Origin of the sequence: Paenibacillus provencensis, assembly GCF_042678545.1 — a bacterium.
In the GTDB taxonomy this organism is placed as follows: Bacteria; Bacillota; Bacilli; order Paenibacillales; family Paenibacillaceae; genus Paenibacillus; species Paenibacillus provencensis.
Map to the genome: position 1 here is coordinate 1 of NZ_JBHTKX010000002.1, position 115,343 is coordinate 115,343.

A 115,343-nucleotide genomic window follows, 5' to 3' on the forward strand; every position below is an offset into this window, starting at 1 on the left:
CTCACCCGTCCGCCGCTAAGTCTCAGAGAAGCAAGCTCCTCATCGACTCCGCTCGACTTGCATGTATTAGGCACGCCGCCAGCGTTCGTCCTGAGCCAGGATCAAACTCTCCAATAAAGATGTTGTCCAGCAACATCGACCCGCTAAGATTCGGTCCATCTCGTAAGAGCGGATGATTCTTAACGAATATTGAAAAGAGCGATATGCTCATTTAGAAAAACTGACGAGAACATTATGTTCTCTTTATTTTGCTCCATCATTCATACGGTCTTGCGACGCGTACCGAATGATCTCGCTAAGCATTTTCGAAGAAAATGCTTCTCACTCGTTGTTCAGTTTTCAAAGATCAACTTTGTCGCTTTTCAACTCTCGTCGTCAGCAACTTTTATATCATATCATGTCCGGTTTCGAAATGCAAGCTTTTTTTTAAAGTTTTTATTCAACTTCTGATCGAAGCTTACTTGCTGTGTTCTTGTTTGAACGACTTATTTCTTGGCCGGAATTAGAATATATCATGTATATAATTATAATGCAACACTTTTTTTATATAATTTATTATTCTATTGTTTTATCTACTATAGAGGGAATCCCCTTCTATAATCTAGATGAAGATACCCTCTATTTATTACTCAATTATAACTCGTTTGATATAGAGCTGCCGCTCTGCTACCAGATTTACGATTGCTCCTTCTACGGCTACCATCGGGCGTGTCGGATGATCTCGATCGGTAAATATAATACTGCCTCTGCGGTGATCACTAAGTTCCACTACTGTTCCATTATGAAATTGTGTGACTTTACGGATAAAGGTTTGTACGATCTTCGGGTCGAGCTTACCGAACGACTCCTGCATAATTTGCTCCAGCACCAGGTAAGGCGATTGTGAGCTCTTATAAGGTCTTTCTAATGTCATCGCATGGAATATATCTGCTACTGCAACAATCTTCGAATACGTATGGATCTGATGCCCCTCCAGCCGCAGCGGATAACCAGATCCGTCGATTTTTTCATGGTGCTGCAGTGCGGATAATCTAACTCCATCATTGATGGCTCTTACATTCTTAAGAATTGTATAACCATAGGTCGTATGCTTTCTTACTTCTTCCTCTTCAGTTTTGCTCAGCGGTTTAGTACCGAACAATATCTCAGGTGAGACTTTAATATTGCCGATGTTATGAAGCAAACCTGCCAGAGCAACCTGAACCAAGTCTCTTTGAGGCAGCTCACACCACTGCGCAATCAAATAGGAAGTTAGTGCGGTCAAAACAGCATTATGGTACATATACTCGTCTCTTTTTATCGAGCGTGGACTAAAATAAAGCACTTGATAGTTTTTTAAATGTAATATAAGAATCGATAATTGTGTGCGAAGCTCAAAAACAGGGACTTCTAATGCCGCTGCTTCTTTAAAAGCCCTCTTTGTCAAAGCAACCATACGTTCATATTCTTCCTCAAAAGAAGTAAGATTTGCTGTAATTACTGCGATCTCTGCAATTTCTTCTTCTACCTGTAATTGTTTCTCCTGCTGTTCCTGAGCGCTATATGAAGATCCTCCTTCTGAAAAATTCACTGTATTCATATCTACTTCTACGGTCTGTACAAGAAAAGCTCTTAAAATTTCTAGATCACGAGGAAGGATCACTCTCCCTTTGGATAAAAGGAGTCCTCCCAGCGGTGTATGTACATCTTTAGCCAGCTTTATCCCTGGCTTCAATTCAATAATTGACATCATAACCATTACGCTAACGCTCCGTTCCTAACTCAGTTATCTAGCAAAGTTAAAATTATGATTGTAATTTCCATTATATCCCTACAAGTAACATGTGTATATTGCGAGTTTTTGACCAAAGCATTTTTTTATTAGTTGTTCGAATTCAGTTCATTGCTCCAAAAAAAAGAGACCCCAGCATGGGATCTCTTAGCTTCTATTATTCATTATCGGAATCTGTGTCCGAATCGACAAGTCCGCTCTCTTCACTTTCCTCTATGACTGGATCTGTTACATCATCAGACAAGGCATCTGATTCAGAAATAAGAGCTACATCTTCAAGAGACTCTAATTCCTCTTCTTCTGTTTTATCTGTTCTGCATACAGTTGCCACGGAATCGTCCTCACGTGTATGAATGAGTCTCACCCCTTGAGTGTTACGACCCATCGTCGAGATTCCCTCCATACTCATGCGCATTAGTGTACCGCTTGTCGTTATGATCATCAAGTCTTCTTCATTCTTCACGACTTTCAGACTGACGACTGGACCATTCTTCTCCGTAATGTTAATCGTCTTGATTCCTTTACCGCCACGGCTTTGAATACGATAGTCAGACACCGGTGTGCGTTTGCCGTATCCGTTAGCAGTGACAATTAGAACCTCAAGCTCTGGATCGACAATATCCATACCAATGACGGAATCCTCTTCGTCCAAGTTTATGCCTTTGACCCCTGTCGCGCTTCGTCCCATCGAACGAACATCATCTTCAGAGAAACGAATGGACATGCCGTGAGCTGTACCGAGAATCATCTCTTGTTTGCCATCGGTAAGCTTCACTTCAATAAGTGAATCGTCCTCACGTAAGTGAATGGCTATAAGTCCGCCCTTGCGGATATTCACGTAATCGTCAAGTGGGGTCTTCTTCACAACGCCATATTTGGTGGCGAAGAACAAGAACTGTTCGCTTTCAAAATCTTCAACCTCAATTACCGCGTTGACCGTTTCCCCTTGTTCGATCTGAATCATATTAATGATCGGTGTTCCTCTTGCGGTACGGCCAAGCTCAGGAATCTCATAAGCTTTGAGCCTGTATACCTTACCCTTATCCGTAAAGAACATCAGATAATTATGAGTATTGGTTACAAACAAATGCTCAACGAAATCCTCGTCCTTGGTATCCATACCCACTACACCACGGCCGCCTCGCTTCTGCGAACGGTATGTGGATACCGGAAGACGCTTAATGTAACCGGTATGCGTAATCGTGACAACCACATCCTCGCGCGGAATCAGATCCTCATCAAGAATGCTTTCTTCACCTACCGTAATCTCCGTGCGGCGCTCATCATTGTAACGTTCTTTGATTTCTTGCAGCTCATCACGAATAATTTCAAGCACCAAATGCTCATTAGCCAGAATCTCGCGATATTCTGCAATCTTGGCAAGAAGCTCGTTATATTCGTTCTCAATCTTCTCGCGTTCAAGTCCTGTAAGACGCTGCAAACGCATATCAAGAATAGCCTGTGCCTGGTCATGACTAAGCTCAAACCGCTCAATCAATCCTTCTCTCGCTGCATCAGTCGTTGCTGAAGCACGAATCAAAGCGATGATCTCATCAATATGATCCAGGGCAATTCGCAAACCTTCGAGAATATGTGCACGAGCTTCCGCTTTGCGCAGCTCATATTCCGTACGACGGCGAATAACGGTAATTTGATGCTGTAAGTAATGATACAGAACATCGCGCAGGCTCAGAATCTTAGGCTCGTTGTTAACGATGGCCAGCATGTTTATACCGAAATTGGATTGCATGGATGTATGCTTATACAGATTATTAAGCACAACATTCGGATTTACGTCGCGGCGGAGTTCAATCACTATTCGCATACCGCTGCGATCCGACTCATCACGAAGATCCGTAATACCTTCAATCTTCTTCTCCCGTACAAGCTCTGCAATCTTCTCTACAAGACGTGCTTTATTCACTTGATAAGGAATTTCATGGACGATAATTCTAGCTTTGTTGTTCACTTCTTCAATGGTCGTTCTCGCACGCATCGTAACCGTTCCGCGGCCTGTTTGATAAGCCTGGCGAATACCTGAACGGCCAAGAATGAAGCCAGCGGTCGGGAAGTCAGGACCTTGAATATAATCCATTAGCTCAAGAGAAGTAATATCAGGATTCTCAATCATTGCATGAACTCCATCAATGACTTCTCCCAAATTATGCGGAGGAATGTTCGTTGCCATCCCTACAGCAATCCCGCCTACACCATTTACGAGCAGATTGGGATATCTGGCAGGGAGGACGATAGGCTCGTGCTCTTCTCCGTCATAGTTAGCCTGAAAATCTATCGTATCTTTATTGATATCACGGAGCATTTCCATCGCGATTTTGGACAAACGGGCTTCCGTATAACGCATTGCCGCTGCCATATCTCCATCAATGGAACCAAAGTTGCCATGACCATCAATGAGCATATAACGCATGGAGAAATCTTGGGCCATCCGCACCATAGTTTCATATACGGCCGAGTCTCCATGCGGGTGATATTTACCGATAACTTCGCCGACGATACGCGCTGATTTCTTGTAAGGCTTGTCAGGTGCCATTCCAAGCTCCGACATTGCAAACAGAATCCGACGGTGCACTGGTTTAAGCCCGTCTCTAACGTCAGGCAAAGCACGGCTGACGATGATACTCATCGCATAGTCCATAAAGGACTCGCGCATTTCTTCGCCAATATCGCGGTCTTTAATTTGCGAGTTATTTTGATCCGCCATGCTGGACCTCCTTCTTGTCTATCAAACAACATTGTTAAGCTGAAAATGTATTTGTGAAAAGCCTAACAAGGCTTTAACGCCCAAATCTTCCACTGCTTCTCTCTCTATTACTAGCCTAGACAAAAAGCCCATTATTAAACGTATTTACGCTTCTAATTGAACCTATCTATAGGGATATGCCCTTCCTGTTTTGAACAGCAAACCATATACTGTAAAGATTCAAGATGGACATTCAGCTGCACAATATTACTCATATCCACACAAAACGCCATATTCCTCTATTATACCATTGATTTTTCTCCTTGTCCTATGGTTTTCCTCAAGCAAGCATGATACTTCTCGATTTTATTAGATACGTTCAATTCAGCATTCGAAGGAGTGGTTTAGTGAGCATTCGACGTGTCTCAAGCAAATGGAAAAAGACAGCCGTTCTCTTAAAAGATCCACAGATTGCTGCCTATGTTCCAGAAACTCGTAAGTACAATCAAAATAATCTGGAGAAAATGATGAACTCCCACCGTACGGTATATGTGAAACCAGAGCATGGATCCCATGGCAAAGGAATTATGCGGGTAGAGAAAATAAACTCTAGCAGTGATGAGACCGGTTCATCAGATGATTCTGAACATGTTCTCCACTATGAAAAAACCAAAAAAACGTACACTAGTATTTCATCCCTGCATCAAAAGATACAAAAACGAATGAATGGAAAGTCGTATTTGATCCAACGCGGAATCAGACTTCTTAAGCATCAGGGCTGCCCATTCGACCTAAGAGTGATGGCTCAAAAGAATCCCAAGGGTCAATGGGATGCTACCGGAATAATTGGTAAGGTCGCTGCAAAAGGAAAAATCGTGACTAACATCAACGGCGGCGGTCATATCGCCTCTTTTGAAGCCTTGTTAAAACCCTATCTCGGTGAATCCGGGACCAAGAAATTCAAGAAAGAACTCAACTCTCTGGCTCTCAAAACAGCGAAACAGATGGAAAAGAACTATCCTGGTATCAAGGAGCTCGGACTCGACATTGCCCTTGATGAGAAAGTTAGACCCTGGATTCTTGAGGTCAATACGTCTCCTGGTTTATATGTGTTCGGCTATTTGCCGGACAAGAGCATCTATCGAAAAATCAAAAAATATGCTAGAGCCTACGGTAGAGTACGGATGTAGCCATTTGCAGCAAAAGCTAGCATTCGCGAATAAGCTGCTATGCACTTCCTGCTATAGAAGTTAACAGCTGCCTTCCCGTCTGCAAACTTGAAAAAAGGGGCCATACCGGCCCCTACTGTAAACACATGGTTAAAATGAATATTAAACGTCGAGATTTTTGACGTATCTCGCATTTTCTTGAATGAAGTCACGTCTAGGCTCTACGTTATCCCCCATCAGGGTATCAAACATTGTATCTGCGATCATCGCATCCCCAATGGACACCTGAAGCATCGTACGACTCTCTGGGTCCATCGTGGTCTCCCACAGCTGACCCGCATTCATCTCTCCCAGTCCCTTGTAACGCTGTACATTGACCTTAACACCCTCACCGAACTCCTTAAGGATTAGGTCACGCTCTGCCTCAGAACCTGCATAGCGGACCGTCTTACTGCGCTCAATCTTGAAGAGCGGCGGCTGTGCGATATACACGAAGCCTGCTTCAATAATTTTGCGCATGTAGCGGTAGAAGAAAGTGAGCAGAAGGGTCCGGATATGTGCTCCATCGACGTCGGCATCGGTCATAATAATGACTTTATGGTACCTGGCCTTATCGATATCGAAATCATCGCCGATCCCTGTGCCGAGCGCTGTAATAATCGCCCGAATCTCAGCATTCGAGAGAATACGATCGAGTCTCGCTTTTTCTACGTTCAGAATCTTACCACGGAGCGGCAAAATCGCTTGGAAATGGCGGTCTCGTCCCTGCTTCGCCGATCCACCTGCCGAGTCACCCTCAACGATGTACAGCTCACTGATCGAAGCATCCTTCGATGAGCAGTCAGCAAGTTTACCAGGCAGAGCACTAACTTCAAGAACACTCTTACGTCGAGTCATCTCACGCGCTTTACGTGCTGCTTCTCTCGCTCTGGACGCTTGCAGGGCTTTATCCAGTATCCGACGGGAAACGGAAGGATTCTCAATTAAGAACTCTTGCAGCTTCTCAGCAAACAATGATTCCACGACCCCGCGCACTTCACTATTGCCGAGCTTGGTTTTGGTTTGTCCTTCAAACTGCGGTTCCGGGATCTTGACAGAGATAATGGCTGTCAGTCCTTCACGCACGTCATCTCCAGTCAGGTTGCCGCTATTATCCTTAATTACGCCAGCCTTACGTGCATAGTCATTAATGATCCGTGTCAATGCACTCTTGAAGCCGGACTCATGAGTCCCACCCTCATGGGTGTTAATATTATTTGCAAAGGAGTAGATATTCTCTGTATAGCTGTCGTTGTATTGGAGGGCTACCTCAACCTGAATGTTGTCACGCTGCCCTTCGACATAGATCGGCTGCTCATGAAGAACTTCTCTCTTGCTGTTAAGATATTGTACGTATTCCTTAATTCCGCCCTCGTACTGGAACGAGCTTGAGTCACCGGAGCGCTCATCCGTAATACTGATGCCAATTCCTTTGTTTAGAAACGCCAATTCACGAATACGAGTGAGCAGGATATCATACTCAAAAACGGTCGTTTCCGTAAAGATCTCTGGATCTGGATAAAAAGTGGTCGTTGTTCCCGTTTTGTCGGTATCACCGATTACTTTGACATCATACTCAGGAACACCACGGCGATATTCCTGCTGATAAATATGCCCGTCTCGTTTAACAATAACGCTAACCTTGTTAGATAGAGCGTTCACGACAGAAATACCTACACCGTGAAGACCCCCAGAAACTTTATATCCACCGCCGCCGAATTTACCTCCAGCGTGAAGGACGGTCATAACAACCTCAAGGGCAGATTTCTTCATCTTTGCCTGTTCTGCTACAGGGATCCCCCGACCGTTATCAACAACGGTAATGCTGTTATCTTCGTGGATCGTAACATCAATTTGGTCGCAGTAACCTGCAAGAGCTTCATCAATACTGTTATCCACGACTTCCCATACGAGGTGATGCAAGCCTTTCGAGCTCGTAGAGCCGATATACATCCCTGGACGTTTTCTAACGGCTTCAAGTCCTTCAAGGACCTGAATCTCATCTGCACCATATGCCGGTTGATTCATAGACATGCCTTTCACCTACTTCACTAGATTAGAGTGGATCTGATAATTGTGTTATGACTGTATATAAAAGTGCCAAATGCGTTATAAAAGTACCGCCTCCTTGCACATATTTCGCAAGATGACGATACTCCTCAATAGATCGTTAGATCGTTATATATCGCTTAGAACATTCGCTCTTTTCTTGAGAGTGGTCGAAGAGATCGGGGAATAGTAAACGGTACTCTTGGTTACGACAATCGACTTCGCTTCTTCTTCTCCAATAATCTCCAGATTCTTTTCCTGTTTAGAATAAGTGATGTACTGCTTCGATATTTTGGACGATTTTTCAATCGATATATCAAAAATAGCAACGAGCTCGGAAGAGCGGATAATCTTGTCTCCGCCCAAGTGGATATACATGGTCCGTTCATCTCCTTAACGCTCCACGTGACCAGCCTGTACATGATAGATATGTGCATCATGGAGCTTGCTGGTATTCAGTGTCTCAACCCCTGTTGCGGTTATAAACGTCTGAACTTTACTCTGGAACGTTTCAATTAGCTGCGTCTGACGGTATGGATCAAGCTCAGACAGTACATCATCCAGAAGCAGAACCGGGTATTCACCAATCTCCTCGCAGATCAGCTCAATCTCTGCAAGCTTGAGTGATAGAGCCGTCGTTCTCTGCTGCCCCTGTGATCCATAGGTTTGTACTTCATGGCCGTTAATAAAGAAGGATAGATCGTCCCGATGAGGACCGGTCAGTGTTGTGCCTCGTCTGATCTCCTGATCCTTGGTTTGTGATAATTTTATCATAAAAAGGTCTAATAAAACAGCTTCATCTTCTTCTAGGGCATCGGCAAAGGATGGAACATAAGCAAGTTCAAGCTTCTCCTTGCCTCCTGTAATGCCTTCATGAATCGTTTCCGCCCATTTCTGCAGCTTTTTTATAAATTGTTTCCTTTTTCTAACGATTTTAACACCATGTTCTGCTAATTGCTCATTCCAAACGCTAAGCATCATCTGCTGAGACTCAGGAGCACCCCATAATTGCTTCAGCAGATTATTGCGCTGCACCAAAATTTTCTGATACTGCTGGAGATGATAAATATAGCCCGGAGCCACCTGTCCAATCTCCATGTCAAGGAACCGGCGGCGAACCCCCGGTGTCCCTTTGACGATCTCCAGATCCTCCGGCGCGAACATGACGACATTCAGGCTGCCGATAAAATCACTGAGCTTCCGCTGCTCCAGTCCGTTGATCTTTGCTTTTTTGCCTTGCTGAGATAACGATAAATCAAGCTGTATTGTTCCGTACCTTCTATCCACATGTGCACTGATATGCGCGCCCGAGGCATTGAATCGAATGAGTTCCTTGTCTTTGGCGGTCCGATGGCTCTTGGTTAGTGCCAAAGCATAAATCGCCTCGACCAAATTCGTCTTGCCTTGGGCATTCTGTCCGATAATCAGGTTAACAGGCCCGAAGGACTCGAGCTTTAAATGCTCGTAATTTCTGTATTGATTCAGTTCAATGTCAGTTACAAACACACTATACATCCTCCCTTGCCTCTCGCCTCTTGAGGAAGCAGCAGGTGTTCGCTTATCTATTTCGCTTCTTCGACTTGGAACTCGCCTTCCCCATCAACTGCTACAAGATCTCCAGGATACAGCTTGCGTCCCCGTCTCTCTTCGATCTCACCATTTACTTTCACGGCCTGCTCCTGCAGCAGAGCTTTAGCCATTCCTCCGGTAGGAACACAATCGGCCAGCTTTAAAAACTGATCGAGCTTAATATATTCACTGTGGATAACTATTTTTTTCACGAAAAACTTCCTCTCATGTGAATAACTTTTATTTCAAAAAAATAATGCACAGCTCTAGTTCGTTGTACGGTAAGGGAGTATTACATATTGACTTGCACTATTGTCTGTCGGCTTTAAGATAATCGGGCTCATTACGCCGGTAAAGGAAATCATAAGCTCCTCGCTCTCAACCACTTTAAGCACATCAAGCATATATTTCGAGTTGAAGGAGATTTTTAGCGGCTCCCCTTTAAAATCTTTCACTTGAAGTTCTTCACGAACCTTTCCTAGCTCGGAGGAGCTGGATGAGATTTCAATATCGCCGCTGTCCAGTGTCTGCATGCGAACGATGTTCGTTTTTTCCTCACGAGACAGCAAATACGCGCGGTCGATGGATTCACTAAGCTTCTTCGTTTCCAAAATCAGTTCTGTTTTGTAGGAGCTCGGAATAATTCTAGAAGTATCAGGATAAGTTCCATCCAAAATGCGGGTATAGAATAATACACGGTCAATTTTGAACAGTACCTGGTTGTCAGCAACGACGATATCAACAAGCGAATTTTGATCAGGGATAATTTTACTCAGCTCATTCAGCGTTTTTCCTGAAATTACAATATTGTGGAATTTGATATCTTCGGCTCCTTCAATATGTGCGGAGCGAGTTGCAAGACGGTGGCGGTCGGTTGCCACAAATTTGAACTCATTATCAGCAAGACTCCATAATACTCCTGTCAAAATAGGTGTTGTCTCATGAGTGGAGATGGAGAACACCGTTTGCTTAATCATATTTTTGAGCAGGTCGCCGGGAATCGACAGGGTTTGGTTCTCTTCAATGCTAGGAAGAACAGGGAATTCCTCCGGATCGAGTCCAACGAGCTGAATTTCGGTGGCTCCAGCGGAAATAAAGGTATTGAAGTTGTCTTTTACTTCCATGTGAACTTCCTGAGATGGCAGCTTCTTAATAATCTCAACAAAAAACTTGGCGGGTAAAACAACACTTCCTGCTTGTTCTACAGAAACAATTGTTTTTCCATCCTCTTCTAAAGGGATAAACGATTGAATAGAGATATCTGTATCGCTTGCGGTAAGCGTAACGCCTTGATAATTCACATCAAATTTGATTCCGGTAAGAATAGGGATCGTAGTTCTGCTGGAGATCGCCTTGGATACATGTTGAATGGATTCATTCAGGTAGCTTTTCAATATGCTGATTTTCATAGTTTCACTCCTTGGGGAATATAAGCTTGATGTTGCAGCCTAACGTACTTATTTTTTCGGTATACGACGTCGTTAAGACGTATTCATATTGGTGTAGTATTTATTAAAAAAATAGTAGTAATAGTAATAGGCGCACTGAATATGTGGATAAACCCTACAAACGGCATAAAATTAAGCCTATCCACATGTGTACAGATTGTGCATAGGCTTTGTACTTGTTAAGTTGGGTTTTTGATTTTCTCGATAAGGTTGTTGATAACTTTAAAAAGTTCCTGATCGCTTTTTATCGATTGCGTTATTTTCTCGTGCGCATGAATGACGGTAGTATGATCCCGTCCCCCGAACGCTTCTCCAATCTTAGGCAAGGAAAAGTCAGTCAACTCTCGAGACAGATACATTGCAATTTGCCTTGGAAAGGCAACTGCTTTGGTTCTTTTTCTAGCCTTGAAATCCTCAAGCTTCAGATTGTAATATTCGCCGACCTTCTGCTGAATATCCTGAATAGTAATAATCTTCGGACGGCTTGATGGGATGATATCCTTGAGTGCTTCAGCAGCCAGATGCGTTGTTACGTCCTGATTGGTCAGAGACGAGTATGCCACCACACGAATGAGTGCCCCTTCAAGCTCTCTGATGTTCGTATCGATCTGATTGGCAATGTACATCATTGCCTCATTAGGAATATCGAGATTCTCGGCCTTCGCCTTCTTGCGAAGAATGGCGATTCGCGTCTCGAGATCCGGAGGCTGGATATCCGTTATAAGTCCCCATTCAAACCTGGAACGCAGCCGTTCCTCAAGCGTCGGAATTTCCTTCGGAGGCCGGTCACTTGAGATAATGATCTGCTTGTGTTCTTCATGCAGTGCATTAAATGTATGGAAGAACTCTTCTTGTGTCGATTCCTTACCGGCCAAAAATTGAATATCATCAATCAGCAAAATGTCGACATTGCGATATTTATTGCGAAAATTCTCACCACGGTTATCGCGGATGGAATTAATGAATTCATTCGTGAATTTCTCCGATGAGAGGTAAACGACCTTACTGCTGGGGTTATGCTCCAAAATGTAGTGCCCGATGGCATGCATGAGGTGTGTCTTGCCGAGTCCAACTCCTCCATATAAGAAGAGCGGATTGTACGCTTTGGCAGGGGCTTCTGCAACAGCCAGTGATGCTGCATGTGCAAATCTGTTGCCCGGGCCGATGACAAATGTGTCAAAAGTGTACTTCGGATTAAGCATATGTGCCACAGCCTCTTCTGGTGGTGCTGGAGGAGGTGTGACCACTTGCTGCGGATCCGGCTCAGCCGTCTTGTGTTCTTCTATGACAAACTTAACGTCCACTTGTTTTCCGAGCAGTTCATAAACCGTTGAACCGACAAGCTTCGTGTAGCGGCTCTCCAGCCACTCTACAGCGAACGTAGTGGGTGCTGAGATGACAATAAATTGGTCATTCAACTTAATGGCTTTTGTCGCCTTAAACCAGGTGTCATAGCTGGGCTTGCTAAGCTTGGTTTGAATTATTGATAGTATTTGCTGCCATAGTTCGGATGTATGGCTGTCCACAGACTGTCACTCCTTTTAATCGTCCAAATGTGGCCCAGAGCCATGAGCGGAATGTCGAAATAAAATTTATATTGTAGAATTTATCCCCAGTGTCCAAAAGATGTCAGACAAAAAAAGAATGAACAACTCAAAATTGTTCACAACTTTATCCACAGGCTGTTGATAAGATTATGGATTAAAACTTATATTCACATCCAAAAGTAATATAATCATAGCAAAAGAAAGCTTATATTTCAACGGATCTCAGGATTTTATCCACAAACTCAATAACTTGTGTATAATTTTTAATCACAACACTATATATTGTTTATAATCTGTTTAGTTTTCGACAAGAACGCCCAAAAGGCGATAATGATTATTCACAGCTTGTCCTCCAGTATTGAAGAATTCTGTTGAACAACAGGAGACGATCTGTGTAAATCCAGGCAAAGTGAGTCTGTGGATAAACGAGGAAATGAATCGAAGTCTTCTTATTTCAATCTAGGATATGCGAAAGAGCCGATCATTATGATCGGCTCTTTCGCAAGTTGTTGAATCTATTCGGTTGCTGTAATATGCTCTCGCTGGAATTTAGCAATATCCTCATATTCTTCGGTCAGCTTACGGGATATACGAATAAAGATGGGAAGAAGCTCTTGATAGATCGATACATGGTTTTGATCCGGTTTGTGTGCATGAGTGGTCCCCACCATCTTAGAGACGATTTCAAGCGAATCTGTGCGTCCTGTGGCGTATAGACCAAGGACAACAGCCCCGAGACATGAGCTCTCAAAGCTCTCAGGCACAACGACTTCCTGATCAAATATATCGGCCATCATCTGACGCCACAATGGAGAGCGTGCAAATCCGCCTGTTGCTAGTATTCGGCTTGGCTGGCCCATTTGTTCCTTCATGGCAAGCAGAACCGTATAGAGGTTAAAAATGACCCCTTCAAGTACAGAACGAATCATATGCTCCTTCTTATGATGCAGTGTAAGGCCAAAGAAGGAGCCTCGGGCATCAGGATTCCATAGTGGAGCTCTTTCACCGGACAAAAATGGATGGAAGAGCAGTCCGTCTGCACCTGGGCTAACGCGTGCAGCTATACGGGTAAGTACATCATACGAGCTAATGCCAAGACGTTTCGCGGTTTCGATTTCGCTGGCCGCCATTTCATCACGAACCCAGCGGAAGATCATGCCTCCATTATTTACTGGTCCGCCGACAACCCAGTGATTCTCCGTCAAAGCATAGCAAAAAGTACGTCCTTTTGGATCAGTAACCGGCTTGTCTACAACGGTGCGGATCGCTCCGCTCGTCCCAATTGTGGCTGCCACTTCACCAGGACGTATGGCGTTCACACCGAGGTTGGATAATACGCCGTCGGTAGCTCCTACAACGAAAGGAGTAGAAGCAGACAAGCCCATTTCTGCAGCATATTTTTCATTCAAGCCCTCGAGAATATGTGTTGTAGGTACAAGCGTGGACAAGCGTTCTGAAGTAATTCCTGCAATTTGCAACGCTTCTTCATCCCAATCCAGCTGCTCAAGGTTCATAAGCCCTGTTGCAGAAGCAATAGAATGATCGACAACATATTCATTGAACAGCTTAAACGTAACGTACTCACGGATCGATATAAATTTAGCCGATTGACTAAACAGCTCGTTGTGATCGTGTTTGAGCCATAGCAGCTTGGCAAGAGGGGACATGGGATGAATCGGAGTTCCGGTGCGGCGATAGATTTCGTGTCCGTTCAGCTCATCCTTTAATTTTCTCGCCCATTGATTACTGCGATTATCCGCCCAAGTGATGCATGGAGTAAGTGGATTTCCTGCGGCACCCATCGCGATCATACTGTGCATAGCTGTACTAAAGGAAGCAAACATCACTTGATCAGGTGCAATGCTACTTGTCTTCATAACTTCCTTAACCGTATGCATAACGGCATGGAAGATTTGTTCCGGATCCTGAACCGCTGCATCGGGAACAGGGGTGTGTAGCGGATATTCCTCACTTGCTTTTGCAACCACTTGTCCATTTTCTTCAAACAGGACCGATTTCGTGCTCGTTGTCCCGATATCAATACCTAGCATGTATGATTTCATAACGTAAGAGCCTTCTTTCTAAAATATAATTGGTAACGCAATTTGCCTAACACGAAGCAAGCAGTTCAGCTCGTGTTAGGCAATTCTCATTTAAGTGTACATGTATCCAGTGTACTATATGAAGTTTTTAGATGACAAAGCTTAACAGCAAAATAAGAATCAATGCGACTACGGAAAGAATACATTCCATAACGGACCAAGTTTTGAGCGTCTGCGATACAGACATATTGAAGAACTCTTTGATCATCCAGAAGCCGGCATCGTTGACATGGGACAAGAAGAGGGAACCTGCTCCTGTGGCCAGTACAACGAGCTCAACGCTTACACCAGGAGACATTGCAAGAACCGGAGCAACAATACCGGCTGCTGTCGTCATTGCCACTGTTGCAGAACCGGTTGCAACCCGGATCAGTGCCGCTACGAGCCATGCAAATAGAATAACGTTGATGTTAATGCTTGTAGCTAACTCCGCAATCGCATTGCCGACGCCGCTGTCAATCAGAACTTGTTTAAACGCGCCGCCGCCGCCGATGATCAGGATAATGCTTGCTGTAGGAGCAAGACACTCACTGGTAAACTTCGAAATTTCACTTTTGTTAAATCCGCGTGCAAACCCGAGTGAGAACAGTGCAAAGACGACAGAAATAAGGAGCGCGACAATTTCGTCACCGATGAACTCAAGGAAATGCGTAAGACCATTTGTACCTGCTGGATCTACAATCATCGCTACTGAACCGGCAAGCATAAGAATAACCGGCAGCAGAATAGTTAGCAGGGTAATACCAAAGCCAGGAAGCTCGCGTTCGCTCTTCAATGAGAATTGTTCAGCGAGTTCTACAGGAGGCTCAACATGTACTCTTTTGCTAATAATATTACCGAATACAGGTCCTGCGATAATTGCAGTAGGCAAACCGACCAGGATACTGTAGAAAATAGTCATACCTAAGTTTGCATTATATGCCTTAATCGCAATCATCGGAGCCGGATGCGGTGGCACCAGACCGTGCACGGTTGAGAGACCGGCCAGAATGGGAATACCAATTTTAATAATGGATAATCCCGTTTTTCTCGCGACAGTAAAGACAATAGGGATAAGCAGGATAAGACCTACTTCGAAAAATACAGGAATACCGACGATAAAACCAACGATCATCATTGCCCAGTGAACACGTTTTTGACCGAACCGATTAACCAGCGTTGTAGCAATACGTTCAGCCCCGCCGGACTCGGCCATCATTTTACCGAGCATTGTACCAAGACCAATAACGATGGCTATCGTTCCGAGTGTTCCACCAACCCCGCCGGTTATTGAGCTAATGGCGTCTTCAGCGTTCATTCCTGTAAGCAATCCAAGCATTAAGGCGGATATTAACAGGGAGACGAATGGATTCCATTTATATTTAGAAATCAATACGATAAGAAAAACAATCGTAATTAGTGTCCATATCAGCATCGTTGCCGTATGACTAAGTCCAAAAATACTATCCATAATTCGAAATCTCCTTTTCAGCCAATAAAGTAAAATTCGTAAGTCGTGTAAAACGAGAAGCGCTTACAAAAGCATCTTAAAAAACTTCATATCGAATACGAGTATACTTGTCGACAAGTTTGAGCGAAAAAGAGAAAGTACAACACTTGCACGTTTCTCAATTTGATTACCTAGGTACTTATTGTGGAGAGAAATCATAATGTTTTATGCAAAGTTTGCCTTGAATCATCAAAATAAAGCTTAACCTCATCCGCTACAACCTCAGAATCTCGGGTTTGCAGCCCCCGTATTAGTCTTCGGTGCTTCTCAATTACCGTTTCAATCCGCTCATGACCGTGCGAGAAAACTTCCTCTGTCGTAAGCAGCAGAACCGTCATAATAATCTGTCGGATGCTCTTCCATAAATGAAGCATTCGAGTGTGGTTAGCTTCTATAATAATCGTTTCATGGAAACTTAAGTCTTGGTAAGCAAATTCGACATAATCCTTATGTTTTGCTGAGAGCTCCATCTTATCAATGATATGCTGCAGCTTCATGATCAGCTGCTCCGGCAAATCTGATGATAATCGCTCCTGGACAAAGCTTTCAATAAGGTACCTTACGTCATACAGTTCATCCATATCCCGTTGACTAAGACCAAGGACGACCGCGCCCATCCGTTCTAATCGAAGCAAGCCTTCGTTTGAAAGCGTTTTAAATGCATCTCTAACGGGAGAACGGCTACTGCCAAATTGACTGGCGATTCGATTCTCAGACAGAACTTCTCCAACCGGAATTGCGCCATTAATAATTTGCAGTCGTAATTCGCTTACAATAAATTCACCAAGAGACTCTCCTTGTAACCAAGCAGCAGGATATCGCATGATGACGCTCCCATCTAAAAGTATACATGTATACAACTAGCTGTGACTTATCCTACACTATAAATAAAGGTTTTGTAAACGATTAATTTAAGAAAAATAAGCAGAATTTAATTCACTTTCCTAATTTAAACGAGGCAAAATAAGTACAATATCGCGTTAGCAGCCTATAGCCAGAGGAGCTATAAAATACAATGAAGGAGTGAAAAATTTTAAGGATAAATTGGTTATCCACATGTGTATAAATGAATTGTTTCGAGAGATGTTTTTTGGCGTTGTGGACAATTTTAATAAAATACACAAACATGTCGTAAGTAAAAAATGATAAGCTATATGAAGCCAGTTGACTTTTTGACTTGATCATGTTTAAATGTATAAAGGCATTTTCTGTGTTTATGAAAATGATTAAATTTCGATAATGTTATGGATTGCGCTAAGCAAATTAATACAGTTCATAAGCTCTACAAGATAGTTCAATCTGTACAGGATTCCTTTAAGGGGGTGCATACACATGAGACCAACGTTTAGACCGAACGTAAGCAAACGCAAGAGAAATCATGGTTTCCGGAAAAGAATGAGCACGAAAAACGGCCGTAAAGTTCTGGCAGCCCGCCGTCTAAAAGGCAGAAAAGTATTAAGTGCGTAATGCGTGCATAAAGACCACTACGGTGGTCTTTTTTTCTTAATATCGCTCATTTTACTTATAAATATAATTGTAGGACTACACTATATGATCGATTCGTTTATGTTCGTGGCGGATCGTCTATACTAGTTATGTTCATTTTTGAGGATTGCTAGGTAAGCAAGGAGAAGATTGCTCGTGCATAAGAGATTACGTTTACGAAACCGGGACGACTTTAATCGCGTATACCGTTATGGAAAGTCCTTTGCCAACTATCAATTTGTGGTATATGGATTGCGTCGCAAAGATGTCGATCAGTTTCGAGTCGGCGTATCTTGCAGCAAAAAGATAGGCAATGCTGTCGTACGCAATCGCATTAGAAGGATTATTAAAGAAATCATTCGACATCATGAAGCCGAAATAGTAGAACATATGGATCTTATTTTTATCGTTAGAAAAGGTGCTGCTTCCATGAGCTATCAAGAGATGGAGAAGAGTATCCTTCATGTCTTGCGAAAAGCTTCGCTGCTCAAGAAAAATGGCTTGAAATAGCGTTTTCTTTGTTCTTCTAATTATGGTATTATTTACGGTGGAATGGAAAGGTTAAGAGAGGGGTTATGAAGTGTCGCGATTCATGTTAATGAAGGGTAGAAAATGGCTCCTTCTTATCGCTGTCATTGCTTTGGTCTCCGTGCTAGCGGGCTGTTCTACGAATCCGTCTGCACACCTGACCACAGAAGACTTGAAAAACAGTGATTCATTTTGGAGAAGTAACGTCGTTTACTGGTTCTCACTTGCTCTAGATACTTTTGCGAATTGGTTTAATGGAGAGTACGGTTTAGCAATACTGGTCTTGGTGCTTATTGTCCGGACGTTAATTCTCCCATTAACTATTAAACAAGTCAAAAGCTCTAGAAACATGCAAAAGGTTCAACCTTTAATCAAGGAGATCCAAACAAAGTACAAGGATAACCCTGAGAAGCTGCAACAGGAAACAATGAAGCTATTCCAAGAGCATAAAGTTAATCCGATGGCAGGATGTCTACCTTTGATCATCCAGATGCCGATATATATTGCTCTTTACAATTCAATTTATATGAATTCCAATATCAGTCAGCATACGTTCCTGTGGATGGAGCTTGGCTCACCAGACAAGCTGTTTGTCTTGCCGGTTCTCGTTGCTGTAACGATGTGGTTCCAAACCTGGTACATGATGAAGCAAAACCCAAGTCAGCAGCAAGGTCCTATGCAATTCATGCTGTGGGTATATCCGATTCTGATGTTCGTCATGTCGTACCAATTCGCATCTGCATTGCCGTTGTATTGGTTCTATTCCAACATTTATACCATTGTACAAAACTTCTTCTTGTATCGTAATAACGATAAGCATTTGGCTGCTTCCAATGTTCAAGCTGCGACTAGCTCCAATAAGGGACAAGCCAAAGCAGGTAATGGTGCTAACAGATCGCAAATCAACAAGAAAAAGAAGAAGAAAAGAAAGTAATCCGCTTGTGGTGAAGGAGGCAAGGCGTTCTATATGACCACCGTCATTGCGACAGGTAAGACGATAGAAGATGCTGTCATGAAAGGATTAACTGAACTTGGTGTCAACCGGGAATCAGTTACGTTAAACGTCTTAGAGCAGCCATCCAGAGGATTTCTTGGACTTATCGGCGTTAAACCCGCTAAAGTGGAACTAACCCTTATACCTAAACGCAAGAGCGAGTCCGTCGTAACTGAGCCTGCCCGGATCCAAAATTTGAGCTTAACAGAATCAGTATCAGCTGTGTCTGAGGCAGACCCCTATTACGAGGCAAGTGAATTCATCAGAGAAGTTGCTGCTGGAATGGGGCTTGAGGTAGATATTGATATAAAGAAGAACAGAGATGGAAAAATCTTTAATATTACCGGTGATAATTTAGGTCTGATCATCGGACGTCGAGGACAGACGCTGGACGCACTTCAATATCTGGCGAACATCGTTGCGAATAAGCATTCTTCAAGCTTTGTCCGAATTGTGCTGGACGCAGAGAATTTCAGACAGCGACGCCGCAAAACATTGGAGGAGCTCGCTGAACGTCTGGCAGGACAAGTCATTCGTACAGGGAAAGAAGTCATTCTTGAACCGATGTCGTCTCAGGAACGCAAAGTTATTCATGCGAAGCTGCAGCATCACCGTCAGATTAAGACTTACAGTAAGGGCGAGGAGCCTAACCGTAGAGTGGTAATCACACCTAAATGATGTAATTCAATGAGAAATTTTGCGAATACGCAATGGCTTTCTGCGGGATGCGGGAGCCATTGCTTTTTTCATAGTATGGGCGAGTCTTTATACAAATGGTAAAGTAGGTGAACATCTTGATTAGTGATACTATAACTGCGATCTCCACTGCCGTTGGTGAAGCAGGGATTGCTGTGATTCGAGTAAGTGGACCGGATTCAATTACGGAAGTGGAGAAAATATTCAAAAGTAAAAAGCCACTCCATCTTGTGGATTCTCACACCGTTCATTATGGACATATTATAGAGCCAGACAGCAAGGAGCATATTGAAGAGGTGCTGGTCACTGTAATGAGAGCTCCGCGCTCTTTTACAACAGAAGATGTAGTCGAGATTAGTTCTCATGGTGGCGTTATTTCAGTTAAACGGATTATGGATTTGCTCCTTCAGATGAATATACGGGTCGCTGAGCCGGGTGAGTTCACGAAGAGGGCTTTTTTGAATGGCAGAATTGATCTGTCCCAAGCAGAAGGGGTTATGGACTTGATTCGTTCGAAGTCTGACCGGGCATTCTCTGTGGCATTGAAGCAGGTAGAGGGTTCACTGTCCTCCAAGATTAAAGCTTTGAGACACACACTGGTTGAGACGCTTGCTCATATCGAGGTGAACATTGATTATCCAGAGCATGATGTGGAGTCACTCACTTCTGAATTCATTAAAGAAAAATCCTCTTTTGTGATGAATGAGATCGCTAAGCTTTTAAAAACGGCAGAACAAGGAAAAATATTAAGAGAAGGCATTACGACAGCGATCGTAGGAAGACCGAACGTCGGAAAATCATCGCTGCTTAATACACTCGCCCAGGACAATCGTGCGATTGTGACCGATATTCCTGGAACAACCCGAGATGTCATTGAAGAGTTTGTTACGATTAATAATATTCCGCTCAAGCTACTGGATACTGCAGGTATTCGGGAGACGATGGATATTGTCGAGAAGATCGGGGTAGAACGTTCAAGGACAGCATTCAGTGAAGCAGACTTGATCTTAATGGTAGTAAATGCGAGCGAGCCGATTCATGATGATGAGATCGAATTGCTTGAACAAATCAAAGGCAGACAAGCCATTATCGTAATGAATAAGATCGATCTTCCTGCACAGGCCAATCGAGAGATTTTAGAGCGCTACGTAGATCCTGATCTCATTGTCCCGATGTCTGTGAAAGCCGAGGAAGGAATTGATGCGCTCGAAGCAGCGATTTCCCAGCTATTCTTCAGCGGCAGCCTTGAATCGGCTGATCTGACGTATGTGAGCAATGTGCGCCATATCTCCCTGTTGAAAAAGGCTAATCAATCTTTGCGTGATGCCTACGATGCAGCCGAGCAGTATATTCCGATTGATATGATTCAGATCGACGTACGAATGGCATGGGAGCATCTAGGAGAGATCGTGGGGGATACGGCACATGATGCTTTGATTGATCAGATCTTCTCTCAATTCTGTTTGGGTAAATAAACTATAAGCCGTTAGACGTTAGCTTACGATGCTACGATCCTTTTACACGAATGTAGTAACCTTCATCTTAACTTCAGCATGGGGATTCGTTATAATGGAGGATGGTGCTTGAGAAGGGCATCGATTTGCTTAAGTATTATGGTTATATCAATCGGATGAATAGTTTTCCGATTTTATTGTATAGATCCAAATTATAAGGAGGTAAGGACAATGGGATATGATGGCGGAACGTTTGATGTCATCGTCGTCGGTGCCGGTCACGCCGGTGTTGAATCAGCGCTGGCTGCTGCACGGATGGGTTGTAAGACGCTGATGGTGACTATCAATCTGGACATGATTGCATTCATGCCATGTAACCCGTCGATTGGCGGGCCTGCTAAAGGACATGTCGTTCGTGAGATTGATGCACTTGGCGGTGAGATGGGCCGCAATATTGACAAGACCTTTATTCAAATGCGGATGTTGAATACAGGTAAAGGACCTGCCGTTCATGCACTGCGGGCGCAAGCAGATAAATTCTCTTACCAGCATACGATGAAAGAGACGATGGAGAAGGAACCGAACCTGACGATGCGTCAAGGCATGGTGGATCGTCTGATCGTAGAGGATGGACAGTGCGTTGGTGTGATCACCCAGACAGGTACAGAATACCGGGCTAAATCGGTTGTTATTACAACAGGCACGTATTTGCGCGGCAAAGTGATTATGGGTGAGCTGATGTACGAGAGCGGTCCTAATAACCAGCAGCCTTCCATCAAGCTGTCGGATCATCTAAAGGAGCTGGGCTTTGAACTCGTTCGTTTCAAGACGGGAACTCCGCCTCGGGTGCATAAGGATACAATTGATTTTTCGAAGACAGAGATTCAGCCAGGCGATGAAGAGCCTAAATTCTTCTCATATGAGACTGAAGGATCGGATAATGAACAACTCCCATGCTGGCTGACGTATACGTCGACGGTGACCCATCAGATCATTAATGACAATCTTCACCGTGCTCCGATGTTTTCTGGTGTGATTGAGGGAACGGGACCAAGATATTGCCCATCCATTGAGGATAAGATTGTTCGCTTCAGCGATAAGCCGAAGCATCAAATCTTCCTTGAGCCGGAAGGCAAGAATACGAAGGAGTATTACGTTCAAGGTCTGTCCACCAGCTTACCAGAGGATGTTCAGCTTCAAGTTCTTCGTTCCATTCCTGGAATGGAAAATGTAGAAATGATGCGTAATGGTTATGCGATCGAATATGATGCCATGGTACCGACGCAGCTGCTTCCTTCTCTGGAAACGAAGCGTCTGCCCGGTCTATTCACAGCAGGTCAAATTAACGGTACATCCGGTTACGAAGAAGCGGCAGGACAAGGAATTATGGCAGGAATTAATGCGGCACGCAAAGCCCAAGGTAAAGAGGCGGTCGTGCTTGATCGTTCGCAGGGCTATATCGGTGTCCTTATCGATGATCTTGTAACGAAGGGGACGAATGAGCCATACCGTTTGCTTACTTCACGCGCCGAGTATCGTTTGCTGCTTCGCCATGATAATGCAGATCTGCGCCTCACACCATTAGGCAAAGAAATTGGCTTGATCTCGGAAGAGCGTTATGCGCGATTCCTGAATAAGAAGGAAAAAGTAGATCAAGAAATTGAACGTCTGCGCACAACGAGAATTCGCCCATCCGAAGTTAATGAACTGCTGGCAAGCCTCAATTCAGCGCCACTTCAAGATGGTACAACCTTGCTTACGCTTATGAGACGTCCTGAGATCACGTATAGCATTATTGAACAAATCTCTCCTGCACCTGATGAGCTGAACGCGGAAATGAAGGAGCAAGTAGAGATTCAGATTAAATATGCAGGCTACATTGAGAAGCAATTGATCCATGTAGAACGTCTTCAAAAAATGGAGAAGAAGAAAATTCCAGACTCCATCGATTACAGTGATATACACGGTCTAGCTATGGAAGCGAAACAGAAGCTCGATAAGATTCGCCCGATCTCCATTGGTCAAGCATCCCGTATTTCGGGCGTGACACCAGCCGATATATCGATCTTGCTCGTGTATTTGGAACATTACAATCGGGTAACTGCATCTAGGGGGTAACGATGGATCAAATACAGCATCAGCTGCAGGATCGTTTAGATTCGCATGGCATTTCTCTTACTGAGAAACAGTTGGAGCAATTTGAGCTTTATTTTAAAGAACTGGTATCTTGGAATGAAAAAATGAATTTGACAGGAATTACGGAGCGGGAGCAAGTCTATACGAAGCATTTTTATGACTCCGTTTCCCTTTCTTTTTATGTGGATATGAACAAGATTCATACCCTTGCAGATATAGGATCTGGAGCCGGATTTCCCGGTATTCCGTTGAAGATTTGTTATCCGCATTTGAAGCTTACGATTATTGATTCCTTGAATAAAAGAATTAACTTCCTTCAGCATATCGTAGATACCCTGGGGCTTACAGAAGTGGAGCTTATCCATGGTCGCGCAGAAGAGCTGGGAAGACGCACAGGATATCGGGATCACTATGATCTGGTTACGGCTCGAGCTGTCGCCCGATTGGCTGTACTGAATGAATTCTGCTTACCTTTTGTTCGAAAAGACGGTATCTTTGCCGCCATGAAGGGGAGCGATCCTACGGAAGAATTACAGGATGCTGAGTTTAGCCTGAAGGAGCTTAAGGCGAGGGTGATCGACACTCATGCTTTCCAGCTGCCGGTTGAAGAATCTGCAAGACATATTATTGTGATAGGTAAAACAAGCAATACACCGAAGAAGTATCCTCGGAAACCTGGAATGCCTCTGAAAATGCCGCTTGTTAAATAGTGAGAAAGAGAATGTTTCACGTGAAACATTCTCTTTTTTTATTGAGGACTGGACGTTTGTCATTAACGGGGCGATCAAGAAGGTCCATTTCAGTCCCTAGGAGACGATATACTCTCCTTACCTCGTGGGTGAACGGGATGCCTGACAAATGATTATGGCGAAGCAGCGTCCTTGCATGATGATAAATTAATGTGTAAAGGTGTTGAATGAGCTTATCCTCTTTGGATAATGGCACCTTTCTGGTTGACCCCTGAACTCTCACCCGACACCTCATTTGCTCCGAATAAACGCAAAGTGAATCGTTAAATGAATTTTCTTTTTTGCCTATAGAGATATCTGTTCCATCTTGTAGAACCTTCGAATGCCATCATTATCGAGTTCAAACGATGCCAAACAGAAAAAACAGAGGAAGTTAGTATGGCGATGCTTTGTTTTCATAGCTAATTTTCATAGAGGAAAAGAAAGAAATAAATCTATAGTTGAATAGGATTATCCGAGAAAAAGTGATAGAATACATAGTAGAATGAACGGGAGATCATGACATCTGTTTGATCTATGTAGTAGAGGATGTTAGAAATTCAATTGTGGTTCAATCTGATGGGATATCGTGATATTTATGTCGTATAAAGTGGAGCATCAACACCATTCCTACTGAAATTTACAACTTTACATAGTCAGGTGTAGCATGCTGCAATTCTTTGTATACCGAAGCGAAAGGTAAGACAGCGAAGTGTCCTTCAAGGCACTATTATGAAATTAGGTGGTAATATACGGAATGAAAGAACAATTTTCTAAGTTATTTGGTTTGACGGAACGCAGTAGCGGGGATGAAGTAAAGCAAATTCCGATTAACGAAATTGTCAGCAGCCCGTATCAGCCCCGTACGATTTTTGATGACGAGAAGATTGATGAGTTATGCCAGACGATCAAAACGCATGGTGTTATTCAGCCGATTGTAGTCCGTATTCGTAATTCCCAGTATGAAATAATTGCTGGTGAGAGACGCTGGCGTGCCGTGAAGAAGCTTGGAATGGAGCATATCCCAGCGATTGTACGAGAATTCAATGATTCTCAAGCGGCTTCCATTGCTCTCATTGAAAATCTGCAGCGCGAAGGGCTTACGGCCATAGAAGAAGCAGTAGCCTATCAGAAATTAATAGATTTACATCAGCTGACACAAGAGAGCCTTGCTCAGCGTCTTGGGAAAAGTCAGTCAACGATTGCGAACAAAATTAGACTCCTGCATCTTCCTGAGGAAGTGAAGAACGCACTGATGGTACGTAAAATTTCAGAACGACATGCCAGAGCGTTATTGTCACTCGATAATTTGGAGTTGCAGCTTAAATTGTTAGAGGAAATCATCAGCAAAGAGCTGAATGTTAAACAAACCGAAGCGAGAGTTGCTTTTTATAAGGAAGCGACAACCGTTAAGAAATCGAAACGTATCTCCTTTACGAAGGATGTACGTCTGGCATTGAATACGATTCGTCAGTCCATAGATATGGTGTCTGGCTCAGGCATGGATATTAAGACGAAGGAATCTGATCATGAAGATCATTACGAAATCGTGATTCAGATCCCTAAGCGCAAGTAATGTATAGTTCTCAAGCGGCAATTTAGCCGCTTTTTTAGATAGCAGAATTGAGGGGAAGGATTACTCATTTTGAGCATTGTCAGCAAATCATATCTTGAATGACGAGCGTATAAATGAAGGATCAAGGCTGCCGCTGCCTATCTGATAAATGTATCTCATACCCCAAGGAATGACTTCTATATTTGAGGTGAACGAAGTGTCGAAGATTATTGCCGTAGCAAACCAGAAGGGCGGAGTAGGGAAGACTACGACTTCCGTCAATTTGGGTGCGGGGATGGCCTCGTTAGGTAAACGAGTGCTACTCGTAGATATAGATCCCCAAGGGAATACAACCAGTGGGGTTGGTATTAACAAAGCAGATGTAGCCCATTGCATTTATGATGTACTTATTGAAGAGATTCATCCCAGAGAAGCCATTGTAGAGACAAATATTCAAGGCCTGCATATTATCCCTGCTACAATCCAGCTTGCAGGTGCAGAAATTGAACTAGTTTCAACGATATCCCGTGAAGTGCGACTCAAGAAATCACTGCAGCTCGTGAAGGACGAGTATGATTATATCCTCATTGATTGCCCTCCATCCTTGGGCATGCTCACCATTAATTCGTTAACAGCATCTGATTCCGTCATTATTCCTATTCAGTGCGAGTACTATGCCCTGGAGGGATTGAGTCAGCTGTTAAACACCATTCGGCTTGTACAAAAACATCTGAATACCTCACTGCAAATTGAAGGTGTGTTATTGACGATGTTCGATGCGCGTACTAATCTAGGTATACAAGTAATTGAAGAAGTGAAAAAGTATTTCCAACAGAAAGTGTATCAGACGATTATTCCAAGGAATGTACGTTTGAGTGAAGCTCCATCTCATGGTCAGTCCATCATTACTTATGACCCTCGATCAAGAGGTGCTGAAGTATATTTAGAGTTGGCAAAGGAAGTGATCTCATATGAGTAAGCGTTTGGGTAAAGGCTTGGATGCACTTATACCTTCGCTTTCGATTAACGAAGATGACAAGATTGTGGAAATACCACTGAGCCAGCTGCGAGCAAATCCCTACCAGCCTAGAAAATCGTTTGATGAAGATTCCATTCAAGAGTTAGCTGAATCGATTCGACAGCATGGTGTAATTCAACCCATCATCGTACGAAGTGTGCTGAAGGGGTATGAAATTATTGCAGGAGAACGTCGTTTTCGGGCATCCCAATTTTGTGGCAAATCTACCATTCCTGCGGTCGTAAGAAACTTCACGGAACAACAGGTGATGGAAATTGCCTTGATCGAAAATCTGCAAAGGGAGAATTTGAATGCAATGGAGGTCGCTGTTGCATATCAAGGACTGATGGATCAGTTTTCCCTCACGCAAGAAGAGCTTTCCATGAAGGTGGGCAAATCAAGATCCCATATCGCCAATTTCTTACGCCTGCTAGCGCTACCCGAGGAAGTGAAGGATCATGTTTCACGTGGAACATTATCCATGGGACATGCGAGAGCCATTGTTGGCATCAAGGAACAGAAGGTCGTCAAAGAGTTGGCAAAGCAATGCATTCAACAACAGTGGAGTGTACGTGAGTTAGAAGAAGCCGTGCAACAGTTGGATCGCAAAAATGAAGATCAAAAAGCGAAGATTAAACCGAAGAAGAGAGATCCTTATATTGAAAATGTAGAAGAAAGCCTGCGCAATCGATTCCAAACCACAGTGAAGATCAAGGCCAACAAAGACAAAGGCAAAATCGAGCTTAACTATTACAGCCAACAGGATCTGGAAAGATTACTAGAGCTGCTGCAATTGCAGTAGCTATTCAGACCAACGATTTGTAAACAGAATTTCAGGTTACTTGAAGCTGAATATGGATTCTCTGGTGCGATCAAAGGATAGGCAAGGTAATGAAGGGTGTTCGTATGAGATGACATATCGTCCTCTTACCGTAAAGGGAAGATGAGGTATGTCATTTGTTGTGTTTAGGGAGGGCTGACATATGAAGGGGAACAGAGAAGACATCATCTATTTAGACCATGCTGCGACGTCTTGGCCGAAACCGGAATCGGTGAGGGAAGCCATGCTGCAGGCGATGGAGATGGCAGGAGCCAACCCAGGCAGGGGAAGCCATTATATGGCTGTACAAGCCAGCAGGGTATTATTTAATACAAGAAGAAAGCTGGCAGAGCTGTTCAATATTCATAACCCGAATGATATTGTGTATGCTTTTAACACAACACTCGCATTAAACATGGCGATCAAAGGAATCGTGGATTCGGGTGATCATATTATCACCACCATGATGGAGCATAATTCTGTCCGAAGACCGATTGAGTATTTGAGACAGCACAAGCAGGTGGAGGTGGATTATCTCCCCCTTGATGATCATGGACAAATCTCCATTTCAATGTTAGAACAGACGATTCGAAATCATACCAAGCTTATCGTTGTATCTCATAGCTCAAATCTATTAGGGAGCATTCAGCCTCTTGAAGAGATAGGACGGATTGCAAAAGAACATCAGGTTCACTTTCTCGTTGACGCCGCGCAAAGCGCTGGTGTTCTGGGTATTGATGTTAGACGAATGGGAATAGACATGCTGGCCTTTCCAGGTCATAAAGGATTGTTAGGACCGCAAGGTACCGGAGGGCTGTACATTCATCCCTCTATCGATTTAGAACCCCTGGTCCACGGTGGAACGGGAAGTCAATCAGAAGCGATCGATCAGCCAACCGTAAGGCCGGATCGTTATGAATCGGGGACACCCAATACGATAGGTATTGCCGGATTAGGCGCAGGTGTAGACTATGTACTGAAGATGACAACAGAGCAAATATATTCTCATGAATGGAAACTGACGCAGCTGCTGATGGAGGGCCTGGCCCAAATACCAGGCATTCAAATACTCGGTCCAAGCCTGGGAGAACCGAGAAGTGGACTTGTGGCTTTTTATAGCGAAAAGCTAGACTCTGCAGAGCTGGCCTTTAAATTAGATAGGAAATTCGGAATTGCGGTTCGCGCGGGGTATCATTGCACTCCACTCGCCCATGAAAGCGCAGGTACAGCGAAGCAAGGTGCAGTGAGAGCTAGTTTTGGTGTAAACTCTAATGAGAGAGAAGTAGTCACCTTGCTTGCTGCAGTTCGTGAGCTTGTGGATGAGGATTTGGCATAAATCCCAAAAAGAACAACGTGAAGACGTTAGGAGTAGGAGCAATAAATGACAGAGATTAATGAGCTGATTCTGGAACAACTGCCTTTGATTGTGTTTGGGATTGTATTGGTAATGATTATTTTATTGATCATGTTGATGGTTCAGACCGCAAAAGTCAGTAAACTGCGAAAAAACTACAACAAATTTATGTCCAGTACGGGTGTGGAAGATTTAGAGTCTTTACTACTGAATTTGAAGGTACAAATGGATGCCATTGAGGACGAGCAAGGTGAGAACAGAGATAGGGTAGCCAGAATGAATAAAAAACTTGATAGAATCCAAGGAAAAATGGGTATTAAACGGTATAATGCTTATGGTGACCGTGGAGCAGATCTCAGCTTCTCCATTGCCATGTTGAACGAGAAAGAGGATGGACTTGTCCTAACCGGACTCTACAATAGAGATGGTTCATACGTATATGCCAAGCCCCTTCAAGGGGGAGAGTCCACATACACGCTCTCAAACGAAGAGAAGGAAGCCATTATTCTTGCACGGCAAGCAGAGTAGAGCGATTATGCCATTCTACAAGCGCAGCATATAGGCTATTTGCAATAATGTTGGACATCCGGACAACAAGACTTAGCCGAGTGTTTTGCAGAACAAAATATTCCATAAAGCCGCCGACATTGACGATTCCTGTTAAGTGGATATCGCCTACCGGCGGCAGTTCTTTATTTACACCAGCTCCAGGTTTAAGGGGACCTGAAGCGACCTGGATGCATCCCACACTGGAGGCTTGCCCTAAACAGGCATCAATCCCGATAATGTATGGATCTCTGTGCTTGCTGTAAATCATGGTGAGTGTATCTTGGAGATTCATGGCGTGAACCGGATCTTCAAGCGTCCCATAGAGATGGAAGAATGGGCTGTTATGCTCGGATAGTGCTGTTCCAACAAGTGGGCCCAGGCAGTCGCCTGTAGATCGGTCGGTGCCAATGCATACGATAACAACCTCTTTGTGATTAGGTGCCTCAAACAGGTGGAATAATAAACGATGAATAATAGCTGAATGTACTCCCGGATCGGTATGCTGCAGCTTTAAACCAGGCATGTCCTGCAAATTTATCGCTTTTGGAATCCGATTCATAGCGCACTATCTTCCTTTCGTGCTTGGATTAGTAGTAAATAGTATATGGAAGAAGCTTGGTTTTTATACTTGGGGCATTTTCGTATTCATAGACTGGAGGTATAGGATGGAGTTGTGGCTTACCATCTCATTTGATTCAACGCAGCAGGCTCTTCGCGCAGAAATGCTGCTCGAATATGCAGGAATTGAAATTGACACCTATCCTACCCCGAAACAAATAACGGCAGGCTGCGCACTGTCCATCCAGTTTCCAGCGGAAGAATTAAGACATGTTAATCAAATCATCGTGAGTGAAAAAGTAGAGATTCGCGGCATCTATGAAAAGAAAGGTGCTGAATATATACAAGTGGAATGGTGTGAACACGAAGGGGAGGAGTATTAATGTGGTTTGAAGCATCAGGAGCTGCTCCTGAAACCGAAACAAATGAAACACCGGAGGAGACTTCTGGAACAGAAGGCGCTGCACCAAATGAAGGAAGTACAGATACAGGAGGAACTGCTTCGGATCCTGCAACTACTCCCGATGAGGGAACACTCACTGAAAATGTAGGGGAAGCTGTTCAAGGATCAGTTGATGAAGCCAAACGCTTAAGTGATGTTTTTTGGGACTGGCTCACGGATACAAATATGTGGATTCATTACGCAGGAATCGCGCTGCAGATTATAATTGTATTTATACTTACGCGAATCGCGATTAAGGTACTTCATAATGTCATTGATCGGTCGCTGTTGAATCGTCAGTCAGAGAGAAGAATCAGAATCAATAAGAGACGTGTAAACACGGTAGGGGAGCTGCTAAAAAATGTGGTCTCTATCGTATGTAACTTCATTCTTGTACTGCTCATTCTATCTCAAATGGGAGTGAATCTTGGACCAGTGCTGGCCAGCGCCGGAGTACTCGGGTTAGCCATCGGTTTTGGTGCGCAAAGCTTAGTCAAAGACATTATAACCGGATTTTTCATTATATTAGAGGATCAGTTCGCGGTAGGCGACGTTGTTCAATCAGGAACGCTGAAGGGGACAGTTGAGGTCATTGGTCTTCGAACAACGAAGATCGTTAGTTTTACAGGAGAAGTGCATATTATCCCTAATGGTACCATTACGACGGTAACTAACTTCTCAATGGCCAATTCCCGGGCGGTTGTGGATATACCAATGAAGGGCGAAGAGCAGCTAGGTGAGAGCATGAGAATGGTTAAGGAAGCGGTCCAGAATCTCCCTGAGCGTAACAGCAACGTCCTAATGGTGCCGGAGGTCGTTGGCATACAATCCATGACAACCGCTGAATATGTGATTCGAGTAGTGGCAGAATGTCTGCCCAATGCCAATCATGAAGTTGAACGTTTAATAAAAATGGATGTAAAAGAAGCGCTGGAATATAAGGAGAGCGTGAGGCTTGCTGAACTGGAAGCCGCCGCAGCCAATGAAGAGAATACGGGGGATGGTTCGAATGGAGCGTAAAGTGTTTAATCTGGGGGACATCGTTCAGATGAAAAAGCCTCATCCTTGCGGAAGCAATGAGATGGAAATTATCCGCATGGGGATGGATATTCGAATTAAGTGTGTAGGCTGCAAACATAGTGTACTTGTACCACGCCCAAAGTTTGAAAAGAACTTTAAGAAAGTACTCCGCTCAGCTGAGGATCCGCAAGGACAAGAATAGCAAACGATACTTGCCAAGGGACAAGGAAAAGTGTATAATATAAAATACTGCGGAAAGGTACCCAAGAGGTTATAAGGGGACTGACTCGAAATCAGTTAGGCGCCTCGCGGCGTGCGAGGGTTCGAATCCCTCTCTTTCCGCCATACCATTTAACTGTTATATATATAGAGATTAGGCCCTGCATTTTATGCGGGGTCTTTTGTCGTTATGGAAGCGAGCGTTATGCTTAAGAAATGTTTAAGATCGCAACCAAAAAAGGACCCTTTCGGGCCCTTTATGGGGGGCAGTGCATTTTTTTAAAGAAAACATCTTTTACGACAGCTTCAGTTAGAAGCTCGGTGTACTGCTACGCAATACCAGTGCATCTGAATCCATCATTACTTCATCAATTGCACATTACCTTCCGCTTCTATCGCCACGTTAAAGACCCTCCTTCAAATGAATAGTCCGGCTCTGTCTTCAAATCATCCAACGGAACCACACCTCTCTGTGAAGCACTGCCTTGATTGTATTATATCCGTATCAACGAAATATAATCTGGATTACAATTAGTAAAGTTTGGGTTGGTTAATGTTCAGCATATTATAAACATAAAAAATCGGATTGCCTTGTTACTCAGCTGTTTAGTGAACTCGGGCTTTGGTCAGCTTCTTCCATTTCCGATTATGGTTCGATGTTTCAGGGAAAGCCTCCCCTTTTTTAAGCTTGATCCGCTTGGGATCGTTGATCTCGGTATGGAAGCTTCTTTCACCGATCTCCGTGTATTCTCCATCATTAGGAGCTTTATCCCCTGGTTCAAATTCGGTTTTTTCACCCATTTGAATTTCCTCCTTCATTGTTCTGATCAAAAATATGTGCCACATTGGCTATTGTGCGCAGTCTCTCGTATGTTCATGTCTGATCATCATTGGTAAAACAGAACATGTGCTTGCACTCAATTAATGAAAATGGTATAATGATATGGTGCGAGTTTAATCTCGTTCCTTGCTCTTAAGCGATGACTTGAGGGCCTTAAGTCCATAAGGAGGTGCTAATATGCGCAAATACGAAGTGATGTACATTATTCGTCCTGACATTGAACAAGAAGCTGTTCAAGCTGCAGTCGAAAAATTCCAAGGCATCATCTCCAACGGCGGTGGTGAAATTACAAAACACGACGTAATGGGTAAACGCCGTCTTGCGTATGAGATCAAGAAATTCCGTGATGGTCATTATGTGTTGGTTAACTTCAACGCTGAGCCAGCTGTCGTTTCTGAAATGGAACGTATCATGAAAATTTCTGACGAAGTAATTCGTTATCTCATTACGAACGACGTTGTTGCTTAATTCGTTTCAAGTGATTTTGTAAGAACTACGCTCAGAAGGAGGGGATTAGATTGTTAAACCGAGTCATTCTGATCGGCCGGTTAACTCGTGACCCAGAATTGCGATACACGCCTGCAGGGGTAGCCGTAACGCAGTTTACAATTGCTGTAGACCGTCCGTTTACAAGCCAAGGCGGGGAAAGAGAAGCTGATTTTATACCGGTCGTTACCTGGAGACAGCTAGCGGAGACTTGCGCAAACTATTTGCGTAAAGGCCGTTTGACAGCCGTCGAGGGGCGCATCCAAGTAAGAAACTACGAGAATAACGAAGGAAAGCGTGTATACGTAACTGAAGTTATTGCAGATAACGTTCGCTTCTTGGAATCCAACCGTGATGGCGGAAACGCGAATAACGGTGGTGGTATGCGTGAAGAGCCTTCTTATGGAGGCGGCGGCCGCGGGAATAATAGCAATAACAATTTCTCACGGAACAATCAGGATCCTTTTTCCGATGACGGAAAACCGATTGATATTTCGGATGATGATTTGCCATTTTAATTAGGAAGGACTGAATAGCATGAGCTTCAAACAAAGAGAAGGCGGAGACAACGATAAAAGACCGGCTCGCCGCGGCGGCCGTAACAAACGTCGTAAAGTGTGCTTCTTCACTGTTAACAAAATTACTCACATTGACTATAAAGATACGGATCTGCTTCGTAAATTTATCAGTGAGCGCGGAAAAATTTTGCCACGTCGTGTAACAGGCACAAGCGCAAAATACCAACGCATGTTGACGATTGCAATCAAACGCTCCCGTCAAATCGCATTGCTTCCGTACACAACTGAATAGTTAACGATTCAGTGAAGGGGAAGGACAGTCTGCTACTTAGCAGGCTGTCCTTTTTTTTGTAGGGTTGTTCCTTGAATGGTAGAACGAATATAATAGAATACATAGATTGTCTAGATAATTGTGATGGTAGAATGTTGGATTCGAACAGATATCTAGTGGGAAAGTAGTAGTCAGAAGTGATTCAAGAAGACGTATATATGTAAAAGCTTGAGGAGTGAATATGAACAAACAGCGGCAGTACAAACAGAAGCGAAGATCAAGCGGACCCATTGTTTTTGTTTTTCTAGTATTGGGTCTTGTCTATTATATGTCTCAAACGGAATCATTTAATATAGATTGGGGAAGTCCTACTCATCTGTTTGAAGCGGAGGAACCCAAGCAGGTAACCGAACTCCATCCGGAAGTGGCAGCGAAGAAATCTCAGCTAGTGGAGTTAGCGAAGCAAAAAGGCATACAAGTTATGATTACAGAAGGTCACCGCAGCGAAGAGAGGCAAAATGAGCTGTATGAGCAAGGACGATCGACGGAAGGACAGATTGTCACCTCTGCAAGGGGAGGAGAATCTTATCATAACTATGGACTTGCGATTGATTTTGCGATTCGGGTATCTGAAGACAAAGTGATATGGGACTTGGAGTATGATGGGAACAATAATGGTGAATCTGATTGGATGGAAGTGGTCACCATAGCCAAAAGTCTTGGATTTGAGTGGGGCGGAGACTGGGTCAATTTCCCTGATTATCCGCATCTTCAGTATGATTTTGGCTATAGTATTGCTGAACTACAACGCGGGAAGAGACCACCAGGATATGAGCTCGAACCAGAAGATCTGGAAGCAAGTGAATAACATAGCAGTCAGCCATTTTACGGTTTCATGTGATAGGGAAGAAGTAAATAATCTTAGGAGAAGTAAGCTCTGCATATAGGCAGAGCTTACTTTTTTCGTAGAATGTTATGAATATATAGCAACCCCAATCATTTTTTGATTTATTCACAAGATTCATCATTTTTGACTTGAAATTAATAAAGATAATTGTATAATAGGAAAAAAGTTCTATTATAATCTACAAATATAATAGAAGTATAAAGCACCTGTTAATTTAAGTTGAAGGAACAGAACCACGCTTATCTATAGCATAATTCCACTTTCTACCTCATTTACAGAATCATCATAGCAGACATACTCAAATCTACAAAGTTATATATATGTCATATTACATTACACAATAATTTTAAATTTAGCTATAATCAATTAATAAACGTAAACTATATGTCAAGTTTTATCTAAAAACCAGATGTTTTACGGAGAAAATTCGCCTCACAATCTAGATGTTTAGATCTATAAAAACAGGCCTATATACCCCGTCACGAAACATTTAAACTACATTTTTAATAAAAGTATGAAAAAATTATTGACGTTAGTAATATTTACACGTATTATTACAATAACTTATTCGGAATTGAAAATGTAGGTCTGTCTTACATTTATTGACCTTTGGTATAAAAATTCCTACATTTTTCACATTTCGACCTCATAGACTTAGCAATAAGCTGTAAGACCATCGAATGATCATTTTAGCTCCATTCCACAACTAGAGAAGTCCGCATCTTATGAGACTTGCCATCATAAATTAAACATTATTCACTATACACTTCGCTCTAACATTATACAAACTAGCATTTTCGCTCTATTTCTTTCATCACACAACAGTGCATCATGATTAAATGTACTCACCTCTGTAATTATTCATGGATAAATATTCATACATAATTATCCTGATAATTTATAAGCAAGAAGCATTATAGAATTTTACGAGGAGGATTTTCATGAGAAAGAGATTTTCGCTAATGCTTGTGATCATGCTCATGCTGGTAACTGTGCTGGCAGCATGCTCCGGCGGATCAACAGCTGAAGAACCAGCGACGGGGGAAACACCTGCAGAAACAACGGAACCGGCAGAGACAACAGAAGAGCCGGCAGAAGAACCAGCAGCAGAAGATGCTACGCAAAACGATGGTCTGTTTGAAGCGACAGACATGTCCGCGAATCCAGGGACAGCAACAAGCCGTACTGACACTCTGATTGTAGGGATTACATCTCCTGCAGGTATTTTTAATCCTATCTTTGCAAGTACAACCTACGATATTTGGGTAAATGATCTTATTTTTGAATCCTTCCAAGGTATCAATGCTGATGGAACCTACTCTCCTCGACTTGCAGAAAGCATCGAGGTTAGCGAAGACGGTTTGCAATATACCTTCAAGCTGAAGCCGGATCTGAAATACACGAACGGTTCTCCAGTAACCGTAAACGACTATTACTTGGCTCTTAAAATGTACCATGACAGCAGCTATGATGGTCAATCCGATCCACTTTCTTGGAAAATTAAAGGTGGACAGGAGTATTATGATGGTACAGCCGATGAAATTTCGGGTGTAACCATTGTTGATGATCATACTGTCGAAGTTGAAGTTACGGAAGCAACAGCTTTGACACAAGTATACTTGGCAGGAGTTCCGTTCATCCCTTCTGATTACTATGGTGAACCTTATACCCAAGGCAACCTGGATGGGGTTAAAGCACTGAATGACAAGCCAATTGGCTCCGGTCAATATGTAATGAAATCCTTTGCGCCAGGCCAAGAAGTTGTATTTGAAGCAAACCCAGATTATCACCTGGGAGCTCCAAAAATTAAAAATGTAATTTACAAAACGACTACGGACGAAACAAGACTTGCAATGCTGGAGTCCGGTGAAATTGATATGGATATGCTCACAGTAGATGAAGATAATGTTGAAATGGCTCAGCTCCTTGGATTCTTGGATCTGAATATCTTCCCTACTAACGGATATGGATATATCGGTATGAATCATACAAGTCCGAAATTCTCGGATGTAAAAGTCCGTCAAGCATTGGTATATGGCCTCAACCGTGCTGAGATTGTAGAAGCGGTATATGGTAAATTTGCCGATGTTATCAATATTCCACAATCCAAGCAATCTTGGGCTTACACAGAAGAGGGAATTGAAGCCTATGCGTTTGACACGGAAAAGGCAAAATCACTTCTAGATGAAGCAGGATGGACTGTAGGATCTGATGGTATCCGCGAGAAAGACGGTGAGAAATTCACAATCGATTTCTCTGCTACAGCGGATAACGTCGTAGTAGATGCACTTCTTCCAATTCTAACTGCAAACTATGAAGAGCTTGGCATTGAAGTGGTAGCTGAAGTGCTTGATTTCAACGCTATCACTGAAAAAGCACAAGCAGGCAACTTCGAGATGTTCTTCATGGCATGGGGCTTGACTCCAGATCCTGATACAACCGTATATACTACGGATGGTGCACAGAACCGTCTTGGTTACTCTCACCCAGCTTATGACGAGCTGGCTGCACAAGGTAAGGCAGAACTTGATCTCGAGAAACGTAAAGAAATTTACGCTAAGGCATATCAAGAGCTTAATGCAACAATTCCGGATATCTTGATGTACCAAAGACGTGACGGCTGGGCAATCAATGGCCGCATCAACGGACTAGAAATTACACCTTACAAAGACTTTACTATTGATCTGTACAAAGCCGAAATCGGAGAATAATTAAATCAGCATGATGATAAGCTCAGCTCTGGCAAGGGCTGGGCTTATCTACTTTTCTAACCGGGAGGAATATTATGAAGCAGTACATTATCCGGAGGCTGCTGCAAATGATTCCGACGATGATCGGAATCACCATTATCTTGTTTGCCATAACAGCATTGGTGCCTGGAGACTTTATCACATCACAGCAAAATCCGCAGATGACGGAAGAAAGAGCGGCTCAGCTGCGAGCAATATATGGTCTGGATAAACCCCCTGTAGAACGGTATTTCACATGGGTAGGTAATATGATTACAGGTAACATGGGTGAATCGCTTCAGCATAAGCGGGCTGTTACTGATGTTATCGGAGATTATGTGTGGAATTCCTTTATTATTGCATTCTTTAGTATGATCTTAAGCTGGATTATTGCCGTATTTACCGGTGTATTCTCTGCGAAATTTCAATATTCATTCTTTGACAAGATCGTAACTTTGTTCGTGTTCCTATGTATGTCGCTTCCTTCCTTCTTCATTGGACTCGTATTAATTAAGTTTCTTTCTGTTGATCTGGGGTGGTTCCCTGTAGGGGGAATGAGTTCAGCTGGAGCGTCTAATATGTCAATTTGGGCATATTTTTTAGATGTTCTAAATCATAGCTTCCTGCCAATACTCGTGTTGACAATGCTGAGTACAGGAACGCTGACTCGATATTTCAGAACAAGCATGCTGGAGGTTATTCGGCAGGACTATGTTCGTACGGCCCGTGCTAAAGGCCTGAAAGAGAGAACCGTTATCTTCAAGCATGCGCTTCGTAATGCCATGCTTCCTGCCATTACATTAATGGGATTTGAACTTCCGAGCTTATTTGGAGGAGCCATTATCCTTGAAAAAATATTCGTATGGCCTGGTGTTGGACAAGTGTATATGGAGTCAATAAGCATGCGGGATTATCCATTTATGCTTGGTTTCACAGTCTTCATCTCGGCACTAACCTTAATAGGTACACTGCTGTCGGATGTGCTCTATGGAACTGCAGATCCTAGAATAAGGTTAAAGTAGGAGGAGATTACATTGGCGATTGAGGCTGCACCCCTTAAGTCGAATACTCAAGTTCCAGTTAAGCGGCCAGATTCTCCGTGGCGTATATCGTTACGTCGATTTACTCGCAACCGGCTCGCGGTAATGGGACTTTTCATTTTAGTATTTATGGTATTGTTCTGTGTGTTTGGTCCGATGATGTCCCCGTATAACTTGACAGACTATTCTGTAGCGAACAAGAACCAGCCGCCGAATGCACAGCACTGGCTCGGTACGGATAAGCTCGGCCGGGATATACTGCTTCGAATTATGTTGTCCGGCAGAATATCGTTATTGGTAGGATTTGTAGCCACCTTTGTTGCCGTTCTGCTCGGATCTGTACTCGGTGCCTTGGCAGGGTTCTATAGAAGATTTGTAGATACGATCATTATGCGTGTTGCTGAAATCTTCATGGCGATTCCCTCGTTACCGTTGTTGATCATTATGGGTGCGATTTTGTCCGATTTGAAGGTTCATCCGGATAATCGAGTTTACTTCCTTATCCTGATTATGGGTGTGATGGGATGGACAACTCTATCAAGATTGGTACGTGGCCAGATTCTATCTCTGCGTGAGCAAGAATTTATGCAGGCAACAGAGGCGCTCGGACTTCGGGATGGACGTAAAATATTCCGACATTTAATTCCGAATACAGTCCCGATCATTATCGTATCCTCTACATTGCTTGTAGCAAGCATGATCTTAAGTGAATCTGCACTGAGTTACCTGGGACTGGGCGTTGTGCCTCCTACTCCATCTTGGGGCAATATGATATCGGATGCCAACAGTCTGATTGAGTTTCGTAAAAGACCTTGGGTCTGGATTCCACCAGGGGTATGTATCTTGGTAACTGTAATTGGAATTAACTTAATCGGTGACGGGCTTCGTGATGCGCTCGATCCTAAAATGAAAAAGTAGGGAGATGCGAACATGGCAAAAGAACTTGTAGAATTTCGCAACTTAAAAACGCATTTTCATACATCCGCCGGGATCGTCAAAGCCGTAGATGACGTCAGCTTTACTATACGAGAAGGCGAGACCGTATGTGTCGTTGGTGAATCAGGCTGTGGTAAGAGCGTGACGGCGATGTCACTTATGCGCTTACTGGAGGTTCCCTCGGCTGGAGGCGAGATCTTATTCGAAGGCAGAGATATATTGAAACTGAGTAATAATGAAATGCGCAAGCTTCGCGGCAATGAAATATCGATTATATTCCAGGAGCCGATGTCTTCCTTGAACCCCGTTCTCACGATTGGGGAGCAAATCAGTGAACCGCTCATGCTGCACCAGCTGCTGGATAAGAAGGAAGCACGCAAGAGAGCCATTGAGCTGATCAGCCTCGTCGGGATTCCGCGTCCGGAGGTCATCGTGGACTCCTACCCTCATGAGCTGAGTGGAGGGATGCGGCAGCGGATTATGATTGCGATTGCCCTAAGCTGTAATCCTAAGCTGCTGATCGCCGATGAGCCGACAACAGCACTTGATGTAACAATACAGGCACAGATTCTCGATCTGATGCGGGATATTAAAGAGAAGTTCAATACTTCGATCATGCTCATTACACATGACCTTGGCGTTGTTGCCGAGATGGCAGATTACGTTGTCGTTATGTATGCCGGTAAAGTCATCGAGGAAGCTTCCGTATATGAGCTGTTCAGAGAACCAAAGCACCCTTATACCAAAGGATTACTTAAAGCAAAACCAATTATTAACCAACGACAGGAGCGTCTCTATTCCATACCAGGACAGGTACCTAACCCCGTGGATTTGGAGAACAACTGTCACTTCCATGATCGCTGTGAATTCTGTATGAGTATTTGCCGTGAGAAGGAGCCGCCGCTTCAAAAGGATGAGCAAGGACATAAAGTGGCTTGCTGGCTGTACGAGGAGGAGGCGAAGGTAAGATGACAGAAGCAACGAGTGCGACAATGACGGAAGCAAGACCAAGTAGTGTAGCAGAACCGCTTATGGAGGTCAAAAACCTCAAGAAGTATTTTCCGATCACAGGTGGTGTATTCCAGCGCCATGTCGGGGATGTAAGAGCGGTAGATGATGTATCATTTACGATCTATAAAGGCGAATCCTTTGGACTAGTCGGCGAGTCTGGCTGCGGCAAGAGTACGATCGGCAGAACCATACTTCGTCTATTGGAGAAAACAGATGGAAGTGTTCTTTTTAAAGGTCAGGATGTCCATAAGCTGTCTAAACAGCAGCTGAGAAGCATTCGTCCGCAAATGCAGATTGTATTCCAAGATCCATTCAGCTCACTGAATCCACGGATTAAAGTCGGAGAAGCGATTGGTGAGGCACTGCTGGATCACAAGCTTATCCCGAAAAAAGAGCTGCGGGAGCGTGTAGAAGAAATTCTTCGCATCTGTGGTCTGTCGAGCTATCATTACGATCGCTTCCCACATGAGTTCTCAGGCGGACAGCGTCAGCGGATTGGCATTGCGCGCGCGCTCATCCTTAATCCTGATTTCATCGTGGCGGACGAGCCTGTATCCGCACTGGACGTATCGATTCAGGCCCAAATCATTAACCTGCTGAGCGATCTGCAGGCAGAGAAGCAGCTCACTTATTTGTTCATATCCCATGATCTTAGTGTTGTCGAGCATCTGTGCAATCGGATCGGAGTAATGTATCTGGGTTCGATGGTCGAAATGGCAAGTAAGGATGAACTATTCCAGAATCCACTACATCCTTATACCAAAGCACTGCTGTCTGCTGTTCCAATTCCAGACCCGACGATCAAACGGGAAAGAATTGTGCTGAAAGGCGATATCCCAAGCCCGGCGAATCCGCCTTCAGGCTGCAAGTTCCATACTCGCTGCCCGCTCGCTTCGGATATTTGCAAGCAGGATATTCCAGAGTATCGCAACATGGGGAATGACCACTATGTCGCTTGTCATTTCGCATAAATCACGTCAAAAGTGTGGATTTGGGGTCCTGCTTACGTACGGATAATATCATATGTTGGATTGTTGGAGCATCATTTCCATATGCCTAGGGGCTAAAGGAGATGATGCTCTTTTCTATTTTCAAATGTATGTGAATAGAAATAGGAGCTATTTTTGAAGGAGTAAAAAATTGGAATAAAAAATCAAGAAAAAAATTTAAAAAAATGCAGACAAAATTGTCATTTCCTACGTCTATATATATAGAAGTGTTTAATTAGTTATATAGATTGAATTGAAGAACTATCCGTAACTACTTGATGTGAGCCTTACGGCTTAGAACAGGAGTCTTGAGATCAATCTATCTAGTAGAAGTAAATCAAGTTTCGGGCATATCGAATGCGGCATATTTTGAGAAGAATGGAGGACAAGCTATATGAAAAAATGGATCCTGCGAAGTAGTGTAATGGTAATTATTCTAGCGCTGTTTGTTATTATCATCAGACCAGGAATCTTAGTAGGCAAGCCTGCCATTCAATCAAATGCTGCATTGGTGATGGACGTAAATACAGGAGAAGTCATTATGAATATGAACGGTGATGTTCCACTGCCAACAGGAAGTATCACCAAATTAATGACCCAGCTGATTATTATGGATGAACTCTCAGCAGGACATATTTCCTGGACTGAAGCAGTTGAAATCAGCCAAAATGCAAGTGAAGTACAAGGGCAGCAGGTGGCGCTTGCCCCAGGCGATCAGTTTACGGTAAGAGAATTGCTTGAGGTCGTATCAGTATATTCCGCGAATGATGCGATTGTTGCTCTTGCTGAGCACGCCTTGGGAACAGAGGAAGTATTCATCGACAGAATGAACGACAAAGCGAAGGAATTAGGACTCTCGGTTCATACGATTTATAATAATGTGACAGGAAACACTTCCTTATCAGGTGGCCCTAAAGAAAATTATATGACTGCAAATGATATCGCCGTATTATCGGCACACCTCATTCAAGAGCATCCGGAAATCCTGAAGATGGCAAGCCGTCCGCAAGTCGAATTAAAGGGTAAAGGACTCTACATGAGCAATACCAACTGGATGCTGGAGGAGATCAGTGGACCTTACTCCTATGAAGGAGTAGACGGTCTCAGAACAGGTTATACCGAGGAAGCCGGATATTGTTATGCAGGTACGGCGGAGCAGAACGGCAAGCGGCTTGTTGCTGTCGTGCTTGGTGCCGAATCACAGGAACAACGATTCAACGAAGCAACAGATCTGTTAAACTACGGATACTCACACGCATACACAACAGGAGAATGGCATAAGAAGTGGGCAATGGCACTTCGGCTGGCCGTCGAACGAACAATATAACATTTTTGAACGATATCCGAACCAAGGACAGAAGGACCGTCGCTACAATAGTATAGGCATGAGTAAGGAAGAGCAGGAGAGACACCTCGCTCTTTTTTTTTATATATGTTTAAATTTGAATCAATTTCATAATACCTTTAGCTGCTTATATCAAGGGTATATATAGTTTGAAATTTACCTAATTTAATGATTTATAAAATTGATTCATTCACATCATTTTTTCTTTACTTTTGGATTTATAGGGGTATGATAATAATTGACTCTTGGGTTAATTATGGACAGTGAGTTATAATCCTAGGTTTCGGAGGGATATGGATGAAAAAGCAATTACAATGGCCGCTCATTATCTTTGCGGTCGGTGTATTTATGGCGGCATTGGATAATGGCATTATTACTTCCTCTTTAACAACACTGAACGCCTCATTCGGTGTATCGCCGAACTGGGGAGCATGGACAATTACATTGTACACACTAGGCCTGGCAATAAGCGTACCGATAGCAGGCAAGCTGTCGGATCGATACGGGCGGAAGAAGCTGTTTATGATTGAAGTTGCTTTATTTGGGCTTGGATCTTTGCTCGTCGCGTTGAGCCCGAATTTCACCCTCTTCCTGGCTGCAAGGATTATACAGGCCTTAGGTGGTGGCGGAATATTTATTATTGCTAGCTCTTATGTGCTCAGTACCTTCCCTAAAGAAAAACAAGGAGGGGCGCTAGGGATGCTTGGTGCGATGAATGGAGTAGCTGCCGTACTGGGGCCCAATGTGGGCTCTCTGCTGCTTCAGCTTACGGGCAATTGGCATTGGCTGTTTCTCATTAATGTACCGATAGCGATTCTTCTACTGCTTCTTGGCTACAAGTTCATTCATGAGGAGCAGGAGCTGAGTACAGCGAAGATGGATTGGATCGGTGTCAGTTTTCTCTCCTTAGGGGTGCTCGGCGTCATGTTCAGCTTCACCAATCTTGAGGGAGTCAGTATACTCAGCAGCATGGGTGAGCCTGGATTTTATGGATATTTAGCTGGCGGGCTGATCATGCTGATTCTATTTTATTATTGGGAAAAAAGAATGGAGCTCCAGGGAGCAAGTCCTGTGATTTCAACCCGAATGCTTCGAGTGCCGGCCTTTTTATGGACCCTGCTCATTGCCTTTTTTTCGGGTGCGATTCTGGCGTCTGTTATTTTCATTCCGGGATTCGTTGAGCAGTATCTTGGGGTATCCAGCACGGCATCCGGGTATTGGTTTACTCCGCTCGCACTTGCTGCTGGTGCCGGCTCCGTGCTTGGCGGGATGTATGTAGATCGGAAAGGGCCTATCTGGACACTAACTGTAGCCGGTTTAATAAGTGCGTTTGGATTTCTTCTCTTTGCGCTATGGGTCGACAGCTTATGGGAAATGGTTATTTCAAGCTTGTTTGTCGGGCTTGGATTTAGTGTGATGCTGGGAGCGCCGGTCAATGTGCTCATTACCGAGGATGCCAAGGACTCAGAACGCGGCATTGCGCTTGCAACCAGTTCATTGTTCCGGCAAATGGCGATGGCAATCGCACCCACCGTATTCGCGGGCTTTCTCGCTCGTTCCTTCTCAGGCTTTGGTGGCAACATAGAGGCGAGTTTTGCAGAAGAGGGAATTCAGGCAGATCCCGCTGTACTGCAGCAATATATGGGGGAAACGCAGATGGCTACAACTGATGTCAATTCCATTCGTGAAGCCTTCGCTTCAATTCCGGATGCCTCCGTCACGGATGCCTTAACACAGGCACTTGAACTGACCGTGAACCAAGGATACAGTCGATTATTCTGGTCGGCTCTGATCTTCAGTGTCCTTACGGCAGCAGCAACACTAGTGACAGGAAAAATTCGCAGCAAGAAGAGAAGCCAAAGGGACCAGAGTACAGAGATATCGAATCTATAAGAAATGTTAAAATCGTAAGAGAAGAGGCTCTTTCCTCGGAAAGGGCTTCTTCTTCGACTAAATATGACAATTTGCAGCATGCCTAACTTCTGATTATTATGGTAATATAGCAAAATGTACAAGTTGCAGGATGAAAAATAATAGGCCATCATAATAGAGAGACTTTTACTAAGGCGAAGCATGCCTGATTATACTGTTATGACGTTGCTTTCACATAAGACGAATCTACAAATCCAATAGAGAAGGAATGAACTATGAGATCTAGAAGCAGAAACAGGTATCGTAGAAAGAGGAGAGGAAGAGGCTTACTCATCACCCTCCTGACTCTTGTCGTTATAGTCGCGGTCGCTTATCCGTTCCGTCAACAGATTGCTTTAGCCGCTTTTGATCTATTCTTATCAGGCACGGTAGAGAACCAGCTTGAAAAATCATATAAACCATCTGGAAGCGCCAATGCTGAACCTGTTGTATATCAGAATGAGCCTTTCTCTGTATTGCTGTTAGGTACGGATGCAAGACCGTATGAGAAGACTCGAGGCCGCTCAGATACCGTCATTTACGCAGTGGTTCGCCCTCAGGAATCCCGGGTTCTGCTCGTCTCCATTCCCCGCGATACTTATGTGGAGATTGTTGGACATGATGCGGATGAGGACGGCATGAATGATTACGATAAGCTTACCCATGCTTTTGCCTTTGGTGAAGAGGAGATGTCGATCAACACGGTTGAGAAATTCCTCGGATATGAGGTAAATAATTACGCGACAGTCAACTTTATGGCTATACAGAAGGTTGTGGATGCCATTGGCGGCGTAGAGCTCCCGATTACAGAAGATATCGTTAATAAAAATCCGAATCATGTGCAATTTACAATCGAAGGCGGTAAACCGGTCTACAGCGGTGAAGAGGCATTATACTATATCCGTTACCGCGAAGACAGCGATTTTAAACGTGCAGAAAGACAGCAGATCTTCTTGAATGCTGTAGCAAACCGCATGCTGAACGTGAGTCAAATTTCCAAAATTCCAGAGCTGTTTGATATTATGGGAGATAACTTCCAGACCGACCTTCATCCTACATCAATTATTAACCTCGCCAAGCAGGTGCTTACACAAGGAAACCCGGAAATTTTAAGTTTCACAATGATGGGTGAAGGGGTAAGAAAGGATGACGGTATATTCTATACCGAAGTTGACGAGAAATACTATGAGTATTCGAAAGAAATGATTGCGAACTGGCTTGATCCGAATACAACGGAAGAAACGCTGCTCAAACCGGAAGATTTTAATAAAGAAGACGAAACCGAGAGCAATGTTACAGAGAACAACGAAACTGCATCTTCTCAGTCCCAATAAATAGATGTACGACAATCAGCACTAACGACATTCTTTTAGTCGGGTGCTGATTTTGTTGTCTTATATGAATATAATGGAATAAGAAGTTGTTCTCATAATTGTGTGTAAAGAGGAGGAATAACTCGATATGAATATTGCTTTTTTCTTGCTTCCCAAACAGGAGGTTGCGACAGTAACCTCGGATGCAACGCTCAGACAAACACTTGAAAGAATGGAATATCACAGATTTACAGCAGTACCGATTCTCAGCAAGGATGGTAAATACGAAGGCACGGTGACAGAAGGCGATCTGCTGTGGCATATGAAGAATTCCAGAGGAGAGATTACATTTGAAAACGCTTCAAAATATGTGCTGAAGGATGTACCCTTGCGCTTACATATCAAGCCTGTATCCATTGATGCCAATATGGAGGATTTGATTAAGCTGGCGAAGGTTCAGAACTTCGTTCCTGTCGTGGATGATATGCAGCGGTTCATCGGTATCGTGAGACGGAGCCAGATCATTGAGTATTGTGAAGATGTCATGTCCAGAGGTTCAGTGAAAGATGTGAATTTATAACTTGGAGGCATATTCATAAGAGAATGACTACATCCTATAAGTTATAGGACCGCAGGTCGCCTTTTTATGGGTATTCCCTTATGCTATAATGGAGAATAAAGCATTTTACGGGAGTGTGACGAGCATGAGCATGCCAAAAGAACTAGATGTCGCAAAGCGCGCAAAAGTGATTGAATGGCTGAAAACCGAAGTGCTGGATCAAGTGTCACGATTGTTCAAGGCTTTATGGGAAGGCAGCAACGCTCGAATAAGTGATAGCCTTGCGAGTCTCATCATGAGTAGTTATATTCTTGGACGGAGGCTCGGCATATCGTTTAGAGATATGGATGACCTGCTCGTTGAGAAGCTTAGGAACCACAAGAAGGAAGGTCACCAGCTTGAGGACTGGTACCAGGACATTTCCGCTCTCGAAGACCATATGCGTAAGAGGTGAACATTTTGAAATTCCGCTGGAAAACAGCTGTGTGGAGTCTTATCTATCTGCTTCTATTATTATCTCTGTTAACTCCTTTAACAGTGATTAGTGTGTTTCTGATTATTTTGCCAGGGGTTATACTTTATACCTCATTAAATTTGAAGTCATTCTTAGTACACGTTATACCTGTACTCTTGATTGGGCTAATCATAAGTCCGATTTATTTAATTTTCGGGATATTTTTCTTAATTCCAGCAATTGTTATCGGGCATTGTTATAAGAAGCAAAAGCCTGCGTTAAACACCTTGGTGCTTGGCACAGGTACAATTCTAGCTGAATTTTTGCTGCTGCTTCTGATTAGCACAACCTTGTTTCAAATTGATTTCTCTGAATATATTCGTGAAACGATTGAGTTTACGATGACTCCGGTAACTGAATCGGGTGGTAACAACGCCTTGACGAATGGATTGGTTATGGATGAAGAAATGGCGGAGGCGGTAAGCAGCGCCACTGTTCAGATGATTCCTTTTGCGCTTATCGTTACTTCACTGGTGATGGCTTCTCTAACCCATGTTATTGCCCGTCCTATTCTTGGCCGCATGGGAGTTCGGGTGAACCAGCTCAAGCCAATACGTGAGTGGAGATTACCGAGGTCATTGATATGGTACTATTTCTTGGGGATTATTCTTCAGCTGGTAGCTAGCAATACAGAAAATAGCTTTCTGACGATGATTGCACTTAACTTTTCACCGCTGATTAATTTCTGCTTCATGATTCAAGCCATCGGATTTTTCTTTTTTGCTGCACACGCGAGAGCATGGCATCCGGTCATTCCATATCTGCTCGCTGTAGCCACGTTTCTGATTGGACCCATGCGGATTATCGGAATCATAGACCTTGCCTTCCCTCTCCGTGAAGCCATTTCGAAACCAAAACGATAGGATGAACCATGATGCCTAAATTTCTGTTAAAGCGTTGGCACGGTTATCAGACCGTCTGGGCGTTTGCTTTATTATTAATACTGGATGCATTTCTGGTTGCTTATAACTGGCCGCTGGGTCTGGTTTGCTTCGTTCTTATCGCTCTGCTCGGATATATCATGGTCAAGAAAGAGTTCGTATTTCGAAGAGAACTGGTCGATTACATGGGCAGTCTGAATCTTCGTATCAAAAGAATTGAAGGCGAAGTATCTGCGAGCATCCCGCTTGGAATCGTGCTGTATAGTGAGGATCGTTCAATTGAATGGCATAATCCTTATGTATCCAGAATGTTTGAAGAGAAGACGCTGATCGGGAGTGAGCTGACTTCTTTTTTTCCGCAGCTTCCCTTCAAGCAGAAGGATAAGAAGGAAGGCAACAAGGAGAGTGCTCATGGGAGCGCTCATGAAATCAGATTTGAGTATCAGACACTAGATCGGGTCTATGAGCTGTTTCATTATCCGGAAGAACGACTCATTTACATTTATGAAATAACAGAGCTCGCCACCTTGCGAGAGAAATACGAGAATGAAAAAATTGCACTGGGCATCATTATGCTCGATAATCTGGATGAAGCCTCTCAGGGGATGGATGATCAGCAGCGTACGGCACTCATTGCCCGTGTTGCCAGTGAAATCACAGCCTGGGCTAAGGATTATCATATCTACTTAAGAAGATTATCGTCCGAACGATATCTGATGGTGCTTCATTATAGCTCGCTTCAGCAGCTGGAGATGAGCAGATTTGTCATACTGGACAATATTCGGGAGATGACGGCCGATCTGAAAGTACCGATGACGCTGAGCGTCGGACTCGCATTCGGATCAGAGAATATAAGGGAGCTGGGTGAGCTGGCTCAGTCATCCCTTGATATGGCGCTTGGCCGGGGCGGTGATCAGGCCGCGGTGAAGGCAGGACAACGGCTTTCTTTTTACGGCGGCAAGACCAATGCGGTTGAGAAGAGAACCCGGGTCAGAGCGAGAGTGATTGCTCATGCCCTGCGTGATTTGATGCAGGAGAGCGATCGTGTCTTCATTATGGGGCACAAAATGCCAGATATGGATGCGATCGGCGCTTCCATTGGACTATGGAAAGCTGCTAATCTATACCATGTAGAGTGCTATATTGTGCTTGATTCTTCGAACCCATCCATTGATCGTTTAATGGAGCAGGTGAAGAAGGATGAGCAGCTGATGCAGGCGTTTATTCTGCCTGAGGAAGCGATGCAGATGATGACTGAGCATAGCTTACTCGTTGTGGTGGATACACATAAGGCATCCATGACGATTGAGCCGAAGCTTGTGGACTCCATTTCCAGGGTTGTTGTGGTAGATCATCACCGCAGAGGTGAGGAATTTATCAACGATGCTGTGCTGATCTATCTGGAGCCGTATGCATCTTCTGCAGCAGAACTTGTTACAGAGCTGCTGCAGTATATTCATGATAAGCTGCAGCTCACACCACTCGAGGCGACGGCATTACTGGCCGGAATTACGGTGGATACGAAGCATTTTGCCATGCACACCGGATCAAGAACGTTTGAGGCGGCCGGATATTTACGTAGAAACGGTGCGGATTCCATGCTGGTTCAGCGGCTGCTGAAGGAAGATTTACAGGAATATATTGCGAAAGCAGAGATCATAAAACATGCTAAAATGATGTATGGGCATATTGCGGTCGCTGTGACGGAGCCCGGACAGGTGATTCCGCAGCTTCTTATTGCACAGGTAGCCGACTCGCTGCTCAACATGACGGATGTCGTTGCTTCATTTGTCGTCAGTGAACGGCCGGATGGCGTGATTGGCATTAGTGCCCGTTCACTCGGCAAGATGAATGTACAGGTTGTCATGGAACGCTTGGGAGGCGGAGGTCATTTGACCAATGCTGCCGTACAGCTGGAAATGTCAATTGGGGAAGCAGAAGAAAAACTGCTGGAAGTATTGGCTGAAATCGAGAAGGAAGAGGGGTTGTTCGAATGAAAGTCATTTTTATAAAAGATGTAAAAGGTCAAGGGAAAAAAGGTCAAGTTAAAGAGGTATCCGAAGGGTATGCTTCTAACTTTTTGCTGCCAAGAGGTTTAGCACGTGCGGCTACCGATGGCAATATGAAAACACTAGAGAACCAGAACGCGGCTGAAGAGAAGCGCAAGCAGCAGGAGAAGGACGACGCGGTAGCACTCGGCAAGAAGCTGGAAGAGGCAACAACCGTGCTGAAGGCAAAAGCAGGGGAAGGCGGACGCCTATTCGGAGCGATTACGAGCAAGCAGATTGCAGAAGCACTTGCAGGGCAAGGCTTCAAAGTGGATAAACGCAAAATTGAACTGGACGAGCCGATCCGTAACTTGGGAGTGACTCAGGTTCCGGTTAAGCTCCACCCTGATGTCAAAGCTACGCTCAAGGTCCAAGTAACGGAGGAATAAGATGGGCGGGGAGATTTATTTTGATCGTGTTCCGCCGCAAAACCTGGAAGCAGAGCAAGCGGTTCTAGGTGCAATTCTTATTCAATCGGAAGCACTCATCACTTCGATGGAGCGAGTGACGACCGATGACTTCTATGACAAGCCGCATCAGCTGATCTATGAAGCGATGATTGAGCTTGGAGAAGGCAATCAGCCCATTGATCTCATTACACTGACCTCCCTCTTGCAGGATAAAGGACAGCTGGATGAGATCGGTGGTGTAACCTATTTGGCCAAGCTGGCACATGCGGTGCCGACAGCAGCCAATGTCGATTACTATGCGCAGATTATCGAGGAAAAATCGATGCTGCGCAGACTTATTCGTACAGCGACCCAGATCGTCAGCGAAGGGTATGCAGGAGGCGAAGACGTATCCGGCATGCTCAGCGATGCTGAGCGTCGCATTCTGGAGATTTCGAACCGGCGCTCAAGCAGCGGGTTTATCGCCATCCGTGATGTCGTCATGGAGGTCTTTGAGAAGGTAGAGTCGCTGTATCAGAACAAGGGCAATACGACAGGCATCCCTTCGGGCTTCGTTGATCTGGACAAGATGACAAGCGGATTCCAGCGCAATGACCTCATCATTGTGGCTGCCCGTCCTTCCGTAGGGAAGACGGCATTTGCGCTAAATATTGCTCAGAACGTAGCTGTTAGAGCGAACGAGACTGTAGCCATCTTCAGTCTTGAGATGTCCGCAGCACAGCTTGTACAGCGTATGATCTGTGCTGAAGCCAATCTTGATGCGGGTGTGATGCGGAATGGGGAGTTCAAGAGTGATGACGACTGGTCCAAGCTGACCATGGGCATCGCCGCCCTGTCAGAAGCAGAAATTTATATTGATGATACACCAGGCATTACTGTGGCTGATATTCGTGCAAAATGCCGCAGACTGAAGAAGGAAAAAGGGCTGGGGATGATCGTAATTGACTATCTGCAGCTGATTCAAGGACGGGGCAAAGCCGGCGAGAACCGGCAGCAGGAAGTATCGGAAATCTCCCGTACACTTAAGCAGATTGCGCGGGAGCTGGATGTTCCGGTCATTGCACTATCACAGCTCAGCCGTGGCGTTGAGCAGCGCCAGGATAAGCGGCCGATGATGAGTGACCTACGGGAATCCGGTTCAATCGAGCAGGATGCCGATATCGTTGCCTTCTTATACCGTGACGATTATTATAATCAGGAGACGGAGAAGAAGAATATTATCGAGATTATTATAGCCAAGCAGCGTAATGGTCCGGTGGGTACCGTTGAGCTGGTCTTCTTAAAGAACTTCAATAAATTCGTTAATTATGAACGTGTGCATACCGATGCCTTTGCCGGGTAACGATGCACATCCCTATCGATTAGACTTACTAATCCACTTCTCGTGTGCTGATAGCACCGGGCAGTGGATTTTGTCATTTTACGCCGTGTTGTTTGGCAAATCCCGAACGATAAATTTTACTTATAATTTAATGTTCGCTTTTTTATTTGACTTTGCTAGGAGCGACTGGTACACTTGAATTGCTGCTTTTTGTGGCAAACCTTACAGCAACAGTCATGTCCTGAGGGCATGGCGATTAAGGTAGGGCTTTTTGCCATGATATGAGGGCAGTTCGTTATCGTGTGAAATCTAAGACATTCTAGTGTCTGCGAGATCTGCAGTCATGAGGTGGCTGCAATATAATAATCGATGTTTAATGTATGTTTAAGTTCTTGTGTTAAGAAAATAAGGAGTGCAAAAGACACTTACGGGGGAATGAACATGTCAACAGTAGTCGTTGTGGGTACACAATGGGGAGACGAAGGCAAAGGCAAAATTACAGATTATCTTGCGGAAAGCGCCGATGTGGTGGCACGGTACCAGGGTGGTAACAATGCCGGTCATACCATTCTGATTGACGGTAAGAAATACAAGCTCAGCTTGATTCCATCCGGTGTTTTTTATGAGGATAAGAAGTGTGTCATCGGGAACGGCATGGTCGTAAATCCGGCCGCTCTCCTGGAAGAGATCAATTATATTCATGAGAATGGCTTCTCAACGAAGAACCTGGTGATCAGTGACCGTGCTCATGTCATTATGCCTTATCATATGGTGATGGATGCGCTTGAGGAAGATCGCAAGGGTCCGAACAAGATCGGAACGACACGTAAGGGAATCGGCCCTGCGTATATGGATAAAGCAGCACGTAACGGTATTCGCATTGCTGACCTGATGGATGCCGAGGAATTCGAATTAAAGCTTCGCCACATGGTCAAAGAGAAGAATCAAGTTATCGAGCAGGTATATGGTGCAGAGGCGCTGGATGTAGAAGAAATTTTGAAACAGTATCTAGAGTATGCGGAACTCATTCGTCCGTACGTGACGGATACCTCTGTTGTTCTTAACGATGCGATTGATGAAGACAAGAAGGTGCTCTTCGAAGGAGCACAAGGGGTTATGCTCGATATCGACCAAGGTACTTATCCATATGTAACATCCTCCAACCCATCGGCTGGCGGCGTATGTATCGGTTCCGGGGTTGGCCCGTCGAAGATTAGTCAAGTCATCGGGGTTGCGAAATCCTATACGACTCGTGTCGGTGATGGACCTTTCCCTACAGAGCTGAATAACGAAGTAGGAGACTACATTCGTGAGAAAGGTCATGAGTATGGTACGGTAACTGGACGTGCCCGCCGTGTTGGTTGGTTCGATACCGTTGTTGTTCGCCATGCAAGACGTGTCAGCGGTATTACGGGATTGTCCCTGAACTCTCTCGATGTACTTACGGGTCTTGATACCGTCAAAATCTGTGTTGGATACAAGTATCGTGGTGAGTTCATTACTCACTATCCGGCAAGCCTCAAAATGCTGGCTGAATGTGAAGCCGTATATGAAGAAATGCCAGGCTGGAGCGAGGACATTACCGGAGCGAAGACGCTTGAAGATCTGCCGGAAACCACTCGCAATTATGTGTATCGTGTATCGGAGCTGACAGGCATTCCAATAGCGATCTTCTCGGTTGGACGTAATCGTGAGCAAACGAATCAAGTATTGCCAATCTATGTTTAATCTATAGGAATCTGTAGATTGCTTCATAGTTATAACCAGAACCCTCATCCTTTCTATTGTAGAAAGGATGAGGGTTTTTGGTATGTTTTCTAATATAGTACGATGCTGCTGTGAAAATATGAAATCGGACGGATAGAATAGGGAGAATTACGTCAATACTGAGGCTATAGCCTTCTTTGTTGATCTACTAGATTGCGAAGAGGGAGATAGATAGGAGGAGGCGTAAACATAATGAAATGGCTGAAATGGACGGGGCAGCTGCTGCTGACCGTCATCCTGGTGAGCACTCTGACCCTGCTGACAACAGGACTAATCGTGCAATCTTATATTTCTTCCCTGCTGGCTAGCTTTAATATTACATGGGAAGGAGCGCCGAACAATCTCGCCGCAGTGTTCCAAGGTGCGCTGGGGATGAATACATCGGACACTTCCGAGAGCACAGGGATGAACCCTGATAGCAGTAACAGCGGGTCAGACCTGATTACGAATGGAACAGACCCAGAAGGAGATCAAGACGGTAATACAGATACAGGCAGTGAAACGAATCTTACAGGCAAGACGGATATGGGTCAGGCTGATCCTAATGAGCTCGATTCAACCAGCGGAAGCGGCGGCGGGACGGACAATGAAGCGTCTAGCAGCGCAGATCATGAGGACTCCAGTGAAGGGGGATCGCCGGACAGCTCGTCAGCGTCTCCTTCTTCCTCAAGCACAACAGAAGAAGGAGCCGAGGTAGGTACAGCTGAACCGGATGACCAGGTTGTCGTCACACCAGAGGACATTACAGATCAGAAGGACTCCATCTCCACCGAGGATAAGACTGCTGTATTTGAACTGCTCATGAATAAAATCCCTGCCGATGAGATGCAGCAAATCTCCAGTACCATGGAAGACGGTTTAACGGAGACAGAGCTGCAGAACATGGAGCAAGTGATTGCAAAATATTTAACAGAGGAAGAATATAATGAGCTGATGGCCGTATTGACACCTTAAAGGAAAGTTCAGGAAACCCGTGCTTTGCGCGGGTTTTTGGTATGTTTTGGTGAGTTGATCTGGTCCTTCCGGCTGTGGTAAAGTAAACAAGTGAGCAAAAGGTTAAATTTTTGATACTATTTAGCAACCTTTTCTTCATATATCTAAGTAATCAAAGCACTAAGCGAGGACTGAACATTTAATCATATCGTTTACCGCTTGGATTGAAACTATGAATACAATGGCTCATAAGTGATGCAATGAAGAGTAATAATATAGCTTGACTTTTAAAGGGCAGAGAAAAGGAGAAAATCATGAGCAGTATGAAAGACAACATGAGCAACTCTGACAACTCGTTACCGAAAAAGGAATTATCCAAGCCACGCAAATGGCTTCTTGTAACGGCGGCAGGACTATTTGTTGCCATGTCAGCAGGGTTTGCGAGTGAAACGTATGTAGCTGCGAATACGATCCCTTATTACAATGTTTATGTTAAGGGAGTGTATATCGGAGCAGTCAAGAGTGAGAATGAAATCTCAAAGCTGTACGAGAGTAAGACAGAAGAGCTACAGCAGCGATATCCTGATGCTCTTATGCAGCTGGACAGCAGTGATGTTGAGCTTAAGGAAGAGCAGGCATATAAGCCTGAGATTAATAGCGAAGCAACACTCAGTAAGCTGGATGGATTACTGACCGGATATGCGGAGGGTGTTAAGCTTAAGATCGATGGCGAGACCATCGGGATTGTAAAAGATCAGAAAACTGCGGATCAAATCATCCAGAGTGTTAAAAATAAATATATTACAGCTGAGGAAGAAGCCGCTCAGCCCGCTTCCAAGATCAGAACAGTCGCTATGTTATCTTCTCAGGATTCCAAGGCTCCTCAAGAGGAGCGGGTAAGTCTTGAATCTGTCGAGCTTGAAGAGCAGGTCGTGCTCAGTGAAGTGAAGACCGAACCGAGCAAGATCCTCTCCAGTGATGAAGCAATCGAACGACTGACCGAAGGACAGGAGCAGAAAACGGTGTATGTAGTGAGAGAGGGAGATACGCTTAGTTATATCGCCCAGCATCACAACACGACGATTGATGCTCTCAAACAGCTGAATCCTGGACTTGAAGAAGACAGTCTAAGGATTGGAGACGAGCTCACACTCGTGCTTCCTAAACCGCCGCTTACGGTAACGACGGTCGAGAACGTAGTCGAAGAAATTGAGACCGAACCCCAGGTGGAGATCCGTGAAACAGACGAACTCAAGTCGGGTGTTACCAAGGTCGTACGGGAAGGACAATCCGGGCTCAAGCAGGTCGAGTATCGGATCACCAAAGAAAATGGCGAAGTGGTAAAAGAGGAATGGCTCGGACAGGAAGTGATTGAGGCTTCGGTGTCCAAAGTCGTTCTCCAGGGGACGAAGGTAACGGGTGAAGGCAGCGGTATCTTCAAGTGGCCTGTAGCCAATGCAACGATAACCAGCAGCTTCGGTGAGCGCTGGGGCAAGCAGCACAAAGGAATTGATCTCGTGGGTAACAGATCCATTACCGCTTCTGACGAAGGCGTCGTGACCTTTGCAGGACAGCAAAGCGGCTATGGCAACGTCATTATCATTAATCATCGAAATGGATACGAGACGGTGTATGGTCATCTGGACAGCATTGGTGTCAAAGAAGGACAGATTGTTGAACAAGGCCAAAGTATTGGAGTTATGGGAAATACGGGACGTTCCACGGGCACACATCTTCACTTTGAGATTAAGAAGAATAGTGTTGCGCAAAATCCGATGAAATATCTCCCTTAAAATAGGAAAGCATGATCTGTATAGGCAGATCATGCTTTTTTCATGAGCGGATGAAAGAGCCCTTTTCACCTAGTGAAGTTGTCAGTTTAGGTATGTTAGAATGAGTATACGATTATAAAAAAGACAGTCATAGACGCAAAATCAAAGGTGGGGCGAACGGTATGCAGGGAAAGATTCTAGTGGTCGATGATGAACAGCCGATTGCAGATATCCTGAAATTTAATTTAGAGAAAGAAGGATACGAGGTTATCTGTGCATTTGACGGCATTCAGGCAGTTGAGCTTGCTTTATCCGAAACGCCGGATCTGATCTTGCTTGATCTGATGCTCCCTGGCAAGGATGGAATGGATGTATGCCGTGAGGTGCGGGCTCAGCTGGAAACCCGAATTATTATGCTGACAGCAAAGGACTCCGAGATTGATAAGGTGCTTGGGCTTGAGCTGGGAGCAGACGACTACGTTACGAAGCCGTTCAGTACACGTGAGCTGCTTGCAAGAGTCAAGGCGCAGATGCGAAGACAGCAGAAGTCAGAGACAGCAGCGGAGCCTCCTCAGACGGAGGGAGAGTCACAGGGACTTAGACTGCACGATCTTTATTTTGATACAGATATGTATACTGCTTACAGGAATGGACAAGCTCTTGATCTTACGCATCGAGAGTATGAGCTGCTCTATTATATGGCGAAGAATGCAGGCAAGGTCATGACAAGGGAGCATTTGCTTCAGGCCGTATGGGGATTTGAATACTTTGGCGATGTCCGCACGGTCGATGTGACAATCCGAAGGCTGCGGGAGAAGATTGAAGAGAATCCGAGCAAACCGGAAACGATTGTTACCCGCCGAGGACTGGGGTACTTGATTCGGGGATCGAAGAACGGAGTCTTGTAGATGAAATGGACCTCTTATTTCCGCACGGTGCAGGCGAAGCTGATCATTGTATATGTCTTGCTTATTCTGGTGGCGATGCAGCTGATCGGGGTTTATTTTGTTAGTGCCATGAAGACATCACTCACAAGCAATTTTACAGAGGATTTGCATGCACGGGCCGAAATGCTGTCTGTTCTGGTTGCTGAAGCGTTGGTTACAGGTGACAGTGAGGGAAATGAGGACAGCACAGAGAATCTGGGCACGCTCGTCAACAATCTCTTTAACATCAACGGAGCCGAAATTCAGGTACTGGATGCCAGCGGGCGAGTACTGACGACGACACTAAGCTCGCATAACGATTATATCGGACGGAAAAACACGCAGACGGTGGTAAGCCGTGCACTGCAAGGAATCCGTGACAACGAAGAGAATATCATTGATGAAGACAATGTCCGCAAAAAAGTCGTGGCCAAGCCCGTATCGTCTGGGGGCAAAATTGTAGGTGCTGTATATATCGCAGCATCAATGAATGAGCTGTATACGACGATGGAGCGGATCAATAACATATTCATCTCCGGGGTGCTGATCGCACTTGGACTGACGGCTGTACTTGGCGTTATTCTATCTCATACCATCACAGCCCCCATAAAGGAGCTTACACGCAAGGCCAACGCCGTGGCAGAAGGAGATTTCAGCACCAAGATGCCTGTGCTCGGCAAGGATGAGATCGGGCAGCTCAGCAGCACCTTTAACTATATGACGAGCCAGCTCAGAACGGCACTGTCCGAGAATGAAGAGGAGAAGGACAAGTTGTCTTCGATTCTGGCTAATATGAGTGACGGCGTTATCGCCACAGATGAGCTTGGCCGTATCATTCTGGTTAATAAACGGGCAAGCACGATGCTGGGCCGGGAAGAAGCTGCGATGAGCGGCAGGCATTTTGCCGTTGTGCTCGGGCTTGAGGTTGAAGAAGCAGAGACAATGCTGAGCGGGATTACCGCGTCAACACTGCTTCAAATCCAGCCGTCCGGTCAGAACGATTGGGTGGTGATTCGGGTTACCTTTACGCCTGTGCAGCGGCGCGATCAGGAGAGAACAGGAGCCATTATCGTGCTCCAGGATGTCACCGAGCAGGAAGAGCTGGAGGCATCACGGAGAGAATTTGTGGCCAATGTGTCTCATGAGCTGCGGACACCGCTGACGACGATTAAGAGCTACGCAGAAGCGCTGGATGACGGAGCCATTAAGGATCCAGAGCTCGGGGGAAGATTCGTCGGGGTTATTCAAAATGAAACCGAGCGGATGATTCGGCTTGTCACCGACCTGCTTCATTTATCCCGGCTTGACTCCAATGAAGCTCCGCTGCGGAAGCAGCCTACCGTGATGATGGATGTGCTGGATGAGGTAGCCGACCGGTTCTCCTTCCAAATGCAGCAAAAGTATATGAATGTGGCCGTTATTGTGGACCAGGAGGTGCCGGAGGTGCCGCTTGATCGGGATCAGATTGATCAGCTGCTGGACAACCTGGTGTCCAATGCGCTGAAGTACTCGCATGAAGGCGGCAGCGTTACTATATCCGCGACTCATATGGGGGATACAGTCGCTGTATCCGTCGAAGATACCGGAATCGGCATACCGAGGAAGGATATCGACCGTATATTTGAACGATTCTATCGTGTTGAGAAAGGAAGGTCGCGCAGCATGGGTGGAACCGGCCTCGGACTATCCATTGCACGCGAGATTGTCAAAGCCCATGGGGGAGACATTGAGCTGGAATCGGAGCTGGGCAGAGGGACGAAAGTGACCTTTACACTTCCGCTGGAGCAGGAAGGGAGTGAGCTATAGATGAAGGAACGATTCAAGACGGTTGTGCTCGCGATCTTAATCACAGCAAGCTTGTTCCAGAGCTATTTACTCATCTACCGGCTTCCGGGCAGCTATTCGGTTGTTACAAGTGAATCCAATTACATTAAGACTGAGAATATGGGTCAGGAGCAGCGAATCGAGAATTTAATCTTCCCTGATCATATGGTTATTCACATGGGTGAAGATCGGCATACGCTCTTCTATCCGGAATCCACCTTCTATCAGCTGATCTATTCGCGTCTTGCGGGGCGCAGCTTCGGAGAATTCCAGCGGCAGAGTGTGGGCTCGGAGAACTGGAATGAGCTGAAGAAAGAGAACCCGGGAATTGAGCTGTCATTCGAAGGCGGGGTGCCGGTGGCATTGCTGCAAAGAGTGATGCAGTTTAGCAGTGATCCATTGTTTGAAGCCGAGACCATTAATAAAATATGGATATATACAGACAGCGATGACAAGGCACGTGCCTTGTTCTTTAGTTCACAGGGAGACGTGGTGTATGAAGCTGCCGATGTGGATCTGACCGTGCAGGACATCAAGCAGCATGTAGACTTCGGGACAGGCTGGACTCCTTATAGGCTGACCAGTGAAGGATATTACCTTCCCGAAGAGGCCTTGGAGATGATTCAGGTAGAGCTGGGAACCCGGCAATACACCGTGGAGCAGATGCAGCGAAGCCTGTTCTTCGATCCAAGCATGACACGAAACATCCAGGAGAAGGATGGATCAGAAATCTATACGGACAGCAAGCGCAGCCTGCAGGTGAATTTCAATCAGCGCTGGATCAGCTATAATGATCCCGCAGCCGTGCAGGCGAGTGAGGGTGACCGGACGAAGGATACCCTTGCGGCGATTGATTTTGTTAATCAGCATGGGGGATTTAATGGAACGTACCGGATGCAAATTGATTCAGATGGCGATAGTACCCAAGTTCATTTGCTTCCGTATTACGAGAGCTATCCGGTTCTGGATTTGCCGGAGTATGGGTATAAACATATGCGACTCGAGGTTCAGAAGGAGCTTGTATCCACCTATGAACGTTCGCTGCTGTATCTTGAAGAAGACGAGGAGGTCAGCAAGAAGATGGTGCAGCTTCCTTATGGAGAAGAGCTGGCTGAACGAATCAAGGGCGTGGCCGGCGACCAGCAGGTGGTCCGACTGAATCCGGCTTATCAGCCGGTCGTTTCAGAGGCCGGCATGGAGCTTGTTCCGGTATGGGAAGTCACACTGGCCAGCGGACAGGGGAGAGCCATTCCATCTTCTTGATCTCGCTCCGGTTACCCTGGACTTGTGGTGTCAAAGGTCTATAATGAAATGAGGTGAGGGAATGGATTGGGGCCGTGCTAAGAATGTGTTAATCTATGCTTTTTTGCTGCTTAATCTGGTACTCGGATATCAGCTCTGGATGGGTGCGCGGGAATCTGCAGGGTCTAGTCTGGACTTCACCTCGCTGGGAGAAAGCACGCAGCGGCTCATGGAAGAGAAGGGAATCGAGATTCTCGCTCCCATTCCAAGTGAAACACCTGCTATGCCCAAGCTAACCTATCGGTATGTGAATGGGAGTAAGGCAGCAAAGCCGATTCAACTGGAAGAGCCGATCGACAGCAAGCTGATCTTCTCTGAGCAGGAAATGGAAGCAGCACTGCAGCCATTTATTCCAAACATTGCTGAATATAAGCTCGATCCGCTGGCCAATCCGGATGTGCTGGATCGTTTCATCCTTCATCCGCTGGCTGACCAGAAATGGCCATTGTTCCATGTGGACCTTGCGCTGTATTATTCCAATCAGAAAATAACTGCTTATGAGCAGTCACCTATTGAAATGTCGACATTTGAAGAAGAACAACAGGTGCTTCCGGCTTCGAAGGCGCTTGGCACGTTGGTTGAACTATTTTTGCCGGATGAAGCCGTTGTTCAAGATATTCAGCTCGGATATTATGGGGAAGAGTTCAACTCGGACAGCCAGGTCGCAGCCCCTGCATGGCGATTCGTGCTCGAGAGCGGGCAGCAGTATTATGTGCAGGGCATCAGTGGAGAGGTTATTAGTCCGAAGTAAGTAAAACCGTAAGGAGTTTTAAGTTATGGGGATCGCTTTTACCGTATTATCGAGCGGATCGACAGGTAATGCGACTGTCGTTCGCAATGATGATACAGCTTTATTAATAGATGCTGGCCTGAGTGCCAAACGAATAGACGAGCTGCTGCTTGAACGGGACATGCTTGGATCTCAGCTGGACGGAATCTTGGTTACACATGAGCATTCCGACCACATTCGAGGACTAGGCGCAGTGGCACGCAAATATAATTTACCGATCTATGCAAATACGAATACCTGGAAGGCGATGCACAAGTCGCTTGGCAAAATTCCGGAAGAGAATATCAAGATCATGGAGAGCGGAGAGGTCCGTGAGTTTGAGTCACTGCGTGTGGAATCATTCGGAATCTCTCATGATGCAGCCGAGCCGGTGGGGTATTCATTTTATGATGGCAGAGAGAAGCTGAGCGTAGCCACCGATCTCGGTTATATGAGCGATAAGGTTAGGCTTGCGATATCGGATGCAGATGTTCTTGTGCTGGAATCCAATCACGACATCGATCTGCTTCGGATGGGACGTTACCCGTGGAATACGAAGCGCCGTATCATGAGTGATCTGGGACATCTGTCGAACGAGGCAGCGGGTGCGGCTCTCAGTGAGCTGCTGAACGGACGAACCAAACGCGCGTATTTAGCACACTTGAGCCGGGATCATAATATGATGGAGCTGGCCAAGATGACCGTTCGCGGTGCGATGGAGGACCGGGGCTGTTTCTACAAGGATAGCGAGTTTCAGCTGTGCGAGACGTATTATGACCGGCCTACACCGTGGGATAAGGTGGGCTCTCCATAAAGCTGTCGAGCTCGGCTGCTTTTTTCTCCACCTCTTCACGAGAGAGGATATTCTTCTCAACGAGCAGCTCGATGATTACACTGAGGGCGAGGGTATTGCGATAATGCTCTTCCCTCAGATCAGCCAGTTTGGCTGCCATTTGGATCTCTTCCATAGCAGAGTAGACACGATTCATACGTAGACCTCCTTCTATTAACCTCTTTAATTCGGCTTGTATTCTATTGTAGTCAGGAGAGCATGGAATCATTCCTTTTTTTTCCTCTGTAACGAAATTTAGAGCCGTGGTATGCTAAAAAGGCTGTTTAACCACGTCTTTTTTAATGGTTTTCTATTTATAAAAACTATCAAAAAGATTGATATACTGCTTGAATCTTCTATTTATTGGTGAAAATAAGGTATATGTCGGTATACGTCTATGATGTTATCACGATGCGGTTGTTGTGTGGAAAAAGTTCTTCGAAACTTTTTGTACAAAGAAGTGTCTTATATAGTGAGAATATGCAAAATGCCATTAGTAAGGGCTGAAGATCCCTTATGTTTATGATATTTGATATTGGTGATTTATATATAACAAGAGTAACAAGTGTTAAGGCGATCAGAACAGGTCTTGATGCGCAGTGATACGAAGGGGAGAGGATTTAATGGGTTTGTTTGATGACGAATTTTATTCCACCAAAGTATCGAAACGGACCGGGAAATCTATAGGGCGGGTAAGAATCAGCCGTAAGAGATTCTGGCCAAAAACAGTAAGTACATCAGGGTCCTCCTCTCTTTCCATGCTTCAAGTTGCAATTATCAGCTCGGTCATTAGTGCGGTTGTTTCTGTCGGTCTATTTGCACTGGTTGTGATGCCGGGGGATGCTCAGACCGCCTTCTCTGGGACCTCACTCAGAACAGTGCAAGGAGACCCGTATGAACGCATTATTACTGCCGGTGACAAGGTAAGGCCTGCCGTCGTCAGTATTGTCAGCCATCGTGAGATAGACGGATCTCGCATAGAGGATGCGGCTTTGGGGTCAGGTGTTATCTTTAAGATTGAAGGCGATACCGCCTATATTATGACCAATCATCATGTTGTGGACAGTGGAGATAATCTGGAGGCCGTCACGGTGGATGGGGTATCCAAGGAGGCAAAGCTCATCGGGAAGGACCGAATCAGTGATGTAGCGGTGCTGTCCATTGACAGCAAGGGCATCCATACGACGGTCGAAATCGGTGATTCGAAGCAGATCCGCCGGGGGGAAACGGTGCTTGCCATCGGCAATCCACTGGGTCTTGGCGGTACGATGACTTCGGGGATTGTAAGCTATACGAACCGAATGATACCTGTATCGATTAACCAGGACGGAGTATATGATTGGGAGCAGAACGTCATTCAGACCGATGCAGCAATCAATGAGGGCAACAGCGGCGGTGCGCTGATTAACATGCAGGGCGAGCTGATCGGGATCAATACGATGAAGATTGCGGATATGGGTGTTGAAGGCTTGGGCTTCGCCATTCCTACGGAAGATGTGATGAAGATTGTGACCGATCTGATGGAGGATGGCAAGGTATCTAGACCATTCCTCGGCGTGTACACGATTGACCTGTCGAGCTCCTATGCACCGCTTGACGAGGAGCAGCGCAAGGAGCTGAAGCTGCCCGATTCGGTAGAGAAAGGTGCTCTGGTGCTGGAGGCATCCGGACCGGCAAGCGAAGCGGGGCTTAAACTGAATGATGTGATCGTTGAATTTGACGGCGAGCCGATTCATTCAACGATGGATGTGCGAAAGTACCTGTACGATAAGAAAAAGATCGGGGATGAGATGGTCATCTCTTATTACCGGGATGGGAAGCTGCAGGAAGCAACGGTGAAGCTTGCGGATAAGCCGGTGGAATGAATATGGTGGAAGTGATGGTGGGAGTAGAAGCTTAGGAAGTGGCTCCTCTCCGTCTCATTTCGCTGAAGTCCGACATGATCATGTCGGACTTTTTTTGCGTGGATCAAGGTGCGTATTTGTAATTGAATGAATGGTCTAAGCGAAGCTGTAGCTGACTTAGTGGTAGACGACGAAGGCAGTAACGGTGTATGCGGTACTGAAGATACATAATGCCAATGTGCGTGTATATTCTCTTGAGGGTCGATTGAATTTCCATTCTCTAAACGTAGAATAGGCATACATCAGGGTGAAATTGAAATAAATTAAGGCGTTTGGTTGTTCCATGATGACTATGTAAACCGTGATAAGGGTTATTGAAACTAGAGCACTTGCGATGTCCATTATCTTCAAGGCTGTTGTTCTCTCCACTGGCTCGGATCTTTCTACTTCAAAGCTCCAGGAGAACAGAAAATAATACAGCGCATTTAGAATAAAGAACGTAGCTATCAAGGCAGAATTAAGATCTGTATGGATAGGGCTCTCCCCCCTCGGAAATTGATCATCTACTATTTTACAATAAATGGAATGATATTTGAATCATCTGAATTTAGAACGCAGCACAGGTTGGAATATGATATAGATGGATGGATACAGGGTGCATATACTATTTTGGTGTGTAAGTTGTATGAGGGTAGGTGCTTGCAGGGTAAGATAGGAATAGGATGGAATGGACAGAACGCACCTTGAACAAGCTCTTCTTCATGGAACAGCAGTGAATAAACAGATTAAGGGTTTATTTTCTAGGACAGGTATGGTAGAACAGGAGAAGGGGGTTATTGCTTCATGTATTCCATGATGACTGGTGATAACCCCATATAAGAAAGGCCCCAAGACAGAAAGGATGCTTGAGTGAATGTACACCGTATGTAAAGAGCATGTGGAGCATGCCATTGATTTGTTCGTCGATGAGTTCGAGGATGCACCGGATATTGTCGATTTGAAGGAAACCGAATTCTCGGATTGGGATCCGCCGGTGAAATGCTCCGAATGCGACAACAATGCGGAATTTCTGGTCGTGTAGCATCGCAAGAAGCTAGAGCTTGATGTTCAATATAGGGATGGGAGAAGAGCGTGCTACTGCGCTCTTTTTGTGTTTTGTAGAGGAGGGTCTAAAAGTAGTTGTTTTAACACACGAAATGTTCATTTATTATCCGTTCACGAAGCGAGGCCCCATTGGTATATTATTTTAAAAGCGCTTACAAATGTTCGATAGTACTAGGGGCAGCAGGACTGTGCTTTTATTTCTTTGGGATAGAAGATGGGGGATGAGTGAATGGGAAAAAGGATAGGCAGTCTTGTACTGGCTGCGATAGTGGGGTTTACGGGATTTAGCATACCGGCTGGAATCGGAGAATCAGTGGCATATGCGAACCCTCAGGATACGTATCTTATGAATGGCGGATATGAGTCTGATTTCTGGACAGATGGGTCATGGCGTGTGGAGACCGATTGGGAAAGTGCGGATATTGGGCGTTTTGCCTATCAGGATGACTCATATATAGAAGGGATTGAAGGAGAGCATGCCTTAAAGTACTGGATCAAGGATACGGCTGCTGGGGAGCAGACAATTACGCTGACACAAACGGTTCCAAGTCTGCCTTCGGGTACCTATGAGTTATCTGTTCATTCTATGGGTGGAGATGCAGCAGAAGCTGGCAAGGTATCTCTGTTCGTTGGATCAGAAATGGGAGATGAGGTACTTACTACGGGTTACAACCAATGGGGTAAGCAGAGTCTGCAATTTATTTTAGAGGAGGAGACTGAGAATTTACATGTTGGGGCAATCATCAGCGGTGCACCAAATTCCTGGGGATACCTCGATCAAGCAGAGCTAAGACAAGTGAGCACGGACACGACGAAGCCGGTGAATGCAGATATTTTTGTGCAAAAGGTAGAGGGTCTGTCTCCTGACTTCATCAAGGGAGTGGATGTCTCCAGCATTATCGCTTTAGAGGAGAGTGGTGTTCAGTTCTATAATGAGGCAGGTCATGAGCAGGATATATTCACTACGCTGCATGACGCTGGCGTAAATTATGTTCGTGTCCGGATCTGGAACGATCCGTATGATAACTCAGGAAATGGCTATGGCGGCGGTAATAACGACCTCGCTCGGGCGATTGAGATAGGTAAGCGGGCAACCGCAAACGGAATGAAGCTGCTGGTGGACTTCCATTATTCCGATTTCTGGGCTGACCCGGCGAAGCAAAAAGCGCCGAAGGCATGGGAAAGCCTGACCTTTGATGAGAAGAAGGAAGCATTGTACCAGTATACAAAAGACAGCATGGAAGCGATGCTGGCCGAAGGCATTGACATCGGAATGGTTCAGGTCGGCAATGAAACCAATGGACAGTTTGCAGGGGAAACCGATTGGCCAAAAATCAGTGAGCTATTTAATGAAGGAAGCCGGGCTATTCGAGAGGTGGATCCGAGTATTCTGGTTGCCCTGCATTTTACGAATCCTGAAGCATCTGGCAGATACATGTACTATGCAGAAACGTTAGAGAGCAACAATGTAGACTATGATGTGTTTGCGAGCTCCTATTATCCATTCTGGCATGGCACGCTGTCGAACCTGACTGCAGTCCTGACGGAGGTTGCAGATACGTATGGAAAAAAGGTCATGGTAGCCGAAACCTCTTACACTTATACGGATCAGGATGGAGACGGACACGGCAATACAGCACCGAGTTCTTCAGGACAGACACTTGAGTATCCCATTACAGTGCAAGGTCAAGCTACCTCGATACGTGATGTTATTGAGGCAGTAACGAATGTCGGGGAGTCCGGCATTGGGGTGTTCTACTGGGAACCAGCATGGATTCCCGTTGGACCTAAGGATCAGCTTGAACAGAACAGAATCATCTGGGAAGCACATGGTTCAGGCTGGGCATCCAGCTATGCAGCTGAATATGATCCGCATGATGCGGGGAAGTGGTATGGCGGGAGCGCCGTGGATAATCAGGCTCTGTTTGATTTTGCAGGGCATCCACTACCATCACTCAATGTATTTAAATATGTTCATACGGGCGCTGTCGCCCCGATTGTAATCGATGCCGTTCAGGACGTACACGTATCGGCTATAGCGGGTGAACCGGTCTTACTGCCTAGTGTGACAAGTGTGACCTACAATGATGGAACAACAGGGATCGTGACGGTGATCTGGGATGAGTCACAGCTGGAGACTGCGGTAGCGGCAGGTCTTGGCAGCTATGTCATCGAAGGCATGGCAGAAGGCGGGCATAGCGTACAGGCATTTCTTCAGATTAAGAAGAGAAATTGGATCGTTAATGGAAGCTTTGAACAGAGTGACCGGAGCATGTGGAGCATTACCTATCCGGAGGGTGCAGTAACGCACGCGGATTATCAGAACAATGCAATGGATGCCAAAACGGGAAGCTACTCGCTCCATTTCTATTCTGCAGATCAGGTCAATTTCAAGGTTGAACAGACGATAGAGGGTATGGAACCTGGATATTATAACTTGTCGATGAATATTCAGGGCGGCGATGCGGTCAATTCAGATATGAATCTATTCGCTATAGTGAATGGGAATGAGATGAGGGCAGACACAGCGGTAAATGGATGGGTGCAGTGGAGTAACCCTGAAATCAAGGATATTCTAGTGACAGAGGGCGAGATCACGATTGGTGCATCCATAAAAGCGGACGGAGGCGCTTGGGGGACCTTGGATGATTTTTATCTGAGCTACGAGCGAACTTATGAGCCGGGTTCGGGGTCAGGATCGAATCCAGAGCCAGAGCCAGACCCAGACCCACAGCCAGAACCAGAACCAGAACCAACACCAAATCCGCAGCCAGGTAGAGATAATGGGACAGGAACTGCTCCTGATGGCATTGCGGGTGAAAATGGGAATACGGATGTGAACGGGAATGGTCCGAACGACGACGAGAAGGAAGCAGACGGAGATCCATCGGAGACGGAGGATAATGAGGCTGCCCCCTTCCGAGATGCGTATATAGCAGGCTATCCAGACGGCACGTTCCGCCCAGGTCAGGCCGTTACCCGAGCTGAGATGGCAGCGATGCTGTATCGGGTTCAGGCTGCTACAAATCGAACAGAGCATGCTGTGAGTTACAAGGACATCGATACTCTTGGCTGGGCTGGAAAAGACATCGAACAATTAACAGCGAGCGGTCTAATGTCCGGGTATCCGGATGGCACGTTTAGGCCAGGGCGCTCTATTACAAGGGCCGAGATGGCAGCGATTGTCGCTCGCTGGGCGGCACTGGAGTCGAAGATGAGTCAAGGTGCAGATATTGATGTAGAAGAAGCAAATGCATATATAAGTGCAAATGTAAGTGCAAATACAAACACAAACACAAACACAAACACAAACACAAACACTAATGCCAATGCAGTCACCTTTTTCGCGGATGCCATAGATCATTGGTCTGAATCGAACATTCGACTCGCTGCTGAGGCAGGGTATATGGTGGGCACAACCGGCGGACAATTCCGTCCTGATCAATATTTGACCCGAGCGGAAGCTGTAACCGTTATCAATCGAGTACTCGAACGTTCTAGCGTAAGCCAGGGACAGCAGCCTATATGGTCGGATGTTCCGGCAAGCCACTGGGCATACAACGAGATCCAGGCGGCTTCTAGCCGCATACAGTAACTCTAATATTCTATGAAAACGCCTCTAATTATTCGGGTAGCCCCTATATCGGATATGTCATAAAATACGCTTGAGGGAGTCTACCCGAAGGAGGATTTCAATATGACGAGTACTACACAATATCCATTCCAGAACACTTCCCTTCCACTTGAAGAACGGGTAAATGACTTGGTTTCTCGCTTCACTTTGGAAGAAAAAGTGGGACTTATGATTCAATATCAAACCGCAGTAGAACGCCTTGGTGTCAAGGCTTATAAGCATGGTACGGAAGCGGCTCACGGTATGGCTTGGCTTGGCGAAGCTACCGGCTATCCGCAGCCGATCGGTCTCGGATGTACGTGGGACACTGACCTGATGCAGCGAATTGGAAGCGCAATCGGCGACGAGGCGAGAGGCTTCTACAAGAAAAATCCGGAGATCAATGGTCTGACCTTATGGGCACCAACGGTCGATATGGAACGCGATCCACGCTGGGGACGTACAGAGGAAGCTTATGGTGAAGATCCAGTCCTTGCTGGTAAATTGGCATCGGCCCTTGTTAAGGGAATGCAGGGTGATCATCCGAAGTATATGAAAGCGATTGCGACACTGAAGCACTTTATCGCTAACAATAATGAAGTAGGCCGTGGTGATGCTTCGGTCAGCATTGATCCGCGTAATATGCGCGAGTATTATTTGAAAGCGTTTGAAATCCCGTTTAAAGAGGGCGGCGCCCAGTCCATGATGACGGCGTATAACGCCATTAACGGAGTTCCGGCTAACCTTAGCCCGGATGTCAACGCGATTGTGAAGCAGGAGTGGGGCATGAACGGCTTTGTCGTCAGCGATGCGTTTGACGTATCCGGCACGGTGCGTGATCATGGCTACCTGGAGACTTACAAAGAGGCAGTAGCTCGTTCCGTGAAGGAAGGCGGCATTGACAGCATTACAGATGATGGTGAACTCATTAAGCAGTCACTTCGCGAAGCCTTAGAAGAAGGACTGCTCAGCGAGAGCGATCTGGATGTTGCACTGCGCAATACGTTCCGCGTTCGTTTCCGTCTAGGTGAATTTGATCCAGAGGAAGGCAACCCGTATGCAGCGATTGATGAGTCGGTTATTATGCATCCAGAGCATGCCAAGCTGTCTAGAGAAGCAGCTGGCAAAGCTGTGGTTCTGCTCAAGAATGAAGGAAATATGCTGCCGCTGCAGGCAGATAAGCTGAAGAAGGTTGCCGTCATCGGTCCGCTTGGCGGCACGGTCTATCGTGACTGGTACAGCGGCTCACTGCCTTACGCAGTTACTCCGCTGCAAGGTATTCAGGACAAGCTGAGCAGCCATGGCGGTGAAGCAACGTTCTCCGGCGGCACAGACCGGGTTAAGCTGAAAGCGAAGGACAGTGGTCGTTATGTGCAGGTACGCAAAGGGGATCAATTCTCTCTTGCAGCTACAGGTGAAGCAGCTGATCAAGCTGCCGTATTCGAAATGACGGATTGGGGCTGGGACAGCCATACGATCATTGCAGAGGACAACGGCCTCTATCTGACAACAGATGATCGTATTGTGAAGGCGTCCGCAGATCAGATCTGGGAATGGTTCACGAAGGAAGTATTCCTCGTTCGTCCAGAAGGAGAGAATGCTCAGCAGGTTACCTTCTCCACATGGAATGATACACCGGTTACCATGAACAAAGACAGCGGAGAGCTGCTCGTCGGTACGGGCAGTGCGGAAGAGACAGCTAATGAGATCAATGTATCCGGTGCGGCTTCTGTTGCAGACGGAGAAGAGAAGCTTAGTGCAGACATCTTCGAGATGGAGAAGGTGACGGACAAGTTCGCAGCAGCGAAGGAAGCAGCTGCAGATGCAGATCTTGCCGTTGTATTTGTCGGTAACCATCCGCTCATTAACGGTAAAGAAACGATCGACCGTCCGGACATTACCCTTCCGGCATCTCAAGAGCAGCTGATCAAGGAAGTTCTGTCCGTCAATCCGAATACAATTGTTGTTGTGGTCGGCAGCTACCCGTATGCTCTAAACTGGACAGAAGAGAATGTGCCAGCGATTGTGTACACGACACATGCAGGTCAAGAGCTCGGAAATGCAGTAGCCGATGTCCTCTTCGGCGAAGTGAATCCGGCGGGACGTCTGAACATGACTTGGTACAAGTCAACGGCTCAGCTTCCTGAGTTTATGGATTATGATGTCATCAAGGGAGATCGAACCTACCAATACTTCCAGGGTGATGTGCTGTATCCATTCGGACATGGCCTATCCTACAGTGCCTTCCGTTATGACCATATCAGTCTTGATCGCACTACTGTATCAGCAGATCAGGATCGTGAGATTGGTATTACCGTTCGTATTACAAATACAGGAACACGTGCCGGGGAAGAAGTGGTACAGCTGTATGGACATGCGGAGAAGTCTCGTGTGAAGCGCCCACTGAAGCAATTGCATGCATTTGAGCGTGTGCTGCTGCAGCCAGGTGAATCTACCGATGTTAGCTTCAGGCTTCCGCTGAGTGAGCTAGCCATCTGGGATGTAACCCGTGACCGTTTCTGTATCGAGAGCGGCAGTTACACGTTCATGGCTGGTGCTTCGTCTGCGGATCTGCGAGTGAATGCAGAGCTTAAGGTAGACGGCGAAGTCATTCCGCCTCGTGATCTGAAGCAGCCTGTAAAAGCCATCAACTATGATGATTACGAAGGTGTACGGATCGGAGAATGCCACGAAGGCGGCAGCGCGGTTGAAGTGAAGGAAGAGTCCGGCTGGATCGTGTTCCAGGATGCTGAATTTGGTGAAGGTGAGAGCAGTGTAACCCTGCGTGCAGCGAGCCAAAGTGCAGCCACAGCCGAGCTTCGTTTGCAAGGTCCGGAAGGTCCACTGGCAGCAAGCGTATCGCTTGAATCCACGGGAGCGCAAGGCTGGCGTGATTACACGTTGACGGTGGATGGCGTGAGCGGACGTCAGGACGTATACATCGTGCTGAATGGCAAGGCAGCCCTGAGTACGATTCAATTTCAATAAATGAAGTGAATAAGCCAGATTTCCTTACGATGAGGGGATCTGGCTTTATTTTTGTTTTGTTTTCCCAATGTTTAAATAATTCAGTTTAATTTACTTGGAAGGAGAAATTGGAGTAATATATTCAAATATAACATAGACTTGCTATACCGACGAAAGGAAGTAGCCCTTTGCTCGAAACGCTGTTATTGAACTTCTTGATTTTGCTCTTTCCGGTGGTCATTTTCTTAATCTTCTTTGAGAATAGACCCTTCGCATATAATAAAAAAGTGATGATCGTATTATCGGCTGCGGCGATGTGTCTGTGTATGCTGATGCCTTTTCAATTGGAGTATGGTTATACGTTTGATCTGAGGTATATTCCGTTCCTGCTCGTCGCCTTGTTTGGTGGATATCGATGCAGCTTCCCCCTATATGTGGCGCTGATCGTATGCAGATTATATGTCGGTGGAGAAGGCGTCTTGCCAGCCATTTTGTTTGCAACCAGCATATTTATCATCGTACCTTTATATAGTAAGAGATTTTTGGGGCTGGCCTCCAAGAGACGGATTGTGGGCGCGGCTGCGGCTGCTTTTATGACGATGCTCTGGTACTTAATTACCTTAATCATTGTGATTGAGCAAGTGGATCATACCTTCTGGATCTTGGCTGGACATGCGCTGACGACGTATACGGTGTTTATGGTGATCACAATGCTCCTGATTGAAAAGATGATAGCCAATGTCCATTATCGGGAACGCGTGCTGCAGTCTGAACGATTGAACGTCGTTAGTGAGCTTGCAGCCAGTGTATCTCATGAGATCCGAAATCCACTGACGGTCACGAGTGGCTTCTTACAGCTGCTTAGTAAATCGGAAACGATGACCGAGAAGGAACGGGGATATATTAAGCTGTCGCTTGAAGAGCTGAAACGTGCGGAGAAAATTGTGAGCGACTACCTGTCCTTCGCCAAGCCGCAGTCCCAGAACATGGTGTACGCTGATTTAAGTGAAGACCTGGAGTATACAACGAATATTATTTTGCCGTATGCGATGATATATGATGTTGAGGTGGAGAGGCATTATGACAACTCGCTCAGCACAAATTATGATCAGCACCAAATTCAGCAATGTCTGATTAATTTATATAAAAATGCGATTGAGTCGATGAAAGAAAAAGGCGGCGGCAAGCTGATCATTCACATCTCCGATCATAAAGGAAGCATTGTTATTCGTATCGAGGATACAGGGGTTGGCATGGATAAGGAGGAGATCTCCAGACTGGGCAAGCCGTATTACTCCACGAAGCAGGAGGGCACGGGCCTTGGGATGCTTATGATTTACAGCACGATCAACAAGCTGAAGGGCAGAATTGAAGTGGATAGCATAAAAGGGCAGGGAACCGTCTTTCGGCTGATCATTCCGGCTGCATGATACAATGGTGACAGGTTAACATTATTATAGAAATTAGATAAACAATCAATATAAAGAAGGTTAAGTATAAGCAGGAGGCAATACAGCATGTTGATTCAGATTATCGGGGTAGGGAAATTGAAAGAGAAGTACTTAGTGCAGGGCATTCAGGAGTATGCGAAGCGTTTAGGGCCTTATGTAAAATTCCAAGTCATTGAGGTACCTGACGAGAAAGCACCGGACAATATGAGCGAGGCCGAAGTGCGTGGCGTCAAAGAACGTGAAGGTGAGCGTATACTGGCGCATGTGAAGAGCGAAGCACATGTGATTGCACTCGCCATCGGTGGTCAGCTATGGAGCTCGGAGGATCTTGCTGCCGAAATGGACAAGCTCGGGACATACGGGACAAGCCACATTGTATTTGTGATTGGTGGCAGCCATGGTCTGTCCGACGCGGTGCTGAAGCGCGCCCAGCAGAAGCTGAGCTTCGGCCGCATGACCCTGCCGCACCAGCTGATGCGGCTTGTGCTAGTGGAACAGATTTACCGGGCGGTGAAGATTAATCGGGGGGAACCGTATCATAAGTAGGGCGAAAATTACATTTTGTCAAGTCAAATGCTGAAAATTAATGTTTAGTGTATAATAATAGTGGTTCTTTGTCTGTAAGGAGAAGGTTAATTATGCACTTGAAAAAATTTATTTTTGATAAAAATAAATTACTTGAATTAGTTGATAAAATCCGTAGAGAGTCTAGTGTTTCGATAGAGACAGATAAACAAATCGAACTAGGACAGTTCTTTACTAACTCTAAAATTGCAAGTCTTATGGCATCTATGTTTAATGAAGGTAAAAGTAAGATTAGATTACTTGATGCAGGAGCTGGAGTGGGTTCCTTAAGTGCAGCATTTATTGCAGAAATGTGTTGTAGAGAAGATAAACCTAAAGAGATTTCAATTGTTGCATATGAAAAAGACTCAGCGTTATTGCCTTATTTATATAAAACTAGAGAAATCTGTAATAATGCTTGTAAGCGTTTAGGAATAAAGTTGAATTGGGAAATACTGAATCGTGATTTTATTAATGAAAGTATTGATCTTTTAGTGAAAAGTGAAGAGGAAGATCTAGATTTTCAACGTTTTGATTGTGCAATTTTAAATCCACCATATCGTAAAATCCATAGTAATTCGTCAGAACGGAAATTATTAAAAGGAATTGCAATAGAAACTTCTAATTTATACTCTGTTTTTGTAATTCTGGCAATACGCCTATTAAAGAGTAGTGGTGAGTTGGTAGCTATTACACCTAGAAGCTTTTGTAATGGTCCTTATTTTAAATCTTTTCGAAAAGAAATTTTGAACGAAACAACATTTTGTCAGATTCATACCTTTGATTCAAGAAGAAGTACATTCAGTGACGATAGAGTACAACAAGAAAACATAATTTTTAAAATAATAAAAGAAAAATCACAAAATAACTGTAATGTAACAATTTCATCTAGTTTTACAAACACAGATGAAATTGCTAATTATCAAATACGCTATGATCAATTTGTACATCCCAATGATAGAGAGATGTTTATTAGAATATTAAAAAATGATTCGGGATATCTAATCTCAGATCAAATAGATAAATTAGGAAATACATTAGAAGATCTCGGAATTTCAGTATCAACGGGTAAAGTAGTAGACTTTAGATCTAAAGATTATCTGAATAATGAGCCATTACATGGGACAGTGCCGCTAATTTATTCTATTCACTTTGAGGACGGATTTGTAAACTGGCCAAAACTAAATAGTAAGAAACCAGATTTTATACTTCAGAACTGTGTTACTGAGGGCCTCTTAGTACCATCTGGTTTTTATGTTTTAGTTAAGCGGTTTTCTTCAAAAGAGGAGCGCAGAAGAGTTGTTGCAGCTATCTATGACCCGGGAAGAGTGATGTTTTCAAAAGTCGGTTTTGAAAATCATGTAAATTACTATCATATTAACGGAGAAGGCTTAACTGAGAGACTAGCAAAAGGTTTAGCTGTTTTTTTAAATTCTTCATTAATTGACTCATATTTACGACAGTTCAATGGTCATACTCAAGTAAATGCAACTGATTTAAGAAATCTTAAATATCCTCGAATAGAACAATTAGAGGAATTAGGCAAAAGAATAAGTACTCAATTACCCGAACAACATGAAATTGACTTAATGATAAGCGAATTATTCTAAAAAACAATGATTGTTGGCATAAACAAATGGGAGGGATCAGTAATGTCATTACAAGAAGAGATAGATAAAAAAGCAAAAGAAATTCAAGCCGATGGATATCCAATGTCAATTGGGGAGTTGGCGAATATGTACAAGGATGGCGAATTAATAGTTAATCCGGAATTTCAAAGGTTTTTTAGATGGTCAGACTCCCAAAAAACAAAATTAATAGAATCGATACTTTTAGGAATACCGATACCGCCGATTTTTGTTGCTCATGGTGAGAAGGGGATATGGGATGTTATTGATGGGTTGCAGAGACTATCGACAATATTTGAATTTATGGGTTTATTAAAATTCACAGATGATACGTTAAAGCCACCTAGTAAATTATTAGGTACAAAGTTTCTACCGTCTTTAGAGAATAAAATGTGGGAAAACCTTGATGATCCAGAAAATTCATTTACTCAAGAGTTAAGAATTGATTTTAAAAGATCGAAATTTGATATTAAAATTATAAAAAAAACTAGTGATAAGGATGCGAAATACGAACTATTCCAAAGAATTAATACAGGCGGATCAAAGTTATCAGACCAAGAAGTTAGAAATTGTCTATTAATAATGATTAATAGAGACTTTTATTTATGGGCAGCAGAACTTGTGAAATATCAGCCGTTTGTAAATTGCATACCTCTTTCAGAAAAACAACAATTAGAACAGTTTAATATGGAAATTTTAATGCGCTATTTAGTTATTCGACATGCAGATTTAAGCAAGATTAAAGGTAATGAAGATATTGGAGAATATATTTCAGAAGAAATTATTAATATAGTTGAAAGTGGAGAACTAGAACTACAGAAAGAAGCAGAGGTATTCTACAAGACCTTTGCTTATCTTGATACAATTCTCTCAGACGACAGTTTTCGAAAATTTGATCATGAGAAGGGCAAATTTAGAGGTGGTTTTTTGATGCCAGCATTTGAAGTGGTGATTGCAGGTTTAAGTGAGAATATAGATGAAATGAATAAGATGGCGCCTGAGGAAATGATTCAAAAAATTAAAGATATATATAATTCTCCGCAATATCTAAGTGCTACAACTCGAGGGGGCACTCGCCCTATCACGAGGTTAAAAGATCTTGTAACATTAAGCAAGGGAGTATTTACGAATGGCTGATTACTCGCTCGAGAAGTTTCAAACAAAACTTGATAAAAACATCTCTTGGAGAAAACGTGAACTTACGATACTTAAAAATAATGTTGATGCGGCAGAGGGAAATCTATTAGTTACTTCAATAAGATCAGGAATAACATTATTGTATGGTCATTGGGAAGGATTTATAAAGACAACTGCTCGCGAGTATCTAAAATATTTAAACAAACTAAATATAAAATGTATTGATATGAAGGACAATTTCATCACTCTATCAATGAAGAAAACAATAGTTAACTCGAGGCAATCTAATAGATGTTTATCACATTCTGAAATTATAAGTGAGTTATTATATGAATCTGAGAAAATATTTAATGTAAATGAAATGGATAAACTTATTGTAGATACTGACTCAAACTTAACTTATGAAATATTAGAAGATATATTATTTAGTTTGGGTTTGGACTGTGAAGATTTTGAGATGAAGGAAAACTTTATAAAGGAAAATCTAGTGCTTGAGCGAAATAAAATTGCTCATGGTGAATATGTATCAATTGTGGACCCTAGGAAAGATAAAAGTGAAGAAGAAAAAAGGGCAAAAGATGAATTTGAAAATCTATATCATGAGATTCTAAAACTTATGGAGAAGTTTAAAGAGTTGGTATTTGATGCTGCATATAAGAAAAAATATCTAAAACAGGTTCCAGAGTTGAGTGTTTAATACAGAGTATTTTCTAAATTTATTGTAGTATAGTCGTGAATAATTGAACTTATATTGTCTATTAATATAGATTTTATATTTTAGGGATAATTAGAAGGGGGGATTTTGTTGCCAAGTGACAAAGCATTTAATACGATTTACGATCAGATTCGGTTATTAAAAAATAGGGGATTGCAGATTAACAATTTTAATTCTGCTAAAGAACATCTTCAAGATAAGAACTATTTTGATCTTATAAATGGGCATGAGACATTATTACTTGATGACTCGAAACGTTTACCTAAAAAATATACTAAAAAGTCATTTGATAATTTTTTAAGACTTCATGATTTTGATAAACAATTCTCGAGCTTAATACTAAAGAAAATATCAGACTTCGAAACAAAATTAAAAACAACAATCTCCTATCATTTTTGTAAAAATCATTGTTCAACTTTAGCAGAAAATAACAATTATATAGACATAAGTTATTATAATAAACCGGGATCAACTGATGGTCCAAAACAATATGTGAATTATTTTTACAATTCCAGAGATCAAGAAAAAACTCATAAATTATTTAGAAGTAACTATAAGTATAGAGGAAAATTTAGAGGTACATTTAATGGAGTTGTAACGTATCAACCTTCAAAAACTATATTAAGAGGAATCTTTACTGGGCGTTTTGGATCTTCTTCAATAAGAGAGATAAAAGAAGGCAACTGTATATTCTATAATTCAAACCAAACAGCACTTTTAGCTGCACTACATACAGTAAGTACGACTTCTGGATCAACTGTATCCCTCAACATAAATATACAAAGAGAAGAAACAATACAAGGTTTAAACTACATTGACGATTGTAAGCTGAAATTTTCTTACATTAATGAATATAATAATCCACCGTTCTGGGTTGTTATTAAAACATTAATGTTAAACGATTTAATTGTATTAATGTATGGATTAAAAAAGCGTACTCTTGATGCGGTATTAAGAGACTTTAATTTGAAGCCTTACGAGAAGGAGAAATTTTTAAACTCTCTAGAGATAATTAGAGAGTTGCGAAATTCTTGCGCACATTTTGAACTGGTTAATCGATTCAGGACGTCACCGAATCTAAAAGTAAATAGTCATCTAATTTCTGACTTACACTTATCACCTATGAGATCACAATATGTAATTAGATTATTCGATGTATTAAAAATATTACGAGTTTATATTGATTTATCCGAAATAAAGCTTTTTTTACATAATTTTTGGACTAACGAAACTAAGTATGGTAATTGTGATATTACTGTTGCTTTATTTGAGAGGATGGGAAATTCAAATATAAATGAATGGATCTAAGATTAATTGACTTTAGCACGAATATAAGCTAAAATGAATACATATAATAACGAGTAGCCAAGACGGCGTGCCAAGCTTGCGTAGCTTGCTAAAAGTCCCTAGCCACCTTATCTTTTAAGATAAGGTGGCTTTGTATTTATAAATCATTTGAGAACTCCCTTCGATAGGTCTGATGTGAAACTCTCAGAACTCAATATTTATTTTTTTTAACGACTGTCTTTATAGAAAATACAAATGTAATTTATTTCGCCTTTAATGTGAGACGGTGAACTGTTTATATTGGTTCAGTGGTAAAATATAGCCAGAATAATGATATTAAATAGGGGTTGTGAATAATGAACATCACGCTCTCAACAACAATTCGACGAGATTATAACGGTTTCTCAAAATATTGCCATGAAATTGATAAACCTGTGGTTTTGACACGTAACGGTGATGCTGATTTAGTTGTAATGAGCCATGAGACATATCGACACATGGAGGCTCGCGTCAAATTACAATTTAAGCTGTTAGTAGCTGAAAAGCAGATTGCAGAGGGTTCAGAATTACTTGATCATGATCAGGTAATGGAAAGAATGAGGAGAAAGATCAATGCAGCAAGATAGAGATTATCTTCGGGAGTTGTTTAGTTCATTTCAATAATACATAATAGCCGCTCAGGGGTGAGTGGCTATTTGTGTTTTACTATAGAACGGGGGGAATACAATTATTCCTCCAATTGTAAAATCACCTTCGTAAAATCTTTAAAATCATCAATATGCTTCTCTATAATCGCCTCTAAGATCTCAAGATCTAACGTCTGGTAGTCATGCACAGCAGTATTTCGGAATCCGACCATATTCATCATGGTCTTTGCCAAGCTATTTTCAATTAATCCAGCGTCTAGCAGCAGCTTCACGACTCGCTTTTGGTACGCCCAGCTTACGGTTGCTGACAATATGCATGGCCAGATCAATGCTTGCCTCACAAGCACGTTGAATATTCAAAATGATGCTATCCTGCTTCGTAAAGTCCGTTAAGTTTGCAGGATTGCCCTCGTACACTTCATGAATACGTTTGAGAGAATGTTCAATTGTTGCCGTTTTATTCAAAACAACATCATTCATTGCCGAAGACACTCCCTCTCTCTTTAATCGCATCAATAATTCCAGCCCGCTGCTCACTTAACGTAGCATACATGCTATAAGCACGCATTTTTTGGCGTGTAAATTCATTGTCGTTATGTATATAAATTGGAGTGCCCTGCTCAAAAATTTGCATGGTAAATACGGTATCAACCTGTTGAATGTCGACTAAATCGACCTCTCGGTTAGCAATAGCCGCAAGCTCAGAAGCAAGTAGAAAACGTTCATATGAAGACAACTGCTTGTCACTGAAATAAGCCAGATCGATATCACTTTCATCATGAATTGTGCCTGTAGCGAATGAACCAAATAGAATGATGAAGCCGGGACTTGTCTCTAGAATGATTTTATCAACTAACTTCTTTTGTAACTCTTCGATCAGCATGCGGATCACCTTCCTTTCTCGTATTATATAGTTTATATGAAAAATTCGCACTTATACTTGGGTACTACAAGCCTCATTAGAGCGGATTGGGCTATAACTTAAAGCTATGGCTAGCCATACTTTATACATATAACATGTATCCTGTTCGATCATGCTATATTCAATAGAATAAGCAATGAAGGAGAGACATCGATGATACCATTTCGTAATGATCATGTAGGCAGCTTTCTACGTCCTGCCAATTTAATTCAAGCACGTGAGCAATATAAATTAGGCAATATCACATATGAACAATTAACGGTTGTGGAAGATAACGAGATTATTCGTATTATTGAGAAGCAAAAGGAGAATGGCATAGCGGCAGTAACTGACGGTGAGTTCCGCAGAAGCTGGTGGCATTTTGATTTTCTGGGCGGCTTGGATGGCGTAGAGTTATACGAAGAAACAGCGGGACCGAAATTTCACAATATGGTAACCCGTAAGGGCGGCATTCGCATCGTCGGCAAAGTGGGTTTCTCGACGCATCCCTTTATCCAGCATTTTGAGTTCTTGAAAAAGCACGCAGGTGACGCAGTGGCGAAACAGACGATTCCAAGCCCGAATATGCTTCTTTATCGCGTGGAATACAATGAAGATATTTATAAGGACCGTGAACCGTTCCTTCAAGATACAATCGCAGCTTATCAAAAAGCAATTCAAGCCTTCTATGATGCGGGATGCCGCTACTTGCAATTAGATGATACCGCTTGGGCAGATCTATTCTCTGAAGCAGGTCACGATAAGCTGCGCGCTAAAGGCTGGGATCCGGCAGAAGAGCTGAAGATCATGCAGCGCATGATCAATGAATCTCTGGCTTATAAACCAGAAGATTTAGTGGTGACGATGCATATCTGTCGTGGTAACTATAAATCGAATTATTTCACAACCGGCAGTTATGATTATGCTTCTGAAGTCATATTTGGAGGCTTAGAAAACGTAGACGGGCTATTCCTGGAATTCGATGACGAGCGCTCAGGCGGTTTTGAGTCATTAAAATATGTTAATCGTAAAAATCTGAAGGTCGTGCTTGGCTTACTTACATCAAAGTCAGGTGAGTTAGAAGATAAAGAACAAATTAAAGCACGGATTGCAGAGGCAGCGACCTATGTACCGCTTGACCAGCTTTGTTTGAGCCCGCAATGCGGCTTTTCGTCTACAGAAGAAGGCAATATCCTAACAGAAGAACAGCAATGGCGTAAACTTCGTTTCGTTAAAGAAATTGCCGACGAAGTTTGGAATTCATAGATCTAAACAACGGAGGGATTGAACATGACGATTCAAGCGGACAAAGAGACGGTTATAGTTGAGAACTTCATTAAGGGTCAATCCGTAAAATCCATTTCGCAATCAGCAAAAGAGAATCCGGCAAATCCAAATGAAATTGTGGGCTATTTCCCTGTCACCACGAAAGAACAAGCGGTCGAAGCAATTGAAGCGGCAGCAGAAGCCTTTACAGCATGGAAGGAGACCGCAATTGACGAACGCATCGCTCGCATGCGCAAGGCGATTGAGAAGATTAGGGCATCGGAGAATGAAATTGTCCACTTGCTGTCCAGAGAGCACGGCAAGCCGCTCTATGATGCACACGGTGAAATTTATGTTGCATTGATGTGGATGGAATTCGCCTGTGACCAGGCCAAATCGGTTCTGCAGGAAGAAATCAAAGAACATGAGACGGGTAAAACCATCATATCCCATGATCCGATTGGCGTGGTAGCGGCGATTAGCCCATGGAACTATCCTATTGCTCTGTCCACGATTAAGATTGCTCCCGCCTTACTTGCCGGCAACACGATTGTGCTCAAACCCAGTCCATTTGCGCCACTGGCGGCGTCTAAAGTGGCAGAGATCATTGCGAGTGAGTTCCCGGCGGGTGTGATCAACGTCGTTCATGGCGAATCGGATGTGGGCGTGGAATTGACTTCGAACCCTCTTGTCGCCAAAATCGCCTTTACTGGTGGAACCGAAACAGCCAAGCATATTATGAAGGCTGCTTCGGAAACGATTAAGAATATGACGCTTGAGCTTGGCGGCAACGATGCAGCTATCTTCTTGGAGAGCTTTGATGTAAACGATGAGCGAGCCATGCGCCGAATTGTCGTTTCTAACTTTTTGACAGCAGGACAAATCTGCATGATTGCCAAGCGTGTATATGTTCACCGTTCTATTTATGATACATTCGTGGACAAATATATAGAGGCGGCCAATCGCTGGGTCCGGGTCGGGGATCCCTTTGATCCGAATACGACGGTAGGTCCGGTCAATAACCTGAAGCAGAAAAAATATGTGGAGGGCCTGGTCGAAGATGCACGGAAACGCGGCGCCAAGATTATCCCTCTCGGACAAATTCTCGATCAGAAGCGGATTGAACAAGGCTACTACCTGCAGCCTACGCTTGTGTTGGACGCTGACTATCGTGATCCGATTGTGGTGGAGGAGCAGTTCGGTCCTACGGTTCCGATCCTGCCTTTTGACGATGAGGAGCAGGTTATTGATTTGCACAATGAAAGCATATATGGACTCACGAGTTCGGTTTGGGGAAGAGAAGAAGACGCCATCCGGGTCGCGCGTAGGCTTGAAGCCGGTACGACCATGATCAATACGGCTGCTGTGCAAGGGCTCGATGTAAGGTTCCCTTTTGGCGGTGTCAAACAATCCGGCGTTGGCCGAGAATATGGCGCGGAAGGCATCCTCACTTATACGGAAACACATGTCATCAACGTTCCGAAGGTATTGGATCTCCCTTATATTCCCGAATAAATCTTTATAACGCACAATTTTGACATATTGAATGATTTTTGAACAGGCGCTGAAATCGGCGCCTTTTTTTTCGTTTGAATAGAGCCGTCGAAAGCTAATATTAATACTGTTATGCGCTGCCAATAAACATTTTCGGTTGTCACGTAGGATTTTGCTGTCTCTCTCCAAAGGTATGCTTCGGCTTATGGGGAGAATAGATTTGGACGGAATCATTTAAAGCTCTAAATTTGGCGATAGAGAGCCGCGGCGGCGTTGCAGAACGTGAGAAAAGCACGTTAAGTATACAGTTTGTCAGTGGACTCGTAGGGGCGCCTATCACGGCAAGTTACAATGCGTTCTTGGCCTCTGTAAAGGAGAACAGAGAACTACAAGCTGAAGGCAGTGATCGAAGCACGCGTCATATCGAGATCTCGTTGCCGCAAGAGGTGTCCTATCAGGAAGGCGATCATTTGGGGATCATTCCGCAAAACGAGCCGGCATTGGTTGAACGTGTACTGCGTCGTTATGGACTAAATAGCAGTGACTATATCGTTATAAGCGCTAGCGGCCGCAGCGTTGCCCACTTACCTGTTGATCGGCCCATCAGCGTTCATGATCTGTTGAGCCAATGCGTCGAGCTGCAAGAAGCCGCGACTCGAGCCCAGCTTCGTGAGCTTGCAGCGTTTACCGTTTGCCCTCCACATAAAAAGGAATTGGAAGCTCTTCTTCAGGAGGATGCTTATAAAGAGCATGTGTTAAACAAACGACTTACGATGCTAGACCTGTTGGAGCGGTATTTGGCTTGCGAGTTGCCGTTCGAACGCTTTGTGGAGTTGCTCCCGCCACTTAAACCACGCTACTACTCGATATCCAGTTCGCCGAGGATTCAGAACGATGCGGTAAGTATCTCTGTCGGTGTCGTCAGATGCCCTGCAAAGAGTGGAAGTGGTGAATATCGAGGAGTTGCCTCCAATTATTTGGCCAGTCTTCAACCTGGAAATACGGTCATGGTATTCGTGAATACGCCAGAGTCCGGATTTACTTTACCGGAACAACCTGAGACACCGATCATCATGGTAGGACCTGGCACTGGTTTTGCTCCATTCAGGGGATTCTTGCAGGCACGTCAAACAATGAAGAGTGAAGGTAAAACACTGGGAGAGGCACACCTCTACTATGGCTGCCGAAATGAATTGGATCACATTTACCATGAGGAAGTGGAGCAATTTGAGCGACAGGACATTGTTACTGTACACACAGCGTATTCCCGAAAAGAAGGTATGCCCAAAACATATGTTCAACACTTGATGAAGGAGAATACAAACGAAATCATCCGATTGCTCGGCAACAATGGGAAACTCTATATTTGCGGAGATGGAAGTAGGATGGCTCCAGATGTAGAGGCTTGCTTAAAAGAAGCTTATCAAGAAATTCACGCGGTAAGTAAACAAGAAGCTCAGAAGTGGCTGGAACAGCTTCAAAGCGAAGGTCGCTATGCTAAGGACGTATGGGCTGGTAACTAGCTCGTTATGTTGGACATTCGGATAGGAACCGAGCATCATTCCGCTATAGAGCCGTTAAAGTAAAGAGAAAAGACCTCTCATGTACTGCGTAATGGATTAGAATCTACGCTGCATATGAGAGGTCTTTCTAAAGCGTCGGCTATTGTACATTGTCCGGCTTTTCTAATGGAATAAATGTACCCAGAACCCCCACTACCTTTATTCGTTGCCCCATAATTTCGGTTTGAAATAACCGAACGACTCCGTAATCGGTCATCGTGGTTCCTTCGCTGATCAAACGCTCGCCGAACAGAGATAGCCCCAAACCTTTAAAAGGATTGGAGGGCGGCTTGTCTGACACCTTCTCCAGAACCCAACTGTTATACTCCTCTTCAGAGGGCTTTGTAACCGACATAACAACAGCCAATGCCAGGATCGTTAATAGGGCGATCGCCAGCTTGATCCAAGTCTGTTTTCTCTGCTTCATATTCTTCTCCATTTCCCTAGTAGACTGTTTACAACGGGTTCGGATTACACGAGGGTGATATATCGGACAGCGTGAATCCGTTTGAGGCTGCTTTAGTCTCGTCGATCGCTAAGCTGGAAATCACTTGAAAACCTTGACCCTTCAAGGGTCAAGGCTTTTATTATGAAGAAATTATGCATTTTCGTTGGCTTCTCGTTTTCTTAGCGTTAGCGCTATAAGAGATGGAATAAACAAGGGAAGCAAGACGAGAACAAGAATGATTAACCCGATGATAACCACTGTCGCGAGCTGCATCAATACGGCTACATTTGATGGATATAACGCGCCGAATGTACCGATCAAAATAATGACAGCAGACATGATAACCGAACCCATATGCGTCAATGCTTTAACGATCGCCACTTTTGGGGGCTCGTTATGATATTCCCTAAATCGCATCAGAAGGAAGATACTGTAATCCACACCTAGGGCGATCAACAAGATAAAGGAGAAGAACGGTACAGCCCATTCCGTTCCCGATGCATGACCAAAGCCGAATTGATAAATCCACTCCGTTAAATTGATTGATGTGAAGTAGGCAAGGACCAGAGAAATAATCACGTAAATCGGCAGCAGAATGGACCGGAAGAAGATCACAAGAATGATGCCGATGCCAATCAGCATGAAGATAACAGTTCTTGTAAATTCGCTCTTGTTCAATTGATTTAATGCGGCATTGTCCGCGCTTACCCCGGCAGTTCCATACTTAGCAGATTGAAATTCCGTTCCTTCAAGCAGATACCCCACATTCGTATTGATTTGATTAACGGTGTCAATCGCTTCCATGGAATAAGGATTATCGCTTAAAATAATAGTCCATTTCGCAATGGTCTTATCTTCAGACAGGTAGTTATTTAAAGCGGTCTTAAAGTCGGCGTTTTTAAGTGCTTCTTCCGGTGCAAAAAAAGCGCTCGTATCCGATTTTCCCAACTCATCAAGATATTGTTTTGCATCGGCAAGACCGGAATTGACCTTGTTTAATCCATCGACGCTGTCATCCAGCCCTGTTTGCAACGTACCCAAAGAGGTGGTGAGACTTTCAATACCAGTCTTCATCGACTGTTGTCCATTATACAGTTGATCCAGGCCTACTTGCAGTTGAGGGATTTGCGAAATAACCGCTGCTTGGCCGTTCGCTCCTTGCTCCAATCCGTCTTCGAGGGACTTTTCGGAGGCTGCAAGCTTGGCCGTTGCGCTTGAGATCTGTTTTTGACCATCCGCGATTTTCGCCAGTCCATCATTAGCGGCCTTCAAATTGACCAATGCTTCTGTATATTTGCCATTCAGTGTCGCTAAACCATTTGAAATTTCGGTCAAGCTTGCTTTTAATTGTTTAATGGAACCATTTAACTGCTGCATATCAGAATCGCTTTGGAGTTCCGTATATTTTTGAGCCAGGGTGTCGGTGTACGATTGGATGGCATCCACAAGCTGCAGGGTCGCGCTTAGGCTCTTTGCTGTGCTTGAATATTGGTCACTTATGGTGGATAAACCGGTGTAAAGTTCTTGGTACCCTCCCAGCACCTGCAGAGTAGAAGCGCTTAATTCATTACTGCTGTTTTCGAGTTGCATCATTCTTTCCGTAATTTGCGATGCGCCGGCTTCTCCTTTCCGCATTCCTGCCTCAATAGAGGTTAAGCCGTTCGATAGCTTGTCAAGATTTTCGTTAATCGCCTTCGTTCCTTGAAGCAGTTGATCGATATCTTGAGCGTTGGATGAAGTATTTTCATCCTTAAGACGGGAGCTTGCTTCTCCTAATCCGTCTTGAATTTCCGAAATTCCTTCTATGCTCTGTTCTAATCCGTTGCTTATAGTTTGGCTTTGGTTTTGCACGTAGAATTCTTTTATTTTCTCGGATTGCGGCCTTGTTGCACTGTATACCTGTTTGACGCCTTTCGTATTCGCAATTTCCTCTGTAATATTATCGATCATCGCCAAGCTCTGTGCATCGGACAAATCATGATTCGATTCCAGGACGAACGTTGCGGGCATCGCTTTGCCTGGTGAAAAAGCGTCTTGCAGGATGTTGAATCCTTTTACCGAATCGTAAGACGGGTCAACCTGGGATAAGGTGTCATAAGAAACCTTTCCGTTGTAAAGCATGGCATTGGGAAGGGTAATGACCACGGCAAGGACCGCAAAAAGAACGGGCTTTCTTACCGCATAGGTTCCAAGAAAATGCCAAAATTTATTTTCTTTATGTCCCTGCACTTTTTTTATAGGCCAGAATAGTTTCTGTCCTAAAATCGCCATACAGGCGGGAACAAACGTGGAAAGGACGATAAGAAGTATGACGACCGCGACGGCGACTGCTCCGGCAGAACGAAAAACGTTAAAACCCGATAAAAATAAAGTGCTGAATCCGACTATGACTGCAAAGGCACTGTAATAGACAGTTTTACCTGCTGTTTTATAGGTTGCTGCAATGGCGGAAAAGGTGGATTCGTGGTGGCCAAGCTCTTCCTTGAATCTCATGAACAAGAGAATGAGATAATCCGTGCCGATCCCAAACAAGACCATGATAAGGAAGGACTGAGTAATGATTGATAATGGGAAATTATAGCTTTCCCCCAAGATCGCGATCAGGGAGAGGGAACTCAAATACGTAATGCCGATCCCCAATAAAGAAACGATGGGAGCAACAGGGGATCTAAAGACAATGATCAAGACAACAACGATGAACAGAATCGTCACCCATTCCGATTTTGAAACACCTTCTTGGGTGGATTTGTTATTATCCTCCGTGATAGCGGATCCTCCCGTGATATAGTGCTCTGTATCGATGGGTTGCAAATAAGAATCAATCGAGTTCCTGATGTCCTCTAATTTTTTATTCTCTACATTAACAGAAAAAGGTACGGTTAGTGTCTTATGATCTTCCGAAAGTAATTGCGACTCCAAGAAATCGTCGCCAATCGGATTTTGGACATCGGTGACGTAAAGCTGCTCGTTCGTCTTTAATCCATCAACTGTTGTACTGATCTTCTCGAGCTGGGCATCGGTCAATCCCTTCTCATCGTGAAAAACAAGAACAAGACTATCTTCCTTTGAATTTGCTGGTTTTTCATTATACCGATCTAAAATTTCCAGTGCCTGCTGGGAATTGTATTCCTTCGGAATTTGCGGTGATCCTTTTTGGACGACCAGTTCTTCATAATTTGGCGATAATGTCTGCAGTAAAAAAACCGCTATAAATATAAGTGGCAATATCAACCATCTAAGTTTCAAAATTAGTTTCAAAACCATACACCAGCCCTTTACGTAATTTTTATAAGCAATAAAATATGAACCTGAACTACAGTTCATATTAATAGCTTTAAAGTGCATTGTCAATTCTTAATCGGTATGGCTGGTTTTGCTTCGTGTTATACTGAAACAAAGGAGGGAGAAGATGAACGGATTGAATGAGAATAAATCTTCAAAGGTATCCGTCCCCCAGCAAGAAAGATCCAAGGAAAAGAGACAAGCTTTGCTGAAAAGCGGGGAGGAACTTTTCTCCAGTAGGGGGTACGATCAAGTAACGGCAAAAGATATTTGTGCTCATGCCGGCATTTCGGTGGGCTCATTTTACCGTTACTTTTCAGATAAGAAACAATTATTGCTGACTCTTTTTGAACAAACAGCACAGAGTTTTTTACCTGAAGTCATAGTGATGTCTGGGTCACATCCCTATCAAACCACAAAGCATTTACTTGAAACTTATTTATCCAAAACCGAATTTGGATTATTGAATGCCCTTCAATCTCTTGTTTTGCAAGATACTGAAACGAGAATGAAAGTAAATAAAATCATAAGGCTGGCTGAAGAAAAGCTTGCAGATCGGTTAGAGGAATTGAAGACAGTTGGGCTCGCCTGGCCGGATTTGGATGTGAAAATCGCCGCTTGGGCAGTATTGTCGATTATTTTTTCAACAAACGATCGAATTGAACTGCGGCAATCTGGCGAAGATATCGAAAGAATTACAAAGGTCATTGTTCGCATGCTATTTCGATCGGAATTTCATACAATTGAATGACAATTAGCATCAGATGAATCTAAATTTGTTACGGTGAAGAGCTAATCATTGATGGTGGTTGAAGTTCCAAGTAATTATAAATAGTGTGTAACTGCAAAAAAGATGAGATTATTTTAAATTAAATAGATCTCATCTTTTTTGTTGTAGTTTTAAACAGGCGAAGCTAACTGTGGACTCTTCAAGATCATCATAGTATGACGAGAATCATCCACGGATGGCGGCGGGATATGCGGATTATGGCGTGTGGAGATGCCTAATCCATTACATACCAAGAAGCTCATCGAACGATTCGAACAGCAGCAGCATACTTTCCATTACGCTTGAGGTACAGTGGACCAACCAGCGGCACCCCTGAATTTTATCTTTCAACAGATGCATCTCGAGAGAGGTGTTTTTTTTGTATTACAGCAAGATGTGAAAAGTAAAAGAAAGCGGGGGAGTGTTACGTTGTTATTGTTAATAGTCAACGTCATTAGAATCTGAGTGGAGGTTAGATACATGAATAACAAGCACAGCAAGAAGGAAACAAACGAAGGACTGTCAGCACTATCAATTTATCGCGGGGCAGGCTTATCAGCCATCGGGGCAGGGATTCTATATATCGTCATTCAGTTCATTCATCCTCCGGATGATCTGTCTTCAGTGAACTCAAACGCCTGGGTTCTAGTGGCATGCTTAACCATGGTCATGTCCCTCTTCAGCCTGATCGGACTTACAGGGGTTTACCTGAGACAAGTAAGAGAGGCAGGGTGGCTTGGTCTGATTGGTGTTCTCCTGTTCGGTCTGTTTTGGCTCATTTCACTGGCTTTCAGCTTCGTCGAAGCCTTTGTTTTGCCGCTGCTCACAACTGATGCTGAAATATTTGTAGAGGGGATGGTGGGCATATTCGAAGGGACGGATAGCGGGGCTGATCTCGGAATCTTTCCAATATTGGCACCGTTAGCGGGGGGCCTGTATATGCTTGGCGGCCTGTTGCTCGGCATTGCAATATTTCGTGCCAGAGTGCTGCCGCGCCTGGCAGGTGTCCTGCTTGCTTGTGCGGCGGCGGCGACCCTCGCGACTTCGATCATCCCTCACCCGCTGGACCGGATCATGGCATTGCCGATGGGGGCAGCACTCATATGGCTGGGGTATGCGCTCTATGTCCGGTCTAACATTCTGAATCAGCAGGAAGTTTTTTGATGGGGGCATAGATGTGGTAGGTCGATTCCAGATTGTGGACGTCATCAAAAACTTGAATGAGCTCGATATCGGATTGCTCGGCTTCTTGCCTGGAGATTTTTAGAAATCTTGCGAAGTCCGTTTCGAGCACGTCACCAATTTCAAGCAGGTCTCCGGCATACTTGAACCTGGCACAAAAGATCGGCGGTACATCGACCGTAAAATAAAAAGGCTTATGAATCTGAATGTCGCATGGGATGGCGAACAGAGCCTTGAACTGGGTGGAGTTTGGCTGACAGTTAGAATAAATGACATAGCAGGGGCCCTTTATGCTCTCATCAATTTGATTTAACAGTATTTTGGCATGATCACGAATCCTCTGCTTATAATTATCCGCGGCTAAATCCACTTCAAAGGCAATTCCACTGAGCCGGATCTCATTTAACTCGGTCAGGGTAAAATCGGTAACGATATCACCGTTTATGTTCTTAATGGGTCTTTTGACTACTGCAGGTACGGGAATCGGAGAGATCGTATGAATTCCTGCTCTAAGAGAGCTAGGAGCTACACCGTAATGTCTTTTGAAAGCGCGGGTGAAGGAGGCTTGGGTACCAAAGCTGAGCTCATAAGCGATGTCCGTTAGAGACATATTATGGTTTTGAATAAATGTAACGGATGCATTTAATCTTCTGGATAGGATGTAATGGTTTAGCGAACAGCCCATCATTGCGGAGAACAGCCTGTGAAAGTAGTATTTAGACATGTTAAAGGTGGTGGCAACGGATTCTACGGACAATGGCTCGTGCAGGTGATCCTCAATATGAATTAATGCCCGTTCTATTACTTCATAATGGTCCATGAATAACTCCTTTACTCCGGTGTTTTCTGGTCATTTTGTAGTAAGTATACCTTAGCCTGAGAAATGCAGTGAATTATTTTTGTTACATTGTCATTTAATAGTTCTTTTATACCATATATGATCAATATTTTTCATTTACTGACTACCTATTTCGGTGTTATACTACACATTGTTGAAAAATAGAATTGCCAAAAAATGTCGAATTGAGGCTTTAATAGGATGGTCATAGGGAAACTAAAGGGCTATGTCATTATTCTTATTCCTTCATTTGAGCCGGATGAAAGACTATTGTCCTATGTACATCAATTGAGAGAATATAAACTGAATCATATTGTTATCGTGGACGACGGATCTGGCGATGAGTACCAGCCGATTTTCAGGAAATTAAGTGACAACGGCTGTTTTCTCTTGCGCCATCACGACAATCTAGGTAAGGGCACTGCACTTAAGACCGGATTTCAGTATATTGAGCAGCATTTCGATGGGGTCTCCGTCGTAATAACTGCTGATTCTGACGGTCAGCACGCTGCAGAGGATGTATACCGTCTTGCCGAAGAAGCGAAGCGCCATCCAGATGCACTGGTACTCGGGGTAAGAAACTTCAGTGAGGGAGGGATACCGCCGAAGTCTTTGCTGGGCAATCGGATTACTTCCTATATATTTGCCAAGCTCTATGGCAAGCAGCTTTCAGATACACAGACAGGGCTTCGTGCCTTCGGACCCGAGATGCTTCCTTTTATGCAAAAGGTCCAAGGCACCCGATTTGAATACGAGCTGCAGATGCTTATCTCCTGTATCCAATCTGGTATTTCAATTCACACCCTAAGCATTCAAGTCATATATGAGAACGGAAATGCCGGTACCCATTTCAAAGCAATTCGTGATAGTGCACGAGTGATGTTGGTGCTGCTTGCAAGCTTCATGAGATTTATTACTTCTTCGATTACAAGTGCTGTAGTCGATTTGGGAATTGCATGGCTTTTGATCGAGTTGTTGCGCCCTGTTATGGGCGAACAGGATTATTTACGAATTTTACTAGCAACAGTGATTGCAAGAATGATGTCTATTACAGTCAACTATCTGCTGAATAGGCATTTTGTATTCTCTAAGGAGAATAGCCAGGGCAGTTTATGGCGCTATTTGACACTTTGTGGATTTGTGATCTTGCTCTCCAGTACCGGAGTTTATTTATTCCATACCGTTTTATTCTTGGATGAGAAAATAGCAAAATTGTTCTGTGATGCCATACTGTTTCTGCTCAGCTTTCAAATGCAGCGACGGTGGGTATTTGCAGTAAGGAGGAAGCAGCTTTAGTGCAAAACGAGAAGCGGCAAAATGTGATGTTTGTCGTCACGATGATCCTGATGTCCATCTATTTGCTGTGGCGTTTGATATTTACGCTGCCATGGGACCAAGGTATTTTGAACATGGTTTTCGGCATTCTGCTGATTGGTGCCGAAGTGATAACGGTACTGACCACCTTTGAATTGTTTGTTCAGAAGATGCAAAAGGAACGAACACAGCTCGACTTACCGACAATTCCGCCAGAATATTATCCGGATGTAGATGTGTTCATTGCCACGCACAATGAGCCGGTTGATTTGTTATATAAAACAGTCAATGCTTGTACTTTTATGGAATATCCCGACAAGCAGAAGGTGCATATTTATCTGTGTGATGACGGGGGGCGTCCTGAGGTCGAGGAGCTGGCTAAACAATTTGGCATCGGTTATCTTGGGTTCCCTGAAAATAAAGAGGCCAAATCAGGTAACTTGAATAATGCACTCAGCAAAACCTCTTCCCCGCTCATTGCAACCTTTGATGCTGACATGATTCCACAACATACCTTTCTAATGAAGACCGTTCCGTACTTCCTGCTTCCCAAGTTTATTGAGGAGAATGGGAAGTGGCGGCTTCGCAGAGAAGATGAGCTGGAAGATAATTTCAAACTCGGACTGGTTCAAACACCACAGAGCTTCTATAATCCTGATCTATTTCAATTTAACCTTTACGCAGAGCAGGAAATACCTAATGAGCAGGACTTTTTCTCAAGAGAAGTAAACATCTTGCGTAACGCCTCCAATGCTGTAGCCTATACCGGGAGTAACACTGTCATTTCTAGGCAAGCCATGGAAGACATTAATGGTTTCCCCTTAAAGACCATTACCGAAGATTTTGAGACTAGTATTCGCCTGCAGCAGGCAGGCTATATTACTTATGCAACTCAGGAGGTTCAGGCTGCTGGACTGACTACGACTACCATTCCAAGTATGATCAAGCAGCGTACCCGCTGGGCAAGGGGAATTATCCAAAGCCTGCAGAATACTCGTGCTGTCTTCTCCAACAAACTTCCTTTTTGGACAAGATTGACCTACTTAAGCAGCTTTCTGTATTGGTGGTCCTTTTTTAATCGGTTGATTTTTATATTAGCGCCTATTTTATTTGCACTGTTTGACTTCCAAATCGTAAACACGGGCTTCTGGGAGATCGTAATATTTTGGCTTCCATCCTATTTCTTCTATAGTATGTCAATGCGCTATCTGTCGAGCAATATTCGCAATCAGCGCTGGAGTCAGGTCATTGATACCATATTTATGCCGTATTTAATTATGCCTGTACTCCTGGAAACCTTGGGTATTCATGAACGTAAATTCAAGGTTACGAACAAGAACAAATCTGCCGGACGACAATGGATAACTTCATTCTTGTATGCATTGCCGCATATTTTCCTGCTTCTTCTTTCGATTGCAGCCATTTTCCGGTTTACGCATGGCAAGTATGGCTTAGCTCTGTTCTACAGCAGTGTGATTATTTTTTGGCTGCTTCATAATCTGATTGCTATTTTCTATGCCCTCTTTTTCATGCTCGGCCGTCGTGCTTATCGGGAAACAGAGCGTATTCAGGCACAAGAGGAAGTTACTATACACTACAAAGAAGGCAATCTAAACTATAAGGCTAGAACGGTAGATGTATCGGAGAATGGGATCGCGTTAATTGTATCAGATCCTATTTATCTTCCACAGCAGACGGAGATTTCAATGGTTGTGAGAACGGAACGCTATGAGGCCCATCTTGACGCGGTTGTAGTGTATGTAAAAAAGGATGGAGAGAGCTGGCGTTATTCTGCTAAGGTTCAGCCGATATCGGAGGAAGATAAGCGTCAATATATGCAAATCATCTATGACCGAAAGCATTCGTTGCCAGAGCAGATGAATCTGTGGGATACGGCTTACGACGATATGCTCCGCAATGTAACCAAACGTATAGTCAAACCGAGATCGGATCAAAGAAAAATGCCTAGGATTTCAATTCAGCTTCCCATCATGTTTACCAATGGTGCTGGTTGTACGCTGCGCAGCTTCAATTACCGCTTCTTTTCCGTCTCTGGTCTGCAGGGTAATATTTCAGCAGGAACAGTAGTTACTTTCTATACAAAGAGCAATATTGAAATCATTTTGCAGCACACAGGAAAAACGACAGCTGCTCATCACGAGATTTTGTTCTCTGTCGAGAACATCGACGATATTGTGGAGCACGGTCTTATCGATCAACTGCTGGATGACCTACTACGTCCACATAACGAGAGCTTGATTAAAGAGTTTTAGGAGAGATTATTGAAATGCTGATTGTGCTTCAAATGTTGACAGGAGTCTTATTGGTATTCTCCTTTGTGGGTTACATGCTGCTTATACGGAAGACACTATCACTGAAATGGGAGTTCATCCCAGTATTTGTGTTCTCGTCCATTGCATGTATCGTTTTCTTTAGCGGCTTGGCAGGGCAGCTCTTTATTGGCAGTCTTGTCGTTATGATTGTAGGTCTGCTCGCTTTTGTTTTATTATTGCTGTCCTGGCTGCGCCAAGGTGCTTCATTTCGTATTTCTTTTTCCATATTTCAGATTTCATTTCTTATAGGAAGCTGTATCTTTCTAATCATGTTATTCCAGAACAAATTGACGCACTATGATAATTTTTCCCATTGGGCTGTTGTCTTGAAGCAGTTGCTCAGCACAGATGCTTTTCCGACACCAGAATCCAATCTCATCGATTATAAAAATTATCCGCTTGGTGTCACGTCTTTTCTTTATTATGTATGCCGATTTGCGGGTCACTCCCAGTCCATCATGCTGGTTGCACAAGGGCTTCTCATCTTTTCCTGTTTTTATGCTATGTTTGGCATCGTATCGGAGAAGAGGCGTTTTCTTCTATATGCATTTCTTGGGTTGGGCTGTTCTGCACTTTCCTATTTCAATCTGACCATCCGGATTAACAATTTGCTTGTGGATTTTTTGCTTCCGATTTATGCGCTTGCGATCTTTGCCGTAGTTCATCAATATCGTAATGATATAAAACGAGCCTGTCTTATAGTTCTACCTCTTGCGGGTCTGTTAACCATTATAAAAAGCACGGGTATTATTTTTGCGGCAATCGGCTTACTCTACTTGGCATATCATTGGTTGATTCGCTCGGATAATCGTAGCTGGAAAAATACACTTATTGTTGTTGCTGCGTTTTGCGCTGCATTACTCCCTTACTTCGGATGGAGCTGGCGTATGAAGACCATGTTCCAGGGGGTAGAGAATAAATTCGATGTTGCTGCCTCTGGTCTTGAGCTGGTGAAGACCTCAGAGCAAATGAGTGAGATTTTGTCTCTTTTTCTTAGTTCCAGTACTGATCTTGCCACACGTCCAGCAATAGGGATCGTCATTTTTCATCTCTTAGCTATCATTGCTTCTGTGTTTGCAGCTGTAGTGCTCAAGAAAAAATGGAACTTGTGGAAAGTGCTGATAGCACTCGATGTCGTCCTCTTGCTCTACTATGCAGGCATTCTTGGGCTATACATTTATTCTATGCCACTGGATGAGGCGATCAGGCTGGCGGGCTTTGAGCGATATGCATCAAGTATAGTAGTACTCTTCGCCGGCGGGCTGGTGCTTTGTACAGCTGTGGATATGGAGCGATCATTCCACTATAGAATCGGTGAAGTGCCTGACTATCGTGCATTTAAGAGTGTCAAAACAAAAGGGTATTACCAACAAGGCATTATGATCTGTACAGCTGTTGCCGTCACCTTGCTGTTATCGGAGTACAATGGGATTGTCTCCATCGCCAAAAGTTATGAAACCACACTTCCATACAAAATTTATTCAGTTACCGGTGATCGGTGGTACAAAAATGGTCAAGAAGATGACAGCAGGTACCTTTTTTACGGATCTGATGCGGATCAGCAGGTAACGAACTATTACATGCAATATGTCGGGAAATATTTCTTGTATGCTCCAAATGTGGATGGAATCGTTCTGTTTTATGAAGACAATATGGACAATTTGTTAAGCGGGTATGATTATCTGGTCGTTGTGGAGACCGATTCCGATGCCACACGGTTGTTAAAAAAGCATTATGATGTTGACATGCAGGAGGGCATCTATAAAATTACCCGTTCGGGTGAACAGATCGTACTTACCTTGGTCTGACTGCCATAAGTGAAAGAAAAAGAAAGACCATTTGCTTGGATAAGAGCAGATGGTCATTTTTTCGTTGAGGCTGACTACAAAGAAGGGGAGATTTGGGGAAACAGGGCACTAACACACTCCAAGCTTTGAGTGAATAAATTCCATTCTTACTCGGGATCTGTTCAAATACGGCCGAATACAACTTCTAAGGGAGTATTTGTGAGAGTTAGCAGGTTCAATAGCCCTTAGCGTGGTTAAGAGGTGTTTAACTCGCTTGAGGCGTGAATATCGCATGTGCCGGATGTAATTTTCATTGTTACACTAATAAAGTGCCTCGAAAAAGAACGATTCTGCATTTCCACTTCAAGGATTGATTTAGCATCCTCAGGAACGATTCTTACTTACTTGGGTTCAGCATTTCTATAATGTTTTCAATCGCCAAAAAAACCCACCGCGACAAAATCAAAGATGGGGGAGTTGTATGTTTAATATGAAGAAGGCTTCAACTGTTTTTTATGCTTCAATTGCAATACTGGCTGTTCTAATTCTTATGGGGATATTGATGCCTGCCTCGCTGGAGAGCATCACAACCACAGCACAAAATTTTATCACGGATAAATTCGGCTGGTATTATCTAGGGATCGTTACTGTGTTTGTGTGTGTATGTATTTATTTGCTGGTCAGTCCTGTCGGCCAAATCAAGCTTGGCAAGCAGGAGGATAAGCCGGAATTCTCACGCCCGACCTGGCTTGCCATGTTATTTAGTGCAGGTGTCGGAATCGGCTTGATCTTCTACGGCACGGCAGAACCGATAAGCCATTATGCCGTAAGCTCGCCTACAGGGCAGCTTGGCACAGATCAAGGAATTAAAGACGCCATGCGGTTTACTTTTTTCCACTGGGGCATTCATGCCTGGGCGATTTATGGCTGTGTTGCCCTCGTTATTGCTTACTTTACCTTCAGAAAAGGCGAGCTCAGCTTAATCAGCCGTACATTAAGACCACTGATTGGCAAACATGCCGATGGGTTTGTGGGTAAGGTAATTGATGTTATCGCTGTAATTTCCACAGTCATAGGGGTTGCTACAACACTGGGCTTTGGTGCAACGCAAATCAACGGAGGTCTCTCCTATTTGTTTGGGACACCGAGCAACAATGTGACTCAGACGATTATTATTGTCATTCTGACCATTCTTTTTATGATATCTGCGCTTACAGGCATCAGCAAAGGAATCAAGATTCTTAGTAATTTGAATATGGGGCTGACGCTCGTTCTCTTCCTGTTTGTATTTTTCTTGGGATCGACCGTATTCACTTTGAATTTGCTCATGGATACAATCGGAGGTTATTTGCAAAATTTCATCAACATGAGCTTTCGAATTGCTCCGCTTAATCAAGACGCCAGAAGCTGGATTAACGGCTGGACTATTTTCTACTGGGCTTGGTGGATTGCTTGGTCTCCATTTGTCGGTGTGTTTATTGCCAGGGTATCCAAGGGTAGAACCATTCGTGAGTTTGTTATCTACGTATTGCTTGTGCCTTCACTTATTGGCTTCCTATGGTTTACGACCTTTGGCAGTGCAGCGATTATGACCGAAGTGTCCGGAGCGATGTCCATCTCTTCTTTATCAGCAGAAGAATCTCTATTCGGTGTTCTAGAAGGCTTCCCGATGAGCATGGTGTTGTCCATTCTCGCCATCATTATTATTGTAACGTTCTTTGTAACATCGGCGGATTCGGGTACCTTTGTTCTCGGTATGATGACTACCAACGGCTCCCAAAATCCGAGCACTCAAATTAAAGTCGTATGGGGAATCTTTCTGTCCATTACTGCGCTGGCGCTGCTCTATTCCGGTGGACTACAGGCACTTCAGAACACGATGATTATAGCTGCGCTTCCGTTCTCAATCGTCATGGGCTTAATGGTTGTCAGCTTCATTAAATCACTTAATCAGGAGGCTAGAGAGCTGGGGATCGGACAGATCAGAAGCAGTAAGAAGATGAAAACGCCCAATCAATCAACATAGCCTTCTAAGTCCAATAGCATAACGCAACTCAAAAAAATGCTGACACAAAGGGCCTGTCCCAAAAGCAGGTTGGTTCGCTTGAGGCGACAGCTCACATTGTGTCTAAATCAGTTAAAATAAAGAAAAGGCGGTGCTAGGGTTGTTATCCCTGCTACCTGCCCGGGACAAGTTAAGGGAGACGCCAAATTCAGCGTCTCCCTTTTTTTATTCCTTATAAGCTTATGGCACCAATGATTAAAGCCGTTGCAAGCATGACGAGCGTTGTGCCGATCGCCCACTTCAATGTATACCGCTGGTGATCGCCAAAATTAACACCGGCCAGACCGACCAGCAAATAAGTGGACGGAACGAGTGGACTCAGCAAGTGAACGGGCTGACCGAGCAGCGAAGCGATAGTCATTTGTGCGGGATCAATCCCATATGTGGTTGCGGCCTCTGCAAGCAAGGGCAGGATGCCGAAGTAATAAGCATCGTTTGACATGAAGAAGGTCAGCGGCATACTCGTTATTGCTGTAATGATCGGCAAATACGGACCGAGCGACTCGGGCACCATATTGACCATCGTATGAGCCATTGCATCTACCATTCCCGTACCGCTCAAAATTCCTGTAAAAATACCGGCGGCAAATACCATCGAAGCTACGTTCAGCGCGTTTCCGGCATGGGCTGTAATCCGTTCTTTCTGCGCTTCCAACTTCGGGTAATTGATCATCAGCGCAAGCGCGAACGCGATCATGAATAAAATCATAAGTGGTATGACATCAGCCAATAATCCTGCCATCAATGCGACCGTTAGCGCCAGGTTTACCCAAATGAGATGAGGCCGCTTGTAATCCGGAATGTCGGCAGCTACAGCTTCTTCGGCAAAAGTTTGCAGATCCATTGAAAGGCTATATTTACTGGACTGAAGCCGCTTGCGTTCCTTCCTCCCTATAAAAAAGGCAACCAGAACGACCCAGCAAGACCCAACGATCATTCCCGGAATAAGGGGATTGAACACCTGCGAAACGTCCAAATTCAGTGCGCTTATCGCTCTTGCTGTAGGACCTCCCCATGGTAAAAGATTCATTACCCCTCCTGCAAGCATCGTTACGGCCGACAGAATGAGCGGGTTCATGTTCAGCTTCTTGTACAAAGGCAGCATCGCCGCGATGACGATCATATAGGTCGTGGAACCGTCACCATCGAGTGAAACGAACAGGGCAAGGAGCGCTGTGCCGACGACAATTTTCATCGGGTCCCCTTTAACGGCTTTCAAGGTCAGGTTTACCAGTGGGTCGAACAATCCGGCGTCAATCATAATGCCGAAATACAAAATACCGAATATGAGCATTACGCCTGTCGGGGCGATCGATTTCACCCCATCCATCATCATAGGGCCAAGGTCTGTGCCGAATCCGGCGATGAGTGCGAATAGGACGGGAACAAGAATAAGCGCTACCATAGCTGAAAGTCGGTTAGACATGATCAAATACATAAATGTGGCAACCATCAAGAAACCGAGTAATGATAACATAGTGTATACCTCCATTTTCATCGAGCTACAACATCGGGTGAAGCGCTTTCGGAAAGCGGTTACAAATTTGGATAATTTCTTAAATTATAAACAAGCAACTTCAAGACGAATAGATTTAATAAATTATTATCATTATTTTTATAAAATTTATGGACTTTACGGTGTGGAAGCGAATTCATCGGTTTGGTACAATAGACAAATCTAGCAGCATAGACAATGGTAGACTTTAGATCCTTCTATTCTAATAAAGTATAACTTTTAAGATACAGCAAGGGAGGTCAGAGATGCGGACAATGAACAAGATTCGTGTCAGTTTGTTTACCCAAATTGCTCTCTTGATATCCGCCGTTCTGATTGCAAGCCTGGTCCTCTTCTGGACGGTTTTCTCGCTTACAGTAGATCAGATTATTACCAAATACATGGGTCAGCAAGTGTTGACGGTTGCGAAAATGACGGCGCACGATCCGAGGATTATTGCCGCTTTCGCCGCGCCCGATCCATCTGACGCTATTCAGCCGATTGCGGAGTCCATTCGCAAAGAAACGGGGGCGAGTTACGTCGTCATCGGCAACAAGGAAGAAATTCGCTACTCCCACCTGGATCCGGACCGCATTGGTGAAATGATGAAGGGTGAAGATAATGCTTCCGTTCTGAGCGGTCAGTCGATTGTCTCCGAAGCGGTAGGTTCGCTAGGGGCGTCCTTGCGTGGAAAAGCGCCGATCCGCAGCGCTGAAGGGGAAATTATCGGCATCGCATCTGTCGGGTTTATGACGGATAAAATTAATGATGTGGGCGAAACCTATCGCCGCGGTCTGTATGGGTTCGCGAGCCTGCTTCTTGTCTTTGGCTGTGCGGGCGCGTATTTGATCGCACGCCGGGTGAAGAGACTCTTCCTCGGACTTGAACCGGAACAAATTTCATTCCTGTACCGGCAGCGCGAAGCAACATTCGAGTCAATCCGTGATGCAATCGTCGCCGTCGACAAGCAGCAGAACATTATCCATATGAACAAGAGGGCCCGCGAACTGCCGGAATGGCAGCTTTTTGCTGTCGGCAGCAAGCTTTCCAATCCGAAACTGCAGACGGTGATGCAGGAGGTTATCGAATCGAAGCGGGGCGTACAGCATGGAAGGGTTTTCTTTGACGACCGGCTTTATGCGTTGACGGCAATGCCGATTATTCAAGGGGGCAAGGTGATCGGTGTCGTGTTTACTTTTTATGCCGTTTCTGAAATTGAGCAGCTTACCAATGAATTTTCCAAAATAAAAGCGTTCTCCGACAACATGCGCGCGCAAAACCATGAGTATTTGAACAAGCTGAATACGATTTACGGTTTGCTTGCTCTAAAGCATTACGATAAAGCGTTAGAACTGATTACGGACGAGGTGAAGGAGCGGCAGGATATCATCGCTTTTTTGGTTTCATCCGTAAAAGATCCGTTAATTGCGGCATGCCTGCTAGGGAAGATCAACAGGGCGAAAGAAATGAAGATCAATCTTATCATCGATCCCGAAAGCCGTTTGATCGACCTGCCCGTTAGTGTGGATGCGAAGTCTCTCGTAACCATCATCGGTAATATTATCGACAACGGTCTTGAAGCGGCGCTGGAGCTGCGAGGCCATGAGGCTGAAGTCTCTGTTTCGTTCACGGATTTCGGAAATGACATTGTGTTCGACATCGAGGATAACGGACCCGGCATCTCGCAAGACAAGACCGGTGTCATTTTCTCCGACGGATACTCCTCCAAGCCGGGAAGAAACAGGGGGCTGGGTCTGGCACTTGTGAATCACGAGCTTGAGGCCCTACATGGCGCCATTTATATCGACAAGAGCGGAGCGGGCGGAGCGAGATTTACCGTAGTAATACCGAAATTATCATAAATAGTCCTATCAGAAAGAAGGTATTCATGTGAATCAATCTCCGATTGAGGTTATGATCGTAGAAGATGACCCCACAGCGGCCAAAATATACGAACAAATTACGCACAAACAGGAACGGTTTAAAGTGGTGGCCACTGCCGCAACCGGCTCTCAGGCGCTAGATCTGCTGGAGGTGTATACACCGAATTTGATACTGCTGGACGTGCATTTGCCGGATATGAACGGGATGGACTTGCTTCGAAACGTGCGCCAGAAGAATGAAAAAATCGATGTCATCCTGATTACTGCGGCCAATGATACGGAGACGGTTAGCCAAGCGATTCACGGCGGGGCGTTCAGTTATTTCATCAAGCCGATTATGATTGACAAATTTCTGATCATCCTCTCGCGGTATGCTGAAGCATTCGAGCAATTGACCCGGAAGAAGACGATGGAGCAAGAAGAAGTCGACCGGTTATTCCGGGCTGTCGGCCAGGGAGAGAGATTCGCATTGAAGTCCCAGGCAGAACCGACGCAACTGCCGAAAGGCATTGACAGATTTACTTTAAAAACGATGAGAGAGACAATTAAATCCATCGGCAAACCGGTCGGAGCAGACGAAGTGGCCGAGCTCGCCGGCACTAGCCATTCGACTGCAAGAAGATATTTGGAATACATGGTATCGATAAACGAGTTGAATGTTGAAACCGTCTATGGTACAGTGGGCCGTCCAGAGCGAAAATACAGTTGGCATTTAAGCTGATACGGGTTGCCCCTCTCCCGTGAAATATATGACGAAAATGAATCTAATTCACTTTAAGTTGCGATAAATAATGTTCACTATATAATCAAATAAAGTATATTTCATGGATTGTCTCCAGCTGATTAGCTGGAATCATTGAACGCGCTTTCAAGTGCGTACCGGGATTTGTGAGAGAGTAATTCATCAATATTCCCGGTGACGCCAGCCCGGCGTTGTAAACATTCCAAATGGAGAGGGGTAACAACTGTGAGTTCGGAAATTATTACTGATGAAATGCGCTTGCTCCAAGATACCGGCGTCGTCCATGATAATCTTTCGGTTCCGAGCTTGATAGAGCTCGCTTTAGCCCGCAACGAGGGTCGGTTGACTTCCACTGGTGCCCTGCAAGTATTAACCGGTAAATATTCTGGCCGTTCTCCGAAGGACAAATATATTGTCGATGAGCCGGGCATCACGAATTCGATTCATTGGGGATCTGTTAACCGTCCGATCTCCGAAGCACATTTCCTCAGGATGTACGAGAAAGCGCAAAATTACATGAACAGCCGCGATGTATTCGTATTTGACGGATTTGCCGGAGGAGACCGCGAGTATCAGATGAAATTCCGCGTCGTTACCGAATTGGCGTGGCACAACTTATTTATGCACCAACTGCTAGTTCGTCCTACGGCGGACAATCCGTTCACCGGGCAGCCGGATTTTACGATCATCGATCTTCCGGGACTTAAAGCCGACCCGGCTATCGACGGAACTTCGAGCGAAACCTTCATTCTCATCTCGTTCGAGCGGAAGATCGTGCTGATCGGTGGTACGATGTATGCCGGCGAGATGAAGAAATCCGTATTCAGCATTCTGAACGGCCTGATGCCGATGAAAGACATGTTCCCGATGCATTGCTCCGCAAATATTGGGGAAAAAGGCGACGTCGCCTTGTTCTTCGGTCTATCCGGCACAGGTAAAACAACACTTTCGGCCGACCCGGCTCGCCAGTTGATCGGTGACGACGAGCACGTATGGTCCGATAAGGGTGTATATAACATCGAAGGCGGCTGCTATGCAAAGTGTATTGGACTTTCCGCTGAGAAAGAGCCAATGATTTGGGACGCCATCAAGTACGGTACTGTACTCGAAAATGTCGTCGTAGATTCCGTCAGCCGTATTACAGACTACGACGATAACAGCTACACGGAAAATACGAGAGCCGCATATCCTCTGGATTATATTCCGAACGCCTTTGCTGGTGGTGCGGCCGGACACCCGAACACGATCGTATTCTTGACCGCCGATGCTTTCGGCGTATTGCCCCCGGTCGCCAAATTAACGAAACCGCAAGCGATCTATCATTTCTTGTCGGGCTACACTTCGAAACTCGCAGGTACCGAACGAGGAGTGACCGATCCGGAAGCGACGTTCTCCGCCTGCTTTGGAGAGCCGTTCTTGCCGCTTAACCCGGGTGTATATGCGGATTTATTGAGCGATAGAATTACGCGGCATAACGTCGATATTTACCTGATTAATACCGGTTGGATCGGCGGGCCGTATGGTATCGGCGAACGAATCAATTTGCGATATACTCGCGCCATGGTTACTGCAGCACTGGACGGAACGCTGAAGAATGCGTCTTATGCTAAAGATCCCGTGTTTGGATTGCCTATACCCGATTCGGTGCCCGGGGTTCCAGTCGATATTTTGCAGCCGATAAACGCTTGGGACGACAAATCCAACTATATGGTCCAGGCTCGCAAGCTGGCGTTACTTTTTAACCATAATTTCGAAAAATTCATTAGCGTTGTCCCGGAAGATATCGCAATGGCAGGTCCGGTGTTAACGTAAAATCAACGTATTAACAATAGCCCTCAAATGGCCCAAGGTCATTTGAGGGCTATATTTGTTGAAGCGCGAGCGTTCGCTCCACGATAAAATCACAAATAGGGTAAACTGCCGCAATTGGAATGAGTTATTGCCAGAAGTTAATTAAAACAACTGTCGGGGTGTTAATCGCGTACGGATTGTTGAATTCAACCATCGTAACAGGAGTTATATTCAATGTTGGTGCAGTTAGTCTATTTACCGAGCCTGAGAACACTTTAGTGGATACACCATATTCTACCTTATGCGGCATTTTGTCTTTACGCAAATCCTGATAGTGCGAAAGCGGGTTCCCTAGTGCGGGGACCCGTTTCTTTTTGAATCGGGACTCGTACGACAAGGAGTAATAAAGACTTTATACTTTTTTATCCATAGTGAATCGTTTATAATGGTGAGTGAAGAACACGGATTAATTTATACAAAATAAGACAACAGATATGGTATGGTAACAATTGGAGCATACGATCTGTGTTCCTAGGTGACGCCTTGCTTATGCTTATTGTGACATCGTAGCAGAGCGCCTACCCTTTTTTTCAAATATACGATAAGGAAGGGTTTCAATGAGCAACGAACAGACAAATACAGACATTATTTTAATTGGTGCAGGAATAATGAGCGCAACGCTGGGTGCGATACTCAAGGAACTCGCTCCGAACTGGGAAATCAAAGTGTTTGAGAAGCTTGGAAAGCCGGGAGAAGAAAGCTCTAATGAATGGAATAATGCGGGTACAGGCCACGCTGCATTGTGCGAGCTTAATTATACCTCCGAGAAACCGGACGGATCTGCCGATATCAGCAAAGCCGTCAATATTAATGAGCAGTTTCAGCTGTCCAAACAGTTCTGGTCTTATCTTGTAAACCGCAAATTCATTCGTAATCCTCAGGATTTTATTATGCAGATCCCTCATATGAGCATGGTGGAGGGGAAGAAGAATGTTTCTTTCTTGAAAAATCGTTTTGAAGCGCTCTCAAATCATCCTCTGTTTCAAGGAATGGAATACTCTGATGATCCTAAGAAACTGAAGGAATGGATGCCGCTGATCATGGAAGGCCGTACCCTGAATGAACCGATTGCTGCCACCAAAATTGACTCCGGCACAGACGTCAATTTTGGCGCTTTAACGCGCATGCTGTTTGACCACCTCAAGAGCAGGAATGTGGAGATCAACTATAACCATAGCGTAAAGGATATCAAGCGTACCAGTGATGGATTGTGGAAAGTGAAGGTACATGATATCCATAGCAGACAAACCGAATATCATACGGCGAAGTTCGTCTTTATCGGAGGCGGAGGCGGAAGTCTGCCTTTGCTGCAAAAGACCGGCATCCCGGAATCCAAGCATATTGGAGGCTTTCCGGTAAGCGGTCTGTTCATGGTCTGCAACAATCCGGAGGTCATCGCAAAGCATCATGCCAAAGTATACGGCAAAGCGAAGGTCGGTGCCCCTCCTATGTCGGTTCCGCATTTGGATACCAGATACATTGATAACAAGAAAGGATTGCTGTTCGGGCCGTTTGCCGGATTTTCACCGAAGTTTCTAAAGACGGGCTCCTATTTCGATCTGATCGGTTCCGTTAATCCGAACAATATCATGACGATGCTCGCGGCAGGTGCTAAAGAAATGGCACTTACCAAATACCTGATCCAGCAAGTAATGCTCTCCAATGAGAAGCGCATGGAGGAGCTGCGCGAATTTATTCCGAATGCCAAAAGCGAGGATTGGGAGGTCGTCGTGGCCGGCCAGCGCGTACAGGTGATCAAGGACACAGAGGAGGGCGGCAAAGGAACCCTTCAATTTGGTACAGAAGTAGTTAGTTCTGCAGATGGCTCGATAGCTGCATTGCTCGGCGCTTCTCCGGGTGCTTCTACTGCCGTTCATGTCATGCTTGAGGTACTGAATAAGTGCTTCCCGCAGTATATGACAGAGTGGGAACCGAAGATAAGAGAAATGATTCCTTCCTATGGCATATCGCTGGTAGAGGATCGCGCGATGCTTCAGAAGATCTCTGCATCAACGTCCGAGATATTAGGTATTGGGAGTATAGAGCAGGACTCTATCAAAACTTCACCAATGAAGCTTAATGGAAGCATGTAGCTGCTTCAGCTTAGCATAGAAATTGCCTGGATTAAAATAAATAATATAGTATAGGGGCCTTGAATCCGAGCTTGGATTTAAGGCTTTTATATATAAATATGGAAAATGGTTTGATAATCGAAAGGTTTTAAAATATAATTGACTCATACTTATAATGATAATCATTATCATTATAAAAAATACATATTTATGAGGAATACACATGAGACTATGGATGTTAATAGCGGCAGCTATAGTCCTGTCATTTGTTTCGCTATTTATTGGTGCGATTGATATTAACATCTTTGACTTGTTCAATGGTAATACGGAAAAAATGCACATTTTCCTTATCAGTCGGGTACCCCGCTTAATGGCAATCATACTGGCAGGCATAGGCATGAGTATCGCGGGATTGATTATGCAGTCCCTAAGCCGCAACAAATTTGTATCACCCACCACGGCGGGCACGCTCGACGCAGCGAAGCTGGGAATCTTGATATCCATGCTCTTCTTTGCGAATGTCAGCTATACGTGGCAGGTCATCTTCTGTTTTGTCTTTGCGCTTGCAGGTACATTAGTATTTATGAGAATTTTGGATCGAATTAAATTTAAGGATGTTATCTTCGTTCCGCTCATCGGGATTATGTACGGTAATATTCTATCGTCAATCACGACCTTTTTCGCTTATGAAGGCGATTTGCTTCAAAATATTTCTTCATGGCTGATGGGAAGCTTCACCCTGGTTATTGCAGGACGCTATGAACTCTTGTATCTGAGTGTTCCGGCTGTAATTCTGGCGTATTTATACGCCAACAAATTTACGGTCGCAGGGATGGGCGAGGATTTTGCCAAGAATCTAGGTCTAAGTTATAAAGCAGTGCTGAATATAGGACTTATCTTAGTTGCGATTATCGCTACAACTGTTGTGCTGACCGTTGGTGTTATACCGTTCTTGGGACTTATTGTGCCTAACATTGTGTCGCTATATCTGGGGGATAATCTGCGTAAAACCATTCCGCATACCGCAGCACTTGGTGTCGTATTCCTGTTAGCTTGTGATATTGTGGGGCGCATTGTAATTCATCCTTTTGAAATTCCAGTTAACGTAACGGTGGCGGTAATTGGCAGTGCGATCTTCTTATTTATGTTATTTAGGGGGAGAGCATATGCAAAAAAATAGCACAAAATTAATTCTACTAGGGATCGTTGGCATTGCTTGTATTTTGCTCTACGCCTTCTATGACATAAAAGGCGGGTTTGATTACGCCTTCCCAAGACGCATGGTTCGCATCGGGGCTATGGTTGTAACAGGTATCGCAATTGCGTATTCAACCGTCGTATTCCAGACCATTACGCATAATCGGATCTTGACTCCTTCTGTGATGGGATTGGACTCGATGTATGAGGTCGTGCAGACCTTAATTTATTTCTTTGCAGGCTCCATGTCGGTATGGGTGCTGAATAAGTACTTGAATTTTGGCGCAGCGATTGCTGCGATGGTCCTGTTTGCGCTGATCTTGTATCGGTTCTTGTTCAGGGCGGATAAGCATCCGATTTATTTGCTGTTATTGATAGGGATGATCCTGGGGACACTGCTCGGCAGCTTCGTCACCTTCTTGCAAGTGCTGATTGATCCGGTAGAGTATTTAAGCCTTCAAAGCCGTCTCTTTGCGAACTTTACCAACGTGAAGGACGACCTGTTATACGTCTCTATTGTGATTCTTGGCATTGCATTTATTTACGGCTATCGCATTATGCATAAGCTCGACGTCATGTCGCTGGGCCGAGAGAATGCGATCAATCTAGGTATTAACTATGACGGCATGGTCATGAGAGTGCTGATCCTGTCTTCCGTGCTGATTGCGACATCTACAGCGCTTGTAGGTCCAATCACATTTTTTGGACTTATTGTGGCCAATCTCGCTTATCAATTTATAGTGACCTATAAACACTCTATATTGATCCTGGGGGCCAGCCTAATTAGTATTATCGCACTGGTAGGCGGACAATTTCTCGTCGAGCATATACTCGAACTGCGCACCACATTAAGCGTAATTATTAACTTTGTCGGCGGAGTTTACTTTATATTCTTATTACTCAAAGAAAGCAGGGCGGCCGGAAGATGATAGAAATCAAAGGATTAACGAAGCGATTTGGCAAAAAGCCTGTTGTGGAGAACGTGTCGGTAACGATTGAATCAGGGCTCATCACATCGTTCATTGGTCCGAATGGTGCGGGTAAATCTACCCTGCTGTCTATGGTCAGCCGTTTACTCGATTCAGATACTGGGGAAGTGCTTATCGACCAGAATGACGTGAAGAAGTGGAAGTCCAGCGAGTTCGCGAAGCGGGTATCCATACTGAAGCAGTCAAACTTTATTAACGTACGCTTGACGGTGCGAGAGCTGGTTTCTTTTGGACGATATCCATACTCAAAAGGGCGCCTTAACGCGGAGGATGAGCAGTTCGTAGATCAAGCGATCGAATATATGAATCTTGTCGAAATGCAGGATAAGTATTTGGATGAATTGTCAGGCGGACAGAAGCAGCGTGCATTTATCGCTATGGTCATTGCCCAGGATACGGACTATATTCTGCTGGATGAACCACTCAACAATCTGGATATGAAGCACTCTGTCCAAATTATGAAAATACTTCGCAAGCTCGTTAACGAGCTGGGCAAAACGGTCATTATCGTGCTTCATGACATTAACTTTGCTTCCGTATATTCTGACCGGATCGTAGCCCTTAAAGACGGCAAGCTGGTAAAGGACGGTCCGACACACGAAATTATTAATACGGAGGCCCTGCGCGATATCTATGACATGACGATTCCAGTACAAGAGCAGAATGGGAACCGAATTTGTGTCTATTTTGATGCACACTCGTAAGATCAAGAACTGGCTGTATTAAAGCCTGAGAAACAGCTGCAAACAGCTGATTTATCAGCGTTTCCTAAGGCGATCACTCTTAGGAGTAGGCAGCATCAACAGTAAGAAACAGTGAACATTTTATTAAATTAAATAGAAAATATTTTCAAAACTTTGTAAAAAACGTTTGACTTATCATGTATTAAAGAAATATAATGAGAATCGTTATCATCAATATGATAATGATTATCATTCTAAATAAAAGAAACGAAAAGGGGAGAATAGTGATAATGAAAAAGTGGAAATTCACTTCTGCAATACTTGCCATCGCTTTGATGCTTGGAGCATGCGGCACAACGGAAGAAGGAAGTACAACGGAAGAAACGAACGAAACAGCAGTCGTTGAGAGTGAGACAACTGCAAGCGGCAATGAAACAGCTGCACAATCAGCTGCTACATACCCACTAACTGTATCTCCTACGGTTGGTTCATCTCAAAGTGAAGAGACCGGAACCATCAACTATGAAGATGTTACATTTGAAAAAATGCCAGAGAAAGTCGTTGTATTCGACTATGGCTTCTTAGATACACTGAATGCACTGGGTGTTGAAGGAATTGTTGGTGTTGCCAAAGACTCCACGTTACCAGCCCATCTTGAAGAGTATGCTTCAGATGACTATGTAAGTGTAGGTGGCTTGAAGAGCCCGCTCTTGGAAGATATCGCTGAGCTTGAGCCAGACGTTATTTTCATCTCCGGTCGTCAATCTGCTTACTATGAAGAGCTGAAAGAGATCGCTCCGGTACTCTTCGTTGGTACACAGCAAGATGATTACTGGAACACATTCCTTGCTTCTGTTGACACGGCAGCCAAAATTTTCAGCAAAGAAGCTGAAGCTAAAGAGTACACTGCTAAATTCGATGCAGCACTAGAAGAAATCAATACTTTGGCAGGCAACTTTGAGACGTCACTGGTGACAATGTACAATGAAGGCAACCTGTCTGGATTTGCATCAGAATCTCGTTTCGGGTATATGTATGAAGTATACGGATTCAAGCCAGTAACAGAGGATATCGAATCTTCTTCCCATGGTTCTAACTTCGGATTTGAAGCGATCCTGGAATTCAACCCTGAAGTATTGTTCGTTATCGACCGTACAGCAGCTACAGGCAGCGACTCGAACATTGAAGCAGATATGGAAAATGACATCATCAAGAAAACAGCAGCTTACCAGAACGATCGTGTCGTTTACCTCGATGGTCCACTGTGGTACCTGAGCGGCGGCGGCCTGCAATCTGAGCTTGCTAAGATTGAAGAAGTATTGGCTGAATTGAAATAACATAAACAATTGAAAATGAGGGACTGCTGCAGAAAAGCGTGAATTTTCTGCAGCAGTCCTTTTTATATAGTCAGATATTTATGCACAATATGGAAATGTGAAGCCAATATGTTCGTTGTTATATATTTGCATATGCATTAACAAGTTCTATTCATCTAAATTTATTTGCCAAACCCTTATGTAAAATACCATTTAATGTAATATAATGGATTTAACTTGAGACTTACACTTGATGTGCTTGATAATATAGGTTTTATAAGGCGGTGATAAGGAGTCGTTTACAAGTTTAATTGAGCTCTACCCAAAAACTAACCAGAGATTTGGTTTCTCAGCATAATTAACGAATGAGTTAATTAATAAACTCCATAATGAAAGCGCTTAACATTGTAATTGGTAGAGCAGAATTAAGAAAGTGAAGATGTAATGTCATTTTAAGTTGTGAGAGTAGAGGTAGCAGCCAAATTGAAGGAGGAATAGATGGTGGACATTCGTTCAGCGAAGAAAATGGTTAGCATCTTTCTTATACTTATCATGATTGGTGCAGCGGTGTTATACCCGGCAGATACGGGCTATGCTGCAACAGTATATGTGACGGATAACGGATCTTCAATTGTAGTCAATACAGGATCAGGACTTGAATACATCGTAAATAAGGATAATGGCGACATTACTTCGGCCAAGATGAATGGCACGGAGCTGAGCAGCTCAGGGGGCAAAGGGTCTCACATTTCTTCAGGTCTCGGATCGGCTGCAAATGTGACTTGGAGCAAATCTCCTTCGGGTTCTACGGTCCTGATCACGGTATCTACCGATACATTAACCCACTATTATTCGTCTCGCGGCGGTGAGAATATTATCTATATGGCGACTTACGTAACCGCCCAGCCATCAGTGGGCGAGCTGCGCTATATTTTTCGAGGAAATGGAAACGTTCTCACCGGTGTGCCGGCAAACTCTAACAATCGAGGAACGACGGGAGCGATTGAGAGCCAGGATGTGTTTGGACATTCGAATGGTCAGACAACCTCCAAATATTATGGTAATGATCAAGCCAAGGATTTGACGATACGCGGTGCTACGGGAAATGGTGTCGGCGTCTTCATGGCTTATGGCAATCGGGAGAAGAGCTCCGGCGGTCCATTCTTCCGTGATATCCAGTTCCAAAGTGGCGGGGATACAGAGATCTACAACTATATGAATTCCGGACATGCCCAGACAGAGAATTGGAGAATGGGGCTTCATGGCCCATATGCCTTGATCTTCACAACAGGCTCTACTCCGGCAGTACCTGACTTCAGCTGGATGTCGGGGCTTAATCTGCAGGGCTGGGTGTCCAGCCGAGGTAATGTTGTGCTTAACGGTCTTTCGGGTATGGATTCAGCTTACACGTACACGATTGGCTTTGCCAATAGCAGTGCCCAATACTGGGCAACGGCTTCCTCTACCGGATCGGCCTCTAGATACGGGATGATTCCAGGAACGTATACCATGACGGTATACAAAGGCGAACTGGCGGTATATACGGAAAATGTCACCGTGAATGCAAATGCAACGACGACGGTGAATACACGGACCATTAACAATGATCCAAGCGCAGCTTCTGCTATTTGGCGTATAGGGAACTGGGATGGTACACCGAGAGAGCTCCTGAACGGACAGACCATTTCGGTTCGGCATCCTTCCGACAGTCGTAATCCAAGCTGGGGTCCTGTAACATATGCGGTCGGCAGTGCAACAAATAAGTTTCCAGCGATTCAGTTCCGTGGAGAGAACTCTCCAACAACGGTTACTTTTAACTTGAATTCTTCGCAGGCGGCCGCTTCTCATGTGCTGAAGATTGGCATAACCGCAGCTTACAATAATGGACGTCCAAGTGTCACTATTAATGGAAATACGTTGAGTAACCCGGCGGGGTCCTCACAGCCTAATTCACGCAGCTTTACGATTGGTACTTACCGGGGAAACAATACGACCTTTACATGGAATATTCCGGCGTCCTACTTCAATAACGGTTCCAACACGTTGAACATTACGCCGATCAGCCGCTCTAGTGATTTGGGCAATTGGCTGAGTGCAGGCTGGGTCTATGATGCCGTCGAACTGTTAAATTAATCAGTAGGGTAAGAACCATTTCATAACTCAAGGAGCTGAAGGTATTATGAAATTGATTCAACTTGAACCGGCTCTTGCCCTATGCTTGTTGTAGGTGCAACGCCGGTTTATTCATGAAGAATCGTACGGATAAAGTGATAGAGAGAGATGAATCTATGTTACATTATGTATAGAGCGCTGTATGAAGCTGGGAAACAGCTCAGCTAACCGAGCTGATAAGGCTCACTACAACTTCAGAGACGGAGGGAATATGGATGAACGAGAAACGAAAGGACGAATTAGGAAGAAGGTTTTTGCTGAGCCCCTATATATTAGTAGATGAATGCAATGAACTGGAATTACAAGAACTGATCTTTCTCATTCATTCGGGGAAGCATTTGAAATCGAAGGAGGCTGTACCCGCTAAGCAGCTGGATGAGAGAATAAGCCTGTTATTTAACGTGCTGCACGAGAAAGTAAAAGATGCAGAAGCGCTATACATAGCCTATGAGAAAAAAACAAATTACCCTTACATCGATGCAGAGGATCGGATCTGGATGTTCTCCACAGAGGAATATGCTTCACATGCAGCCGATTATTTCTTGCAGCAGCAGCTGATGCTGGAGATGAAGCGGGTGGGCAAGGAAGATCTGATGAAGATGTTCGGCGAGCTTCACATGCTTGGGCTGCGAAAAATACTCGTAGATAACGGTCAATATCACACTATGCTGGATCGGGATGAACTGCTCCCCCCACCGGACTTCGGCAATACACCCGAGATTAATATTCCTGTAACCAACCCAGACTTGCAGCATGCCATCATTCGCTTTTTTCAATTCATTGGCATCAAAAGGAGCGGAGAAGGAGCCAGACAGCTGGCCAAGGAGTATGAGGCCAAGATGCTGTATGAAGTCCTTCGTGCCAAGTATCTAGTTCCCATGCAGCTGGAGGAAAAAGTGCCATCTGCACCGGATGAGCAGGGCAGAAAGACGATCAAGGAAGGTGCAAGAATACAATTTGCCGTACTGGGCGGCGAGGGAGATTCTAAATGGCTGCCTGTATTTACAGACTGGAAAGAGTTCGAGAAGGCTTATGATAAGAAGGTGTGGAGCAGCAACATTGCCACATACGATGACATTCTGGCAATATCGGCAAGAATGGATGGAATTGTGATTAACTGCAGGGGGATTGCGATTCCCATCCATGAGAAAAACAAGCAGATGATTGAGGCATACAGACAGGAGCTCGCTGCAGCAGCGGTCGAATCCTCTAAGGAAGCCCCAAACGAGGCCGTAAAAGAGGGTGATACGGAGGATGTGTCAGCCCAAGCACCTACTGATGCTCCAGATCGTGCATCCAATGCAGTATTAGATGAAGTAGTAAGCCAAGCTCCGAATGAGGCATCAGCAGAAGCACCAAATGACTCAACAACAGGAGCGCGAAATGATATTCATGCCGATCACGAGACAGAGAGTACCACTGATAATGGAGCTCAGAACGAAAGTGTAGCTGCAGATCAGACGAAGAATCAGCCTCTAGCTGCGACAATTGAGGAAGTGACGGTTCTGCAGGGAACAACGCCGCAGATCGGCGATCCTAGTGAGGTGTCAGAACCTCTCGCCCACTCGATAAAGGCATATCTGAAGAAGCAGAAGGGCGTCAAGAAGGCCTATTTAAAGTGGATGGTCAAAGGAGAGGAACAGAGCTATCTTCTCATCGTCGATTTTGAAGGGAGCCAGGAGGAGTTGTTCAGAGGCATTACCCAAGCAGCCACACCTCATTTGAACGGCTCACTGCTCGATATTACGGGTAGTGATGGCTGGGCCGCCGAGCATGTCAGGGATACGGAACCATTATATAAGAAGAAACGGTTTGGGTTTATTTGATCTAAATAAACGTTGGAAGTCTAGCAAGTGTACAATATAAAAGAACGGATCTGCGCATCAAATGCTGCTCCGTTCTTTTTTAGATAGCAGCGTTAAGCCTTCGTATACTTCTTAACCAGATCCACCAGCCCGCTCCCGGAACGGATATCTCTCATATTAGCGGCTTATAGGGCTCTAGAGGAATTTGGTCGTTGTTTACGACGATAATCAGTTCTTTGGTCGAGTAAAGCTGTCTGCTGTAATTTAGAAAAAGCGGAGTCATATAGCTGCGTCGATTCGTGCAGGTGATGATGGATAAACCTTGTTTTTTTACCAGATGCTCTAGTCTTCTGCTCACCTCATCACTCCTCTCTATCCTAGAGAATTAGAAGTCTTTCACTAACCTATGATATGTAAATGAAAGATTAGGAGAAAAGGTGATTGTCCATCTAAGGGATGCAATAAGGCGGATAAGGCGGTCACAGATACACTATCTTCATCGCTGGAAGGAGAATACATCGGCGAATGGAATTGTGTATAGGAGTATGAATCGAATCTAGTATGAATTTGAATACCTCGGGAGGTTAACGAAGATGGCGAAGCAGTTTTTGGCCATGCTGCCAGAGCATATTCAGTTTATCAGCAAACAGCATTTGTTCTTCGTAGGGTCATCGGCATTATCGCAGGATGGTCATGTGAATCTATCACCGAAAGGATACGATACATTCAGAGTGCTGTCTGACACCCAGGTCGCCTATCTAGATCTGACCGGAAGCGGCAGCGAGACAAGCGCTCATATCAAAGAAAATGGACGATTAACTATCATGTTTTGTGCATTTGAGGGCCCGCCAAATATACTGCGCCTATATGGTACAGGTAGAGTGGTGCTGCCCAAGACGAAGGAATGGGAAGTGCTCTATCCTCAGTTTGACCCACTGCCCGGAGCGAGACAAATCATCGCCCTCGATATTCATAAGGTGCACACCTCTTGCGGGTACTCTATTCCGTTCATGTCATTTGAGAAGGAGAGGGATACACTCCAAAGATGGGCTGATCAAAAAGGGGAAGAAGGACTGAAGAGCTACTGGGAGCAGAAAAATAGTGCAAGCATAGATGGTTTGCCCACTCCGCTCGGCAAACGCCTTAAACCATAAAGCTAGTATTAATAATTCACCTGTGAGTATGGAAGCAATGAACATCTTTAAATTTCATAAGGAGTGGGAAAATGAAAGAAAATCTGAATCTGCAAGTACATCAGCTATCAGATCTTCCAAATCTTAAGGTACACGGACGAACGACGGGCAGGCTCGCTCCACTTACTTTATTCTGGACCGGTAGTGGCATT

Annotated in this window: 93 protein-coding genes, 1 tRNA gene, 1 rRNA gene and 2 pseudogenes (1 of these 97 running past the window's edge); 75 read left to right on the forward strand and 22 right to left on the reverse strand. The window is 44.5% G+C overall.

What is annotated here, in order from left to right; all coding sequences use genetic code 11:
• The 3 genes from ACFQ3J_RS16225 to gyrA form a co-directional block, all read right to left on the reverse strand.
• A 16S ribosomal RNA gene (locus ACFQ3J_RS16225) occupies positions 1-117 on the reverse strand; the annotation flags it as partial.
• Between the two features lie 508 nt (positions 118-625).
• Positions 626-1,738: an HD-GYP domain-containing protein gene (locus ACFQ3J_RS16230; protein ID WP_251583174.1), complete on the reverse strand. Its 1,113-nt coding sequence runs from the start codon at positions 1,736-1,738 to the stop codon at positions 626-628.
• Positions 1,739-1,928: 190 nt separating this feature from the next.
• On the reverse strand, positions 1,929-4,493 hold the full coding sequence (gyrA, locus tag ACFQ3J_RS16235) for a DNA gyrase subunit A (protein WP_091159821.1): 2,565 nt from the start codon (positions 4,491-4,493) through the stop codon (positions 1,929-1,931).
• Positions 4,494-4,879: 386 nt separating this feature from the next.
• Between gyrA and ACFQ3J_RS16240 the strand changes: the two genes are divergently transcribed.
• On the forward strand, positions 4,880-5,662 hold the full coding sequence (locus ACFQ3J_RS16240) for a YheC/YheD family protein (RefSeq protein ID WP_170862515.1): 783 nt from the start codon (positions 4,880-4,882) through the stop codon (positions 5,660-5,662).
• Positions 5,663-5,803: 141 nt separating this feature from the next.
• Here ACFQ3J_RS16240 and gyrB read toward each other — a convergent pair whose 3' ends face one another.
• From gyrB to ACFQ3J_RS16285, 9 genes are all read right to left on the reverse strand, one after another.
• Positions 5,804-7,714, reverse strand: a complete 1,911-nt coding sequence (gene gyrB, locus ACFQ3J_RS16245; RefSeq protein WP_091159825.1) for a DNA topoisomerase (ATP-hydrolyzing) subunit B — start codon at positions 7,712-7,714, stop codon at positions 5,804-5,806.
• A gap of 144 nt (positions 7,715-7,858) precedes the next feature.
• Positions 7,859-8,107, reverse strand: a complete 249-nt coding sequence (remB, locus tag ACFQ3J_RS16250; RefSeq protein WP_047912550.1) for an extracellular matrix regulator RemB — start codon at positions 8,105-8,107, stop codon at positions 7,859-7,861.
• A gap of 15 nt (positions 8,108-8,122) precedes the next feature.
• Positions 8,123-9,235 (reverse strand): DNA replication/repair protein RecF, encoded by a 1,113-nt coding sequence (gene recF, locus ACFQ3J_RS16255; protein ID WP_251583173.1) that lies wholly within the window; start codon positions 9,233-9,235, stop codon positions 8,123-8,125.
• A gap of 56 nt (positions 9,236-9,291) precedes the next feature.
• Positions 9,292-9,510, reverse strand: a complete 219-nt coding sequence (gene yaaA / locus ACFQ3J_RS16260) for a S4 domain-containing protein YaaA (RefSeq protein ID WP_251583172.1) — start codon at positions 9,508-9,510, stop codon at positions 9,292-9,294.
• A gap of 54 nt (positions 9,511-9,564) precedes the next feature.
• Positions 9,565-10,707, reverse strand: a complete 1,143-nt coding sequence (gene dnaN, locus ACFQ3J_RS16265) for a DNA polymerase III subunit beta (protein WP_251583171.1) — start codon at positions 10,705-10,707, stop codon at positions 9,565-9,567.
• Positions 10,708-10,925: 218 nt separating this feature from the next.
• Positions 10,926-12,272 carry a chromosomal replication initiator protein DnaA gene (dnaA, locus tag ACFQ3J_RS16270; RefSeq protein WP_091159832.1) on the reverse strand — a complete coding sequence of 449 codons (1,347 nt, stop codon included), beginning with the start codon at positions 12,270-12,272 and terminating at the stop codon, positions 10,926-10,928.
• A 536-nt stretch (positions 12,273-12,808) separates the two neighbouring features.
• Positions 12,809-14,356, reverse strand: coding sequence for a gluconokinase (gene gntK / locus ACFQ3J_RS16275; protein ID WP_379293415.1), 1,548 nt, complete (start codon positions 14,354-14,356; stop codon positions 12,809-12,811).
• Positions 14,357-14,483: 127 nt separating this feature from the next.
• On the reverse strand, positions 14,484-15,845 hold the full coding sequence (locus ACFQ3J_RS16280) for a GntT/GntP/DsdX family permease (RefSeq protein WP_091159835.1): 1,362 nt from the start codon (positions 15,843-15,845) through the stop codon (positions 14,484-14,486).
• Positions 15,846-16,039: 194 nt separating this feature from the next.
• Entirely contained in the window at positions 16,040-16,708 is a 669-nt protein-coding gene (locus ACFQ3J_RS16285) for a GntR family transcriptional regulator (protein WP_251583167.1), read from the reverse strand.
• A gap of 508 nt (positions 16,709-17,216) precedes the next feature.
• On the opposite strand from ACFQ3J_RS16285, the gene rpmH reads away from it, so the two are divergent.
• The 12 genes from rpmH (at position 17,217) to ACFQ3J_RS16345 (ending at position 29,180) form a co-directional block, all read left to right on the forward strand.
• A complete protein-coding gene (rpmH, locus tag ACFQ3J_RS16290; RefSeq protein ID WP_379293418.1) occupies positions 17,217-17,351 on the forward strand; it encodes a 50S ribosomal protein L34 in 135 nt (44 codons plus the stop codon).
• A gap of 174 nt (positions 17,352-17,525) precedes the next feature.
• Positions 17,526-17,879 carry a ribonuclease P protein component gene (rnpA, locus tag ACFQ3J_RS16295; RefSeq protein WP_091159840.1) on the forward strand — a complete coding sequence of 118 codons (354 nt, stop codon included), beginning with the start codon at positions 17,526-17,528 and terminating at the stop codon, positions 17,877-17,879.
• Between the two features lie 82 nt (positions 17,880-17,961).
• Positions 17,962-18,831, forward strand: coding sequence for a YidC/Oxa1 family membrane protein insertase (locus ACFQ3J_RS16300; RefSeq protein WP_091159842.1), 870 nt, complete (start codon positions 17,962-17,964; stop codon positions 18,829-18,831).
• Between the two features lie 33 nt (positions 18,832-18,864).
• Positions 18,865-19,569, forward strand: a complete 705-nt coding sequence (jag, locus tag ACFQ3J_RS16305; protein ID WP_091159843.1) for an RNA-binding cell elongation regulator Jag/EloR — start codon at positions 18,865-18,867, stop codon at positions 19,567-19,569.
• Positions 19,570-19,685: 116 nt separating this feature from the next.
• The gene (mnmE, locus tag ACFQ3J_RS16310) at positions 19,686-21,062 is read left to right on the forward strand and encodes a tRNA uridine-5-carboxymethylaminomethyl(34) synthesis GTPase MnmE (RefSeq protein ID WP_251583165.1); all 1,377 of its coding nucleotides are present in this window, start codon (positions 19,686-19,688) and stop codon (positions 21,060-21,062) included.
• Between the two features lie 210 nt (positions 21,063-21,272).
• Positions 21,273-23,159 (forward strand): tRNA uridine-5-carboxymethylaminomethyl(34) synthesis enzyme MnmG, encoded by a 1,887-nt coding sequence (mnmG, locus tag ACFQ3J_RS16315; RefSeq protein ID WP_091159846.1) that lies wholly within the window; start codon positions 21,273-21,275, stop codon positions 23,157-23,159.
• A gap of 2 nt (positions 23,160-23,161) precedes the next feature.
• Complete coding sequence (gene rsmG / locus ACFQ3J_RS16320; RefSeq protein WP_251583162.1) at positions 23,162-23,887, forward strand: 16S rRNA (guanine(527)-N(7))-methyltransferase RsmG; 726 nt, start codon at positions 23,162-23,164, stop codon at positions 23,885-23,887.
• A 775-nt stretch (positions 23,888-24,662) separates the two neighbouring features.
• Positions 24,663-25,481 (forward strand): nucleoid occlusion protein, encoded by an 819-nt coding sequence (gene noc, locus ACFQ3J_RS16325; protein WP_251583160.1) that lies wholly within the window; start codon positions 24,663-24,665, stop codon positions 25,479-25,481.
• A 196-nt stretch (positions 25,482-25,677) separates the two neighbouring features.
• Entirely contained in the window at positions 25,678-26,439 is a 762-nt protein-coding gene (locus ACFQ3J_RS16330) for a ParA family protein (RefSeq protein ID WP_251583158.1), read from the forward strand.
• Positions 26,432-27,280, forward strand: coding sequence for a ParB/RepB/Spo0J family partition protein (locus ACFQ3J_RS16335; protein ID WP_091159852.1), 849 nt, complete (start codon positions 26,432-26,434; stop codon positions 27,278-27,280). Before ACFQ3J_RS16330 ends, ACFQ3J_RS16335 begins: the two co-directional genes overlap by 8 nt.
• Before the next feature lie 181 nt (positions 27,281-27,461).
• Complete coding sequence (locus ACFQ3J_RS16340; protein WP_251583156.1) at positions 27,462-28,634, forward strand: aminotransferase class V-fold PLP-dependent enzyme; 1,173 nt, start codon at positions 27,462-27,464, stop codon at positions 28,632-28,634.
• Between the two features lie 45 nt (positions 28,635-28,679).
• A complete protein-coding gene (locus tag ACFQ3J_RS16345) occupies positions 28,680-29,180 on the forward strand; it encodes a DUF4446 family protein (protein ID WP_091159855.1) in 501 nt (166 codons plus the stop codon).
• Here ACFQ3J_RS16345 and yyaC read toward each other — a convergent pair.
• Complete coding sequence (yyaC, locus tag ACFQ3J_RS16350; RefSeq protein ID WP_251583154.1) at positions 29,155-29,760, reverse strand: spore protease YyaC; 606 nt, start codon at positions 29,758-29,760, stop codon at positions 29,155-29,157. The genes ACFQ3J_RS16345 and yyaC overlap by 26 nt on opposite strands.
• Positions 29,761-29,866: 106 nt before the next feature.
• On the opposite strand from yyaC, the gene ACFQ3J_RS16355 reads away from it, so the two are divergent.
• The 4 genes from ACFQ3J_RS16355 to ACFQ3J_RS16370 all read left to right on the forward strand — a co-directional run bounded on the left by ACFQ3J_RS16355 (position 29,867) and on the right by ACFQ3J_RS16370 (position 31,566).
• On the forward strand, positions 29,867-30,142 hold the full coding sequence (locus ACFQ3J_RS16355) for a DUF3343 domain-containing protein (protein ID WP_091159858.1): 276 nt from the start codon (positions 29,867-29,869) through the stop codon (positions 30,140-30,142).
• A complete protein-coding gene (locus tag ACFQ3J_RS16360; protein ID WP_251583152.1) occupies positions 30,142-31,221 on the forward strand; it encodes a mechanosensitive ion channel family protein in 1,080 nt (359 codons plus the stop codon). The genes ACFQ3J_RS16355 and ACFQ3J_RS16360 overlap by 1 nt, the downstream gene beginning before the upstream one ends.
• On the forward strand, positions 31,211-31,423 hold the full coding sequence (locus tag ACFQ3J_RS16365; RefSeq protein WP_251583150.1) for a DUF951 domain-containing protein: 213 nt from the start codon (positions 31,211-31,213) through the stop codon (positions 31,421-31,423). Before ACFQ3J_RS16360 ends, ACFQ3J_RS16365 begins: the two co-directional genes overlap by 11 nt.
• Positions 31,424-31,474: 51 nt before the next feature.
• Positions 31,475-31,566 (forward strand) — tRNA-Ser (locus tag ACFQ3J_RS16370).
• A gap of 480 nt (positions 31,567-32,046) precedes the next feature.
• Here the strand turns inward: ACFQ3J_RS16370 and ACFQ3J_RS16375 are convergent.
• Positions 32,047-32,241, reverse strand: coding sequence for a YjzC family protein (locus ACFQ3J_RS16375; RefSeq protein WP_091159896.1), 195 nt, complete (start codon positions 32,239-32,241; stop codon positions 32,047-32,049).
• 217 nt (positions 32,242-32,458) lie between these two features.
• On the opposite strand from ACFQ3J_RS16375, the gene rpsF reads away from it, so the two are divergent.
• From rpsF to ACFQ3J_RS16505, 26 genes are all read left to right on the forward strand, one after another.
• On the forward strand, positions 32,459-32,749 hold the full coding sequence (gene rpsF, locus ACFQ3J_RS16380) for a 30S ribosomal protein S6 (RefSeq protein WP_091159897.1): 291 nt from the start codon (positions 32,459-32,461) through the stop codon (positions 32,747-32,749).
• A gap of 50 nt (positions 32,750-32,799) precedes the next feature.
• Positions 32,800-33,285 (forward strand): single-stranded DNA-binding protein, encoded by a 486-nt coding sequence (gene ssb / locus ACFQ3J_RS16385; protein WP_091159899.1) that lies wholly within the window; start codon positions 32,800-32,802, stop codon positions 33,283-33,285.
• Positions 33,286-33,304: 19 nt separating this feature from the next.
• On the forward strand, positions 33,305-33,577 hold the full coding sequence (rpsR, locus tag ACFQ3J_RS16390; protein WP_091159900.1) for a 30S ribosomal protein S18: 273 nt from the start codon (positions 33,305-33,307) through the stop codon (positions 33,575-33,577).
• Between the two features lie 220 nt (positions 33,578-33,797).
• Positions 33,798-34,424, forward strand: coding sequence for a M15 family metallopeptidase (locus ACFQ3J_RS16395; RefSeq protein WP_091159901.1), 627 nt, complete (start codon positions 33,798-33,800; stop codon positions 34,422-34,424).
• Between the two features lie 980 nt (positions 34,425-35,404).
• Positions 35,405-37,174, forward strand: coding sequence for an ABC transporter substrate-binding protein (locus tag ACFQ3J_RS16400; protein WP_251583147.1), 1,770 nt, complete (start codon positions 35,405-35,407; stop codon positions 37,172-37,174).
• A gap of 74 nt (positions 37,175-37,248) precedes the next feature.
• On the forward strand, positions 37,249-38,214 hold the full coding sequence (locus ACFQ3J_RS16405; protein ID WP_091159904.1) for an ABC transporter permease: 966 nt from the start codon (positions 37,249-37,251) through the stop codon (positions 38,212-38,214).
• A 12-nt stretch (positions 38,215-38,226) separates the two neighbouring features.
• The gene (gene opp4C / locus ACFQ3J_RS16410; RefSeq protein WP_091159906.1) at positions 38,227-39,150 is read left to right on the forward strand and encodes an oligopeptide ABC transporter permease; all 924 of its coding nucleotides are present in this window, start codon (positions 38,227-38,229) and stop codon (positions 39,148-39,150) included.
• 12 nt (positions 39,151-39,162) lie between these two features.
• Positions 39,163-40,140, forward strand: coding sequence for an ABC transporter ATP-binding protein (locus tag ACFQ3J_RS16415; RefSeq protein WP_251583145.1), 978 nt, complete (start codon positions 39,163-39,165; stop codon positions 40,138-40,140).
• 20 nt (positions 40,141-40,160) lie between these two features.
• Complete coding sequence (locus tag ACFQ3J_RS16420) at positions 40,161-41,150, forward strand: ABC transporter ATP-binding protein (RefSeq protein WP_251583194.1); 990 nt, start codon at positions 40,161-40,163, stop codon at positions 41,148-41,150.
• Between the two features lie 412 nt (positions 41,151-41,562).
• The gene (locus ACFQ3J_RS16425) at positions 41,563-42,495 is read left to right on the forward strand and encodes a D-alanyl-D-alanine carboxypeptidase family protein (RefSeq protein WP_251583143.1); all 933 of its coding nucleotides are present in this window, start codon (positions 41,563-41,565) and stop codon (positions 42,493-42,495) included.
• A 315-nt stretch (positions 42,496-42,810) separates the two neighbouring features.
• Complete coding sequence (locus ACFQ3J_RS16430) at positions 42,811-44,406, forward strand: MFS transporter (RefSeq protein WP_251583141.1); 1,596 nt, start codon at positions 42,811-42,813, stop codon at positions 44,404-44,406.
• 254 nt (positions 44,407-44,660) lie between these two features.
• A complete protein-coding gene (locus ACFQ3J_RS16435; RefSeq protein WP_251583140.1) occupies positions 44,661-45,758 on the forward strand; it encodes an LCP family protein in 1,098 nt (365 codons plus the stop codon).
• Between the two features lie 127 nt (positions 45,759-45,885).
• Positions 45,886-46,317 (forward strand): CBS domain-containing protein, encoded by a 432-nt coding sequence (locus ACFQ3J_RS16440; protein WP_091159914.1) that lies wholly within the window; start codon positions 45,886-45,888, stop codon positions 46,315-46,317.
• A 130-nt stretch (positions 46,318-46,447) separates the two neighbouring features.
• Positions 46,448-46,750, forward strand: a complete 303-nt coding sequence (locus tag ACFQ3J_RS16445; RefSeq protein WP_091160260.1) for a MazG-like family protein — start codon at positions 46,448-46,450, stop codon at positions 46,748-46,750.
• Positions 46,747-47,673 carry a DUF2232 domain-containing protein gene (locus ACFQ3J_RS16450; protein WP_244533476.1) on the forward strand — a complete coding sequence of 309 codons (927 nt, stop codon included), beginning with the start codon at positions 46,747-46,749 and terminating at the stop codon, positions 47,671-47,673. The genes ACFQ3J_RS16445 and ACFQ3J_RS16450 overlap by 4 nt, the downstream gene beginning before the upstream one ends.
• Positions 47,674-47,684: 11 nt before the next feature.
• Complete coding sequence (locus tag ACFQ3J_RS16455; protein WP_251583193.1) at positions 47,685-49,688, forward strand: DHH family phosphoesterase; 2,004 nt, start codon at positions 47,685-47,687, stop codon at positions 49,686-49,688.
• Positions 49,685-50,128 (forward strand): 50S ribosomal protein L9, encoded by a 444-nt coding sequence (rplI, locus tag ACFQ3J_RS16460; RefSeq protein ID WP_091159919.1) that lies wholly within the window; start codon positions 49,685-49,687, stop codon positions 50,126-50,128. Before ACFQ3J_RS16455 ends, rplI begins: the two co-directional genes overlap by 4 nt.
• A 1-nt stretch (position 50,129) precedes the next feature.
• Positions 50,130-51,491 (forward strand): replicative DNA helicase, encoded by a 1,362-nt coding sequence (gene dnaB / locus ACFQ3J_RS16465; RefSeq protein ID WP_091159920.1) that lies wholly within the window; start codon positions 50,130-50,132, stop codon positions 51,489-51,491.
• A 420-nt stretch (positions 51,492-51,911) separates the two neighbouring features.
• Entirely contained in the window at positions 51,912-53,198 is a 1,287-nt protein-coding gene (locus ACFQ3J_RS16470) for an adenylosuccinate synthase (RefSeq protein ID WP_251583139.1), read from the forward strand.
• A gap of 231 nt (positions 53,199-53,429) precedes the next feature.
• Entirely contained in the window at positions 53,430-54,191 is a 762-nt protein-coding gene (locus ACFQ3J_RS16475; protein WP_251583138.1) for a hypothetical protein, read from the forward strand.
• A gap of 293 nt (positions 54,192-54,484) precedes the next feature.
• Positions 54,485-55,963 (forward strand): peptidoglycan DD-metalloendopeptidase family protein, encoded by a 1,479-nt coding sequence (locus ACFQ3J_RS16480; protein WP_251583137.1) that lies wholly within the window; start codon positions 54,485-54,487, stop codon positions 55,961-55,963.
• 161 nt (positions 55,964-56,124) lie between these two features.
• Positions 56,125-56,850: a response regulator YycF gene (yycF, locus tag ACFQ3J_RS16485; RefSeq protein ID WP_251583135.1), complete on the forward strand. Its 726-nt coding sequence runs from the start codon at positions 56,125-56,127 to the stop codon at positions 56,848-56,850.
• Positions 56,851-58,674 carry a cell wall metabolism sensor histidine kinase WalK gene (walK, locus tag ACFQ3J_RS16490; RefSeq protein ID WP_251583134.1) on the forward strand — a complete coding sequence of 608 codons (1,824 nt, stop codon included), beginning with the start codon at positions 56,851-56,853 and terminating at the stop codon, positions 58,672-58,674. It abuts the gene before it with no gap.
• Positions 58,675-59,955 carry a YycH family regulatory protein gene (locus ACFQ3J_RS16495; RefSeq protein WP_251583133.1) on the forward strand — a complete coding sequence of 427 codons (1,281 nt, stop codon included), beginning with the start codon at positions 58,675-58,677 and terminating at the stop codon, positions 59,953-59,955. It begins immediately after the preceding gene.
• 61 nt (positions 59,956-60,016) lie between these two features.
• Positions 60,017-60,745, forward strand: a complete 729-nt coding sequence (gene yycI, locus ACFQ3J_RS16500; RefSeq protein ID WP_091159931.1) for a two-component system regulatory protein YycI — start codon at positions 60,017-60,019, stop codon at positions 60,743-60,745.
• A gap of 25 nt (positions 60,746-60,770) precedes the next feature.
• Positions 60,771-61,577, forward strand: a complete 807-nt coding sequence (locus tag ACFQ3J_RS16505; protein WP_091159933.1) for an MBL fold metallo-hydrolase — start codon at positions 60,771-60,773, stop codon at positions 61,575-61,577.
• On the opposite strand, the gene ACFQ3J_RS16510 is transcribed toward ACFQ3J_RS16505, so the two are convergent.
• A complete protein-coding gene (locus tag ACFQ3J_RS16510; RefSeq protein ID WP_251583131.1) occupies positions 61,546-61,752 on the reverse strand; it encodes a hypothetical protein in 207 nt (68 codons plus the stop codon). The genes ACFQ3J_RS16505 and ACFQ3J_RS16510 overlap by 32 nt on opposite strands.
• A gap of 466 nt (positions 61,753-62,218) precedes the next feature.
• Between ACFQ3J_RS16510 and ACFQ3J_RS16515 the strand changes: the two genes are divergently transcribed.
• The 11 genes from ACFQ3J_RS16515 to ACFQ3J_RS16565 all read left to right on the forward strand — a co-directional run bounded on the left by ACFQ3J_RS16515 (position 62,219) and on the right by ACFQ3J_RS16565 (position 78,531).
• The gene (locus ACFQ3J_RS16515) at positions 62,219-63,460 is read left to right on the forward strand and encodes a S1C family serine protease (RefSeq protein ID WP_251583130.1); all 1,242 of its coding nucleotides are present in this window, start codon (positions 62,219-62,221) and stop codon (positions 63,458-63,460) included.
• 892 nt (positions 63,461-64,352) lie between these two features.
• Entirely contained in the window at positions 64,353-64,520 is a 168-nt protein-coding gene (locus ACFQ3J_RS16520; RefSeq protein WP_076314175.1) for a CxxH/CxxC protein, read from the forward strand.
• A gap of 252 nt (positions 64,521-64,772) precedes the next feature.
• Positions 64,773-68,138 (forward strand): glycosyl hydrolase 53 family protein, encoded by a 3,366-nt coding sequence (locus ACFQ3J_RS16525; protein WP_251583129.1) that lies wholly within the window; start codon positions 64,773-64,775, stop codon positions 68,136-68,138.
• 102 nt (positions 68,139-68,240) lie between these two features.
• On the forward strand, positions 68,241-71,144 hold the full coding sequence (locus tag ACFQ3J_RS16530) for a glycoside hydrolase family 3 protein (RefSeq protein ID WP_251583127.1): 2,904 nt from the start codon (positions 68,241-68,243) through the stop codon (positions 71,142-71,144).
• A gap of 167 nt (positions 71,145-71,311) precedes the next feature.
• The gene (locus ACFQ3J_RS16535; protein ID WP_251583126.1) at positions 71,312-72,553 is read left to right on the forward strand and encodes an ATP-binding protein; all 1,242 of its coding nucleotides are present in this window, start codon (positions 71,312-71,314) and stop codon (positions 72,551-72,553) included.
• A gap of 87 nt (positions 72,554-72,640) precedes the next feature.
• A complete protein-coding gene (gene rlmH / locus ACFQ3J_RS16540) occupies positions 72,641-73,120 on the forward strand; it encodes a 23S rRNA (pseudouridine(1915)-N(3))-methyltransferase RlmH (protein WP_251583125.1) in 480 nt (159 codons plus the stop codon).
• 92 nt (positions 73,121-73,212) lie between these two features.
• Entirely contained in the window at positions 73,213-74,748 is a 1,536-nt protein-coding gene (locus tag ACFQ3J_RS16545; protein WP_251583123.1) for an Eco57I restriction-modification methylase domain-containing protein, read from the forward strand.
• 42 nt (positions 74,749-74,790) lie between these two features.
• On the forward strand, positions 74,791-75,903 hold the full coding sequence (locus ACFQ3J_RS16550) for a DUF262 domain-containing protein (protein ID WP_251583119.1): 1,113 nt from the start codon (positions 74,791-74,793) through the stop codon (positions 75,901-75,903).
• A complete protein-coding gene (locus ACFQ3J_RS16555; RefSeq protein ID WP_251583117.1) occupies positions 75,896-76,600 on the forward strand; it encodes an MAE_28990/MAE_18760 family HEPN-like nuclease in 705 nt (234 codons plus the stop codon). The genes ACFQ3J_RS16550 and ACFQ3J_RS16555 overlap by 8 nt, the downstream gene beginning before the upstream one ends.
• Before the next feature lie 108 nt (positions 76,601-76,708).
• On the forward strand, positions 76,709-77,926 hold the full coding sequence (locus tag ACFQ3J_RS16560; protein WP_251583115.1) for an Abi family protein: 1,218 nt from the start codon (positions 76,709-76,711) through the stop codon (positions 77,924-77,926).
• Between the two features lie 335 nt (positions 77,927-78,261).
• The gene (locus ACFQ3J_RS16565; RefSeq protein ID WP_251583108.1) at positions 78,262-78,531 is read left to right on the forward strand and encodes a type II toxin-antitoxin system Phd/YefM family antitoxin; all 270 of its coding nucleotides are present in this window, start codon (positions 78,262-78,264) and stop codon (positions 78,529-78,531) included.
• A 101-nt stretch (positions 78,532-78,632) separates the two neighbouring features.
• On the opposite strand, the pseudogene hepT reads toward ACFQ3J_RS16565, so the two are convergent.
• Positions 78,633-79,032, reverse strand: a pseudogene (hepT, locus tag ACFQ3J_RS16570) (type VII toxin-antitoxin system HepT family RNase toxin).
• Entirely contained in the window at positions 79,025-79,435 is a 411-nt protein-coding gene (gene mntA, locus ACFQ3J_RS16575; RefSeq protein ID WP_251583107.1) for a type VII toxin-antitoxin system MntA family adenylyltransferase antitoxin, read from the reverse strand. Before mntA ends, hepT begins: the two are co-directional and overlap by 8 nt.
• A 192-nt stretch (positions 79,436-79,627) precedes the next feature.
• On the opposite strand from mntA, the gene ACFQ3J_RS16580 reads away from it, so the two are divergent.
• The 3 genes and pseudogenes from ACFQ3J_RS16580 to ACFQ3J_RS16590 form a co-directional block, all read left to right on the forward strand.
• On the forward strand, positions 79,628-80,719 hold the full coding sequence (locus ACFQ3J_RS16580) for a 5-methyltetrahydropteroyltriglutamate--homocysteine S-methyltransferase (RefSeq protein ID WP_251583105.1): 1,092 nt from the start codon (positions 79,628-79,630) through the stop codon (positions 80,717-80,719).
• Between the two features lie 24 nt (positions 80,720-80,743).
• Positions 80,744-82,234 (forward strand): aldehyde dehydrogenase family protein, encoded by a 1,491-nt coding sequence (locus ACFQ3J_RS16585; protein ID WP_251583103.1) that lies wholly within the window; start codon positions 80,744-80,746, stop codon positions 82,232-82,234.
• 197 nt (positions 82,235-82,431) lie between these two features.
• Positions 82,432-83,736, forward strand: a pseudogene (locus ACFQ3J_RS16590) (NADPH--cytochrome reductase); the annotation flags it as partial.
• 139 nt (positions 83,737-83,875) lie between these two features.
• Here ACFQ3J_RS16590 and ACFQ3J_RS16595 read toward each other — a convergent pair.
• Together ACFQ3J_RS16595 and ACFQ3J_RS16600 are read right to left on the reverse strand one after the other, a co-directional pair.
• Positions 83,876-84,202, reverse strand: a complete 327-nt coding sequence (locus ACFQ3J_RS16595) for a DUF4359 domain-containing protein (RefSeq protein WP_251583101.1) — start codon at positions 84,200-84,202, stop codon at positions 83,876-83,878.
• 171 nt (positions 84,203-84,373) lie between these two features.
• Entirely contained in the window at positions 84,374-87,448 is a 3,075-nt protein-coding gene (locus tag ACFQ3J_RS16600) for an MMPL family transporter (protein WP_251583099.1), read from the reverse strand.
• A gap of 184 nt (positions 87,449-87,632) precedes the next feature.
• Here ACFQ3J_RS16600 and ACFQ3J_RS16605 point away from each other — a divergent pair, with 184 nt between their 5' ends.
• Both ACFQ3J_RS16605 and ACFQ3J_RS16610 read left to right on the forward strand, forming a co-directional pair.
• Positions 87,633-88,256, forward strand: a complete 624-nt coding sequence (locus ACFQ3J_RS16605) for a TetR/AcrR family transcriptional regulator (protein WP_091159965.1) — start codon at positions 87,633-87,635, stop codon at positions 88,254-88,256.
• 498 nt (positions 88,257-88,754) lie between these two features.
• On the forward strand, positions 88,755-89,438 hold the full coding sequence (locus ACFQ3J_RS16610) for a hypothetical protein (protein ID WP_251583097.1): 684 nt from the start codon (positions 88,755-88,757) through the stop codon (positions 89,436-89,438).
• Here ACFQ3J_RS16610 and ACFQ3J_RS16615 read toward each other — a convergent pair.
• Positions 89,407-90,276, reverse strand: a complete 870-nt coding sequence (locus ACFQ3J_RS16615) for a helix-turn-helix transcriptional regulator (protein WP_251583095.1) — start codon at positions 90,274-90,276, stop codon at positions 89,407-89,409. The two genes, ACFQ3J_RS16610 and ACFQ3J_RS16615, sit on opposite strands and share 32 nt — an antisense overlap.
• A 219-nt stretch (positions 90,277-90,495) precedes the next feature.
• Between ACFQ3J_RS16615 and ACFQ3J_RS16620 the strand changes: the two genes are divergently transcribed.
• The 4 genes from ACFQ3J_RS16620 (at position 90,496) to ACFQ3J_RS16635 (ending at position 97,754) form a co-directional block, all read left to right on the forward strand.
• Positions 90,496-91,590, forward strand: a complete 1,095-nt coding sequence (locus ACFQ3J_RS16620; protein ID WP_251583093.1) for a bifunctional glycosyltransferase family 2/GtrA family protein — start codon at positions 90,496-90,498, stop codon at positions 91,588-91,590.
• Entirely contained in the window at positions 91,590-93,881 is a 2,292-nt protein-coding gene (locus ACFQ3J_RS16625) for a glycosyltransferase family 2 protein (RefSeq protein ID WP_251583092.1), read from the forward strand. Before ACFQ3J_RS16620 ends, ACFQ3J_RS16625 begins: the two co-directional genes overlap by 1 nt.
• A gap of 14 nt (positions 93,882-93,895) precedes the next feature.
• Positions 93,896-95,749 (forward strand): hypothetical protein, encoded by a 1,854-nt coding sequence (locus ACFQ3J_RS16630; RefSeq protein ID WP_251583091.1) that lies wholly within the window; start codon positions 93,896-93,898, stop codon positions 95,747-95,749.
• A gap of 469 nt (positions 95,750-96,218) precedes the next feature.
• Positions 96,219-97,754, forward strand: coding sequence for a glycine betaine uptake BCCT transporter (locus ACFQ3J_RS16635; RefSeq protein WP_251583192.1), 1,536 nt, complete (start codon positions 96,219-96,221; stop codon positions 97,752-97,754).
• A gap of 211 nt (positions 97,755-97,965) precedes the next feature.
• On the opposite strand, the gene ACFQ3J_RS16640 is transcribed toward ACFQ3J_RS16635, so the two are convergent.
• Positions 97,966-99,270 (reverse strand): CitMHS family transporter, encoded by a 1,305-nt coding sequence (locus ACFQ3J_RS16640; RefSeq protein ID WP_251583090.1) that lies wholly within the window; start codon positions 99,268-99,270, stop codon positions 97,966-97,968.
• Positions 99,271-99,554: 284 nt separating this feature from the next.
• Here ACFQ3J_RS16640 and ACFQ3J_RS16645 point away from each other — a divergent pair, with 284 nt between their 5' ends.
• From ACFQ3J_RS16645 to ACFQ3J_RS16690, 10 genes are all read left to right on the forward strand, one after another.
• Entirely contained in the window at positions 99,555-101,150 is a 1,596-nt protein-coding gene (locus ACFQ3J_RS16645; RefSeq protein ID WP_251583089.1) for an ATP-binding protein, read from the forward strand.
• Positions 101,151-101,178: 28 nt separating this feature from the next.
• Positions 101,179-101,892, forward strand: coding sequence for a response regulator (locus tag ACFQ3J_RS16650; RefSeq protein ID WP_251583088.1), 714 nt, complete (start codon positions 101,179-101,181; stop codon positions 101,890-101,892).
• Positions 101,893-102,165: 273 nt separating this feature from the next.
• Positions 102,166-103,725, forward strand: a complete 1,560-nt coding sequence (pckA, locus tag ACFQ3J_RS16655) for a phosphoenolpyruvate carboxykinase (ATP) (protein ID WP_251583191.1) — start codon at positions 102,166-102,168, stop codon at positions 103,723-103,725.
• A 596-nt stretch (positions 103,726-104,321) separates the two neighbouring features.
• Entirely contained in the window at positions 104,322-105,857 is a 1,536-nt protein-coding gene (gene mqo, locus ACFQ3J_RS16660; protein WP_251583087.1) for a malate dehydrogenase (quinone), read from the forward strand.
• Between the two features lie 202 nt (positions 105,858-106,059).
• Complete coding sequence (locus tag ACFQ3J_RS16665; RefSeq protein ID WP_091159985.1) at positions 106,060-107,016, forward strand: ABC transporter permease; 957 nt, start codon at positions 106,060-106,062, stop codon at positions 107,014-107,016.
• Positions 107,003-107,962: an iron chelate uptake ABC transporter family permease subunit gene (locus ACFQ3J_RS16670; protein ID WP_091159986.1), complete on the forward strand. Its 960-nt coding sequence runs from the start codon at positions 107,003-107,005 to the stop codon at positions 107,960-107,962. Before ACFQ3J_RS16665 ends, ACFQ3J_RS16670 begins: the two co-directional genes overlap by 14 nt.
• The gene (locus ACFQ3J_RS16675) at positions 107,959-108,726 is read left to right on the forward strand and encodes an iron ABC transporter ATP-binding protein (RefSeq protein ID WP_091159988.1); all 768 of its coding nucleotides are present in this window, start codon (positions 107,959-107,961) and stop codon (positions 108,724-108,726) included. Before ACFQ3J_RS16670 ends, ACFQ3J_RS16675 begins: the two co-directional genes overlap by 4 nt.
• A 269-nt stretch (positions 108,727-108,995) precedes the next feature.
• A complete protein-coding gene (locus tag ACFQ3J_RS16680) occupies positions 108,996-110,042 on the forward strand; it encodes a siderophore ABC transporter substrate-binding protein (RefSeq protein ID WP_251583085.1) in 1,047 nt (348 codons plus the stop codon).
• Positions 110,043-110,519: 477 nt separating this feature from the next.
• On the forward strand, positions 110,520-112,154 hold the full coding sequence (locus tag ACFQ3J_RS16685) for a rhamnogalacturonan lyase B N-terminal domain-containing protein (RefSeq protein ID WP_251583083.1): 1,635 nt from the start codon (positions 110,520-110,522) through the stop codon (positions 112,152-112,154).
• Positions 112,155-112,408: 254 nt separating this feature from the next.
• A complete protein-coding gene (locus ACFQ3J_RS16690) occupies positions 112,409-114,019 on the forward strand; it encodes an enhanced serine sensitivity protein SseB C-terminal domain-containing protein (protein WP_251583082.1) in 1,611 nt (536 codons plus the stop codon).
• 151 nt (positions 114,020-114,170) lie between these two features.
• Here ACFQ3J_RS16690 and ACFQ3J_RS16695 read toward each other — a convergent pair whose 3' ends face one another.
• On the reverse strand, positions 114,171-114,356 hold the full coding sequence (locus ACFQ3J_RS16695) for a hypothetical protein (RefSeq protein WP_251583080.1): 186 nt from the start codon (positions 114,354-114,356) through the stop codon (positions 114,171-114,173).
• 235 nt (positions 114,357-114,591) lie between these two features.
• Between ACFQ3J_RS16695 and ACFQ3J_RS16700 the strand changes: the two genes are divergently transcribed.
• Together ACFQ3J_RS16700 and ACFQ3J_RS16705 are read left to right on the forward strand one after the other, a co-directional pair.
• Positions 114,592-115,152: a pyridoxamine 5'-phosphate oxidase family protein gene (locus ACFQ3J_RS16700; protein WP_251583079.1), complete on the forward strand. Its 561-nt coding sequence runs from the start codon at positions 114,592-114,594 to the stop codon at positions 115,150-115,152.
• A gap of 71 nt (positions 115,153-115,223) precedes the next feature.
• Positions 115,224-115,343: the start of an SGNH/GDSL hydrolase family protein gene (locus tag ACFQ3J_RS16705; protein ID WP_251583078.1), read on the forward strand. The gene runs 1,014 nt beyond the window's last position; 120 of the gene's 1,134 nt are visible here — the first part of the coding sequence; it begins with the start codon at positions 115,224-115,226; its stop codon lies off the right edge, out of view.

What these genes read in the sequence shown, in the direction of transcription:
- ACFQ3J_RS16230 (WP_251583174.1), bottom strand. Translation starts at nt 1,738, where the DNA reads ATGGTTATGATGTCAATTATTGAATTGAAGCCAGGGATAAAGCTGGCT.
- gyrA (WP_091159821.1), bottom strand. Translation starts at nt 4,493, where the DNA reads ATGGCGGATCAAAATAACTCGCAAATTAAAGACCGCGATATTGGCGAA.
- gyrB (WP_091159825.1), bottom strand. Translation starts at nt 7,714, where the DNA reads ATGTCTATGAATCAACCGGCATATGGTGCAGATGAGATTCAGGTCCTT.
- remB (WP_047912550.1), bottom strand. Translation starts at nt 8,107, where the DNA reads ATGTATATCCACTTGGGCGGAGACAAGATTATCCGCTCTTCCGAGCTC.
- dnaN (WP_251583171.1), bottom strand. Translation starts at nt 10,707, where the DNA reads ATGAAAATCAGCATATTGAAAAGCTACCTGAATGAATCCATTCAACAT.
- gntK (WP_379293415.1), bottom strand. Translation starts at nt 14,356, where the DNA reads ATGAAATCATACATGCTAGGTATTGATATCGGGACAACGAGCACGAAA.
- ACFQ3J_RS16280 (WP_091159835.1), bottom strand. Translation starts at nt 15,845, where the DNA reads ATGGATAGTATTTTTGGACTTAGTCATACGGCAACGATGCTGATATGG.
- ACFQ3J_RS16285 (WP_251583167.1), bottom strand. Translation starts at nt 16,708, where the DNA reads ATGCGATATCCTGCTGCTTGGTTACAAGGAGAGTCTCTTGGTGAATTT.
- rpmH (WP_379293418.1), top strand. Translation starts at nt 17,217, where the DNA reads ATGAGACCAACGTTTAGACCGAACGTAAGCAAACGCAAGAGAAATCAT.
- ACFQ3J_RS16300 (WP_091159842.1), top strand. Translation starts at nt 17,962, where the DNA reads ATGTTAATGAAGGGTAGAAAATGGCTCCTTCTTATCGCTGTCATTGCT.
- jag (WP_091159843.1), top strand. Translation starts at nt 18,865, where the DNA reads ATGACCACCGTCATTGCGACAGGTAAGACGATAGAAGATGCTGTCATG.
- mnmG (WP_091159846.1), top strand. Translation starts at nt 21,273, where the DNA reads ATGGGATATGATGGCGGAACGTTTGATGTCATCGTCGTCGGTGCCGGT.
- rsmG (WP_251583162.1), top strand. Translation starts at nt 23,162, where the DNA reads ATGGATCAAATACAGCATCAGCTGCAGGATCGTTTAGATTCGCATGGC.
- noc (WP_251583160.1), top strand. Translation starts at nt 24,663, where the DNA reads ATGAAAGAACAATTTTCTAAGTTATTTGGTTTGACGGAACGCAGTAGC.
- ACFQ3J_RS16335 (WP_091159852.1), top strand. Translation starts at nt 26,432, where the DNA reads ATGAGTAAGCGTTTGGGTAAAGGCTTGGATGCACTTATACCTTCGCTT.
- ACFQ3J_RS16340 (WP_251583156.1), top strand. Translation starts at nt 27,462, where the DNA reads ATGAAGGGGAACAGAGAAGACATCATCTATTTAGACCATGCTGCGACG.
- ACFQ3J_RS16345 (WP_091159855.1), top strand. Translation starts at nt 28,680, where the DNA reads ATGACAGAGATTAATGAGCTGATTCTGGAACAACTGCCTTTGATTGTG.
- yyaC (WP_251583154.1), bottom strand. Translation starts at nt 29,760, where the DNA reads ATGAATCGGATTCCAAAAGCGATAAATTTGCAGGACATGCCTGGTTTA.
- ACFQ3J_RS16355 (WP_091159858.1), top strand. Translation starts at nt 29,867, where the DNA reads ATGGAGTTGTGGCTTACCATCTCATTTGATTCAACGCAGCAGGCTCTT.
- ACFQ3J_RS16360 (WP_251583152.1), top strand. Translation starts at nt 30,142, where the DNA reads ATGTGGTTTGAAGCATCAGGAGCTGCTCCTGAAACCGAAACAAATGAA.
- ACFQ3J_RS16365 (WP_251583150.1), top strand. Translation starts at nt 31,211, where the DNA reads ATGGAGCGTAAAGTGTTTAATCTGGGGGACATCGTTCAGATGAAAAAG.
- ACFQ3J_RS16375 (WP_091159896.1), bottom strand. Translation starts at nt 32,241, where the DNA reads ATGGGTGAAAAAACCGAATTTGAACCAGGGGATAAAGCTCCTAATGAT.
- rpsF (WP_091159897.1), top strand. Translation starts at nt 32,459, where the DNA reads ATGCGCAAATACGAAGTGATGTACATTATTCGTCCTGACATTGAACAA.
- rpsR (WP_091159900.1), top strand. Translation starts at nt 33,305, where the DNA reads ATGAGCTTCAAACAAAGAGAAGGCGGAGACAACGATAAAAGACCGGCT.
- ACFQ3J_RS16395 (WP_091159901.1), top strand. Translation starts at nt 33,798, where the DNA reads ATGAACAAACAGCGGCAGTACAAACAGAAGCGAAGATCAAGCGGACCC.
- ACFQ3J_RS16400 (WP_251583147.1), top strand. Translation starts at nt 35,405, where the DNA reads ATGAGAAAGAGATTTTCGCTAATGCTTGTGATCATGCTCATGCTGGTA.
- ACFQ3J_RS16405 (WP_091159904.1), top strand. Translation starts at nt 37,249, where the DNA reads ATGAAGCAGTACATTATCCGGAGGCTGCTGCAAATGATTCCGACGATG.
- ACFQ3J_RS16415 (WP_251583145.1), top strand. Translation starts at nt 39,163, where the DNA reads ATGGCAAAAGAACTTGTAGAATTTCGCAACTTAAAAACGCATTTTCAT.
- ACFQ3J_RS16420 (WP_251583194.1), top strand. Translation starts at nt 40,161, where the DNA reads ATGACGGAAGCAAGACCAAGTAGTGTAGCAGAACCGCTTATGGAGGTC.
- ACFQ3J_RS16425 (WP_251583143.1), top strand. Translation starts at nt 41,563, where the DNA reads ATGAAAAAATGGATCCTGCGAAGTAGTGTAATGGTAATTATTCTAGCG.
- ACFQ3J_RS16430 (WP_251583141.1), top strand. Translation starts at nt 42,811, where the DNA reads ATGAAAAAGCAATTACAATGGCCGCTCATTATCTTTGCGGTCGGTGTA.
- ACFQ3J_RS16435 (WP_251583140.1), top strand. Translation starts at nt 44,661, where the DNA reads ATGAGATCTAGAAGCAGAAACAGGTATCGTAGAAAGAGGAGAGGAAGA.
- ACFQ3J_RS16440 (WP_091159914.1), top strand. Translation starts at nt 45,886, where the DNA reads ATGAATATTGCTTTTTTCTTGCTTCCCAAACAGGAGGTTGCGACAGTA.
- ACFQ3J_RS16445 (WP_091160260.1), top strand. Translation starts at nt 46,448, where the DNA reads ATGCCAAAAGAACTAGATGTCGCAAAGCGCGCAAAAGTGATTGAATGG.
- ACFQ3J_RS16455 (WP_251583193.1), top strand. Translation starts at nt 47,685, where the DNA reads ATGCCTAAATTTCTGTTAAAGCGTTGGCACGGTTATCAGACCGTCTGG.
- rplI (WP_091159919.1), top strand. Translation starts at nt 49,685, where the DNA reads ATGAAAGTCATTTTTATAAAAGATGTAAAAGGTCAAGGGAAAAAAGGT.
- dnaB (WP_091159920.1), top strand. Translation starts at nt 50,130, where the DNA reads ATGGGCGGGGAGATTTATTTTGATCGTGTTCCGCCGCAAAACCTGGAA.
- ACFQ3J_RS16470 (WP_251583139.1), top strand. Translation starts at nt 51,912, where the DNA reads ATGTCAACAGTAGTCGTTGTGGGTACACAATGGGGAGACGAAGGCAAA.
- ACFQ3J_RS16475 (WP_251583138.1), top strand. Translation starts at nt 53,430, where the DNA reads ATGAAATGGCTGAAATGGACGGGGCAGCTGCTGCTGACCGTCATCCTG.
- ACFQ3J_RS16480 (WP_251583137.1), top strand. Translation starts at nt 54,485, where the DNA reads ATGAGCAGTATGAAAGACAACATGAGCAACTCTGACAACTCGTTACCG.
- yycF (WP_251583135.1), top strand. Translation starts at nt 56,125, where the DNA reads ATGCAGGGAAAGATTCTAGTGGTCGATGATGAACAGCCGATTGCAGAT.
- walK (WP_251583134.1), top strand. Translation starts at nt 56,851, where the DNA reads ATGAAATGGACCTCTTATTTCCGCACGGTGCAGGCGAAGCTGATCATT.
- ACFQ3J_RS16495 (WP_251583133.1), top strand. Translation starts at nt 58,675, where the DNA reads ATGAAGGAACGATTCAAGACGGTTGTGCTCGCGATCTTAATCACAGCA.
- yycI (WP_091159931.1), top strand. Translation starts at nt 60,017, where the DNA reads ATGGATTGGGGCCGTGCTAAGAATGTGTTAATCTATGCTTTTTTGCTG.
- ACFQ3J_RS16505 (WP_091159933.1), top strand. Translation starts at nt 60,771, where the DNA reads ATGGGGATCGCTTTTACCGTATTATCGAGCGGATCGACAGGTAATGCG.
- ACFQ3J_RS16510 (WP_251583131.1), bottom strand. Translation starts at nt 61,752, where the DNA reads ATGAATCGTGTCTACTCTGCTATGGAAGAGATCCAAATGGCAGCCAAA.
- ACFQ3J_RS16515 (WP_251583130.1), top strand. Translation starts at nt 62,219, where the DNA reads ATGGGTTTGTTTGATGACGAATTTTATTCCACCAAAGTATCGAAACGG.
- ACFQ3J_RS16520 (WP_076314175.1), top strand. Translation starts at nt 64,353, where the DNA reads ATGTACACCGTATGTAAAGAGCATGTGGAGCATGCCATTGATTTGTTC.
- ACFQ3J_RS16525 (WP_251583129.1), top strand. Translation starts at nt 64,773, where the DNA reads ATGGGAAAAAGGATAGGCAGTCTTGTACTGGCTGCGATAGTGGGGTTT.
- ACFQ3J_RS16530 (WP_251583127.1), top strand. Translation starts at nt 68,241, where the DNA reads ATGACGAGTACTACACAATATCCATTCCAGAACACTTCCCTTCCACTT.
- rlmH (WP_251583125.1), top strand. Translation starts at nt 72,641, where the DNA reads ATGTTGATTCAGATTATCGGGGTAGGGAAATTGAAAGAGAAGTACTTA.
- ACFQ3J_RS16545 (WP_251583123.1), top strand. Translation starts at nt 73,213, where the DNA reads ATGCACTTGAAAAAATTTATTTTTGATAAAAATAAATTACTTGAATTA.
- ACFQ3J_RS16550 (WP_251583119.1), top strand. Translation starts at nt 74,791, where the DNA reads ATGTCATTACAAGAAGAGATAGATAAAAAAGCAAAAGAAATTCAAGCC.
- ACFQ3J_RS16555 (WP_251583117.1), top strand. Translation starts at nt 75,896, where the DNA reads ATGGCTGATTACTCGCTCGAGAAGTTTCAAACAAAACTTGATAAAAAC.
- ACFQ3J_RS16565 (WP_251583108.1), top strand. Translation starts at nt 78,262, where the DNA reads ATGAACATCACGCTCTCAACAACAATTCGACGAGATTATAACGGTTTC.
- mntA (WP_251583107.1), bottom strand. Translation starts at nt 79,435, where the DNA reads ATGCTGATCGAAGAGTTACAAAAGAAGTTAGTTGATAAAATCATTCTA.
- ACFQ3J_RS16580 (WP_251583105.1), top strand. Translation starts at nt 79,628, where the DNA reads ATGATACCATTTCGTAATGATCATGTAGGCAGCTTTCTACGTCCTGCC.
- ACFQ3J_RS16585 (WP_251583103.1), top strand. Translation starts at nt 80,744, where the DNA reads ATGACGATTCAAGCGGACAAAGAGACGGTTATAGTTGAGAACTTCATT.
- ACFQ3J_RS16595 (WP_251583101.1), bottom strand. Translation starts at nt 84,202, where the DNA reads ATGAAGCAGAGAAAACAGACTTGGATCAAGCTGGCGATCGCCCTATTA.
- ACFQ3J_RS16605 (WP_091159965.1), top strand. Translation starts at nt 87,633, where the DNA reads ATGAACGGATTGAATGAGAATAAATCTTCAAAGGTATCCGTCCCCCAG.
- ACFQ3J_RS16610 (WP_251583097.1), top strand. Translation starts at nt 88,755, where the DNA reads ATGAATAACAAGCACAGCAAGAAGGAAACAAACGAAGGACTGTCAGCA.
- ACFQ3J_RS16615 (WP_251583095.1), bottom strand. Translation starts at nt 90,276, where the DNA reads ATGGACCATTATGAAGTAATAGAACGGGCATTAATTCATATTGAGGAT.
- ACFQ3J_RS16620 (WP_251583093.1), top strand. Translation starts at nt 90,496, where the DNA reads ATGGTCATAGGGAAACTAAAGGGCTATGTCATTATTCTTATTCCTTCA.
- ACFQ3J_RS16630 (WP_251583091.1), top strand. Translation starts at nt 93,896, where the DNA reads ATGCTGATTGTGCTTCAAATGTTGACAGGAGTCTTATTGGTATTCTCC.
- ACFQ3J_RS16635 (WP_251583192.1), top strand. Translation starts at nt 96,219, where the DNA reads ATGAAGAAGGCTTCAACTGTTTTTTATGCTTCAATTGCAATACTGGCT.
- ACFQ3J_RS16640 (WP_251583090.1), bottom strand. Translation starts at nt 99,270, where the DNA reads ATGTTATCATTACTCGGTTTCTTGATGGTTGCCACATTTATGTATTTG.
- ACFQ3J_RS16645 (WP_251583089.1), top strand. Translation starts at nt 99,555, where the DNA reads ATGCGGACAATGAACAAGATTCGTGTCAGTTTGTTTACCCAAATTGCT.
- pckA (WP_251583191.1), top strand. Translation starts at nt 102,166, where the DNA reads ATGCGCTTGCTCCAAGATACCGGCGTCGTCCATGATAATCTTTCGGTT.
- mqo (WP_251583087.1), top strand. Translation starts at nt 104,322, where the DNA reads ATGAGCAACGAACAGACAAATACAGACATTATTTTAATTGGTGCAGGA.
- ACFQ3J_RS16665 (WP_091159985.1), top strand. Translation starts at nt 106,060, where the DNA reads ATGAGACTATGGATGTTAATAGCGGCAGCTATAGTCCTGTCATTTGTT.
- ACFQ3J_RS16670 (WP_091159986.1), top strand. Translation starts at nt 107,003, where the DNA reads ATGCAAAAAAATAGCACAAAATTAATTCTACTAGGGATCGTTGGCATT.
- ACFQ3J_RS16675 (WP_091159988.1), top strand. Translation starts at nt 107,959, where the DNA reads ATGATAGAAATCAAAGGATTAACGAAGCGATTTGGCAAAAAGCCTGTT.
- ACFQ3J_RS16680 (WP_251583085.1), top strand. Translation starts at nt 108,996, where the DNA reads ATGAAAAAGTGGAAATTCACTTCTGCAATACTTGCCATCGCTTTGATG.
- ACFQ3J_RS16685 (WP_251583083.1), top strand. Translation starts at nt 110,520, where the DNA reads ATGGTGGACATTCGTTCAGCGAAGAAAATGGTTAGCATCTTTCTTATA.
- ACFQ3J_RS16690 (WP_251583082.1), top strand. Translation starts at nt 112,409, where the DNA reads ATGAACGAGAAACGAAAGGACGAATTAGGAAGAAGGTTTTTGCTGAGC.
- ACFQ3J_RS16700 (WP_251583079.1), top strand. Translation starts at nt 114,592, where the DNA reads ATGGCGAAGCAGTTTTTGGCCATGCTGCCAGAGCATATTCAGTTTATC.